This is a genomic window from Sporofaciens musculi, assembly GCF_009830285.1.
GTDB classification, from domain to species: domain Bacteria; phylum Bacillota; class Clostridia; order Lachnospirales; family Lachnospiraceae; genus Sporofaciens; species Sporofaciens musculi.
Map to the genome: position 1 here is coordinate 3,250,855 of NZ_WUQX01000001.1, position 115,343 is coordinate 3,366,197.

The window sequence follows — 115,343 nt, forward strand, 5'->3', positions numbered from 1 at the left end:
CAACACGGGTTCCATTTTTTGCATCGCTATCTGAATATTCAGAAACCTTCCCGCCTTTTTTCTTACTTTCAATTACAATCTTTTTGCCTCTTGGTTCTTTTTCCGACTTAGTAATAAAAACAACTGCATCTGTAAGCATAAAAGCAGATTGGATTCCAATTCCAAATCCTCCAGTTGGTCTAAGCCATACAGGCATTTTTTCTATTTCATCTGCATACTCCTTACGGCTTTTCCAATGATTGCCAGCCACAACTGAAAGTGTAGATATACATTTTTCTTCCATCCCAATCCCATGATCTTGTATTGAAAAAAGAATTTCCTGTTTTTCCCAATTAATCTTAAACTCCATTTCAATCCTGTTCTGCTCATATACGTCGGAGTTAATGTCAAAAGGTGTGATGTCCTCTGGAGGATACATTTTCAACAACGATTTCTGTTCTTTAAGCCACAGCCATAACTTCATCTTTGAAGCATCCAGTGCATTCTGCAGATACTCCCTGATAAACTCCAGACGAGTTTTATAAATGTTATTTCCTATCAACATCTCAAATATTCCGACAGGATCTGCCTGAAAATTAGTCTGCTTATTAGCATCGAACAATTCATCTTTATAGTATATTTTCAGATCACATTTATTCATCCGACATCCATATAATTCTTTCGGAACAATCAAATTCCAAGAACAGATAAGATGTACCGTTTCTTCCTCAATCCAGGAAAACCATTGATTCACAGTTTTACACACTTGAAAATCTTCAGATTTTGCAACCGCCGATATTCCTTCCTCTGTATAAGAAAGATGTGTCATTGCTTTATGTTTCTGTATATGGAGCTGGCTCTCTACAGGGATCATTCCCATATGATTCAGCATACGGGTATTAAAACGGTTACTGTCCATATCCAGGAGATCACCAAGGCGAATCATCACAGCCGCAAACTGAGGGTGCATATGATCACAGCTAAACCCATTATCTTCCTGTTTTACCATGCTGTATACTTTCTCAAATTCCTCTCCATGCAATATAGAAATCTGTGCTACAATTTCATACATGCGGCTCCTGTCTTTTTTACGTCCATAACCACGGATAAATCCTCCTGAACGTTCTGTATGTCTGCTCCGTATAAACTCAGTATACAATAGCATAATATAACGCTGTGCAATAACTGCCCAGCATTCCTGATCCAAAAGGTTATCAAATTCTTTTATAAATTCATTCGGCTCATCGGCATTAGCGGCTCTCACAAATTCTGAACGGTTCCTTACAATCTCATCCAATTTTGTATAGATATAAGCTATCTTTCTCGTATCTTCCGATTTAGAATTCATTGATTTTTTTACAAATTCCTTAAACTCCGACTGTTCCCATATATCACACAGCTCCTCATAGGTAATTGCCATACCAATATCATGACAATAAGCGCTTTCCAATAACAGCCACAAGTCGCTCACCGAAAGCATTTCTACTCTCTCTTTTCCTAAGATCATTTTAATATTATGCAAAATATTAACAGAATGTGATCTATCGTGCATACTGTAATGCTGAAAGTCAAACACTGTTGTATCTGTAAAAGAACAGTAGTATTTCTTATCTTCCCTCCACTCATTTATCAGATGATTCCCTATTTTAAATTCCTGACATTTTATCTCAAAACATTTCTCAATATATGTATCTGCCTGAGAAGCATTCAGAAATCCTTCTCCATCCCTCATCATAGCATTTACGACTCTTTCTCTAATCTGTATTAACTAAATTCCCCTGCCTTCTCTGCATTTCCAGCCATTCCAGTCCACGCAGACAAATACAACGGAGCTGTGTACAATCCCCTAACTTTTTGGGCATTCCTTTTTTGTGAATCTCTATAATTCTTTCCATCCAAGCGCCTCCAAGATTATTCTCCAATTCCGTCAATTCTTCTGAATCTATCTGCTTCTCAACATCTTTTCCACTTTGCATCCTGAACCATTGTACCGTCAAGTACTGTAATGTAATAAAATGATGTATAAACTCCATATTTTCTACACTGTCTTGCAATGCCAAAATGGGTATTTCAAAGAAAACATGTGTATTAAACTTAATCTTTTCCTTAGGCTCTTTTATTGAATGTATAATAAATCTATCTCTAAATTTTTCTTTCGTCACATATTTTTTTACTTCTCTTGAAATGTCTTCCAAGGCTTTTGAATGAAACCTATCGCCAATCTCGCCAATCTCTGTACAATAAATACACTTTTCAAACATGTATATATCTAATATAATTCTCCGACTATCCTTCCTAGCTCCTCCCTCCTTGATCATTGCTATCATGCTCCGGTCATATTCTGCAATCCAAACTGCAACTTTGTCTCTTGTGTCCATTTCTTCCCCTACTCTGCGAATTAATAATTCACCACGAATTCTTCAATCTTATGCATATATTGCATACGAATTTCCCCTAATTCATTATGATAATAAGACTCAAGAATACTGGATTTATTGTAAAGCGAGGACTTATTTTTCAAAGCCTTCTTAAAATATTTCCTATTATTTTCTAAAATGTCTTGATTGATTTCATTTCTTAAAAATTCATCTTTAAATATCCATTTTTCAAATGCTTCAGAAAAATCATCGTAACACAACCTTGCTTTTTCAATACCAATCTTTGTAACATACAACATTACAGCCCAATAATAGTATAGGTTAAAAAATGGCAAAAACAAATCACTATTTTCTCCATATCGGAACCCCCTCTTAATACCGTCTTCCTCCATAGTTAATTTATTGCTGCACATACTCAAGTTTAACATTGTAACAATAGTCCTTGTTAAGGCGTACTTTTCCTCATCTCTACTTTTAAAGACAAACTTATTACATATAAGCGCTTCTATTTCTTCCAATGATACTACCGTATCTATCTTTTTACCGCAAGGATTTTTACGCCATTCTAAATATCTATCTTTCTTTTCAGTAAGTAGTACATTGATCATGGTATATGCTTTATCTTCATTATAAGGCTTTTCTATCTTTTCATAAAGACTAGATATTCTTCTTACATTTACTAACTCTTTATTTTGCAATCCTTCCATCATTTTAAGTCTTTCATATATGATTCTCGGATTATCCTTCATCTTTTTGTACAATTCATGTACAATATTGATAAAATCCTGTGAATAATGGTCTTTCATGATGAGATAATTATACACCAGTTCGACGCCACTTTCAATCTTCATATAATTGCAAAAACATTCTGCAATGTACATACTCAAAAAATAAACACATTCCCTATATTTACCTCTCAATATGTTTTTTAGCGCACTTTTATCTGTTATCTTTTGTATGTTTTTGTATATTCAGTATTTTTACAATCCCAAAACAAGCTTTCCCATAATTTGCAAAGATACTCTTTATCCATAGAACGCAAAATAGCAAATGGTATCAATATAATCTCAATGTCATCTTCTTCCTTCTTTACGTATATTCCCTCCATCACAAAATCAACTGCAAACTGGGACGTAATTTGGAATAATTCACAATCTTTCATCTGAAAAATGAAACTTGGAAATATTTCTTCTTCATTAAATTTGTAAAAATTCTCGTGAAACCTCCAACTTTCATTTCCATTTTTCAGCCTCTCAAACTGCTTTTGGGTTAATCGAATCCGAAAATCCATCTCCTCATCGTCTGTTTTACTATCATGTAAGAATGGCAGGTCAATCACAAATGGTATCCCTTGCTTCTGCAGTACTTTCGTCTGTTTCATGCATAGTTCACCTATCCCATCATCTGACATATGGATAAAATAATTCAATTTCTCCCAAAACCAAACTTCCTCCTCTTGCCCCGCTTGTCTGGCAATCTCTACTTTCTTCTCAATATCTACTTCTAAAGACATCGCAAATACAAGCGGAAAAATCATTTTCGGCTCAATCCCTAATCCTATTAACAAATAAAATGTTTCCAACAGACTTGCACCTTGAGATAATGAATCATCCACTAAATAGATGAATTTATCTTTCAATCGTGAAATATCGACAATCTTTCTGACGTATCTGTCGCTATATAACTCTATTTTATGGGCATTTTTAGTATTTTTCTCAAACACTTTATAGATCCAATACCCCTTTCGGGTATTCAGCAAGAGCACTGCGTTCTTTTTAGAGGGGTTATTATTCACATCCCATATCTCATTATTTAACTTCACCAAAAAATACTTCAGCTTTGCCCCACATGTAGTATTTATGAACTGTTCCCAGCTATTCATCATACACCATCCCTAATTTTAAATTTATATATTTCACTTATCACTTTCATGGCGTATTGTCAATGCTTTCACCCCAGACAAGCAGCATAATATAGCCAGAATACTTGTCTTTCGCTTCACCTTACACTTTATATATTACACCTCACAAAATGAACTACACAAAAGTGAAACGAAACATTCGTTCACTTGACCACTCAAAAAATTAATGTTATAGTAATTATACATCTATTACAAGGAAAGGAGTAGCCATGGAGAAATCTAACGCTTATTCATTTGACACTTTTGAATCAGAAACCAGTATAGATAAAAACATTATGGATGAGCTCAATAGGACGTTGACCAAAAGTCATCGTGAAATTTTAAATGTCCTCCACAGCTCTCCGAACCTTACTCCGAAATCTCTCAGTGCTAGATTAGGGAAATCGCCAAATAGTCTCTCAAATATGCTTTCGAGGATAAATGAAATTAATCCACACCTCATCCATGATGAAAAAGTAGGACGAGAAAAGCAATTACGGTTGGGTACTATAGGCATTGCATACTTAGAAGCGCAAGAATCTTCATCTGATAAACCAAAGAAAATACTTAAATTTTCTAACTCTGCACGTGATGAAGCTTTGAAAAACGCTCTGTTATCTCTTAATAACTTTAAAAAATGCGATCCTGATAATTGGCTCTTAAAATTGGATGATTGTCTAACCGACCATATGAATATAGATGAAAATCCTCTTTTGTATACTGCCTACAATAAATTTATTGATAATATTCGTACATTAAGAATTAAAGGATATCTTCTAACATTACAGACTATTTACGACCACTTAAATAACGAAATTATCGTAAAACGGATTCAGGAGACCCTGGATCAGTTATTAAATCATTTTTATCAGTTAGAAACCTTGTTCAATCTAACTAATGAAAAACCTCAAATTGCTTTTGAAATTATTGATGATATGTTTCTGAAGATTTTTCCTGACGTTTGGGGCGGTTTGCCAACCGTTTCATCAATACCGCACAAAAATCTCTTTCCTGAAGCAACATATGCCTCTACATATTATCAGATTTCAAATATGGTACACACGGCAGTCCTAAATCATTGGGAAAAAAAACAAGCCATCGAGCAATGGGAAAAAAGTTATTGTACCAGTAATGTAATATTCTATTATATTGCCGAAAAATGTAAGACTATTCAAACCATCCAATCTATCAAGCAGGGAAAAAGCATCTTGTAATAGCAGTTGATTTACAAGGTGCTTTACTTTTAAGCCTTATAAATGCAAAAATAGTACACAAATAAAGGGAACTGTCTTCTATAAATTCCCTTACCATTGAGCAACCATTTATATACTATCATACTTTCTGTATAATTTCGACATATTTCGCTAAATTCTTTTAAAATCTTTTAAAATGTGATAATCTATTCTTAATGATGTGTATGCAGCCCAAGTTCAGTGATAATATTTTATGTCTTTACACCTCATCCACCGATTGATATAATGAAAGTACCATATAAACAGCGCTTATAGAAAGTAGGTGAGGATATGACTGAAAAAGAGCTGATGCAAAAAAATATTGAGGAGTTTGTTCAACTGCAAAGCTATATGCTATTAGCTGATAAAGATTCGGAAGTATATAAAGCTATGAAAGTAAGATACAATACTCTAAAAGTTATTTTAACTTCTTCTGGAATCAATCTAACAGAAATTGATAGAATCAAAGAATAGCTGTCAACTTATATCACTCTGGGGGAAGCAAAGACCATGCCTGAAAATGCGCTTAATCAGGTATGTAAAATGATAATTTTTCGACATTACTAAAATCAATTTTCAGTGCCGATTTTTTTACATTTACCGTTTTTTTCGACGCTATTTTCGATTTCCTTATATGAATAGTATTGCCATTTTCTGGTGATACTATTCATTTTCATTTCTTTTATTTTTCATTCCCTAGCATTGTTTCACAGGCATACGCTCTGGATATCTTTATAACCGTCTCCATTAATTCCCAACGCAACATAGGCTGCTTTTGTTATGATCCGCCCATCTTCACGGACTTTAAAGTGTACTGCATCCAGGAACACGACAGGATAAAAAGAATCCAGTGTTCTGCAGTACCATTCTTTTGCTTCTTCCATTACTTTATCCGTGATGTTGGAAATGGAGCCGGCTGAAAGTTCTATCCCATAGAGGGACTTTTACACACCCACACATCATCATTCATGGGAAGAATTTTAAAATGTTTTCCGGATTTTCTCCACATCCAGCATCCCAAGGTCCCCCGCCAATTCTGTCAACTCTGCCTCCAGACAAAACAAATCTACCGCTGTAGCAAAAAAATCCAGTATCACATTTATGGCAACTGCAATCACAATGGCCTGGGCAGGGATTTCAAGCTGTAACAGCAGAATCGTATAGCAGGCAAGAGCACCTCCGGGAATGGGCGGTGTAGCCACAGCCAGTACAACTGCAATGACCAGCGCTGTAATCAGCCATACCGGAGATATTTTCACACCATAAATCTCCGCCATGCAAATTCCCATTACAAAATATAAAATAGAAAATCCCGGCATGAATACCACCTGGCCAAGAGGAACACCGATATTTACAATTTTTTTATCAATCCCCAGCTTTTCTGCGCACACTTTCCTGTTCTCCAAAAATGCGGCGGCAGAAGAAGCTGTTGTCAGACCAATCAAAAAAACTGGAAAAACTTTTTTCAGGAAGACTGCCATAGAAACTTTTTTACGAATGCATACAAGACCTGTATAAGCTACCATAAGAAAGACATCCCCAAGCAGCATAACCGGCAGCACTTTATATGCCTTCAGCAGTACAGAAAAGTTTTTACCAATAATCATATTGAAAAGACTGCCAAAAATGAAAACGGGGACAAAAGCGCTGATATTTTCCTTGATTAGTAATACAATGTCATTTGCCTGTTCTAAAAATAGCGAAACAATTAAAGCCCTGTTCCCCAGAATCAGCATTGCCATCCCTACAAGAGCTGCAAGAAAAATAATCTGTAAAGGATTTCCCTCCAAAAACGGAGTGAAAAAATTGTCCGGTACAATTCCAAGAACCATTTCCAGAAGTTCCGAAAACCGAAAGGAACTGCTGCCGCTGCCTGCAAGAGGAAATAAAGGCAGGATGGCAATGCCAAATACTGTGGTAAAAATCAGTGTCATCCATAAAAATCTATAGATCATCCGCTTTCCGACTTTTCCCAGCGTTGCAATATCCCCAATATTATAAATACCGCCTGCCACCGACAAAAATATAAGGGGCCCTGCAACAGCGCTCAACAGTCCCATAAATGTGTCAAAAACAGGCGTAATCATTTCCTCTGAAAGAAAATTAACAGTTTTTTCCGGTAGAAAAGTGCTTACCATACCGCAAAAAAGAGCCAGTGCCACTGCTGCCAGCAGTGATACTGCAGGAGATAATTTTTTCTTTTTTAATGTAAAGGTAAGGTAATTGACTCCGTTTTTGAACTGCCATGTGGGAATTTCTCCCATACCTGAAAGGATGCCTTTCAGGATAGCGCTTTCTTCACCGCTGTCCATATGAATTGCATCGTTTCTTTCTCCCGGAATAGAAAAACTGGCATACAGACGGTTTATCCGCTTTCTGCACTGAAATTGAAAAGTCCCCTTTGTGCCAAAAGCTTCCTGATATTTCAGCAGTATCTCTTCCACAGCCAGCCGTGTGCGGAGAATGTCTCTTTTTTCCCCATTGGCGCGTTCACAAAATGTATCTACTTGATGACACGCCACATCTATATCATGATTTGTCAGGTTGTAATCCTGCATTTTAAACTCCTAAAAGATTATTTCATATATTTTTCTTCTCTTAGTTTTCTCACATCCAGCATATCAAGACTGGCAGCCAGTTCCACAAGCTCCGCCTGCAGACAGAACAAGTTCACCGCTGTAGTAATAAATTCCAGTATTACATTGAGGGCAATCGTGATCGCTACAGCCTCCATGGGAATCTTAAGCTGGACAAATAAAATCGTATAACAGGTCAACGCACCGCCGGGAATAGGAGGCGCCGCCACCGCAAGCACAATAGCAATGAGACCGGCCATAGCCAGCCACGCCGGAGAAACCGTCACGCCATAGATTTCAGCCATACAAAATCCCACCGCTAGAAACATAACGGAAACCCCTGGCATAAAAATAACCTGCCCCAAAGGAATACCAAAATTAACGATCCTTCTGTCAATCCCAAGGTCTTTTTCACAGCACTCCATATTCACCCCAAATGCGGCTGAAGAAGATGCCGTGGTTAATGCAATCAGAAAAGTGGGCATCATCTTTTTCAGCAATACCCAAAGCTGCACCTTCCTCCTTGTGCATACTAGCACAAGATACACTGCCAGAAGAATGGCATCTCCCATAAGCATTACCAGAACCACCTTATATGCAGGAAGAAATACCGAAAAGTCGTTACCCAGTATCATACTTAAAATACTGCCAAACACAAACACGGGAACAAAAGAACTGACTGTCTCCATAATAAGCTGTATAATATAATTGGACTGTTCCACAAAAGCCGCGGCAATCGTAGCTTTATTTCCCAGAATCAGCATTGCGATTCCGATTAAAACTGCCACAAAAATAATCTGCATAGGATTCCCTTCTGTAAAGGGCGTAAAAAAGTTACCTGGTACAATGTCCAGAACCATTTGATACAATTCAGAAAAATCAAACTTCCCCCCGTCTCCGGTTTTAAGAGAAAAAAACGGCATGGCAAATACACATACGGGCAGTGTCAGAAGAATCGTCATCAGCATAAAGCGTCCAATCATCCTCTTTCCGATTCTGCCCATAGCCGCCATATCCCCAATGCCGTATATTCCCCATACAATTGAAAGAAACACCATAGGACCTGCAATGGCTGATAAAAGTCCCATAAAACGGTTAAATACCGGGCTGATAAGCTCATTTGCAAGAAAAGTCCTGACACTCTCTGGCAGGAACCTACACACACCGCCGCACAAAAAAGCCAGTATTACAGACAGTGCCAGTGAAGCCATCTGAGAACGTTTCTTCTTTTTGGGAGTAAATAAAATAAGATTCTCTCCATTTTTGTACTGCCACGAGGGTGCAACCCCCATATTGGCAAGCAGTCCCCGCATTACCTGGCTTTGTTCTTCCTCCCCTGTATCAAAGGGATCAACCCTTTCCCCCGGCAGGGAAAGTTCCAAACGGATACGATTAAGACGTTTGATATATTTTTGTACAAATACTGCCTCCATACCGAAAGCCTCCTGGTACTTTAACAGCGTTTCCTCCACTGCAAGCCGGATTTGGATAATATTTCTAGCATCAACGCCCCATTCTCCAAGTGTTTTTTCTGCAAGACTGCTTGTCTGCGCAATGTTTTCATTATTTAACTCAAACTTCGCACATAGATTTTAGCTATGCACCTTGAAAATTCAATATCTGGCAGTATTTAGTTGTCAATGTTCAGTCAATTATGCCACTTGCAGCTTCGATTTTAAAAGTGCAGGTATTGCATCCATAAATGCTTTTACCAGCTCGTCGATTTTTTCATCAGATATATCTATCTGATCCACAAGCAGAGTTCTGAACATTTGAAGCTATTTGAAAAGCCTGTATCCATGTGATATCAGACATCTCATCAGAAAAGTATAAAAACAGTTCCCCCATAGAACGGGTATCATTAGATTCCCGGTTCTCCAGGGAAAGCATCATATATCTTGTAAAAACGATTGCTGTATGGGCAGTCATTGCATCATAAGATAGGGATCTGCATTCTTTACTTAGATTAAGATAGCTCTTGCAGACTTTAAAGAATACTTCAATATCCCAACGTTTTCCATAAATGCGGATAATCTCTTCTTCACTCAGACTCACGTCTGTGGAAATGAGACAAAGATATTCCTTTCTCTTGTTTTTGTTACGGATATAGACCACTTTGGCAGGGATGGTTTTTCCTTCCTTTACAACATCTACCATGACGGAAAGCAGATACCGGGAACGTCCACGCCGTTTCCTGTTTTTCTTGTAAATAGTTGTCAGCGGCATATCTTCGCTGTTATACCGGAAGAACATTTTAGGTGTTTTCTTTACCATTGCAATTACATCATATCCGATTTCTTTGACAGCATGAAGAGAGCTTGGAGAAGAGAACCAGCTGTCAAACAGAACGTATTTAGCCGGAATACCAGCCTTTTTAGCAGATTTTAAAAGTTCCAGCATGGCGATCGTTCCTTTCTTGACAGCAAGCATACGGCGCTTATATCCAACCGTTCTTTTATCCGTTTCCTTTGCTTCATTGATTCTGTTCTTTTTATTTTCGGTGGAGAGAAGGACACTGTTGACCGGGAGAAAAGTGCTTCCGTCTGACCAGCCTAATGTAAGCATGCGAAAACCAAATTTATAACAATGTTTTGCATGGTCATATACCTTTGCAAGAAGTTCCACTTTTTTGGAACGGTTACGTTCAAACATGGAATCGTCAATGATCAGTACGTTGACACGGTCTGCGGAATCAAGTGGAGCAATGGCATCCCTAATGATTCGGCTGGATAAAACCGTTGTGAACCGAATCCAGTTAATCTGGAGCATTTTCATAAAACGATAAACCGTATCTTTTGCAAAATCCGGTGAGTCTTTTCCAATCAGCAGGTTCATATACATACTTCTGTTTGAAAATATCAAAAGAAACAGATACTGAAAAATCAGTGCTGCAGAAATTCCCTTCTTTTTGTAGGCATTAGCAGTTTTCAATGCAGAAGAAAGATGAAACCGTGTAAAAAATCTTCTGATAGATTTCGAAATCTGGTTATCATTTTGATTGTCTTGTGTTATACTTTTATTCATAGCATGAGCCTCCGGATATATGATTGTTTCTGAACAACTCAATTATATCAAAACCAGACGGTTTCATGCTATTTTTATGTCAGTTATTATTGAATTTTCAAGGTGCATAGGTACTTATTCAAGTGCGAAGTTTGAGTTATTTAATTTCATCTTTTCCATATTTTTTCTCTTATTTTTTTAATCTATATACTTATAATCAATTGATTCATTCCATCCACAAACTTATGCTCCAGCTCTTTGGACATTCCTTTTATCATCCTGCCAGACAAATCTTCTTCGTCCCCGAAAGGATGAAAGGAAGGGCCATTATAGGAAAATCGTATCTGCGCCAGATTTTCCCTCTCGCTGTATTCCACATCCAGAGAAAGATCCCTTTCCTTTGCTTCTCCTGCCGCAGGCAGAAGTTTTTGCATCAGCATTTCCTCCACAACAAGCTGCATGGCGTAAATCTGTCTCTGTGAAAACTGCTGCTTACGTCCAAACTCCTCAAGACGTGTCATAAAGGCCGGAAAATCAAAGTCACGTGAAATTTTTTCCACATGGAGCACCTTAAGCTGCCGGATAAATATCCGGGTTCTCTCCCTCTTTGGATGCTCAAAAATCTGTTCCGGCGTTCCGTCCTCATAGATTTCACCCTGATCCATATAAAATATCCTGGTGGATACATCCTGGGCAAACTTCATTTCATGGGTCACGATCATCATGGTCATTCCCTGCCCTGCCAGCCTACGGATAACCGAAAGAACTTCCCCTACCATAGTTGGATCTAAGGCGGAAGTCGGCTCGTCAAAAAGAATAATTTCCGGATCCATGGCCACCGTCCTTGCAATAGCCGCGCGCTGCTTCTGTCCCCCTGAAAGTTCATCCGGATAAGAAAAAGCCTTGTCTGCAAGCCCTATGTTAAGCAGCAGTTCCATCCCTCTATCATAGGCCTCCTGCCGGCTTCTGCCAAGAAGATCGACCTGCCCCATCATGATATTTTCGATAATGGTCTTGTGTGCAAACAGGTTGAAGGACTGAAATACCATTCCCATTTTCTGCCTCACCAGATTTACCTTACATTTCTTGTCCGTTGTTACCACACCGTCTACCACAATCTCGCCTTTTGTAGGTGTCTCCAGAAGATTAATACATCGAAGCAGGGTTGACTTTCCTGTGCCTGACGGGCCTATAACAGAAATCACCTCTCCTTTTTTAATCTCCACGCTTACATCCTTCAAAGGGGTTACGTTTGGATATTCCTTACACAGATGCCGGATAGATATTATGCTCGTGTCCATACTTCCCCCGGCACAAACGTCCCGGTTTTCATGCTTTTCTGTCATTACATGCACACCCCCTTTAAGCTGCGTTTATTCCGCTTCGGTGCAACTTTCCTCTCTGCAAATGAGAGAGCTGCCGTCATCATATTGGCAATAACAAAATAAATTACTGCTGTCATTATCAGTGGAAAGAACGCCTCCATGGTACGTGAGCGTATAATGTCGGATACTTTGGTCAAATCCTGTACAGCAATATATCCTACTACTGAAGTCATTTTTACCATGGAAATAAATTCGCCTTTCAACACAGGAATAAAATTTCTGGCCGCCTGAGGCAATACAATCTTAAAAAATGTCTGGCCTTTCGTATAGCCCATAGCAAGGGCTGCCTCGCTTTGCCCCTTATCCACAGTTTCTATTCCTGTCCGCATCATCTCCGATGAATAGGCCGCAAAATTAATGGAGAATCCAATAATAGCAACCAGAATTTCAGAAATATCCGCCGAACCAAAAATTCCATAGTACAAAATCATCAGAAAGACTACAATAGGGGTTCCCTGAATCACGCGGACAAAGACCGCCCCGAACCACTGAGTCGGCTTACAATTGATCCGGCGCAGCATACATATCAAAAAGCCAAGGCACAGACCAAAAAGTCCTGAAAAGACAGAAATCAGTATGGTGACGCCAAGCCCCCGCAAAATCAGCCGCCAGCGCCCCTCTACTATGAAAGTGCTTTGGAAGCTGTCCTCAAGATTTGCCCAGAAACCTTTTTCCTGTAATTCCCCATCCAAATCACGCACCAGAAGTACCAAAGCAGAGTCATAATGAGTATCTGCAAAGTCTACCCGCTTCGCTCTTTCTTCCGTGATGGAAAGGCTACCGCTGACCACATCCGCCTTCCCGCTTTCAAGGGCGGTTATCAGCGAAGCAAATTCACAGGTTGTCATCTCCACCTTCATATCCAGTTCACGTGCAATCAGAAGCAGCAGATCTATCTCAAGCCCTAAAGGTTCGCCGCTGCTTCCAAGATAAGTCATAGGCTCATGGGCGCCATCATAGTAGTACCGGATGGTTCCCTTATCCCCCGGCCAGTCCTGCTCCATTAATACCTTTATGCTCTCATCCGCCCCAAGCCATTTTTCCTTTAAAGATGCGATTGTTCCGTCCTCTTTAAACTTTGCGATAACTTCATTAAACTGTTCCCGCAGAGGACTTCCCTTGGGAAAAGCATATCCATATTTATCCCGCACGACAGGTTCTTCAAAAACTTTCAGGCCTTCATTTTTGGCTGCCGCAAGCTGTGCCAGCGGTTCATCCAACACTCCTGCATCCACCCGATCTGCCTTAAGAGCCGCAACAATATCAGGAACCGAATTGTAGTAGGAAAAGTTTTCTGCATCCGCAATTACTTCCTGTAAAAGTTTATCGTAAACCCCTCCGCTTAATGATGCAAACCTTGCTCCGGCAAAATCCGAAAGTGTCTCGTATTTTTTCTCCGTGCTGCCTTTCTGTTCCGACCTTACCATAACGGCAGACACCGAAGGATAAACACAATCTGAAAATTCGATGTGCCTGCGCCTTTCCTCGGTGGCATTTAAATTCGCCATAATACAGTCAATGTCGCCGGCCTCGGCCGCGGCAATAATTCCGTCATAGTCGTAAACCTTAATTTCCACTTCCGCATTCAGCCACGCTCCAAAACGGTAAATCAGCTCCACATCATATCCGGTAAGAGTCGTCCCCTCGTAGTAGCTGAAAGGCTGAACCATTCCTGTTGTTCCTACCTTAAGCTTACAGTCCGGCATCTGTGGCGCCTGTATTTCCGGCATAGTTTTCTCCGCCCTGCTTACCCAGCGGTCATACATATCATCCAGCGTCCCCTCGGCTCTTGCTTCCGACAGAAACTGGTTCACTTTATCTTTTAAATTGTCAACCTGGCTTTTGGGTGAAATTCCCACAGCCACATCCATACTTTCTCCCAGGTTTTCCTCTAAAATCTCCACATTCTCAAGACCGCTGGCAATAGCAAATTCCATCATTACCCGGTCATAAACAAACCCGTCCAGTTTTCCCTGGGAAATGGCAAGATACCCCGAAGAGTTGCCGGAAAATGTTTTATGCTCCGCCTCCGGCAGATATTTTTCCGCCATATACATGCCTGCCCCGCCTTCTGGAACACCAATCGTACAGGCCGGATTGTTGAGCTGTTCTATGCAAGTGATTTTTTCATTTTCTTTCCTTCCACATCCCCCAAGGCAAAGTATCCCTAAAAGGGCAAGTGTTAAAAGCGCTATTCCTTTTTGTAAAACCATTTTTCCCCACCTTTCGTCCCCGTCACAGAGCTTCTATATATTATAGCAGATAAGAATTTTGCTTTGGTGGGTATGGGATAATTTGTATTTTTTCAGGTATGATTTGCTATAAATTCTTCTTAATCTTTCATATATCAGTTAATTCCGGTATCATGACAGTCCATCCCATGATTCAATACCTGCTTCGTTTTCTATCCGCAGAGCAAGACGATATAACTGAGTACCTGACAGACACAGACGGAAGTTTTCGACTCCCAATACCTTTTGAAGCTATTATTGAATCCCTCAAGGCCAATCTTACCTTCAAAAATTCTTCACAGAGCTTTATTGAGGTATTTGCCAAATTGTTTGATGGGAACGAAAATATAAACCACCGCCTGATGGCGCAATTACTAAAGAACAGAAAAGTATTTTCAATAGTGACCACCAATTTTGATACCTGTATTGAACAAGCCTTGGGCTGGAATAATGGAGACAGCAGAATCGTCATCCCTTATATAGAGCCGCTGGACACGCTCAAAGATATGGATATTACAGGAAAACTAATCAAACTCCACGGCTGTAAAAGCCGGCCAGATTATTTAGGTATAACGGTAGAACAGATTACCAAAACAGAATATTGGACAAAGACTATGACTGTATTAGATAAAATATTCTGTGCTGATGAATCCAGGACAGTTTTGTTTCTTGGGTATAGCTGTTCAGATTTGTGGGATGTAGCCGAATACTTTCATAATGCCAGACTTTTAAACAAGCGCCTTGCACACTGTATTTACTGGCAGCATTCCAATATAGATGATGTATCTATAACTGCCAACGCATACCAAATGCTTGACGGCCATGCCTGCTCGTACTTTAGGGGCGATACAAATCTTCTGATACGCAACCTATATGAGCTTGAAAACCTTCCAATCCAAACCGATGCCATTACCCAAAGATACAATGATTTTGGAAATCTTATTCCCCAGAATCCTGAATTTGTTCTGGGAAAGCTTTTTGAAGACTCATCCTATTTCGATCTGGCAATTAAATATTTTGAACTTGTTTTAAACAGCAACGAAAAATCATCCAAAGATATATACATACAATCAATATCTGGTCTCGGTAAAATGTACGCTGCTAAAAACAATTTTCAGCAGGCCATAAGAATACTTCGCACAAACATACATTCTATTACTCACTCTAATATACAGGAATTAAATCCAGGGCTGCTAATGATGGTCACACAATATGCTAACATTCTTGTAGATATCAATGATTGTTTTACTGCAAAAAAACTCTATGAAGACACAATTCATTTGATAGCGGATGATTCAAATAATGCCCTGTCCACACCTCCTCTTGCACATTTATATAACGATTTGTCTCTTGTTCTGCAAAAGTTACAGGATTACAAGAGTGCACAAGAATATTTTGAAAAAGCTCTGAACATTTTTCGTAAATATGCAGAAGAAAGCCCGCAGGCATATTTGCCGAATGTGGCAATGGTTTTGTGTAATGAAGCAATCATGTTAAATGAAATGGGTGAATTTAATAGGGCAAAACAATTATATGAAGAAGCCCTTAAAATCAGAAAAAAGCTGCTAAAAACAAACCCAGTATATCTGCACGATTTGGCAACAACATTGAATAATTATGGGGTTGCACAACAATCTACGGGAGATTATGAGTCTGCAAAAATACTAATTAATGAGGCCCTGGATATCCGAAGAAATCTTGCTCAGTCAAATGCAAAAGTATATTTACCCTATGTGGCGAGTACACTTTTAAACAAGGCAGCCAACTCCAAATACCTTCAGGATTATACTACGGCAGAGCAGTCCTGTGTAGAAGCCATTGACATTTACGCACGTTTTTTAAAGGCAGACCCGAATAGTTTTCCCTTGCAAATGGCTGAAATATTAATAAATCTGTCCGGAATTCTTGTTAGTTCTAACAGATTAATTGAGGCTTTGTCGTACTGCGAAAACGCAGTTAAATTATGCGAAAAATCAGTCCATCGAAACCGAATTACCATCCTGCCTGTTCTGGTATTAGGTTATACTATACTGACAACAATCTACCAATATATGAATTCTTTTAAAACTTCATATAAAATATATAGAAAGCTTCTTCGCATGTCAAATGAATTAGTTAAATTAAACAGACCAGCAAATATCGCACAGCATGCCAAAATTTTGTTTAACTATGCAAATGCAAATTATACGGATAAAAAATTCAAAAAAGCACAAGAACTATTTGAAGCAGCGCTGAAAATCTTTGAGGAGTTATCCGTTGAGCATCCTGCTATTTATTTACATAATGTACGAACGACACTAAAAATGCTGTCCTCAATAGATAAAAATGACGAAGATCATATTCCAAGATGGGAAAGAGTTATTTCTATCGACAGATATTTTGCAGAAAAAAATCCGCAGATGTATTTAGAGAATTTAGCCTTGGACTTACGGAAATTTGCAGACATACAGATGCAATTGGGATATATTTATCAAGCAGAAAAATTGTATAAAGAGGCTTTGTGTATATTAGATAGTTTTGATTTAAAAGCCTCTCCTGATTATGTTCGGGAGATTATTGGAATATTAAACTGCCTTGGAATTGTTAATTTTAAATTTGGTGAGTATGATGAGGCAATTTTGCTATATAGAAAGGCATTAAAATATAATGATGTGTGTCCTGACGAATCACTTGAAAAGTATTATTATAATATTTATATGACGTACTATAATATGTCAATTTCTCAGTCTGAGAAGGGAAGTGGCAGACAGCAGATATTGTGTCTGAAAAAAAGTGTTTCTGCGGCGAGAAGGTTAGTAAATTTGAATGAAACAGAGTATACTCCTACCCTAATAAACGGGCTTCATCAGTTGTCCCATGCATGCTACAGTAGTGGGTTGTATAAAATGGGAGAAGAATATTTTGCGGAGGTGGAAAGGCTTATGTACTGATAGAGTGTAAGGTCCATTGAATTATCATGGACTTTACACTCCCAGACTATACTTCTGTCCTTCCCCAAACCGAACCTCACAATCCTTCCGATAGAACGCTATCCCATAACAGTCAATCTTCCGATACCCTTCTGTGCTCAATTCTTCCATATACCTTTTATCATAAATCTGCTGCAATGCCTTTTCGATTTCTCGTAAAAAATCGACACATTTCGTAAAATTTTACAAATATTTTTATACCTCTATCTATAATATAATGTCCTGAACTTCATTATCGCAATACAAGTCTCCATTCGCAGCTAATATCATCCCAATATATAGCGGTATCCCAACTATTAGCGGGAAATCATACCTCAGCATAGCTACCAGCCCTAACAGGCAGGTTCCCCAATATTCCAACGGTAATACAAACACAGTAATATACGTATACTTTCTTATATACATTAATATCGAAATACCTATACTGTTCATCATAATAAACAGCACTGTCCACGCTTTTCATACGAAATCTTATTTTAATAATGAACATGCAAATTTATTATTTGTTTTGTATACTATTAAACAAATCATCATGCTCCCTGAAAAGACAACTACAAAATTAGTAAGTACAGAAAAAGAAACTCCAAACATATATGTAATAATAAATAAGAATGATATAATCATTCTATGTAAAAGGTATATCCCTGTACTTAAATTCCTTAAAATTACAGTCTTTTCATTTTTCATTCTACAAATAACTAAATTCAAAAGGAAAAGTGGAATAAATGCAATATGTGAAAAATATAAGGCACCATCATCAGCATATTTCAAATTAAATAAACTTATTACCTCAACTATATATACAAAATAAAAAAATATACAAAAATATAACAATCCTTTATTGTTCTTGCTTATTCTTGTTTCGATATATAAGTCATAAGTTTTCACACCTAATAATAACATAAAGAAGCCTACAAATATACCGTTTCTTGCAGATATAAAGATATATAGATAACTATCTATAAAATCTTTAAGACAATTCAAAACATTATCTGTAAGAAAATAATAATTATTTGATAATAAAGCAAATAAGTATCCTATAAAACCAATTACTAGAGCTAAATTAATTTTTCGGTTAATAATAAAAGGATAAGCTAATATTATTCCAACAATGCATGCCTGAATATACCATAAAGCACCATATGGATAAAAACAAATATGCTTAATATTATCTATTATAATTTCATATGTCTCAATCCCTTGTATACGCATTTTGATTGACTCAAGTATTATATTAATACTTTCAAAGAAAATAAGTGGTCGCAATAATCTCATAACATACTTTTTAACAAACACTTTATATTCCTCTATATTAGAAAAATATATCTTTTCCTCAAATAAAAAACCTGATGCGCAAAAAAAAAGAATGGAACTGCCAATCTCAATACACACTTTTCAAAAAGATATGGTAAATTGTATGGTAATAATGTATATACCCCTGTGTGTAAGACAATAATGCAAATAGAAAAGAAAAACTTTGCAATATCAATAGACGAATATAATTCTCTTGTCTTTTTCACCACAACACCCCCATCCTTGAATTTTAACCTTAATATGTCATTTCAACTGTAAGGAAACCTGATGAAAAATGATTAATAGCGAAACTCAAGCAATGACACTATTTAATTTCTCATAGTCTCTTTTCACAGCTAATACTATCCCAATATACAGTGGTATTCCAACAATTAATGGTAAATCATATCTCAGCATAGCCACCGGCCCTAGTAAACAAGTTCCCCAATATCCTATTGGTAAAATAAAAATAGAAATATACTTATATTTTCTCATATACATCAGTATTGATATACCTATGATCATCAACCAGAATGGGAAAGCCATATTCATCACTACTGAAAGAACAGGGAACCTATTATAATCATGACCATTTGACATATTTCTTAAATACTCGTCATAAACTGGCAATAAAGTATGCCTTGTTATTTTTAATGTATCATACTGAGCATCCATAAACGATCCGTCATAAAAAACGCCATCGTAGCAGTATAATCTTGGGCCAATATACCAATATTGATATGCCCCACAAAAAAAAGATTCTAAATAAATTACAGGGTTCTTTAATCCAAGATTAATCCAAATATTCAAAAATTTCAGCATATTCTTTGTAAAGGCTTGACTATTAAAACCCGATTTAACTGGATCAGCGCTATATTCATCATATTGCTCTAAATATTCCACAGGAATAATACGTGTAATTATATTCTTTTCTTCTTCTGTTATACTTGAAGGATTCTTATTCCAGACACGAGCAATTTGTTGCATAGGTACACTTAACATCTCACGCATATTTCCCTTTTCTATTCCAAATGCTGTTGAAATCGGTCCCATAATCAAATTGACACATATAATTAAACTAATTCCCAAAATTAAGCATTTCATTCTATAGTTTTTCACACTTATAACCAGAAAAGGAATAAATACTATAAAAACATATTTGCCTTGATTTCTTAGCATACACATTAAAATTACACTGGCACCATACCTAATAATATATGTCCTTGTAGAAAAAAATTTTTCAGTATCCTTTATAATTTCAAAAGAAAATACGATAACTAACAAGAACATACCACTAAACAATACATCTTTTGTTGTAGTAAAGGCAAATGCTTGAATAATTGGATTAAATGCAAAGAATAAGAATGTCCCTACGACAACTATCGTTCCGGTTCTCCATTGATATAATTTGTATATACAATAAGTAAAGATTCCACTCAGTAGCACACTTTGAATGATGCAATAAATCAAAACACCTGCATTATAGGATTTAAAAATACAGTCTCCCGCAAATAAGCAAGCATTGAGAAATAATGTATGAATTATCGGATGTCCTGAATTGAGCTGGTGCATGAGTTTCATTTGAACTACTTGCGGCCATGCATCATATGCAAAATTTCCTGGAAACATGGCTAATAACGCTGGAAGCCAACATAAGAGCATTACAGCCCATATCCCAAATATATTTTTCTTTTTATAAAAAAAATTTTTAAATTATCTTTTCCTATTTTTATTTTAAAAAAATAATCATATAACAACAAGAGTATCGCTTCAATTAAACACCACAATATAAGAAAAACTATGAAAGATTTAAGCGACAGATCAAATGCATGTGCTTCAGCAAAGGGTTTACTCAACACAATTATTAATGCAAAACCAAAACTAGCCCAAATAGTAGAACAGATTAGCTGACGATCACGTTCCGCCTGTAATCGGCGCAGTAGATAAAATACAATAGCTACTAAAAGAACTGCAAATAATGAATTAGAAGATATAGACAAATAGGGATTGTTTATAAAGAAATAATTCGTTAAAATATACGTAAAACAATAACTTATTAACAAAATAAAAAATAAATTTATCCATTCTTTCTTTTTCATTACAAACAAAACCTCCTTAGACAATTCTACTCTGTCTTATCATCTATTTATTCCCATAAATAATATTTGCAATCTCTTAAACTTTCCGCAACACAATCTTGTCTCCCCATATTTCATCTGTACTGTCCAACAATTGAGAATCATATCCAGCCTGCGGAAAAAAAGTCAACTCTCCAAAATAAATTTTATGATTTGCATAATATAAATCAACCCTCACACATGGAAAATCTTGTGCTAAACTTTCTGCTATTTCAAACATTCTGTCTATACATTCCGGCTTATCCATTGTATATCCTTCTGGTTCATTTAACCCGCTGATGTTATACCTCTTAAAATTCCAATCCTTATCAAAAAAACGGAATTTAGTATTTCCTTCACGTCTTCCGGTACACACCATCACATTATCGGCCACACCACTAAAACACATGAATTTATAATCATCAAACTCACCGTCTCTAAAATCTGTCATATATTCTTCGATCATAATTTTGGGAGCAACATTTTTATAAGGCCATTCTCTCCAATAGTAATAATAATTCTGACTTAAATGCTGATTAATTTTCATTTCAGCCTGTTTAATATCAAATGTCTTTTTATCCTCTGACATCATTATTTAGACATTCATTACGCGAGCACAGATGACATCCACACTTTAAATATTCATCATCATCAATACATAACCTTCCCCCATATCCTTTTTCAAAGTATAAATTTTATGGATGCTTCATGTTACGGATATGTTCAGGGACGATCGTTCTTCTATTTTCATTTTCTTTATGGCTTATAGGAAAACCTATTGTTTTCATCTCATCCTCCAATTTTTAATATCTTTTTAAAATCACTTTCCTGATAACTTTAGTTACCAAATCCTGACGTTCACATAAAGGTCTTACTTTATCATATAATGGACTTACTCTGATTTCCTCATAGGGTTTCAAGCGCTTTTCTAATTCAGAACATCTATCTAGCATTTCTTTATATTTCTGATTGATGTTATTGTATTCATAATTCATTTTTTGATTTTGCTGTTCCATAGAACGAATAGAATTGTTAAATGTCCGTTTATCATAATAATAACTATCTATAATAGCATCTAAAAACTTTTGATCTAAAAAATCATCTGTTCTTGACAAATTGAAAAAAAGTCCTATCTTTTGTCCCAAGCTAAATTTACCTCTAATTCTAATAACCATATCCTCATTATCAAACACATGATATTTCAAAACAGGTAATCCCGAATATGATATCTCCGTTACTTCTGATACATCAATACTAAAATTATATATCATTCTCCCAAAATGTGTGCCAAAATTGATTAGTATATCCTCACATTCCAGAGGCATCACAAATTGTAGTTTACATCCTCTATCATTTTCTTCAATCACATAATCTTGATAGGCACAGGATTCTACATCTCTACATTTTCCAAATACAATTCTGCATGACGTAATATCTTTTAATTGTCTATGGGATTTGCTAAAAAAATATGGATTTTCAAACACATTCATGTCAATCCATTGTATATTTAACTCCATATTTCTTACAACATACGGAAAATATAATTGATCCCTTTTTGCGTATTTTTTCAATAATTCAAACCATAACTTCATTGCCTGTTTGACTAAAATATTATTATGTCTTCGTATCAGAACTGTACATTCTGCAAGCCCATAATGTTCCGGATACTTTTCTTCTCTCAGCATTTTAAGTACCGGAACTAGGTTTTCCTTATCCTCTTTTCGTCCAATTATACAGGCGATTGCTTCTTCATATACACAATCCCGAACACTATGTCTAAAACAAGCCATATTATACTTGTCTATTTCACAATATTGATTCAAAAAATTCTTTATACTATTTCGCACCTGAACCGCACCATCTATCCATATACTAATATCATACCTATCTTTTAAAAGCGGATGACCTAATATCTTTATCTCTCGCGATAACAACATATTTCCAAGATTATTATTATCTTCAATATAGATCATTTCCCATTCAGCAGATTTTAAATTTCTGTTATTTGTAAAACAGATATAATCAATACCTTCTTCTTGATATACAGGCTGCAATTCATCGTAATCGCCTGTTATACATGTATAAACACAGATTTTCTCATTACTCATTATCGCTTTCCGCCTTTCAACTTACAATTCGTATTATCTAACGCAAAATTAATATTGAAATAGGGATCGCCTTTTTTAAGTATCTTTCCCCATCGCCTTTTAAAGATTAGCGACTCCTCGTTAAGTCGATTCATCTTATCTAAAGTATCTTCCTTTCCACGTGTCTTAGATTCATAATGATATAATTCGGCATATGGATTATATACTACCAAATATCCCTTTTCCTGAATCCGTAAACATAAATCCACATCATTGTAAGCTACTTTATATCTTTCGTCAAAGCCTCCAATTTCCTCAAATACCGATTTCTTAACCAGAATACACGCACCCGTAACCGCACTATAATTCTGTTGTGTAATTATTCTTGCGAAATATCCCACCTGATCCTTAGGTGTATTTAAAAAGATATGTCCGGCAATTCCGCCTAAGCCAACCACAACACCCGCATGCTGTATTGATCCGTCTTTATAAAATAATCTTGCCCCAACAGCGCCAACATCCTGACGCATACAAACTCCAACTAGTTCTTCAATACAATCGCAGTTAATAATCTCTGTATCATTATTCAAAAACAGTAAATATTCTCCTTGCGCAAATTCACTTCCATAATTGTTAATTGCAGCGTAATTAAATTCTTTGTTCCAAAATTCTACTTTTATCTTATTATCTTCTATTTCTATCTTCTCATAAAATTCAAATGTTTCTTTCTCACTACTATTATTTTCTATAATAATTATCTCATAATTATTATAGCTACACTTACTAATTGAATGAATGCATTTTTTTAAATCATCGACATGATCTTTATTCGGTATAATAATAGATACCTTTGGCTTGTCGTGTAAAATATATTTACTTCTATAAACGCCTAAACATTTTGTTTGGCTGACACTTACATCCTTTAATCCTATTCTGTCATAATGCGCTTTTATTGCATTTGTTCCTGCTTCAAATGCATACATTTTGCTTTCCGGCTTTTCTGCGGTTGAACCCTCGTGCATTCTCCAATGGTATAAAATCTTAGGAATATGATAAATATCTTTCGTTATCTCTGAACATCTGAAAACAAAATCATAATCCTGAGCACCATCAAATTCTGAATTAAATTTCCCGACCTGATCTACAATCGTTTTTGCAACTACAACAAGATGACAGAAATAATTTGTAGAATTTAATAAATCCTTATTAAAATCTGGTTTAAAATGAGGTTGGAAATGTTTCTTTCCATCCATGGTCACTTTATCCTCATCAGTATAAATAATTTTTATTTCAGGTTTTTTATTTAATACTTTTACGCACTCATATAGTGCATTAGGCGCAAGTAGATCGTCATGATCTACAAATACAATATAATCACCAGTACATAACTCTAATGCCCTGTTTGTATTTTCCGAAATATTAAGTTGACAATCACTCATTATAACCTTAATTCTTGAATCATATTGTACATATTTTTTCAAAATTTTCTTTAGTGGAGAACTCTCTCCGCTTCCATCAGATAGACATAATTCCCAGTTTTGATATGTCTGCTGGCGGACAGAATCTATCATAGTTCTTAAATATTTTTCAGGAGTCTTGTATAATGGTACAATAATTGAAAATTTAGGCATGGATTGAAACACTCTTTTTGATTGTTTCTTTTTTTCTCTGCGGGTCAGCAACGTTTTTTTATAAAATCTTTCATATCTTTTTTCTTCCACTTTAAATAATCTGTATAAAGTAAGCTTAACCACAAATTTTAATCCATATTTACGATAATATCTTATAGCTTTGTTTATTTTCCTTTTTATCTTCATGCCCTTATAGCCTCCTATACTATACGCAGAGAAAAATCATTTTTCGTCAATGTCAAATTGGGATTATAGTAAGGATCTCCTGCTTCTAGCTCTTGTTTCCACTTTTTTTCAAAATAATGAACTTCTCCATGAAATCTTTCCAGCTTCTCATCTGTATCTTCTATCCCTCTCGACTTGGATTCGTAATGATAAAGTTCTGCATACGGCGTATAAACAATCAGTTTGCCTGCCTTTCTAATCCTCATGCACAAATCCACGTCATTGAATGCAACTTTCAATTTTTCATCAAACCCACCTAGTTCTTTAAATAAAGTTCTAGGCATCATCATACATGCTGCTGTTACAGCGGTAAGATTCTGTGTACATTGGATACGCCCAAAATAACCCTTTGCATTATGTCCTTTTCCGCAAAATGCATGTCCGGCAATACCTCCAAGTCCCAGGATAACACCGGCATGCTGAATCGTCCCATCTGGATAATATAGCCTTGCACCTACTGCTCCTACTTCGCTTCTAACCACATGGGAAATCATCTCATAAATACAATTTCTATTTATTACCTCTGTATCATTATTAAGAAAGAGAATATATTCCCCTTTTGTACTATTAACACCATAATTATTTATAGCAGAATAATTAAATTCTTTGCTTTTATTCCATGTCACTATCTGTACATTTTTATATCGCTCTAACAAAGACATATAGTACTGAAATGTTTCTTTTTCAGTACTTCCATTTTCTACAATGACAACTTCAAAGTTTGAATATTCTGAAATTTCAAACAATGAACGTATACAGCGTTCTAAATCATCTACATGATCCTTATTTGGAATTAAAATTGAAACCAGTGGTTCTATTTCTAACTGATAATTTACTTTACATATTCCTGAATCATGCACATGTACAAAACCTTTCAACTCACATCTTGTCAAATGTTCTTTAATTACTTTTTCCTTCTCTTTAGATTGAATTCCAATATTACTATTTTTATTAACCCTTTTATGATACAAAACTTTAGGAATATGCCATATATGCTCGCTTTTCTCAATACACCTTAAGATAAAATCATATTCATATTCATAATATAGTTTTTCACAAAATGTTCCTATTTCTTTCTGTAATTCCTTTTTCACAACAAATAAATGTCCTATATAATTTGTACTACGCAACAGATCCAAATTAAAATCTGATTTAAAATGCGGATGAAAATATCGCTTCCCATCCACACTAATCCTGTCTTCATCCGTATACAGCATATCGATTTGAGGATACTGATTAATTATTTTAACGCACTCATAAAATGCGTCTTTTTCTAACAATCCTTCTGCTTCCACAAAAGTTATAAAATCACCATTGGAAATCTTAAGGGCCCGATTCATATTCTCTGTCACAGAAAGTGAGCTTTTAGAAAATATCACCTTAATTCTTTGATCACTTCTTACTCTTTTAGAGAGAAGGACATCCTTGGACTTCAAAAATTCATTTCCACAAGAAAAACATATTTCCCACTTTCTATAAGTCTGTCGTTGTATTGATTCAATCAGTTTTCTTACTTTCTTTGGGTCTGCGCTGCAAACTGATATAAGTATACTAAATGTCGGTTCTATTTCAAATGACTTTCTCTGTTTATTGCATTTTTAGTTTGATATAGTTGCTTTTTTTTTACACCAATAATAATTACTTTTTCAATATGAAACACATCAAAAAAACATATTGAATAAAACTTAGCACACCAAAATTTTGAATAAGTTCTAATATCCGTCGTATTTTTATTATTATTTTCTGCTTCATCTTCGTCCCCTATGCAAAAAGCCTATATAAAATACGGAAAAACAAGACAAAATAAACTATAAATCCAAGGGTAACTATAAATGTTTCTATATCGAAACGATAAGTTATTGTCCTTAAAATTAAGGTCCCATTGATTTTCTCACCGTTGACATTTAAATCATCAGTAAAATTGCTTTGATTATCATAATATAACCCAACGCTTTCACCTTCACTCATATCTTCTGTCTTAAAATAGATTATATAAAAACCGCTTTCTGTCCCCTCCACGGTCTTATCGAATTTAATCTTATTAATTCTTCCATTATCAATATCTGAAAGCGCAATCTTCCCCTCTATTAAAGTTTCTCCATTTAAATCCTGCAAATCATATACTAATTTTCCGCTATCTGAGATACTGTTTACCAATACTTTAACTGCTATTCCATCAAAACTCTTTTCTGTACATTCAAATACCTGGGAAATTGAAGCGTCCTTATTTATATTGACAGCTATATACTCACTACTATCACTTTCACCATCGTATATATAGTGCGCCTTATCTACATGAGCATACAAAAAACATAAAATAATTGCTGCCATACTAAATACAACATATTTCAACCACTTTTTCACGCTATTACTCCTTTATGATTTTTTATACTCATTGCAAATCTCATATGCATCTCCATAACATTTCATATGGCCTTGTTCTAACCAAACTATCTTATTACAGATTTTCTCTACCTGCTCAATGCTATGGGAAACAAATAAAATAGTCGTCCCCTTTTCCATCATATTATGGATACGTCTTTCACACTTTTCCTGAAACTGAAAATCTCCAACAGATAATACTTCATCCACAATCAAAATATCCGGTATACCTATTGTTGCGATTGCAAATGCTAAACGTGATACCATTCCTGAAGAAAAGTTTTTTACCGGCACATCCATGAAATTATCCAACTCCGAAAACCCCACAATATCTTCATAAAAATGATTCATCTCCTTACGAGTATATCCCAGTAAAGCTCCGTTTAAGAATACATTCTCACGTGCCGTAAGATCCATATCAAAGCCTGCGCCTAACTCAATCAATGGCGCGATAGTTCCGGTAGTTTCGACAGCTCCTTCTGTTGGCTTCAAAACGCCTGCAATTGTTTTAAGCATTGTACTTTTACCACTTCCGTTTAAACCAATTAAACCTACGGAATCTCCTTTACGCACTTCAAACGAAACATCCTTTAACGCCCAAAATTCCTCCATAGCTACCTGCCCTTTAATGCGCTTAATGACATATTCTTTAAAACTGTCAAACTTTTCTGAAGACAAATTAAATTTCATGGACACATGATCCACTTTAATAATTACTGGTTGTTCCATATTATCCACCTATAAGTTAAGAATAAATGTATCCTGGTTACGATAAAATACGAATAATCCAACTGCCAAAGACACACCTGCCTCTAATATTCCAATACATAAATCGCCAACTCCAAATACTGTGTTATTCAGCATGACATTCCTGAACATCATCAAATAATTTGTCAATGGATTAAATCTAACTATCTTAGAAAGCCAATCAGGCAATATTGACATTGGATAAATAACAGGGGTTAAATACATCAATGCAGTTATGAATACAGAATATAAATGCATGATGTCCCTAAACTTAACTACTAACGCTGCCAAAAGCAATCCAATCCCTAAAGAAAATACAATCAACAGCAACACAGGAATAATCGACAAAATAATTGTATAATGTAACTCTACACGCATAGCCATCATGACCAATAACAATGCAGAAAATGATGCTGCCAAATTAATTACACTTGAACATATTCGTGACACAACAAACAAATACTTGGGAATATATACTTTTTTAATCAATGATGCGCTCCCTAATATTGACGCCATACCGTTATTGGTAGCATCTGAATAAAAATTAAATATAGCCTGTCCACTAAGTATATAAATAGGAAAATTCTCTATATCAAATTTAAACAAGTTTGTAAATACAACGGACAAAACAACCATCATTAATAACGGATTTAATAATGTCCACAAAACCCCTAATATAGATCTTCTATACTTAATCTTTATATCTCTTGCCACCAATTCATTGAGCAGCGGTCTAAATTTAAGAAAATTTTGAATATATGTTGACACGTTAATCCTCCTTCTCAATGAATGTCTTTCATAATCTCTTTTTTCAAATCTTTTATGAAGGCAAACGGTTCCTCCGCATTAACATACTCTTTATTAACATTCTTATGCGGCACAACCGTATGGTATTGGTCACATATCTTCTTTAATTCATGCGCAATTTGTACAGGACTGGCATTATCTACTGAGATAATATTTTCACTAAAACCAGATATATTTTTATTTCCATAATTATTTGTAATAACCTTGACATCAAAAACTGACATCTCCAGTGGTGGATAACTTGGATGAGGTGATACCATTAAAGAAATTCCGGCATAGCTCTCCTGCAAAACTTTGGCATATTCTTCTATTGTTAATTTACCCACTGAATTCAGATATATTCCTTCTCCCAAATGCACAGGGGCATGTTGTTCACCTGCAGATAAAATTGTCCAACTATTAGCCCCTGGCTGCATAGCCACCCATTTTCTAAGAGCCTCTATTACAATCTCAAAGGCGTTTCTTGGAACTCCAGGTCTTCCATAAATTAATATCTGTTTTCTCTTAAATACAGTATCTCCCAATAAACATACTTGCCTTTTCAATACTGAATTAATAACTGGTTCAAAACAATATACTGATGAAAATTTATATCCTTTTGACATCACATATTCTTTTAATTCATGTGAATTAAAAATTGCAATCTGCGGATAATTACATTTATATGTTGATTCAGCTAACACATATCCTGAAGACCACGAATAAAATCCAGGTTCGTAATCCTGAATCAGATATAAGAACGGCTTAGGAAATAACTGTTCCCCTTCACTCCAATGTCTATATGCATTCTGAATAATATATGCAGACCACCAGGATGTAAACATAAATTGATCGTTTTCTGATACTAATAATCTTTTATTCTCTCTCTGAACCATCGATACAATCTGATGCGCCGCGTCACTCTTTTCCCCTGAAAGAACTAATTGATACCTTTTACTATATTTGACTGCCGCCTTCTTCTCCAGCTTTGCATCAATTAAAATTATTCTTGTATCACATTTCAACTCATCTGCCAAAGCTTCAAAACATCTCAATGCTGTTGCAATTCCTCCAAACACATGCTCCTCATTTAATGATGGCAATACCAAATTCAAACGGTATCTCTCTCTTTGTACTTTTCTAAAATATATTTCTCTAATTGACCCAATTTCTACATCTAAGATATCACTTTCTACAGATTCTGAAGTTTTATCTTCTATCACTTCCGGTATACATGTATCTATACGCAAATTAATATTATAATAAGGATCGCCGCCTTTTCTATATCCCGAATACATAATATCCGACAGTTCAAAATCTATCTGTGGTATAAAGGAATCTCTGCTCTTAGATTCGTAATGCCTTAATTGTATCTGAGGGACATATACATTTTTGTACCCTTCGTCAAGCGCACGGATACAGAGTTCAACGTCGCTTCCACATATAATAAAACGCTCATCAAATGCGCCTATTTCTTCTAATACTTTTCTGGAAATAGCCATACAAGCACCTGTACATGCTGTGACATTTCTTACGACCATTGGTGAAATATATGGAGTCCCCTGATGGACTGGCATCATTCCCTTATAAACATGATCCGCCCATCCCCCCATACCAATTACAACACCTGCATGTTGGATCGTTCCATCCTCATATAACAGCAGCCCTCCGACCACTCCCGTCCCAGGCTGCGTTGCATGTTCCACCAAACGTTGCAGCCAACTGGACGATAAGACTTCTACATCATTGTTTAAAAAAACAAAAACTTCTCCTTTTGCTATTCGGATACCATGATTATTTAATTTAGACCAATTAAATTCATATTTTGCTTCCTCAACCTTGACATTATTATATTTATTCTGAATTAATTCAAAATAATCCAAAGTTTCCTTTTTCTCTGAGTTATTATCTAAAATTATAATCTCATATTCATCATACACTGTCTTTGAAAAAATACTATCTATCGCTGCACGCAGATCATCTACATGATCTTTTGTAGGAATAATAATCGATACCAACGGCTTTTTCTTAAGGCAATATCTGACATCATATACAAAAAGGTTTTCTGTTTCTTCAACAATGGCGTTTCCTACTCCCAACCTTCTATCCAAATGTGCTTGAATAGCTTTCTGTCCTGCTATTTGTGCATAAGGCTTTGAATCAGCATTAGCAGCAGTAGACGTCGGTAATGTCCTCCACGAATACAGCACCTTAGGGACGTGCGAAATATATTTCGCAAACTCTGACATCCGTAAAATCAAATCATAATCCTGGGCGCCGTCAAATTCTGTTTGAAATCCTTTACAAAGCTTGAATAATTCTCGTTTAAAGCCAACTAAATGTCCTAAATACATTTGAGAAAGCATAAGATCCGGAGACCAATCCGGCTTATATAGTGGTGATGAATGGTTTCCGTCTACATCAATCATATCCATATCACTGTATATGATATCTGCTTTTGTTTTCATTATATCCTTAAAAAAATCATATAATGCATCCCGATGTAACTCATCGTCATTATCCATTAAAAGTAAGTAATCCCCTGTTGCCATAGAGGCCGCTTCATTAGATGCTCCGGATATGCCTAGATTTTCTTCCAAAAATTTGATTTTCATACGTTTATCATCAATATTTTTCAGATATTCCTGCACACTTAAATCAGTAGATGCATCGTCAGCAATACACACTTCCCAATTTTTGTAAGTCTGTGCCTTTATTGACTCAAGCGCTTTATCCAACCATTTGATTTCAACATTATAGACTGGCATAATAATTGAAAATTTAATACTATATAATATTTTTTTCGATTTAGTTTCCTTACACTCTTTCTTCTTTCCTCCTTTCTTTTGCGTTTCCCATTCTTTTACAGCAAGTTCTTCTGCACGCGCCTTTACGCCTTCTATTCCATACAATACAGTCGCCTTACTCAAACGTAAAACATCCAAAGGATGCTTTGAACAATGTCGCAAAAACATCTGCCCTTTATCTTTCTTTGACAGCTTCTTTTGTTTCCTGTTTCCAGCCTCTATCATATCCTTCCTCCATAAAAACCTTACTTTTTTATTCTACTAAGTAAACTAGCAGTATCAAACGATACTGCCAGCCTACTTTGAAACAACTCTTATAGTTTCTTACATTATAACATTTTTTTCCAAGAATTACAACACTACATTGATTTTAATACTTTAATCTTATCTACAATAATGTAGCCATAATTTTTTGATGTTGCCCACCCCAGTCCTTGAGGATTCTCTTGTTTTCCAAGATACTCTACATAAGGGGCGTTTCCTCTCTTTACCAGATGAAATCTAGGATCAACACATGGGTTTTTCAAATTCTCAGTTGATGCATACGCCTTCAAATGTTGAATCTGCGCTCGCACACCTTCTCTAACAGTATAAAAACTTGCACAATTTCCCTGAGAATTCCCGTCTAACGCACCAAGTCCTCCAAAGTTAAACTGCCCTACTCTGACAATATTTCCATATCTCAGAAAATCTGTTTCATGCATTGCCTGGGCAAATGCCACTTCTGCCCTTACTCCTTCTGCTGCTGCTTCTTCATAATAAATCTGGCAAAAATCTTCTATCGTCGGTGCTCCTCCGAGTCCTCCTGCTTCACCAATCCCTCCAAACACATCAGAAGGATATCCACTTCCTTTTAACTCATAGTAATCTACCATTTGTTGAACCGTAACCTGGCTTTCGCCCATAATTGTATAGAACCTGGTAGATTGTACATTACATGAGGTTGAACCTGTAAGACTCATAATACCATTGTTAGCTGCTACATATACATGTACTTTGTATAACCCTGAATGATATTTATGATTCATTGGGTCAACATTGGCAACATAAGTTCCATCTTCCTGCTTTACTGCTTTATACCATTTAATATCATTTTGATCTTCCCAACACCATACCGGTACTTCAACTTTGGAAACTCCTGCTGAGGCAGACACACCCGAAATCACAACTTTAAATGTACCAGTTACACTATCATAATCCTCTACTTTAACTGCAGACACCGACGGTTTAGTTACTTCAAATGATGTTGTTCCAACAAGCTTTGCCATTCCATTCCCTAAAAATACATATACATGTACATTATACTTACCAGCTGTCTTGTGTTTTCTTATATCAGCCGTTGCACTCCAACTTCCGTCTGCATTTCTGCTTCCATCATACCAGATGAGATCATCCTGTCCTCTATCATCACTCCAGGTCGCAAATTGTACTCCGCGAATTACTCCTAGCAGACTTGGATTTGATAAATTTAGTGCATACTTTGTTTCTGTACCATCCGTATCTTCTGCACTAATCTTCAAATCAGGAAGAATTACATTCACATCCTTAGCAACCCCTGCAAGCATAGTTATTCCGTTCCCAGTCCAAATATATGTATGAATTTTATACTTTCCTGTTGCATATTTGTGATTCGCCATATTTACAGTAACTTTATAGCTTCCATCACTCTGCTTCTCTGCTCCGTACCATTTCATATCACTCTGGTCTGCTGCACACCACACAGGCACTTCTATCTTTTTTACTCCGGATATCGATTTAACGTCTTTAACTATAACATCAAATGTTCCTTTATCCGCCTGATAGCTTCCATTTTCTACCGAAAGCGTTGGTCTTGTCACTTCAAAGGATGTGATGCCTATCAGTTTTGACACGCCATTTCCCAAAAATGCATATACATGTACATTATATTTACCAGCTGTTTTGTGATTTTTTATATCTGCTATTGCACTCCAGCTTCCATCAGCATCCCTTTTACCATTATACCAGATGAGATCGTCTTGTCCGCCTTCATCACTCCAAGTTGCAAATTCTACCTTCTTAATCACTCCCAACAGCTCTGGATTTGTTACTCTCAACGCATATTGTGTTTCTGTCTTACTAATATCTTCTGCACTGATTTTCTGTTCAGGAAGAATCACATTTACACTCTTCCCTTCTCCTGCAAACGTAGTTACTCCGTTCTCAGCCCAAATATATGTATGCACTTTATACATTCCTGTTGCAAACTTGTGGTTCGCCATACTTACAGTAACCTTATAGCTCCCATCACTCTGTTTTTCTGCACCATACCATTTTATATCGCTTTGATCTGCTGCACACCACACAGGCACTTCTATCTTTTTTATTCCGGATATTGATTTAACATCTTTAACTATAACATCAAATGTTCCCTTATCTGCCTGGTAATTCCCACTTTCTACTAAAAGTGTTGGTCTTGTCACTTCAAACGAGGCAGTACCTACCAATTTTGATACCCCGTTTCCTAAAAATACATATACATGTACATTATATTTGCCTGCTGACTTATGATTTCTTATATCTGCTGTTGCGCTCCAGCTTCCATCTGCATCCCTCTTACCACTATACCAGATAAGGTCATCCTGTCCTCCTTCATCGCTCCAAGTCGCAAATTCTACTTTCTTAATCACTCCAAAAATCTCTGGATTTGTTATCTTTAATGCATATTTTGTCTCTGTCTTATTTGTATCTTCTACGCTGATCTTCATTCCCTGAAGATTAACATTCACACTCTTTGCTGCTCCTGCAAATGTTGTTATCCCATTCCCAGCCCAAATATACGTATGCACTTTATACAATCCTGTTGCATACTTATGATTTGATATATTAACTGTTGTCTTATAGCTTCCGTCGCTTTGCTTTTCTGCTTGATACCATTTTATATCGCTTTGGTCAGCCGCACACCACACAGGCACTTCAATCTTACTTACCCCTGATGGTGACTTAACATCTGTAATAACAACATCAAATTTTCCTTTATCTGCATTATACTCTCCACTCTTAACCGAAAGCGTTGGCTCTGAGACTTCAAATGAAGTTGTCCCTAATACTTTTGACTTTCCACCCGATAAAAATGCATACACATGCACATTATATTTACCAGCTTTTCTATAGTCACTAATGTTTATAGTTGCCTGCCACTTTCCATTTGAAAGCTTCTTCGCATTATGCCAAATCATATCACTTTGGTCTTTTGCACACCAAGTCGGCATCTCCACCTTTGTAACCTCTGATGGCATATTTGCAAATGTCAAGTTTACTTTGAACTGTTTTTCAGAACCATCCGAATCCACCGATATCTCACTACTTACATCTTCTGATACATAAATGGTTTCTTTATACAATGACTGTCCCGAAGAATTAAATACCTCTATATGATATTTTCCACGCTTTTTATCAAAATCATTAATATTAAATTCTACAACTGCTTTATCTTGTACCTCGTACTCTTTTGTCTTCTTACTGCCTTCATTCGTCACCTTAACTTTTGCATTACGTCCAACGCCTTTAACATTGATCTGTGCTGTTCCATCAAAATCATCTTTATTCTCAATCTTGACGCTCAAACCCTTGGACAAATTAAAATAATTGGCAATTCCGGTAGCATCTGCAACACCAAGGCTATTGACAAAATTAGGATCTCTTAATTTTGCAGCATCACCAGAATTCGTCAAAAACGCATGTTCAACAATAATTCCAGGAATTCCATTAAGCTTGTTATATCGAATTATTTGATAACCATCTACTTTTGAGCCATCAGGGTAGGACGAATTAACAGTTGAAGGGTCTACTTTAATGTTACGATTCCCTAACCCAAGACTTACTAACTGCTGCTGAATCTGAGCTGCTAGATTGCGTCCTTCTTCATGTACTTCTTTATTATAATTTGAATTAGGATAATATACCTCTACTCCATTAGCAGTAGAATTAGATGCCGAATTCATATGTAAGCTGACGAATATATCTGCCCCCCAGGCTTTTGCCTTATTTGCCCGTTCTTGCAAACCTACATATACATCCGTACTTCTGGTCATATATACAGTCACGCCATTATATTCTTCTAATTCCTTTTTACATGCCAAAGCAATGCTAAGGTTAAGATTTTTCTCAACCAATCCGTTCGCTGAAGCTCCTGCGTCTGATCCGCCATGTCCTGGATCCAAAACTACAACTACATTTTCTGCTGCCTTCGCTGTTGCCGCTGGCATGAGAAAATTTGCAATAGATGATAACACAGAATCTTTTGCCTGTGATACTTTTTTACTGGATTTTTTTGAAGAATTTTGCTCAGTTTCAACAATCTCGACGGTTTCTTCGATTGCTTCTTCAATATCACTTTCCGCATTTCCAACCGCATCTAAATCAACCGTAACTACCGATGCATCCAATTCCTCAGTACTAATACCTGCTTCTTCTGCAACTACCGCTTGACTTCCCGTATAATCTTCATTTACACCAAACAACGCCTCTATTCCAATTTCCGGCAATTCGATTGATGCTTCCACCCCATCCTGTACGTATGTAAAATAAGCCAATCGGTATATTCCTGCATCTTTCTCCTCAAACACACGTTTGAATAAATACACTTCATTTTCTTTTACATCCAAGCCAAGTTCTATGGTGCTTCCATCATCTTTCTCACATATCACCTTGGCATCCGAAACATTTTCCGTCCCGTCACCATAGGAAAGGACAATCTGCTGTTCTCCTGGCGCTTCAATATAAGGCTCTACTACTCCTACATAATTAACAAGCCCCTGACTTGCTACAACAGAATCTCCCTGCTCTCCTTCTGGAACTTCTTGTCCATCATTCTGCTCAAGACTCTCCGTATTCTCATCGGGACCATCTTCATCCTGCGTGGGATATTCTGGAACATCCTCATCTATATCCTGATTGTCCTCAAATCCCGTTCCGTCCATCTCTGTACTGTTTTCAACATCAGAAACATTGTCCAAAGTACTCTCTGCTGTTGCGTCTTCCGCTACAACATTGCCTGGAACCATTGTAGTCCCTAACAAAATTGCTGCCAGAAAACCCGCTACTTTTCCCCTTATTCTCTTTCTCATGGTTTGCTCCTCCTTGAATAAATCATCTTCTGGAAACAAGTTCTCACCGACAACTTTCATTATATATCAAAGCAGGTAATATTTCAAGTCTCAGAAAATATTACCTTTCTCACATTACTTCTCCCGCCATTTTATTTCTCATGCTTATACAAAGCCAATTCCTGCGCCAACTCTTTTATTCTTATTGACATTCTCGAAACAGCTACCGTTAATACAAATATAATTCCTAAAGAAAAACAAAATCCCCAGAAAAAAAGCATATTGATCGGGCTGTATATTCCCATAATAATTGAGATTTTCTCTATTAATTTAGGAAAAATATCTAAAATTAAGATACATACTCCAACCACGATCCACGCTAATGCATAACGCAATTCTAACGCTTTTTTCTTAACCATATTGATTATTACCAACAAAGCAACTATAATAATTACTGCAATTATAACCTGGGTTTTTAAACTCATACTATATTCTACCTCCTAAGCCATTCAATTAAAATTGCCAAAGTAACCTTTATCATATAATAAACAGACTTCTTTAAAGATATAGAAGAAACGCCACCCAATCTCTCACGCATAACAACCGGAATCTCTGCAACCCTTTTTCCTCCTCTTAATACAGACACAACACTTTCTGGTTCCGGATAATCTTTAGGATATTCATATGCAAACATACCCATAATTTCACGATTCACAATTCTCAAACCTGATGTCGGATCGGTAATTTTAACCCCTGTTAATAATTTAATCAGAATTGTAAAATATTTAATTCCAATCCTGCGTGCTCCTGAAGATTGAAATCCTTCTTTTTCAATAAATCTTGATCCTATCACCATATCAACTGAATTATTCTGCAGATATTCTGCCATTTTAATCAAAAATTCTGGATTGTGCTGCCCATCTCCGTCAACTTGAACAGCCAAATCATATCCCATCCGATAGCCATATCGATAACCTGTTTGAACTGCTCCCCCTATTCCCAGATTAACAGGAAGATTAATAATATTATAACCATTTTCCTCACAAATCTTCTGAGTATCATCTTTCGAGCAATCATTAACAACCACATAGTCAAATCCTTGTGCTTTATTTTTTATTTCACTGTATTTTTTATACTCTCGCTTTCATTATATGCCGGTATAATTACTAATTTTTTCATTGCTATATCTTCACTTCTCCTTAAATAATAAAATCTTCCTAATGACTGTTATAACTAAATTAAACACAATATTCTGCAAATATCTTAATCACAGATACAGATAGAACAAAAAAACTACTTAAAACGGCTATTGAATTTAACTGTTCTTTTGAGAAATCACACTTAATCTTATTTGTCTGAAATAAAAGTAGCAAAGGTAAAACTAATGGTGCAAAGTACCTTCCCTGTACCCCATCTATACTAAGTTTTCCAACAGGTGTAAATGTTATATATAATGCTGTAAGAACTAACGCCCATGAAGCAAAAATTGTAAGTGCCAAAAAAAACTTCTCCTTTTTTTGGATATATACATTCTCATCCTCTCCATCAATTATAGCCATTACAAACAAATAAACTATCAAACCCACGGTCCAAATTGGACTCAAAGTTCCACAATATGCAAGACTTGTTGTCGTTCCCACAAAATATATAAAAAACTTCTCCGCTACATGTGAAATCATTATCTTAATATATAATAACATATTATTAAAAATAAATAATACCTGCCCAGTAGTGTCTACATCTGGAATTTCCCATTGATCAATCCCTTGGAAGTTCCAAGCAATAATGTTAAAAGTGCAACAATTCCTACAATTATAAAAACACCCAGCTTACTGAGAACAGCTTCTTTTTTATTTTTAAACTTATTACAAGGTACAGACAATATCAACAAACAAAACGGCGCATAGGTAATCTTACACATTGTCATCATAGAAATACATAATGCAAATAGAACTACTTTTTTATAATTTAACTTTTTTTCATCCATAAAAAGCATGTCAGTATATATTGTAATAGTCAACAATGAAAACGATAATGTTGATGGGTCAGCTGAATACGCGGCGGCTGAATAGAGCGACACAGGAAGCAATGCTATTAAAAACATAATCCTTTTACCTACCTTAGCGTATTTAATCGCTATATAGCAAACAAGCACATATCCTAAAAGGCTGAATATTCTTCCCATATAAAAAGAACAAATAAATGACACTCCCAAAAGTCGTGCAATCAATATTCCTAAAGCTGAAAATGTATACGGTATAAATGGGTACGTTATTGCGGTAGAATTATAATATGCTTTATGTGTATATTGATCTATTGCATAATTATTGAAATAATCAACAAATTCTGGATAAGTATTATGTGTAACACTCTTCGTTCCGGAAAACTAAAAAAATCTTCAATATTTTCTATCCATGAAATTTCTTTTTCTTCTGAAAAAATACCAAAATCAAAATTAGCCAGTTCGTATGCACGTATAAAATGCTGTAATTCATCATATGCATAATACGTAGGTGTCATAATTGACATATTTACACCAATCGTCACCGATAATACTAAAAATGCAATATGCAAATTTTGCAACACAAACCCTCGAAACAAAACAAGAAAAACAATTGCACTTCCAATTGAAAAAAACAAGAAAAATCTTAGCCAATTAAATGTAATAGTATTGTCTACAACAATCCGATTAAATTTAAATACATTAGAACCGTCATCAGATGTAATATTAAAATTTAACTGTTTACTTGGATAGTCTACTTTCAAAACTGATACTTTTTTTATCCTATAGTTTAGATCATACTCCTTCTTTGTTCCACTCATACTTATATGAATTGGCGCTGAATCTTTATCGGTCTCTATACTCAAATAATTTATATATTCGACTACACCATCTATAGAAAACGCTGGATTTCCCCTATTATTGTAAACATATTTTTTTTTATCATATACCAAATCCTGCAATTTTAATTCTTCTAAACTTATCTCATGTTTACCTCTCTGTTCATTGGGCAAAGTTAAAATCCTAAAATTAAAACCTATTAACTCTATAATACTACTGCCGATGAATAACGCTATTAACATAAATAAATATAATTTTCTTTTATTTATATTCTTTTCTTTTATTTTTCTTTTATCTTTTCTATTAACTTCATTAGTCCCACTCTCCTCCCCATTTATCCAAAGCACCCTACACTAAATATCAAACTATTAATTCTTTTTAAAAATAAAAAATTTGCTTAAAATATAATTTACCAAAACTGCGACAAAGGCAAGAAGGATTTTAGCCAGCAAAATGCCATCTAAATAAAACACATGAATCATATTAATTTTCAAAAAATGTACTGCTATCCAAAGCCCTATTTCTTCCACAACTACAAAAGTACCTATCCTAGCAGATACAAAAGATACTGCTTCTTTTATCACCAACTCCCACTTCCAAATTTCGCTTTGAAAAACAAATTTTTTGTTTGTAACAAATGCAAACATCGTAGCAAAAACAAATGAAAGTATATTAGATATTAGATAATAGTCTTGTCCCAATAACCAATCAAACACCAAGTATGTTCCAAAATTAACAACAGTAGTCAATACGCCAAACACTAAGTATAATTCAGTTTCTCTATTTATAAACTTATCCAATTTTTCTTCCCTCATAATATATTTTTTATATTCCTACCATTAAAAATCCCATTACAAATTAGCACATAAGCCTAATCGTCCATACAAAAAACCCACACATTACTATTATCATATCTCTTATATATTTCATCCGTACTCATACGTGGAACAGTAAGACAAAATAAATTCTCTACCTCGTTACTCAAAAGCAAGTTTTCATTTTCATTTAGACTGAAATTGCAAATGTAGTCACCCAAAGAGTTATGATTTTTACTCCCGTATATTATAATAGATTCACCTGGCATTAATACAACACTTGGAAGTTGATATTTCATTAAATTTTTCTCATTATCCGAGATATAATATTTATCCAAATTAGCGGTGCTATTCCCCACATTACTAATCTTTAACCAATCCGAATATCCTCTTGCTGACAACTCACTAATAATTACTTGAGGAGCATCATTTATTTTTGCAACAGCTTCAACATTTATTTCCCCCTCATTTATCATCTCATCTGTAATCATTATAGATTCATTATATATTTTCTTCCCATTAATAATCCAATATTGAAATGTATAGCCCGGATAAGCCTGCTGATTTAGCGTAAGTGCAACTCCATTATAATAATGATTATCATATTTATCATTCTCAAAAATGCACATATTATTCCATGATACAGTAATACCTGCTGACGTTTTTAAACTTAACATATATTTATCGTTTAATCCAAAATAATTAACTAAAGAACTCTCTATTTCACTTGGACGCCTTTTCGCAGCTTCTATCATTTGTTCCACATAATATTCAGCATTTTTAACAAACTCACCATCATAATATATACTTCTGATATCAGCAATTTTTTTATTTTCTTCACGAATAATTTTTATAACGCTTTCTGTCGAAAACGAAGTATTTAACAGATCACATAAATAAGTTATAAACTTATCCCGATAGTACACTGAATCCATCACATTATAAAAGTTTGACCCTGTAGCACGATACATCTTCTCCATTAGAGCCACAAATGTATCCCCTTTAGATCCTTCAAAAAACTCCTGAGATAGGGTTGTATTAAATACCATATCTGTATCAAAAATTAAGAATCTATATCTTCCATCACTATATTGATTATTTTCATAATTCTCCCCTATATACCGCCACATTTCAAAATTATTATCTGGCCAATCTGTATTATTACATAATACATTTATTGCATAATATAACAAATAATTATCCATATCGACATATCGTTCTAATACCTGACGGTTAATAGGATCATTTAAATCTGAATCAAAATATCCACTTATTCCTGTTCTGGTAAATACTCCTTCTTCACTACCTTTATGTTTTTCAATACAATCAGAATTTTCTAAGCCAAAACGTTTTGCCAGATATGAATTTGAATAATTTTGCTGCATATCAAATATACCATAATATTCTCCATTCAAATATACGATACATCGTTTGCTAGCTGTACAGCTGTCCGAACCACTTAATTGTGCAAGTCTACTAACAACAGAAGAACGTATATTTCCAAATTCCATATCCTGGCTTCCTGCTCTCAATCGAATACTATTATACTCATTTACAAATGAGTATGAAGCAAATTGGAATTCTTCATTCGTAATATTATATTTAAATTTATCAAAATCTTTATCATAAATACTATTGGCATATAATTTTAAAGATTTAACATCATACGCTGCTGATGTTCCTCCTGATATACCAAGTCCTATATTTTGCTCTGCAGCCAAACTCCCGTTTGAATCAAATATGGCTAAATGCGCATTCCGAATCCATTCGTCTCCTCTATTGCTATAATTTCCACCAACCATCCCGTTTCCATCAAACTGTTTCATACCTTCATCAAAGGTCCTTCCCTGCACCAAAATACCCTTCTCATAATCATACAAGTTTTCACTGTCACTCGTAATGCTCACAATATCTATATCTAATTCATTACTTACATCATCACACACCACAAACGTCTTTTCATAGATCTCACTATACTCTCCCTCATAATAAACAACCGCTTTCAAAGGATATACCATAAGGTCCTTCTTCTTATCTAAATGTATAGACCCCGTATACCTCATGTCCTCAACAGTAGGATCATTCCCATCCAATGTATAAAAAATACTGGCAGACGCCGGCACCTCCACATTTTTCGTCAGCGAAACTGTAACCGTCTCATCATAAAAACCACTTTCCTCACTAAAGGTAATCATATCTCCTTCCACATGAGCCTGAACTGTCTCCATGGACTGATAATCTTCCCTATAATAATACCCAATGCAAATTGAAAAGGCCACCATAATCACGGCCAGATACATCACTGTATTCCTACGTTTCTTAGACACCATCTTTATCCTACGTTCTCCCCTGTCTCCACTACCCAATTTACTGCCTTGACACCTTCCACGGCAAAAATTTCATCCAGCTCTTTCAGCTTTAACTGTCCCCGCACCCTCAACTCAAAAATCATCTCCTGGTGGTACTCATCCTTATTCGTCGAGCGCAGCTTGACGTGGGAACTCACTTCCCTTATCTCTCTCATCAATCCAGCGACATCAATCTGTTCTTCTCCGCCTCGTATGATCATTAGATATTTATTCCTTCCCCCAGGAATAAAACTGACGCCTGCGATTACGATTCCAATAAAAAGTGTTGTCACCAAAGCCAGTTTAAAATTCTGAGAACCAACGCTCAAGCCCTCTGCTATGGACCAGAAAATAAATACCGTATCCCTGCTGTCCTTGACTGCCGTACGGAAACGCACGATAGACAGAGCGCCCACCATACCCAAGGAAATCACAATATTACTGCTGATCATCAGCATAATAACCACACAAATCAACAAGATAACCACAAGCGAAGCATTGAATCTGGCATTATACGCCACACCCCTGTACGTAAAAAAATACGTCAGATAAATAAACGCGCCGATCACCAGCCCGCCAAGCATAATAATAATCGTAGTTTTTATACCCAGATTCGCACTGTTCGTATAAAAATAATTAAAAATCTCATCTTTCCCCATAACAATCCCTTTTCCTCTTACGTTCCTTAAAATTCAAAATCACAAAAAACTTTTCTTCCCATGCAATACTTGCTTACTGAACACTGTAATAAATGATACTGCCTTAGTATATCTGAGATAAACCTTACCAGTTTTTGATTATATTTCACCTCCAAAACAGCTTCTTCCTTCATAAGAATCGTATATAACGGCTTCTCACTGAATAAGTCCAGATTACTTTCTGAACTCCTCACATTCATATCTATGGTAATACGCGTATCATACGCCGGATAGGTGTAGGCAATTCGATCGTACTCTACCATCACAACCGGCCGGTAGCCTCCCATCACCATTGATGTATAAATTAATATGGCATCCTGAGATTCGTCAAAATATTTCGTCAATACCCCATAGTTGAGCTTCGTCAATTCCTGTGCATCTTCTCTGGATATCCATAGGCTGACCTTATGCTGCAAGTCGCCGTCCTTTGCCTTCATCTCAAGCTTACATTTTTCCGAAGCCCCCGAATAAATCCTAAGCCGAATCTTCTTGCGCTTTTCCACTCCCGCCAGCTTCGTCTTGTAATCTATATTATTGACTGAATCAAAATAAAGGCTTCTTACCATATACCCCCATGTCTCTGAGTGCCCGTCGCGCGCCAGTATTTCATCAAGTTTTCCCCTGATTGATAATGCATTCCGAAACGGCAGAATGTATTTCTTTTCATTCCGGAATACTGACAAAGCTGTATCTGCCATATCTATCGTCCCTCGAATCTTACCATGAATTTCCTGTTAAACGTATCCATTATACTATAAGCCTTCCATAATGTCTAACTTTGAATACAAAAAAATGGCATTTCTCTACAAAATCCCACATCTGCCAGCCCAGTCAGACAACCGCCTCTATCAATGTCTTATCCCCAAGCCTGATTTCTTTTACCCCAATCTCTTTCTTCTTATTAAAATTAAAGCTCAGCATGTACCCTTTCTTCAGCCCAAAATATTCCAAATACTCCATAAGCTGTCTCTCCCCGCGTTCATGATAAGCATTCCCACGCCAGACCTTTAACTCGCACACTGATTGCTCTCCATAATAATCAATAACCAGATCCATTCTCTCCTGATTCCTGGTTTCCGCCTCTACGTAGCAATTCCCCCTCCCATTAATAATAGGTTTAAGGAACAGCATAAAATATCTCCTGCCCTCTTCTTCGAGGAAAGTCTCTCCCCTGTCACCATACAGATAATCAAAGGTTTCCACGAACTTTTCAAGCACGTGTCTGACATTCAAGCGTCCATCAATAATAAATTGATTCTTTTGCCGTGATCCTTCCGCATAAATATCGCTATTTTGCTCACTATAGTCCAACAGAAATTTATTATATAGCCGAACCTCAAATATCCTGTTCGCAATCTGCACCATTGAATCCTGAATCTTCACAAAGCCAAACATCCGCGCAATTCTGACCGCCGTATCATCCGGAACATATGCAATCGGCTGCCCCTGAAAAAGCTGCCTGGATATGACTGCTTTTAATTGCGGAAATTGGCTCAGTTTATTCATAAGCGAATCAAACAAAGGGTTATTTTCCTCCAGCAGCATTTTAACAGCCTTAAGACACCCTCTCTTTGTCCAGGCTCCTGCCTTATCATGGAAACTCGCCGTCCCTCCAATCCGTTCATCCATCAACTTACAAAGCCGCGACACCAGATAAGGATAACCGGAGGTATAATCATAAAGCAGCGCTGCAATCTGCCTAATCTCCATATCTATATCATAATCCTTCGCATATTCCTCAAGCATCCCTGCAATATCATTTACAGAAAAACTCATATTTACAAGGAAATCCGCCGCAATATTCCACGGGCTGTTTTCCATATGCTCATCATCATGCCTTAACTTTCTGCGTATATTACGGATATCGTAAACACCGGCAAGTATAACAGACTGAAACGTCGGGGTTAATTCGCTATCCAGATAAGCCGCCCTTAACTGCGCAAGGAAATCAAGAAATACTTGATTATTTGCAGCCACGTCAATCTCATCAACAATCAAAACGACAGGCTTTTCTGATTGCCCGCACCACTGACTCAAGCAGGCAAACATCTCTGCCATACGAACACAGCGATTCCTGCAGTTTTCCAGATAGAACATCTTCTCCCTCACTTCATCCGAAAGCCGTGACATCCTCCGAAACCTTTTGTTGATTTCCCTTGCCAATGCATGTACAAACGCATCTCCATTCGCGAACTCATCTGACTCTATATTCTGAAAATCCAGGCTTAAAACCTGATAATCGTCTTTAAGATATTCCGCAAGAGCAAGTAAGAGAGTCGTCTTTCCATACTGTCTGGCCTTACTGATTACAAAATATTCTCCGGCGGCTATCATCCGTCTGATTTCCTCAAGCCTTGAAGTAAGCTTCACGGTATAATGCTTCTTTGGCCTGCAAGGGCCGCTGACATTGAAAATCTTTGTCATTGTACTGATATACACCCCTTTACGAATATTTCTCCTCTAAATCTTCAGCCGCATAAGGCAACGCTTCTTAAAATAAAATGAAATCCTATTTTGCTGTCCTTTCGGATATCAAAAAATTCCGACAGCATACAACCACTCTTATCTACAAAGTAATAGCCATTCTGCCGGATATCCGCAAAGCCGGACCGGCCTACAAGGATATTGATTCCGCCCATAACCTCATTCCCCTTTCTCCAAAATCAACTTCCTGGTAACGAAATTATAAACCATCACCACTCCCGTCACCCCAATCTTGGAAATCATATAATGCACATGAAGCTTATCCACACACACCCACATCAACGCCTGGTTAATCCCAAGCCCAATGACGCTGAGAACAATAAAAATCAAAAATTCTACAATCTTATTATTATCTTTCCCCGTGTCAAACACAAACTTAAGGCTTAGGATATAATTGACGATCACTGACACGGAAAATGAAATGCCGGAGGACACCAAATAACTGAGCCTGCAGGCTTCTGTCAAAAATATCATTAACCCATAGTCAATCCCAAAGCAGAGAAATCCCACGACCCCAAACTTCATAATCTGTTCTATCAGCTTCTTCATCTTTCTTCAAATAACCTTTTTGGGTAGACTCCTTTCACTACCAGTTTTTGTATTGCCTCCACAACCGCTGCCTTGTCCTCCTGGTAAGTAACCCCAAACCACTGGTCATGTGACCTTAAAACCTTAACCTTCGCTTTTCCTTCTTTCAATAGCTGTCCAATAATACCTGGCAGCAAATATTCTGCCTTAACATCTTCCTTGTTCACATTCCTTAGAAATTCTGCAAATCCATCCTCCAGAACCTCAAAAAACTCAGGCTGTAATCCCCACATATTCATAGAAACCGGTGAATCCAGCTCTAAACGAATCTCCTCGCCGTTCTTCACCGCCACGGCGTAGCCGTCCCTTCCCCCGATCTCGTAAGTTTCTTCGATTTCCCGAAGCATCTGGCTGTCATCTACCTTGCATACCCCCCTGGTCACAGTTCCGTTCTGACTCAAAGTATTTCCAAGACGGAATCCCACCATGCTGATATCTGTGCTCTCGTGTGGCTTCACTAACTCGGCATAGGCTTCTCTGTATGCCTCTTTCCCGTAATAATCGTCTGCATTAATCACCAGGAACGGTTCATGGACTACATCCTTACAACAAAGAATCGCCTGCCCTGTCCCCCATGGCTTGGTCCTTCCTTCTAATTTATCCTGAAATTCTTCCGGAATATCCTCCAACTCCTGGTAAGCGTATCCCACTTCCACCACCTTCTCAATCCGGTTTCCGATAATCTCTTTAAAATCCTTCTCCAGATTCCTTCTGATTACGAAAACCACCTTGTTGAAGCCTGCCTCCATGGCGTCATAGATTGAGTAATCCATGATAATCTCACCGCTTGGCCCCACAGGCGCCAACTGCTTGATTCCCTGGCCAAACCTGCTTCCGATTCCTGCCGCCATGATAACTAATGTAACTTTCTCCATATCCATTCTCCATTTTTATCCATATTTTATTAAATTTTAAGATGACAAGCCATGACCTGCAAGGGGTTCATAACCTATTATTAGCATATTTTTTAATTATACTATACTCAGGGAGGTTTGTCTAACATTAGAGCCCACTCTTTTCCCAAAAATACAAGAGCAACAAATTGTAGGTTTAATTCAAATTCATCCTACAATTTATTGCTCTTATATAAAAAGCAGAAATATATCAATTTACCTCTCTTATTTACAGAAAAATCCCCCTCAAGTTCTCTTAGGCCATAACCAGAGCTAGTGAGCTGACCACATTAGCTTTTCGCAAATAGTATTCGACATTTTAATCAAACCAGGAAGTCCCTTAACCTACACGATGCTATTTTTCTGTTTAGTAATCCAATCATAAGCAGACGGAATTAGAGAAATAAATGATGCAACCGTCCCAATAACGCCAAAAACATCAATTGAATTTCCTGCTAATATAAATCCAAAGGAACCTATGATGATTAAGAATGTAAAACCAAAAAAATGTTCTTTTTTTACTAACACTTTTTTTCTCTGTTAAATATAATATTGTTCTATCCTTTAATATTTTATCATATTTCATTTCACTTTGCTGTATGTTATGCAATAAATCAAATTGATTATATTTCCATAAAGTTTGTCTTTCAAAATAATAGATGTCATGCATTATATTATTCTCTATAAATACAGGAATAAGATTGGTAAGCATATCTTTTTTAATCCTGTTATATCAAATAGAAAATCGGTACTATTTTTTATCTTTTTAATTATGTAAAAAAACTCATTTAAAGTAACATTATTTTCATTAACATGCTTAGCAAAAACATCATATGATTTTTTATAAAAATTATAGATATCATCATTATAGCCTTCCAGTTCCTCAACTGTGTAAGTTCCTGTAACATTATTATATAAATTATATTTTCCTTCTAATATAAGTTCAAATTGCTTTAAAATCTTTGAGGACATACTGAGCTTATTTTCACTCTCATTATCTTCATCTAAAATATGTATTAATTCTACTTCTTTAACCTTAAATTGTCTTACACTTGATACAATAATATTTATATATATATCAGGATTTAAAGAATCCGATAGTATAAATAATTTATTTTTTATTTGCATTTCTCTGCCTCTATTACTTTATTATTTGGTTATTATACAGAAAATGATTCTTTCCCATTAATTTAGCTTTCCTTAGGTTCTCCATTGCAAGATTGATTGTATTTCCACAGCCACAGCTAATATAATGACCACAACGATTAAAATAATTATTTCGAGCTGCATTTATAATCTCCATATCTTTTTCAAAATCATCATAGTATATTAGCAAATCATCCCCCCAAATAAAATTATTTCTATATTAGGCATCAGCTTCATTTCCATTTTTAGTTGGTATATCGCATCATTTAATTTACTGCTTAACTCTTTTGCTTCCTGTATTTTACCATTAAGAAGAAGTAATTCAATAGAATCCCCAATACTGTCACCATCAAAATATGCATACATATTCTCTCCTCCTACTCAGCTTCCTTCTAAATAATTTTTTAATTAAAAAAGGCAAGAATCAAAGAGAGTCTCCTCTCTTTTATCCTTACCTTGATCAACCAATATCAGTTTAGCATAAAATACGACATTTTTCTACCTTTTTTTCTTAAATATACACCCCTCTATCTTCTCCTTCTGCACCGAAGCCACACCCCCGCGCCAATCAGCACCACAGCCCCAAAAGCCAGCACTCCCTTCTCTTTAAAACTTCCAAGCATCATCGAAAAGGGATAAAACATCTTAAGCAGCTTCTGCCCGCTTCCAATCGCCGCAATATAATAGACAATCGGAACCATATACCCAATCACCAGATTATCACACAGCCCATAAAAGAAAATCCCCAGACCTCCCATGAACAGCATCTGAGCCAGAGTCCCTAAGAAATACTTAACCACAGGAAACTCACACCCCTGATACTTAAGCAGCCCCACATACAGCCCCAGAAGCACAGCCAACAAAAGTACATTTCCAAACAATCGAATCAGATAGACCACAGCACCATTCACATACTTCGTATACACCAGGTCCCGAATATCATGATCCTGTTCAGGCATGAAAATCGGCGGCAGCAGCACAATTCCAATCAGCGCCGCATACATTTCCAACACCTTCGCCGTATCCTGCGCCCCAAGGTTCGCCACCCCTATAAGAAGGGGCGAAGCCAAAAGCATCAGGGCGCTGATTAAAATATGCAGCGGTATATTATACTTCAGATTTACTTTTTCGATTTGCAAATATCTTTCCACGAATCTGTAACCTTCCTTTCCTTTTCTGTGTATAAACCAACGCCGTCAAAACCACAAAGACCAGCGCAAGAACGGTATATAAAAGCCGATTTGCCAAAAGGGCTGTAAAGCCGTCCTGGTATTCCTGCCACTTCAGCGCCGAATTATGCCTGGGCACCAAATTCCAGCCGTAGTTTCCTCCGCTAAGATCACTGATACTGCTGAACACGGCCATAAACCACCATGCGCCCTGTACCAGAACCGCTGCTGCGGTATCCGTCAATTCCGTAATGAACATTCCCACAGCCGTTACCGCCATAATCGTAGGAACCTGCCAACCGAAAACGTATTTGACAAAAGCCAGCATATCCACGGTAATTCCTGCGGTCTGGGCAAAGCCCAAGCATTCGGACAAGGGAATCAACGACAGTATAAGCACAGGAAGGGTCAGCATCACCACCATAGACAGAAAACGGCTGGCCATAATGGTAAACGACGAACATTTCCGCGTATAGATTAATTCCTGCATCATCGCCCGTCTGTCCCGCAATCCCCGCGTCACCGCTAGGAACACCGGCAGAATCCCCAAAAAGATTACCATATAATCGGAAAATAGTCTTGCATACCCTCCGGTCAGCCGGTCGTCCTCGATTAAATGATTATATTCTTCAAGCGCCTCCTCATAGGTTTTAGGTATCCGAGCGCTCTTTTTCCTAGACTCTTTCCTGTAATCAGACCCTCCGCCTAAGATATCGTCCGCTTCATCCATGAGCTCGCCAAATCGCTGGTAAGTCAGCCCTTCTACTGGCTCTGCCTGCAAAGGCTCCAGATAAATCGGCCCCATATTCCCAGTATCTCCCTCTTTGGAAGCGTTTTCAACAGAAGCCTCAGTCTCCTGTTGGGCAACATACCATTCCTCCATCACCTTTTCTGCCGCCTCTCTGTCAGCGATTCCTGTGGCTTCCTTTAGGATCTCGCCAATCCTCTGGTCATCCTCTTGATTCAATGTCACGCTCTTATAAAAGCCAATGGGATATGTGGTATAGCTCTCCCGAACATATTCTTCCATCAGATTCCCCAACGTACTTTTCATAATCAAATCCGGATCATCGCTGGCCTTTATACCATAGTCCTCCCCTGGCTGTGGCTTAGCCTTTATCGACATATCGCCAAGCTGGGATACAAAATCGAATATCAGAATCAAAACAATGGCCCAGAAAATCAGACTCCTTGCCGTCTGCTTACATTCTTTTACAAATAGCTGTCCTAGCATCCGTGACCACCCCTCTCCATATGCATCAGATACATGTATGCATCCTCAACTCCGGCTTCACAGAGCTTTGCCGATTCAAAGGGCTTCTCATCCGCCAGAAAACGTGCCATCACATTATTTCCAAGGGTGAGCATACTGGTCACAATATAATCCTTTTTCAAAAGCTCAAGCTCTCTCTTGCTGATTTCCGCAGAGTATACCTTTCCCTCTGTCATATAAAGCAGCTCTGTCACTGTGCCCTGGTAGATGACGCTTCCCGCATCCAGCACCGCAATATCTTCGCAGGTGGCCTCGATATCCCCTACGATATGGGTGGACAAAATGACAATCCTATCTTCTGCAATCTCACACAAAAGGTTACGGAAACGCACCCGTTCCTCAGGGTCTAAGCCAGCTGTTGGTTCATCCACAATCAGCACCTTCGGATCATGGAGGATTGCCTGCGCAATACCAAGCCGCCGCTTCATTCCGCCGGATAGGGCCTTAACCTTCTTCCTCCCGTCATCCTGTAGATTCACCCTCTCAAGAAGCTTAGGAATCCTCTGCCTTCTTTCCACCTTGCTAAGCCCCGACAGCACTCCCAAATAATCCATAGCCTCATACACGGTCATATTGGGATACATGGAAAAATCCTGAGGGAGATACCCTACAATCCTCCTGACCTCCTGGGGATGCTGGGTGCTTCTTTTGCACACAGACACCTCGCCTTCTGACACAGGAAGAAGGGTTGCGATTACCTTCATCAGCGTGGTCTTTCCGGCGCCGTTTCTCCCCAGAAGACCAAACATGCCTGTTTCTATTCTAAGGTTAATGTCTCTTAGGGCCTGCTTCTTTCCATAATATTGATTCAGATTCCTGATTTTAATTGTAGTGGACATACGCATCTTCCTTTCAAACTTGCTCTTTGTTATCTTAGGTATATCATAAAGCGTAAATCCCTATATTTTCTCTACAAAAAATTAAGAATCCCTAAGGATCTATTGAATTTTCTCCAAATATAGAGGCAAAAAACGACGCCGTCACCACCGCCCCTCCCTTAATACTGTTGGCCACATTAATGGTCCCGCCATGCTTCTTACAGAACTCCCTGCAGATATGCAGCCCAATCCCAAAATGCTCGTCCGTCTCTGCGCTTTCGTATTCCTTATGATAGGGCTCTAACGCCTTCTCCAACTGCTCGTCCAAAAAGCCTCTCCCGTCGTCCCTGACAGTCAAAAGGAATTCCATCCTCTCCCCGTCATAATCTGACAGAACTTCAATCTCCCTTCTGGCATAGCGAATCCCATTGGAGAGCAGATTTTCCAGAACCTCCATGATAATGTTGTCGTCCGCTTTGATCCGCAGCCCATTATCATTTCCTCCGAAGCCTCCTTCATAACTAATCTTCACATCCCCAACCTGGTTCAGCGCAAATACCACTTCTCCGATCTTCCTCTCAATACTGCGAATCCCCACCCATTCCGGCGAAAATGGCACCTCGTCAATACTGCGAATCCCTTTCATGGTACGGCTGTAATCCTCTAGTCGCTTCAGATGGCTGGACATTAACGCCAACGTATCCCTCATCTTCTCCTCGCTAATCTTCCCCTCCGGAATATAACGGGCCAGGAAATCCGTATAACCCCGAAGCACCGTAAGAGGAGTTCTAAGATCATGGGCAAACGCGGCGTTTAACTCCTTCTGTCTCTCCACCAGCCGCCACATTTCCTCCTTACCCCGCACAAGCTCAAGCCGCATATCCTCCACAGAGTCGCAGAGACTCCCCAACTCATCCTCACTGTCATAATGCACATGAAAGTCAAGGTCATTTCCCCGAATCCGTTCTACGCTGTTCTCTAAAATCTTAAGGGGCAATGCCAGCCGTTTCCGGTAAAAGATACAGATCGTCACGATCATCCCTGCAAATGCATAGAAATAGGGGCACCACATCCTCACAAACTGCAGAAGCCTAAGTTTATCTGTAATATTTGTTCTTTTCTCAAATCTATAATCAACTCCAAAGAAGGATTCCTTCCAGTAAATCATTTCCAAAAGGTCGCACTCCTCATATTTTGCCCATTCCTGCGCCTCCATCTGCCAGCACAGAACCATGGTCAGATAAGAAATCAGAAACACGACTGCTGCCAGCGTCAGGATATAGGCAATCATCGCCTTGCGAAAGGACAGATTCCGTATATATTTTGATAATCCTTCTATCTTTTCCTCTAACCAATCCATCGATAGCCCACTCCCCAAACAGTCTCTATATACGCGTGGTCCGTATATTTTCCAATCTTACTTCTTACCCTCCTGATATGCTCCATCACAATGCTGCTGTCAGCGCCCCCGTCAAATCCACGAGCCTTCTCATACAACTGCTCCTTACTGAATACCTGTCCTGGGTTTAGCGACAATATTTCCACCAACTCATACTCCGTCTTAGTAAGTCCCAGGGGTTGTTCGTCATAATACACGCACCGATCCCCATAATGGACTGCCAGCCGGTCAAATATCTTCACAGCCCCGTCGGTCTTCCTCCTCTCCTCCCGCCGAAGATGAGCCTCCACTCTCGCACCCAGTTCGTCAATACTGAAAGGCTTCAGAATATAGTCGTCCCCGCCCATCATAAGCCCTCGAATCCGGTCTGACTCCTCAATCTTTGCCGTCAGAAACAGAATCGGACAGGAGACATGGGCTCGAATCCGCTCACATACCTCGAACCCGTCCAGCATTGGCATATTTACGTCCAGAAGTATCAGATCAGGCTGTCTGTTAAGCTGCCCTAACACCTCCAGACCGTTCTTTGCCTCTATCACCTGGTAATCCTGGATTTCAAAATAATCCCTCAGCAGTTGGATAATGCCAGGCTCATCGTCTGCGATTAATATTCTTTTCTTTTCGTTCATAATTTTAACCTCTGCCTACAGCCTATACGGATTCAATTCCGAATAATTCCTCTCTGCTTCAACGGCGCTTCCTTCTAATTTTTTTCTGAAATTATCTGAAAAATGCAGCTTCATTTCTGGTTTCTTTATATCACACGCCCTGCGGAAAGCATACCCAATCGACTGCAGATCAGCCTCATCATATAATTCTTCTTTCTGTCCCCCTATCGTAATCGTCCTGATATAAAAGTCTCTCGGATTATGATTCTTCTCTTTCCCTACCAGCCGAATATATCTATTTTCAGGATTGGTTGTGGTACAAACAATATTCTTAATATTTAACTTTTCAAAAGCTCGCAGATTATGGGATGTAAATATTAGCTGCCCCTTTGCTTCTTCATTCAAAACACCTAAGATTTCCCCCAACAGATACTCAAAAATGCCTGAATCTAATTCATCGACTACCAGACAGATTTCAGGATAATTATATAATGAAATAAGATAACTCAAAAGAGATATAATTCTTTTAATCCCTTCTGATTCATATCTGGTTAAGAATTCCTTACCACTTCGAACAGAATATACTTCTACCCTAATCTCTTTATTTCCTTCTTTGTCCGGTTCCTCGTTGACAGGACGCAGTTCTATACTCAAATCAGGAATAATGGCTTTCAGAGCAATATTAATCCCGCGAACTGCTTCTTTTAACTGCATATACATATTTTCGGAGATTTTCCCCTGCCCTCCCATCACAAGAGGAAGGCATTCTTGCATTACAAGGCTGTTATTTTCTGTATGCACATTTACCGGTAAAATGGTATTCCTGTTAATATCTGCAAGTTGGTTTACCTTCACAACCTGAAAATACAGACTTCCGAAATCCGCTAATCCCCACATAACATTGCGTAACGTCGGGTCTCCATCGGCTAACTTATACAGCATTAAACGATTAAAAAAAACCGAAAGCTTCTTCTGAGCGCAATATACTGCTAGATTCCGCAGTCTTTTTGTTATGATATCATCTTTAAGCCCCTTAAAATTTTCCGAGCGAAAAGAAACCGGTATATCATCCAAAATGGAACTGGTATCATAATAAGGATTACGAAACTCCAAGTCTCTCTGAGTCTTCCATGTTGCGCCTCTTTGCCAGTAAATTAGTTTTTCTGAAATAAGATTAATTTTCTGTTCTATGTTATCCGCACATAACTCCACCTCATATTGTGCCTTATATTGGTTCTGCCCATGTTCAATATAAAAAACTGTAACAATCTTAGTACTGCGTTGGGAAGACAACAGCCCCTCATATGGCTGGTATGGAATCTCCTTCCCTGCAAGAATATATTTTAATATAGCCAACGCCTCGACTAATGCAGTTTTGCCAGAACCATTCTGTCCATATAAACCAACAATATCATTTTTTTCAATTTTTGCCTTTTTCTCGACAGAGCTATAGTTCATATAACGAATCTCGCCATAATCGACATTTTTAAAATTAAATAATTCATTCTTAATAATACGAACTAGATATTTCTCACTCATATTTCCACCTTTTCCATAATCATACATTTTATCCAGTGAATATAATTATATCCTAATTCATACAAAATGTCCATTTCTAAAAATTTCATTAAAAAATATTTATAGAGTCGAAAAAGGCACAGAACACTTGACAATCCTTTTCATATTATTTAAAATTTACAACCATATTATATAGAACGGAGGAAGCTCAAGAATGTTGACGAAATTTATTGTCTGCTTTATCGCCGGAATCGGCGCGGGACTTGGGACTGGATTTGCCGGAATGAGCGCGGCGGCAGTCATCAGCCCAATGCTAATCACATTCCTTAACATGCCCGCCTATGAAGCCGTAGGCATCGCCCTGGCAAGCGACGTCCTTGCCAGCGCCGTCAGCGCTTATACATATGGAAAGAATAAGAATCTGGATATCAGAAACGGAATCGTCATGATGATCTCTGTACTATGCTTCACACTGTTGGGAAGCTGGATTGCAAGCCTTGTACCAAACCAGACTATGGGAAGCTTCTCAGTCTTCATGACCTTCCTTCTTGGAATCAAATTTATCGTAAAACCGGTCATGACCACCAAGGAGGCCATGGCGGCCGTAAATCCGCGCAAACGCTTTGTTCAGTCTGTCGTCTTCGGCGTGATGATTGGATTTATCTGCGGCTTTATCGGCGCCGGAGGCGGCATGATGATGCTCTTAATCCTCACAAGCGTCCTTGGCTACGAGTTAAAGACCGCCGTTGGAACCAGCGTGTTCATCATGGCCTTCACAGCGTTTACAGGCGCGGCCAGCCATTTCGCCATCGGCGGGATGCCGGACATTCTCTGCCTTACCTTCTGTGTGCTGTCAACACTTTTGTGGGCCAGAATCGCCGCGCTGTTCGCCAACAAGGCAAGCGCAATCACACTGAACCGTGCCACGGGCGTTGTTCTTGCAGTCTTAGGCATTGCAATTATGGTTGTAGGGTAAACCCAGTCCACGAATAGGAGAAGCTATGCAAAAAGAAAATCCGAATACCTTTCACTACTATATGTTCAACAAGCCCTTCGGCTGTGTCACCGCCCGCAGGGACCAGCGTTTCCCGACGGTTATGGAATATTTCAAAGAGCTTAACAATGACAGGCTCTCCCCTGTGGGGCGCCTTGATAGAGAGACCGAAGGCTTGCTCATCATTACCGACGATGGAAAATGGAATCAGCAGATGACACACCCTGCTTATCAAAAGAAAAAGACCTATGAATTCACGGTATTGGGTGATTTAGACCAGAAAAAACGAAAGACCCTCCAAAATGGAATTCTGTTAAATGGCTCTGACACCCCTACTCTCCCCTGCCAGATTACCGTTACCGGCGCCTCCGTATTATCCGAGACTCTGCCCACACTCCATCCAGAGGTTCAGAAAGCAATCTTTAGGAACCGCCCCTGCCATCCGGTAACCATGGGAAGAATCACTATTACCGAGGGCAGGAAGCGGCAGATTCGCAGAATGATGAAGGCTGTTCATTGCTGTGTGGTTGCCTTGAAGCGCATTTCCATTGACGGCATTATCTTAGACGAACATTTGAAGCCTGGGGAATGGAGGGAGATGTCTGCTTTTCCTACACTTTTTCTGTCTAAGAATCATGCCGCAGAATATAATCAGTCCTGCCATTGACATAAGCTTTCCCGCCTTCACACCAGGCGCATGGTATAAAAGCCTTACCTCATGCACTCCGGCGCCGATCCGAAAGCCAAGAAAGGCGGTGTTTACCTCCTCTGCCCTCACCGGTTCTCCATCCACCAGAAGCTCAAAATTCTCATCATATGGAATCGTGGTGATAACATACCCCTCTCTCTTAACATCAATGCTGCCTTCTATCCGATTACCCTTTGTTCTCTCCCAATCTGGCTTAAAAACAGACTGATATAATCGGTCGTCCAACTCCTTTTCTCCTTCCCAGGAGGGAAGTCTCCCTATATACGCCTCCAACTCCTTTATCTCATACCTCCCTTTTCCAAAAACCATTTCCACTGTTTCCTGCCCCTCCTTCAACGGAATCCCATAGGTAAATACTGTATTATCATTGTAATAGAAATGGCTTCTTGCCGTCAGTTTATTCCGTATTCCTTCCACCCAGACTGCAACGTCCTTCGACGTTCTCTGGTTTTCTACCTGAAAGCAGAGAAACAGGACTCTCTGTCCCTTCTCTTTCTCAGGCAGATCAGGCAGATTTACCTGAACCTCTTGGTCTGTGTCGGAGGCTATATCCAAGGGCAAGTCTATCTCAATCGGACTGACCCATTCTGCTAAAACATCTTTTACTATAGGGGCGTTTTCAGAAAAATCTCCGGCATCCTCCACTACGGCATATTCAAGAAGGGCCAACTGACGATAGGGAAACTCAAGCTTTAGAAAATCTTCCTTTGAAATTACCCGATTCGTCCCATATACCACTGGAGAGACCTGGGTATTTTCATACACCCTCCACACATCCCCTTGCTTACCATTTTCTTTTGTATCCTCATAAACCTTCTTCCCACGATCATACTCCACCGGTTCATAATCCAAAAGCTCATCTCTGGACACCACGTACTTTATGCCCATAAACCGCTGATACACTGGATTATGTACCGCAGACTGCATCAGGAAATTACGGAAAGGTTCTTCTAGCTGAAAGGTCTCCTGCCGAAACTCCCTATACCCCTCGTGGTAAGAGGAGGAATAGACAGAAGAAACATATTGGCCCATAGTCCAGATCCGATTCAGATTCGCCGCATTTTCATTATCACTTCCTAACTGCTCTGTCCGGTAGACGCCCTCCTCTTTGGCAGTTACCGACTCGATCTTTTCTCCTATCTCTGAATCCGTTATTTCCTCATAAAATTTCCGGTTAAGCCCTCTGTCCGCCTGGGTATGGCAAGTATAATCAAACACAAGCAGCATCAAAATTGACGGCGCTAATAATATCACAGACCTTCTTTGACACAAACGGAACACAAGAAAACAGACCAGCATCAATACACTGTCCAGCAAAAGCAGCTTCCAGTATTTTCTAATATCTCCCTGCTGCCGGTTCAAACAGACCATCACTATCGTCAATATATAGGGAAGGCTCTCGCCTAACCTGGCAATTCTTCTGATTCCTTCTGTCTCTTTCTCTTTTCCTCTGCTCTCAAGCCCTTCCAGATAATAGGCCGTAATATAACACAACAGAGGCAGAAACGGAATCATCACCTTATCCCGCACATACAAGCCCCCGTTTAACAGATACGCAAACACCGGAACCGTCAAAACCGCAGCGCAGCTTAACGCCAGGGCCCGTTCATACCATTTCCGTCCAAACACCAAGGCAATCACGGCAGTCACGGCAAGGGTCGTCATGCCAATCCCATAAGGAGAATAACAAAACCTCGTCATTGACACCTTAGGAAAAAGCAGCTCTCCCAAACCCACAGCCGCGCCTTCCCCCTCCCGTCCCGTCAACGCAAATGCTGTGGGCGCCAGCAAAACTCCACTCATCAGCACAGCCAAGACAAAATAGAGAGAAAACTTTAAACCTGCTGTCAAAAACGATTTCACTGATACTTTCTCTCCCGCCTCGTCACATACCATGAGGTAACGGTGTATCCCATACAGCACCAGGACCAACATTCCGCCAATACTAAAGTAAAAGCTGGTCATAATCATGAGAAAAATGCTGACCGTCAGCAGACCACTTTTCTGCTTTTCAAAGTACCGGTCCACTCCCCACAAGCCCGTCAGCAGAAAGGGCATATAATTTATGAACATTATCTGATTATAAGAATGGAAGATGACCGGACCGGCAAGCAGGAATAAAATGGCCATGCCAACACAGATTTTCCAAGAAAAGCCTCTTTTCTCAAGCCATCGGTACATCAGAAGAACCGAGGCCACAAGCCCCAAAAACTGAACTGCCATCATGTAATCCGACATTTTTACAAAGGGCAGCAGATAGGAGAAAAGCAGCAGGGGATTATAAAGCCCATAGTAACCAAAGTGATAAATATTCTGTCCGCCCCCAATATTTGCCGCAAATTCCGGAAATAACTGCCCTGTATCATAGAACTGCCGCCGGAAATAATCCGGCAGCACACTATGCTGGCTAATCCAGTCAACCTTTGCCCCAAACACTCCATAGCGGAGGCAAAACAGGTAACAAAAACCGAACGTTAAGCATGCCAGAAAAAGATAACAACTATACGGAAGCCGCCTCATGTCTGTCACCCTCCTTCTCCTCACTGGAATCCTTCAAGATAAAAATTGGTCTGTGCTTCGTCTCCAGATAGGTCTTGGACAGATATTCCCCTACGATTCCCGTACAGAAAAGCTGGATTCCGCTGACCATGAAGATGATACACACCAGGGACGGCCAGCCGGACACCGGATCTCCCCAGATTAAGGTCCGCACAATGATGATCAGAATCATAAAGAAGGACAGCATACAGAAAACAACTCCCACTACCGATGCCAGGGACAGGGGCGCAACCGAAAAGCCTGTGATTCCCTCCAAAGAATAGGTAAACAACTTCTTAACCGACCATTTCGTCTGTCCGGCGCAGCGTCCTACATTCTGGAATTCCAGCCATTTGGTCCGAAATCCCACCCACTCAAAGATACCCTTGGAGAAACGGTTGTATTCGCTCATCCCAAGGACAGCCTCCACCATCTTACGTTTCATCAGTCGGTAGTCTCTGGCGCCGTTTACAATCTCCGTCTTGGAAATGCGGTTGATAAATTTATAAAAGCTCTCTGACAGGAAGGAGCGAAGCTTAGGCTCTCCCGCCCTGGTGGAACGCCGGGTCGCCACGCTGTCGTAATCCTCCTCCGTAAGAATCCGGAACATTTCCGGCAGAAGCCCCGGCGGGTCCTGCAAATCTACGTCCATCGTCGCCACATAATCGCCGCCTGCATTCTTAAGCCCTGCATAGATTGCCGCCTCTTTTCCGAAATTTCTGGAAAAGGACAGATACCGGCAGCGTTGGTCCGTCTCATTCATTTCCTTTAATATAGAAAGGGTTCTGTCTGAAGATCCGTCATCCACAAAAATTAATTCAAATTCCTCTTCTGACATTTCTTCCATCACCCTGCACATGGCATGATAATATACCGGTAGAGCATCCTCTTCATTAAAACATGGAATTACAATACTTATTCTGCTCATCTTACATACCTCCTAGTTATCCCTGATGTCACATCGTTTTTCAAAAAAATTTGGTTTTCTGAAAGATTTTCTATATTTTTCCCTTCATGCACATACTTTACACGGCATCTCTTAAGAAATGGCAAAAATAAATCTTAAAAATTCTTAAGAACTTCTAAGGATTTCCAAAAAGCTGTTATACTAAGAATATAAGACTAAAAGCTTTGCACACAGGCACATTACTCAAAAAAGGAGCTCACAACATGGAAACATCACGCATCTTAATCGTAGACGACAACCCTGAGATTCGGGAGATTATCCATATCCTGCTGGAAGGAGAGGGATTTTGCATCAAGGAGGCCAGCGACGGGCAGCAAGCCTTAGATCTTACGAAAAAACTGGATTTTGACCTGATTATCCTTGATATCATGATGCCAGGGCTTAACGGATACCAGACCTGTATCGAGATTCGCAAGAACAGCAACGCACCGATTCTGTTCTTAAGCGCACGCACAAAAGACAGCGATAAAACCTTAGGCTTCTCTAGCGGAGGGGACGACTACCTCGCTAAACCATTTTCCTACAATGAGCTGATCAGCCGTGCCAAGGCACTAATCCGCCGCTATCAGGTCTACCGCGGGAAGGATGCCTCAAGTCCACAGACGTCCCTTTATCCCCAGACGTCAAAGCTTTCAAAGGAGCCTTTAATCTTCCATCACCTTATGATAAACGAAGAAAAAGAGGAGGTAACCTCTGACGGAATTCCCCTTGTGCTGACGGATACGGAATATGCCATGCTGCTGCTTCTGGTAAAGCACCGCCGCCAGATTTTTTCCGCACAGCATCTCTACGAGTCTGTGTGGAACGAACCTTACTATTACGGAGCCAACAACACGGTCATGGTTCACATTCGCAATCTGCGGCTTAAGATTGAAAAAGACCCGAAAAATCCAACGCTTCTAAGGACCGTCTGGGGAAAGGGGTATCGCTGTGATTAGAGGATTTAACAACTTAAAGATTCGCACTCAGGCTGCCCTCGTAATCCTGTTTGCCATTATTATTGCTTTTGCCTTCTTTGAACTGCTGTGGATGAACAAGTGGAACATCTGCGAAACCGCCGAAGGCCTCAATCTCTTCTACACACAGATAAATGATAAGAGTTTTCGGGATACCCTTGCCAAAGAGGCTCTTAACTACAATATTCCAGAATCTGAGGACGATACTGAAGGCGTGAAGGCAATACAGCCTTTCTTTGACCTTGTCAGCGAATACACAGGTATCTATATCTATGACCTCGACGATGGAATGTATATCGCCGGAAGATATGCCCCCGCCTTGGAAGCCAACGGATTTCTCTTTTTCTTCAATATTGGTTACCAGCTTACAGGCGGCGACGGAGAGTTTGTACAGGATTTCCCTTTAGAATTCGCAAACGGAACCGCAGAAATCATGATCTATGACTACGAACGGACTTTGTTCATATATCCCCTTCTGTTTGTCTGCCTGTTTTTGTCCATCTCTTTATTCCTGTGTATTATCCTTTTCTTCCTAAACAAGAAGATGAGGCAGGTTCTGGCCCTGAATAATGAAATCCTCACCATGTCTGCAGGGGATTTAACACACATGGTTCCTGATTTTGGAGGCAACGAAATCGGAATTCTTGCCCGTGAGCTTAACCATCTGCGGGAGTCCTTATCTGACAATATCCAGAAGGAGCAGGAGAGCCGCAAAGCCAATCAAGACCTGATTACAGCTCTCTCCCACGATCTTCGGACGCCTCTCACCATCCTAAACGGGTATCTGGAGGTGCTTAAGCTAAAGCGCAACCCTCAGACACAGGAGGAATATCTTAACCGCTGTCTTAAGAAGGCCGAGGATATCAAAGAGCTGACGGATCGGATGTTTGAATATGCACTGGTGGCGGAGGAAAACGAAACGCCTGAGATTACCTGGCTTTCTTCAGACTTTATTGGACAATGCCTGACAGAAAACTGTGACTTTATTCGTCTGGCAGGCTTCACTCCCTCCTTAAAGCTGCCCGATACCACCGGCGTGCTTAAGAGCGATAAGACTATGCTGAAGCGTATTTTTAATAACCTTTTTTCAAACATTCTGAAATATGGGGATAAAAAACATGGGGTTACGGTAACCAGCCAGCTTCAGGATACCGATTTTATCGTTTCTGTCACGAATCTGATTAAGGACGAAGCTTCTCAGATAGACAGCAATCATATCGGCCTTAAAAATGTAGACAGAATCATAAGGATGTTGGACGGGAGGATGACTGTCACACAGGAAAAAAAGAGGTTTGAGGTTGAGCTGCGATTCCCCTTACAGTAACCCCGCCATCTCCTCTTTGCCCTGCACCATAAAAGAAAATAAATTTTTATATTGATTTTTCTTCAAAAATCTGTTTATCTATATAATAGTAAAATCTATTTACAACACTATGACAAAGAGAGGAAGACTACATGAAACCAATCAAAGAAGGAAAAGTACGCGAAATTTACGACAATGGCAGCAGCTTAATCATGGTTGCCACAGACCGTATCAGTTGTTTTGATGTGATTCTGAAAAATGATGTGACAAAGAAGGGAACCGTCCTGACCCAGATGTCAAGGTTCTGGTTTGACATGACAAAAGACATCCTCCCAAATCATATGCTCTCCACGGATGTAAAGGACATGCCTGAATTCTTCCAGACCCCTCGATTTAACGGGAACAGCATGATGTGCAAAAAACTCAATATGCTTCCCATCGAGTGCATTGTCCGCGGCTACATCACAGGCAGCGGCTGGGCAAGCTACCAGAAGGACGGCACAGTATGCGGGATTCGGCTGCCAGAGGGACTTAAGGAATCTGACAAGCTTCCAGAGCCAATCTATACGCCTTCCACCAAAGCCGAGATTGGCGACCACGACGAGAACATTTCCTATGAACAGAGCATTGCCCATCTGGAGAAATATTTCCCAGGAAAGGGCGAAGAATATGCGGCAAAGCTTCGTGACTGTACCCTTGCCCTCTACAAGAAATGTGCGGATTACGCCCTCACCCGCGGGATTATTATCGCTGACACTAAGTTTGAGTTCGGACTGGATGAAAAGGGCGAGCTTGTCATTGGCGACGAGATGCTGACGCCAGACAGCTCACGGTTCTGGCCTGCCGACGGATACGAGGCGGGACACGGACAGCCTTCTTTTGACAAGCAGTTTGCCCGCGACTGGTTAAAGGCCAATCCAGACAATGACTGGACTCTGCCGGAGGATATTGTTCAGAAGACCATTGACAAGTATCTCCAGGGATATGAGATGCTGACCGGTGAAAAATTATAATCCATATTCCAGATATAAAAAATGGCTGCCCCATCGTAAATTTCAATGAGGCAGCTATTTTTTATATTCTTATATTTAATTTGAGCCTTTTCCCAGCGTCACTTCCACATCTTTGCTTTGGTATTCACCGTCGCTTCCTGGAACGGCAATGGTTACCGTCACCGTTTCCCCCGCCTTGTAATACTGAAGCTGCTCTAAAAGTGTATTGGTATTGTTAATGGCAGTTCCATTCAAAGCTGTGACAACAGAACCCTTTGTAATCCCAGCGCGCTCGGCTCCGCCTCCTCTGATTACATCCGTGATATACACGCCAATGGGCATACGGTACATCTGAGAAGTCTCCTGCGTAACATCTACAGGCTCTGAAATTCCCAGATAGCCTCTCTCCTCATCTGCAACCTTGGTTCTGGTCTCACGGTTCATAAGCCCTTCAATCGTATCTCTGGCCTCTGAAACCGGAATGGCATATCCAATTCCTTCTACCGCTTCATAGGCAGCCTTGGCCGTATTAATCCCAATGACCTCGCCCTTGTTATTCAGCAATGCGCCTCCGCTGTTTCCTGGATTGATGGCCGCATCAGTCTGAATCAGGTTGCTGTCAAATCCTTCAATACGTCTTTCTGTAGCGGAAATAATCCCTCTGGTGACAGACTGACCGTACCCCAGCGCGTTTCCAATAGCAATGGCTTCCTCACCCACCTGTATTTGATCGGAATCACCTAATGTGGCAACGGCAATCTTCTCTCTGGTGCTGTCCTTTATCTTACTTAAGTCTACCGCCACAACCGCCAGGTCTCGACTGGCATCCGTCCCCTTGATATTCGCCTCAACGCTTTCTTCGTCAATGAAGGAAACGGTCAGGGTGTCGCTGCCCTCTACCACATGGTTATTGGTCACAATCAGAAGCTCAGAATCGTTCTGTCCGATAATGATACCTGAACCTGCGCTCTGACTCTGTCTCTCCTGGATTCCTCCAAAGAAGCTCTGTACCTGCTGAACGCTCATGTTCGTAATGGAAACTACGGATGGCATTGCATTTTGTGCAATATCAGCAACATCTGACTTGGAGGCGCCGCTAGAGGAGGTGGTAAGCTTCGCGCTGCCAATGCTCTCCGACTTCTGGCTATCATTGGTACTCTCCTTCACAGTCTTGTTATTCAGGAATTTTCCTGCCACAATATTGCTTGTCTGGAATGCCGCGCTTGCCGTCACTCCGAACACCAGACCGAAGCACACGGTCTTTACCCACTTTGGCGCCCCTTTTTTCTTGTGAGGCGGTCTGTACTCTGAATTATTCTGCTGATTATTATCCTGTCCCGGTGTGTAATAAGTATATTGGTGATCCATATTGATATCTCCTTTCATTCTGGTTCATTTTTGCTTTTCTGATTAGTAGTTTACCGTCAAATTGTGTTTAAAATGTGACGGAACCGTGATAAAATCTTTAAATCAAAAAAACAAATTTTCCCGAATGTCTCTCTCATTTCCACACAAAGACCCCTGCACCATCTCCGGCTTACCGCCGCCTCTGCCGCCAAAAGCCTCGTTTATCCGCCTGCACAGAGGGCGCACATCCCTTTCCCTGCTGCCGATTACATACCGAAAGCCTTGTTCTTCATTTCCTGCAAAAACGGCGCAGACCCTTGCTCCCTTGTTCAGCAGAAGATTCATCAGCTCTCTGGGCGCGCTTCCCTCCAATCCGGAATCGAACACAGCAACCACATCCTCTGTAACCGGAATCTCCATAGCCCGATAGGTCAGCATTTTCTGGGTGAGGGAAGATATCCTTCCCTTAAGGCTTCCTGTTTCTTCTTTCAGACGGGCCACCGCGTCTGCCACCTCATACTCCTTCGCACTTAAAAGGGAGGAGATGGCCTTTCCGTTCTCTTCTTTCATATTATAATCTGCCAATGCGCGAAATCCGCAGACCATGGTAATCCGCTCTCCGCCCTTGTAGTTAATCATATGGACCAGCTTAATAAGCCCGATTTCTCCGGTAGAGCCAAGATGGGGGGCGCAGCAGGCGCACACGTCATATTCCGGCACAGTAATAATCCGCACCTGTCCCTCAATCTCTATCTTACTCCGATACTCTAACACCGCCAGTTCTTCTTTGGTCGGGTAAGTGATTCCCACCTTAAGATTGGCGAACACCGCACGGTTTGCCTCCAGCTCAATCTCCTTTAACTCCTCTTTGGTAATCGGCCCGTTAAAATCCATAGTGCAGTAATCCTCACCCAGATGGAAGCCTACATTGTCATACCCAAATCTGCTGTGGACAAGTCCGGATATGATGTGCTCGCCTGTATGCTGCTGCATCCTGTCAAAACGTACCTCCCAGTTAAGCCGTCCTGTCACCACACTCCCTGCCTCAAGAGGGGAAGTCACCGTATGGTAAATCAAACCGTCTTTTTCCCTGGTATCCACCACCTCGGCGTCACCAAGCCATCCCACGTCTCCGTACTGGCCTCCTCCCTCCGGAAAAAATGCCGTCCCATCCAATACTGCTTTGTACATATCGCCATCCGGCTCACAGGAAAGCACCTTCGCCTGAAATTCTCTTCTGTAACCGTCCTGATAGAATAATTTCTCCGTCATCTCTTACATCCTCTCCGGCGCCTCAAAACCAAGTACGTCTATACAAGCCTCCAACACCCGCTTTGTAAGCACAAGCAGCGCAATATATCCCTTCTGTTTGGTCTCGTCTTCCTCTGTAAGAATCTTCGTCTCATGGTAGAAGCGGTTGAATGCGTTTGCAAGGTCATAGATATATGCGCAAATCTTATGGAGAGCCAGCTCGTCAAAGGCGGTCTCAATCACATCATTATATTTCACAACCTCCAGCATCAGGTCTTTCTCATTCCCATCATGGGCAGGCTCAATCTTAAGCTTGCCAATCTCCTTACCCTGGGCCTGATATTTATTCAGAATAGACTTAATCCGCACAATGGTGTACAGAATATAGGGACCTGTATTGCCCTCAAAAGAGGTAAAACGCTCTACGTCAAACACATAGTCCTTAGCCGCCTGGTTAGACAAATCCCCATATTTAATGGCAGACATGCCCACAAGCTTCGCCGTTTCCTCCGCCTCATCTGCATCCACAGTACGGTTCTCGGCAATCTTCTTGTGCATTTCCTCAACAATCTCCCCAATGAGCTTCTCCAGACGCATGACTCCGCCCTCCCTGGTCTTAAAGGGCTTTCCGTCCTTTCCGTTCATGGTGCCAAAGCCCAGGAATTCAAGCTTCGTCGTCTCAGGCACAATCCCTGTCTTTCTGGCTGCACGGAACACCTGGAGGAAATGAAGGTCCTGCCTTTTATCCGCCAGATAGATAATTTGCTCTGGATGATAGTCCTCCATTCTCTGGATTAACGTGGCAAGGTCTGTCGTCCCATAGAGAGAGGCGCCGTCTGATTTCTGAATCATACAGGGTGGAATCTCCTTGGTATCAGACTCCTGCTGCACATCAATTACCAGCGCACCGTCGTCGATATGGGCATAGCCCTCCTGCTTCAAGCGTTCAATCATGTCCGGTATATAGGCCTGGGCATCCGACTCCCCTTTCCACAAGTCAAATTCCACGTTCAGACTCTCATAATTCTTCTTAAGATCTGTCACAGACACATCCATAATATGTCGCCAAATAGCCCTGTATCCTCTGTGTCCATTCTGGAGAAGACGGGTGGCCTCAAGGGCATCCTGCCGGTATTTCTCATCCTCCTTGGCCCTGCTGCTGGCTTTCGGATAGATTTCCTCCAGTCCTCCTATGGTAAATGGCGCCTCCTTAGGGTACTCTCCTTTATAGTCCTCCTGAAAATAAGGAAGGTTGGGCTCTCTCTCCTTAAGCTCTGTGATAATCAGCCCCATCTGATATCCCCAGTCTCCCAGATGGATATCCCCCAGTACACGGTGTCCCATCTTTCTTGCAAGCCTCTTAATCCCTTCACCGATAATTGCTGATCGCAGATGTCCCACATGGAGCGGCTTCGCCACATTCGCCCCGCCATAATCTACTACAACGGTCTTAGGCGCTTTCGCCCTCTCAAGCCCCAAATCCTTATCCTCACTCATCTGGTTTAAGTAATCCGCCACATATTCATTCTTAAGCTTCATATTAATAAAGCCCGGCTTCACAGCCGCTACTTCTGCCAAACACTGACTGTCACTAAGCCTGTCCACAACATCATTTGCAATCATAATAGGAGCCTTCCGGTAAGCCTTAGCCCCTGCCATGGCGCCGTTACACTGATATTCACACAAATCCGGACGGTTGGACAGCGTTACCTTTGCGTATTCCTTGTCATATCCCGCTGCCTCAAATGCCGCTGCCAGCTCGTTGGCAATCAAATCCATGATTTTCCTCATCTTTTCTCCTCCTCTGGATATAATATTATAACAAAAAAAGCCAGATCTCTGCAATCCACAGGGATCTGACCCTAAAAACCTTCTCTGATACGGCAGAGTAATCCTTCACATCAGACAGCTTAAAGATACTATGCATCTACATCCTTGTAAGCATTCTCTAAATCTGCCAATGCCTCCTTTAGTAACGCATCCGACCGTACCGCTCTCTGGTATTCGTCCTGCGTTGCTGCCATAAGCGCTTGTACATCATCATGTGCCGCAATCTCCTGGATATACGACTTCACCTTCTCATCTTCCACCGAAGCGCTGACTTCATATCCGCCTTCTTCGTCCTCCACGATATACACGGTACTCAATCCAGGAACCTTGGTAAAGACGTCCCGAATCTTCATATTATATCTGGCAAAGGCCACATATGTACCACGGTACTTTCCTTCCTTTGTATAAACGCAAATGTCGTCATAGGACTCCACAAAGCCGGCTTCTTCTTCCTGCTGTCGATAATAATCCTTCACAGCGCCGCTTATCTTAGGATATTCCTCCATCTTAAGTGGATTCAGCTTCGCAAATCCACTTCTTAAGTTCTCCGTATATAACTGGTCGGAAATCTTCTTTTGTGCTTTCTGGACTTTCGCTTTGGTAAGGCTTGAGCCGGCCGCACCTACAACCGCCACTGATATTACCAGGAATATCAATATGATAACCCTTCTGTATCTCCTACGGCTGTTGGGGCAGTCCTTTTCTTGTCCTTCCATAAGGCTACCTCCATCTGCACTTATAAATAAAGATACACACCCGGGCGGATTCGAACCGCCGCTCCCGCCTCCGGAGGGCGGTGCTCTATCCCCTGAGCTACGGGTGCATATAAATTGCAAAAATAATATTACCACATTTATCCCAAAAAGTAAAGGAAATGAGGACAACATTTCTCACATTTCCTCTACTTTTTTCTTCGGGCGCCCTTTAAGCCTGCTCTCAGGCAGTTAAACGCCTTTCCTGTCGGTCATAGTAATAGACATGATTGGAAAGATACTCCTCTGGGTCTACCTGGGTCTCATTGACCTTCACCACAAGAAAATCCAAGGCCTCCCGACCAGGAGATACGCTCTCCGGCACGACAATCACCTCATGGATACTGCTTGGAAGCACATAAAAGTTTTCTGCTAGATAAGCGCCAATCCCGTCAAGCTGATTCTCGTACAAGATTACGGCAGCCCCATAGCTGCGAATGCAGTTACTCAGTACATACATAAGGTCTTTTCCTTTGTTATCCGCTTCGCCCCTCCCGTCTTCTTTAACAGGCAGCTCTTTAAGGAGAGCGCTCATGGCTCTGAACTCATAGGGCAGCAATTTCCCAGTATTCCTTTGGGCCTCACAGGAGACCTCCTTCTTTGATACATTCCACATCTTTAGATGCTCATCCCGTATCATAAGCGACGCCATCCCGTAGGAATTCACCTCCAACAGCACATAGTATACCACAGCCAAATCCAGATATTCGTCATAAGGCGCCTCTAAGAGCATATCTTCATTGGCCTTACGGTTTACCAGATGATAGACAATCCTCTCCTTAACCTTCTTAAAATCCCTGAGAAATTCCCCCTCAAAGCTGCTTTTAAAACGTACCTCCCTGTACATCTTCAGAATATCTCCCGCAATATTTTCCACAGAGCCTCCTGCGAGAAACTGCTGATAATACTCCTCCAGATAGATGGTGGGAAAGATATTGCCCCCCTTTTCCGCAATGGTCAGCCCATGTCTCTTGGTTCCATTGTTCTTAACTGTGGAATGTATGTATACCGAAATATTCCCGTCTACCTTCTCCTTAACCTTTCCTTCTACCGCATGAATAAACTGAAAATATGTCATTCCTCTCCTTTCTTTCATTCCTTGGGCCCTCCTTCCAGGAGCTTATTTCTGTTTGGACGTCTCTTTTAACATCCATCTATCTTCGCGCCTGCGCGCCGCAAGGTATACTGGCAACACTTTGATTTTTCATGGAAACTGGCAGGAAATCTGCCTCTGAACAAATCAGAAAATGATTGAAATATTATGGTAACATTATTATAGAAAAGCCCTGCTTAAATTGCAAGGCTTTTCGTATGACATATTTCGACAAAATTTTTAACCATTCTAAGCTCTGGAAAGATACTGGCCTGTACGGGTATCAATCTTGATCTTCTCTCCCTGCTCTACAAACAGAGGAACCATAACCTGTGCGCCCGTCTCAACAATGGCCGGCTTCGTCGCGCCCGTAGCTGTGTTCCCCTTCACGCCCGGCTCAGACTCTGTAATCAAAAGCTCTACCGTAAACGGCGGCTCAATAGCGAACACCTTTCCCTGATAGGACTTCATGGAAACCACTTCATTCTCTTTCACAAACTTCAAGGCGTCTCCCACATCATCCGCACCTACCGGAGTCTGCTCAAAGGTCTCCATATCCATGAAGTAGTACAAGCCTCCGTCATTGTACAGATATTGTACTTCCTTTCTCTCGATAAATGCTTTCTTCAAAACATCCTTGGACGGATTGAACGTACGCTCAACCACGCCGCCATTGATTACATCTTTTAATTTCGTGCGGACAAATGCAGAACCCTTACCTGGCTTTACATGTAAAAATTCCAGACATTCATACACTTTTCCGTCAATCTCATAAGTCGTACCCTTCTCAATATAAGCATCTGCCATTCTATAATTCCTCCTTAGCTGCGCCAAATAAGCGCTTTATACTTTCATTCTTATATCTTTTCTCATTCTATAATAGATTGCAGCTTTTTTCAACCTTTTTTCTTCACAAACTTGCACACATATAAACATTATCTAAGGCTTTTCTTATAGAAATGCAGCACAATCCTCTCAAGATAACGCTTTAGTACAATCTGAATCTCCTCCTTGGGATGAATGGGCTTCACCAGAATATTGGCGATTTTTGCCCGCTTCGCCCCCCACACGTCTGTGAAAAGCTGGTCGCCAATAAACAGGGAATTACTTCTGTCGGTCCCCATAATCTCCATGGCTTTTATATAATTCTTCGTGGAGGGCTTATGAGCGTCATAGACATAGTCCACCTTAATGTCCTGGTTAAACATCTTAACCCGCGGCTCCTGATTGTTGGAAATCAGACAGCACCGAAAACCTAATTCTTTAAGGCGGGCAAATAATGCCACAGCCCGCTTGTCAGCCGGCGCGCCGTGAGGCACCAGCGTATTGTCGATATCGAATATTAACCCCCTGTACCCTTTTTTGTATAATTGTTCAAAATCAATAACATATGTGGAAGCCACATATTGATCGGGAAAAAACATCTCAAACATTCTTTTCATCCATCTCCATCAGACGCTGCACCAGTTCTTCACACACCTTAAGCACCGTCTTATTATCCGTATTAATTATAATATCCGCAGCCGCCTCATATTTTTCACGCCGCTGCTCCATCAGCTCTGAGATTCCTTTTATACTCTTCCTGCCCCTAAGCACCGGTCTGTCGTCGCTGTCCTTCACTCTGTCGTAAACCGTCTTAGGACTTGCTGTCAGCAGAACCACTCTGCCGTTCTTCTTCATCTCCACCACATTGCGCTCTCTTAGGGCGGCGCCTCCTCCGCAGGAGATGATGGTGTTCTTATGGGACTGCATTTCCATCAGAAGCCCTGTCTCCAAGTCTCGGAAATACTCCTCCCCGTAAGTGGAAAAAATATCCGGTATACTCATCTGCTCACGCTCTGCAATCACCTGATCCATCTCCACAATCTTCATGGCAAACATGGTGCTTAAGTAATCGGAAATGGTAGACTTGCCGGCCCCCATAAAACCAATCAGCACAATGTTATAGTCAAACAGCTTTCTTGCCTGAATCCGTTTGCTGTTCTTCAAAATACTTAAAAAAACGTCTAAAATCTCATCCTTATACTTGTTGTCTTTAAGCTTTGCCAGAAGACGCGTCTTCTGCTTCTCCTCCTGCTGCGGCTGTAAAATCGGCATCCCGTATTCTTCCTTATATGACATTATCTTCTCTATCACAGAGTTGCGCTCTGCCAAGGCGTCAATAATTTTATCGTCACACAGCCCCAACTGCTCTCTGTACTTCTCCAAATCGTTCATCGCGTTTTCTCTCCTAATCTCTGCTGATTTTCTTTTTCTGCGGCAGGAATTATTGTCACATATACTCGTGTATTATATCAACAAACCAAAGCTTTCGCAAGAAAATTATCGATATTTACTCTTTGGAATGTAACAGTTCAGCCTTCCGGCTTCACTGTTACGGAATCCGCCCATTTTAAAGTTTGCCTGCGGCAAAGAGGCGGATTCCCAGCTACTCCAATTCATTGGCTGCTAACCGCGCAGCAAGTGCGCGGTTGCAGGCAGAACTGTTACTTTGAAATAGTTCATTTCCTCAGAAATCCGCCAGGGTCGTCCCCACATCCTTCTTAAACTTCTTCCATGCCTCCTCATTCTCCACAAAATACTTAGGACAGAGCTTTCCGGTCACATCATAATGGCGGATAAGGCTTTCCTCATTCAGCTCAAATTTCATACACAGCCATGCGCATAACTGTACCATGGACCGATATGTATCGTCGTTGAATTTCCCCGTCTCGTCGGGATGACAGCACTCAATAGATACGGTATCTATATTGCGCTCATTGGAGGCGTACGCCACCTCCCAGGTGGGGACGCACTGTATAATCTCCCCCTCCAGCCCGATTATGAAGTTACTGCTTGCCTGGGTGGTATGGGTATCCTTTAATCCTTCAAAATAATTCCGGTTATCGATTGCAGACGCCCCTGGATTCGCCGTATAATGAACCACAATCCCCGTAATCTTGCTGGTAGGCTCGCCCGGTCTTGAATAGGGATTCACCGTCAACAGCTCCACATCAATCTCCGGCTCGATTGCTTCAAATTTTTCCGCCTCTGGCTCATCTTTTTTTCCGGCCAGCCAGTCAGGCTTAAAAAGTTTGATTAGTAAAAGGATAATCAGCAATACAACCAGGATAACCAGACCCATTCGCAGGTAGTACTGAATCCTTCTTCTCTTTTGTACACGCTTCTGTACATTGGTAATTTTTCTGCGGCTTGTTTTCTTCGTTTTCTTCATGTCTTTCTCCGATTTGTATTCTACTCTTATCATAACATATACTATTTATCTTTTCGTAAAAAATTCCTTAGAAATTTATGAAGAGGTGAAAAAGTCTGCCGCCCCAAGCAAAAAAGAGCCATCGGGAAATGACCTTTCATAACGCATCCCGACAGCCCATTTGCTGTTTCATTCCTACATTTCAGACGGAAAGACCGACACAGTTATCTTTGGGAAAATTGATAGGTTGTGACAGTGTCGTAGACTTCCCCTGCCCTTACCACAGGCCCCTCAAACGCCTCCTTATGCACAGCGTCCGGAAAATACTGTGTCTCAAAACATGCCGCCTGTCGTTTCCTGTAGACTGCACCCTTCTTGCCCCTCTCGCTCTCAATAAAGTTTCCGGTATAAAACTGCATACCCGGAAGGTCTGTGTACACCTTCATCTCAATTCCGCTCTGTTCCGAATACATGGCTGCAGCCTGACGGCTTCCCCTCCCGTCAAGCGCCCAGTTATGGTCATAGCCCTGCCCGAATATTAGTGCCTCATAGTCTGACTCAATGTCTCTGCCGATTGGCTTCCCTTTCCGAAAATCCATGGGCGTTCCCTCAACGCAGACAAGCTCGCCGGTGGGTATGGACTCTTTATCTGCCCTGGTGTACGCGTCCCCACAGATTATGACCTCCTGATCAAGAACCTTTCCAGAAGCGTGTCCGGAAAGGTTAAAATAGCTGTGATTCGTAAGATTCAGCAAGGTATCCCTGTCAGGAACCGCATGATAATGAAGCTTCACCTCATTTTCTTCGGTCAGCGTGTAGGTCACATGGATATCCATCTCTCCTGGAAATCCCTGATCACCGTCAGGACTGTGAAGAACTAAGCTAACGTGGCTTTCGTCTGCCGCCTCCACCTTCCACATCCGTTTGTCATAATACTCTGTTCCGCCATGGAGAGTATTTTGGTTATCGTTCTGCGTAAGCTTATAGGTCTTTCCATTCAGCTCAAAAGACCCGCCCCCGATACGGTTGGCTACCCTTCCCACCGTAGCGCCAAAATACAGCGTTCCCGCCTCATAGCCCTTCACATCATCATAACCAAGAACCACATCAACCAGATTGCCATCCCTGTCAGGAACCAGAACCTTCACAAGCACAGCGCCATAATCCGAGACTGCAATCTCCATACCCTTCTTATTCTTTAATGTATATAATGCAGCATGCTCTCCCTTTGTCGTCGTTCCAAAATCCCTTTTCATTTAATAACCTCTCTCCTGTAACCAATTCTCCAAGCAAATATATTGCCTGTCCATCATAGAGATGCTTTGGATATACTTTCGTAACCTTACTCGTCTACACTGTAGTTCGGAGCCTCTTTGGTAATATGTATATCGTGAGGATGGCTCTCCTTTAAGGATGCCGCAGAAATCTTCACGAATTTTCCGTTCTCCTTCAATTCCTGAATTGTATGTGCGCCGCAGTAGCCCATACCGGACCTAAGACCGCCCATCAACTGGAATACCGTATCCTCCACTGTTCCCTTATATGCAACACGTCCTTCCACGCCTTCCGGCACCAGCTTCTTTGCGTCAGACTGGAAGTATCGGTCTTTGCTTCCGTTCTCCATGGCCGCAATAGAGCCCATGCCGCGGTATACCTTGTACTTTCTGCCCTGGAACAGCTCAAAGGTTCCCGGACTTTCATCACATCCGGCAAAAATGCTTCCCATCATGCACACATTGGCTCCTGCCGCAATGGCCTTCGTCATGTCTCCAGAATACTTAATTCCACCGTCGGCAATAATCGGGATGCCGTATTTATCCGCTGTCTCATAGCAATCCATAACTGCTGTAATCTGTGGTACACCGATTCCTGCCACAATACGCGTCGTACAGATAGAGCCTGGACCAATTCCTACCTTTACTGCATCCACGCCCGCCTTAATCAATGCTTCAGCCGCCTCGCCCGTGGCCACATTTCCGGCAATTACCTGGAGCTCTGGGAATTTGGATTTTACCATGTCCACTGTGCGGATTACATTTGCAGAATGTCCGTGGGCAGAATCCATGACCACCACATCCACCTTTGCATTCACCAACTCCCTGGCACGCTCTAAGCAGTTTGCGGTAATCCCGATTGCAGCTCCGCACAGAAGACGTCCCTGTGAATCCTTGGCAGACAATGGGTATTTAATCTGTTTTTCAATATCTTTAATGGTAATTAGGCCTTTTAGATTGAAATCCTTATCTACGATTGGAAGCTTCTCCTTCCTTGCCTTGGCAAGTATGGTCTTGGCTTCCTCCAATGTAATCCCTTCATGGGCTGTGATGAGACCTTCGGAGGTCATAGACTCCTTGATCTTCTTAGAGAAATCTTCTTCAAACTTTAAATCACGGTTTGTAATAATGCCAACCAGCTTCCCATTCTCCGTAACCGGAACACCGGAAATCCGAAATTTTCCCATCAGATTATTGGCATCCTCCAGAGTATTCTCTGGTGACAGATAGAACGGGTCCGTGATTACACCATTCTCGGAACGTTTTACCTTGTCCACTTCTTCCGCCTGCGCCTCCATGGACATATTCTTATGAATAATACCGATTCCCCCTTGACGAGCCATGGCAATGGCCATCCGGTGTTCTGTAACTGTATCCATCCCCGCACTCATCATCGGTATATTCAGTTTAATGCTTTTTGTCAAATTGGTTGACAGGTCTACCTGATTCGGAACTACTTCTGAATATGCCGGCACTAACAAAACGTCATCAAATGTAATTCCTTCTCCGATAATCTTTCCCATGATTTTCATTCCTCTCTTTCTCTTAAAATTTGTAGCATTGGAAACATATATCTTAATATATTTAAATGCTATCATAACTAATTATGATAGCATTTGTCAACTGATTTCTTATACTTTTTCAGACTTTTGAACAGCTCAGCCTTTCGGCTGCATTGTTACAGATTTTTTCAGACTTCTTCCAATGATTTCTATCGTATTACTTTCCTTGGCGCCAGCATGTAGAAGCCCTCCACAATCGTCTCGTTGGGCTCAAAGATTACCTTACGGGTCTCACCCTGTCCGGACAACACCAGGGCGTACATCTTCGCCTGTCCGGTGTGGGAAGAAAAATCCAGCGTTCTCGCATTCCGGTACTGACTAAGCTCTGCTGCATCAACTGGCGCCAGCAGCTCCATATCGGATACATTGGCGTTAAACACTTTCTTTCTCTTTGACTTATTCATAATCTTGTCAATATCTAAATCACCGTTCAAAAATAAATATTCATACTCCACATTGAGCCGACGGAACATAAACACATCAAATACAATCATAATGATTGGAAGGAGCAGCCCAATAGGGTACATCATTATAATTACAAATGAAACAATAGTGGCTGAAACTAATATTGCCTTAATCAAAATATCCTTCATATCTGTCTGCTTTTTTACCAGTTGTTCTGTATAAAAATCATTCATCCTCTAGTCCTCCCTAGTCTTTATTGGGAAAGCGTAAAAATATCTTACCCTGTAATGTGATTTATATTATTGTATCATACCTCACACAACTGTGCAACCGTCCATCAAAAGTATACCCAAAGTATACCCAAAGGCACACCGTAAAGCATAACCTTCGGGTATAGAAAAAGAGAACTCCTCATACGAGAAGTCCTCAAAATCTTATACACTGGCTGCGGCAAACACAACTCTTACATCATGCCCATTCCGCCGCCTGCGCCTGCCGGCATAGCCGGAGTTTCTTCTTTAATATTAGCAACAACAGATTCCGTTGTCAGAAGTGTAGATGCAACGCTTGTTGCATTCTGCAGAGCGCTTCTTGTAACCTTAGCCGGATCAAGAATTCCGCTTTCTACCATATCCACATAGTTCTCTGTCAGTACATCGAACCCTGCGCCTGCTTTGGACTCTTTTACCTTATTGATAATCACAGAGCCTTCCAGTCCGGCATTGGCTGCAATGTGGAATAATGGGGATTCCAGCGCCTTCAATACAACATTAGCGCCTGTCTTCTCGTCTCCGCTTAACTTCTCTGCCATAGCAGCAACCTCTTTTGCTGCGTGGATATATGCAGAACCGCCTCCTGCAATGATTCCTTCTTCTACTGCTGCTCTTGTTGCTGCAAGAGCATCCTCCATACGGAGTTTTGCTTCCTTCATCTCTGTCTCAGTCGCAGCGCCCACACGGATTACTGCAACGCCGCCCGCCAGCTTCGCAAGTCTCTCCTGAAGCTTCTCTTTATCGAAATCAGAAGTGGTCTCCTCAATCTGCATCTTAATCTGTGCAACACGGTCAGCAATCTCCTTCTTGTCGCCCAGACCGTCAACGATAACGGTGTTCTCCTTCTGAATCTTAACAGACTTCGCACGTCCCAACTGGTCCATGGTGGTTTCTTTCAGATCCATTCCAAGCTCGTCAGATACAACCTGACCACCTGTCAGGATTGCAATATCCTTAAGCATCTCTTTTCTTCTGTCGCCATATCCCGGAGCCTTAACTGCCGCTACGTTAAAGGTTCCACGCAGCTTGTTGACAATCAATGTGGTAAGAGCCTCGCCCTCTACGTCCTCGGCAATGATCAGTAATCTTGCGCCGGACTGTACAATCTGCTCTAACAGTGGAAGGATATCCTGAATATTGGAAATCTTCTTGTCTGTAATCAGAATATACGGGTCCTCCAGAACTGCTTCCATCTTATCCATATCTGTAGCCATGTAAGCAGATACATATCCACGGTCAAACTGCATACCTTCTACCAGGTCCAGCTCAGTCTTCATGGTCTTAGATTCTTCAATCGTAATAACGCCGTCGTTGGAAACCTTCTCCATTGCGTCGGCAACCATCTCGCCTACTTCATCGTCGCCTGCTGAAATTGCGGCTACTCTTGCAATCTGGTCTTTGTCTTTTAACTTGCTTGACATCTTCGCGATTGCCTCTACCGCTGTATCAGTAGCCTTCTTCATACCCTTGCGCAGAATAATCGGGTTCGCGCCTGCTGCCAGGTTCTTCATTCCCTCATGCACCATAGCCTGTGCAAGTACAGTGGCAGTTGTTGTTCCGTCGCCTGCAACGTCATTGGTCTTAGATGCAACTTCTTTGATAAGCTGAGCTCCCATGTTCTCAAATGCATCCTCAAGCTCAATCTCTTTTGCAATCGTCACACCGTCATTGGTGATTAATGGTGCGCCGAAGGACTTATCCAGAACAACGTTGCGTCCCTTTGGTCCAAGCGTTACCCTTACTGTATCTGCCAGTTGATTTACTCCTGATTCAAGTGCGCTTCTGGCTTCTGCGCCGTATTTGATTTCCTTTGCCATAATTGTTACTCCTCCTATAATATAATTACTGAATTCCTGTTAAGATAATGGTTACTCACAGATTGCAAGAATATCATCCTGCTTTACAATGATATATTCTTCGTCATCAACCTCAACGTTTGTTCCTGAATACTTGGAATAAATTACCTGCTGTCCAACTGATACATTCATCTTCACTTCTTTCCCATCTACGGTTCCGCCAGGTCCGACTGCAATAACCTCTGCCTGCTGCGGCTTCTCCTTAGACTGTCCGGGAATCACGATTCCTGACTTAGTAGTTTCTTCTGCAATCAACTGCTTCAATACAACTCTGTCTCCTAATGGTACTAACTTCATAATTTATGCCTCCTTTAATTATATCTGCTTTTTTGTTAGCACTCACAAAAAGAGAGTGCTAAAAAACTCTAGTAATAAAATAGCACTCTCTTATGACTTTGTCAACACACTTTATATTTAGTTTACAAGATTTTTATAAAATCCATTTTTAATACGGAATTTTAACACCCTTCCCGCCTTGTTCCAGTATCTTTCCACAATGGAGCCGATACATGCCGTGTCCCCTTTCGACATCTTAATCCTACATTCATAATTTCCGTCCAGCGAAAATTCTGTAACCTCCGTATCCTCTGCTACCAAGTATATGCATTCTTCCTCCGGTTTATACGTGATAATGCTGCAGTGATGAACCTTCTCGTCAAACCTGCCCTCTTTGAGCACCATCCGGTTCATCCTGATATCCGCCCGGCATCCCTCATACATACTTTTGCTCTCCTCTTTACATACAAAAAGCATAAATCAGCTATTTCATACGTTCTGCCTTAATATGTTCCAATTCTGTAAATACATAATCATTCACTACCTTGATGTAAGTTCCCTTCATTCCTGATGAGCGCGACTCAATCACTCCCGCGCTCTCGAATTTACGAAGGGCATTGACAATCACGGACCTGGTAATCCCCACCCTGTCTGCAATCTTGCTTGCCACCAGGATTCCTTCCGTGCCATCCAATTCCTCAAAAATATGGATGATTGCCTCCAACTCCGAATATGACAGTGTACTGATGGCTGACTGCACAATATGCTCCTTCCTGCTCTCCTCCGCACTTTCTTCATTCACAGAGCGAAGCATCTCCAAACCAACCACTGTAGTTCCATATTCACTTAAAATAATATCATCAATCTCATACATCTGCTCTTTCTTATAGATGAACAGCGTTCCAAGACGTTCTCCCGCAATATCAATCGGAGTGATGATTGCCTGATATCCTTGTACCGCACCTCCTGAAAATCCAAGGGTCTGCAGATTCACATTTTCCTTAGTTGACAGGATACTCAACAGCCTCTCATTAAGCATCGGATCAATATGACTGCCTACCTCCTGCTCAATCAGCTCTTTGATATACGGTACATTGCCGCACTTGCTTCCTCCAAGTACCTTTCCCTTCCTGCTCACTACCAGCACATTAGAATCCAAGATTTCAGTAAGTACTTCACAAATATCATTAAATACTACCTTACTTGAATTATTATTGTGCAGTAATTTATTGATCTTTCTGGTCTTATCTAATAATTGTACACTCATTGACATACCTCCATCCTTTGCAAGTAATGTTATCATACAATTCTATTTTTTTCAATGAATATCCAAATTATTTTTCGCAATTCTTACTTATTTCTTGTTATTTTCTTTATTTTCGATATTTTCTACATATCCGCACTGTTCATCGCTGCATAGAAGTTTGTTCCCCTTCTCAACCATATAACTATTGCACCGAGGACATTTCTTAAGTGAAGGCTTCTGCCAGGACATGAAATCACATTCCGGATTATCCTCACACCCGTAATATTTTCTTCCCTTCTTCGTCTTGCGCAGCACCACCTCTTTGCCGCACACAGGACATGGAACCCCGATCTTCTCAAGATAAGGCTTGGTGTTTCTGCACTCTGGAAATCCCGGACAGGCAAGAAAACGTCCGTGAGGCCCGTATTTGATGACCATATTACGTCCACACTGGTCACAGACCACATCCGTCACCTCATCTTCAATCTTCACCTGCTCCTGTTCTTCCTCTGCTTTTTCTACAGCCTCCTCAAGATCAGGATAAAAATTCTCAATAATTGTCCGCCAGTTTACCTTCCCTTCTGCGACACCATCAAGAAGGCTCTCCATATTGGCAGTAAAATTCACATCCACAATGCTGGGAAAGGACTGCTTCATTATGTTGTTGACCACTTCCCCAATTTCGGTCAGATACAGGTTTTTATTTTCCTTAGCCACATAACGTCTGGCTATGATGGTAGAGATGGTAGGCGCATAGGTACTGGGACGCCCGATTCCCCATTCCTCAAGGGTCTTTACCAGCGCCGCCTCTGTATAATGCGCCGGTGGCTGTGTAAAATGCTGTTTTGACTCAAAATCAATCTTCGTAAGCTTGGAATCTTTATCCAGACTCTTAAGCAGTACGTTATTCTCCTCTTTTTCCTCTCCGGATTCCGTATAGACAGACCGGAAGCCCTCAAAGACAATCTTCGACGCCGCTACCGTAAACCGGTACTGCCCCGCTCCAATCCGGACAGAGGTTGTCTCATACCTTGCAGGCTGCATCCGGCTTGCCACAAACCGTTTCCAGATTAATTGATACAGACGGAACTGATCTCTGCTTAAGGATTCCTTCATTGCCACCGGTGTGCGGCTCACATCCGTAGGACGGATTGCCTCATGGGCATCCTGAATGTTCTTATGCCCGCTGCCGTTCTTTGCCTCTCCTGCTGCCACATACTCCTGCCCGTAATTCGCGCCGATATACTCTCTCACAGTGGCGTCTGCTTCCTCGGATATCCTGGTGGAATCTGTACGAAGATAGGTAATGAGACCTACCGTACCATTCCCCTTAATGTCAACGCCTTCATAAAGCTGCTGTGCAATCCGCATGGTCTTAGAAGTAGCAAAATTCAATGCTTTTGACGCCTCCTGCTGCAAGGTACTGGTGGTAAATGGAACCGGCGCCTTCTTCGTCCTCTCACTCTTTTTAATGTCTTCTACGGTATAATCTGCTCCCTCGATCTCTTTTTGGATATTATCCAACTCCTCTTTGGAGCGTATGGTCATCTTCTTTTTGTCTGTACCATAGAATTTAGCCGTAAGAGGTTTTCTCTCCCCCTCCACTTTCAGGTTCGCATCCAGAGTCCAGTATTCCTCCGGAATAAATGCATTAATCTCCTCCTCCCTGTCGGCTATAATCCGAAGGGCCACAGACTGAACCCGTCCGGCGCTTAAGCCTCTTTTTACCTTCGCCCACAATAAGGGACTAATCTTGTAACCCACGACCCTATCAAGGATTCTCCTTGCCTGCTGGGCGTCCACCAGATCCATATCTATTTCCCTTGCATTTTTCAAAGACGCTTTTACCGCATTCTTTGTAATCTCATTAAAACTGATCCGATATGTCTTTTTATCCTCTAACTTTAACGCCTTGCTCAAATGCCACGATATCGCCTCACCTTCACGGTCAGGGTCAGTCGCGAGATAGACTCTATCTGCCTTCTTGACTTCCCTGCGAAGTCCGGCAAGAATATCTCCTTTCCCCCGAATTGTAATATACTTCGGCTCATAATCATGCTCCACATCAACTCCAAGCTGGCTCTTAGGGAGATCTCTCACATGCCCGTTGGAGGCAGTCACCACATAACTACTCCCTAAAAATTTCTTTATTGTCTTCACCTTAGCGGGTGACTCCACGATTACAAGATAACGTGCCATAGCCTTGCTTCCTCCATTAAAAACTAGCATTTGCCCGCATTGAGAAACGAAACTCCTCAGCGGACTCTAATATAATAATTCTTCGACACTTCCCGTATACAGCCTTTAAGCTCAAGTGAAATCAATTCCTGCATCAGAACAGGCGCACTAAGTCCTGTTTCTTCTATTAGCTGGCTGATCCCCTTTGGGAAGAAACCGAGACAACTATACACCACATTTTCGTCATTTTCAAGCATTTTTTCAATTTTGTCTGATTTTTGTTCTAACTCCTTTCCCCCAATTCCCAGTTCTGTCAGTAAATCCTTTGGCGATATCAGGATACCTGCACCCTGGCGAATCAGAGAATGGCAGCCCAGACTCAGCCGGCTTGTGGCAGGGCCCGGAAGTGCATAGACATCCTTCCCCTGCTCTAAAGCCTGATCCGCTGTAATTAAGGACCCGCTTTTCTCCCTGGCCTCCATCACCAGCACAACATCCGACAGACCGCTGATGATTCTGTTCCTCATGGGAAAATACATAGGAAGGGGCGGCTTCGCCGGAAGCTGCTCAGAAATCACGCCGCCTCTTTTCTGGATATCCATGTACAGTCCAATATTCTCCCGCGGGTAGCAGATATCCACACCGCAGCCCAGTACGCCAAAGGTTACTCCGCCTCCGTTTAACGCCCCTCTATGGCCTGCTCCGTCAACCCCTCTTGCCATTCCGCTGATTACCTGGACTCCATGCTCTGCCAGATATTTTCCATAATCCAGAGCCATCTCCTCGCCATAGGGCGTACATTTCCTGGCACCCACGATTGCCACGCTTAGACTACCTTCCTTTGGAAGCTTCCCCTTTACATACAATGCATAGGGCCCATCCCCAATCTGCGAGAGCTTCTTTGGATATTCTTCTGAGAAATAAGGGACAAACCGGATGTTTTTCTCTATCAGCCTCTCCCATTCTCTTTGGAGTTTTATCTCTTTCTTTGCCGCCAGAATCCCTTCTACTTCCTTATCCTTAAGGAATGGAAGACGTCTTAACTGCATTTCTTCTATATAATATACAGCTCTCCCCTCTTTATATTCTTCTCTCAGCAATCTTTTTTTAGAATCTGACAAACAGGAAATCGCCGCAAGCCAATATTCATACTTCAACGCCTGTCACCTCCCCCAATACTTCTTGTCCAACATCCGGTATCCAATAGCTTCTTTCAGATGGTTTTCCCCAATCTTCTCACTTGCGTCCAAATCGGCAATGGTCCTTGCCACCTTAAGAATCTTGTGATAAGTCCTTGCCGTAAGCCCAAGGGATACGAAAGCCTTACGCATCAACAGCTCCTCCTTTTTTCCGAGCCGGCAGACTTCTCTTAATTCACTGACACCCAGCATGGAATTACATAAAATCCCTCTATCCTTGTACCGCTTCTGCTGTATTGCCCTTGCAGCGCATACTCTGTCACGGATAACGGCTGAACTCTCCTGTTTCTTTTTACCGGCAAGAGCATCATACTGGATTCTAGGAGCCTCCGCACAGATGTCGATTCGGTCTAAAAAGGGCTGGCTGATTTTCCCAAGATATTGCTGAATCTGCGCCTGCGTGCAGGTACATCGGTTGTAGTCCGGATAATTTCCGCAGGGGCATGGGTTCATGGCACAGATTAGGATGAAATTCGCTGGAAACACAAAATTCCCCTGGCTTCTTGTAATCCGAATCTGCTTCTCCTCCAACGGCTGCCTTAACACCTCCAGCACAGGCTTGGGGAATTCTGCCAGCTCATCTAAAAACAGCACCCCGCCATGGGCGAGACTTATCTCTCCCGGCACCGGTAACATACCGCCTCCAATCAAAGCAGACCTGGTTACCGTGTGGTGGACACTGCGAAAGGGTCTCCCTGTTATCAGCGGATACTCCTTGTCAACCATGCCAAGGACGCTGTAAATCTTGGTAATCTCAATACTCTCCTCAGAAGAAGGCGGCGGCAGTATGGTGGTCACCCGCTTTGCCATCATAGACTTGCCGCTTCCTGGCGGTCCCACCATCAGCAGGTTGTGACCTCCTGCCACAGCCACCTCGACTGCACGCTTTACTGCCTCCTGCCCCTTAATATCACTGTAATCAACCTTATCCTCCTTGTTTTCCTTACTTACCTCCTGTCTCATGCCTCCTGTGACAGCCAATACCTTCTGCTCTCCCCTTAGGTAACGACAGGCTTCTAAGAGATGCTCCGCCCCAAAAAGCTCTATCCCCTGAACCAACTCTCCCTCCTGAATATTCTGCTTCGGAAGAATACATCTTTTGACCCCTTCCTCCCTGGCCCGCATCACGATGGGAAGCACCCCCGCCACCTCTTTGACGCTCCCATCAAGGCTTAATTCCCCAATTACCAGCGTATCCTTAAGCTGTTCTCCCGAAAAAATCCCCATTGAGGCTAAAACCGCCAGCGCAATCGGCAAGTCAAAGGAGGCCCCCTTCTTCCTTACTGTGGCCGGCGCCAGGTTCACTACCATTTTCTTTACAGGCATCTGAATCCCCGAATTACGAATTGCCGTCCTGACCCGCTCAGAAGCCTCCTTCACCTCCGACGAAAGATAGCCTACCATGTGGAACATAGGCAGACCGCTGCTTACATCTGCCTCCACATGGACCAGCTCGACGTAAAGTCCCCTGATTGCGGCAGACAAGACTGTACTAAATGACATTCAAAACTCCTTTCTCTTTCCTAAATGGACACAGAATCCTTCGTGCCCTGCAGGCTTTGGACTTTGTCCAATAAGATATCCCTAAAGGGCACACCGTAATACATGCCCTTCGGGTAGGTGGACTTCGTCCAGCAAGGTATTCCCTTCAGACTAGTGGAATTCGTCCAATAAAATATATGTGACTGCTTCATGTCTTGTGATCTACTCGACCGATGTGGTCAGATGATTTGACTCTCGCGATTCGCCAAGGTCAAGAGGACTTGCGCCTTGGCAGATTGCTCGCAAGAATTAGGATTGTTATGAAATGCGGAAAAATAAATCTGGGATTCTCCTTGTTCGGAATGTATCATCCTCTCTCCGCTGTCCAATTTTATATTAATATACTTCATACCAGATTGCAAGAAATTCTCTTAGACAAATTTCGACATTTTCCTTCTGCCCTTATACCTCCATAGAAACACCATCATTACCGCGCTGATCAGCAGCAGACAATAGAAGCTGATTCCTCTGTTTACCAGAGTCGCAGCCGCCAAAGGATTCTCTGTAAATACACCGGAGAACAGCCTTATGAATGCATATTCACTGATTCCCGCTGCCCCTGGAAAGGGAAGCAGCGCGGTCGTCATAAACAGCACTGTCTGCAGCAGGAAAATCTGAGGGTAGGCTAAGCCCTGCTCTCCCATAGCAAGACAGACCATATAGGGAATACTGAACCAACAGATTACCTGAATTAAGCTGACCAAAAATACCTTCCCCATCAATCGTGGTTTTCTGCGAATTAAATCTGCACAAGTCTGAAAATCACAAAATGTCTCGTCTAGTTTTTCCTGCCATTTCTTCTTATTCTTTACAGGGAACCGGTTGATTGCCCCATATAGGAGACGAAGCAGCTTATCTTTTAGCCGACGGGAAAACATCACCGACAAAAGCCCTGTAATAAACAGGATATTAATCAGGAAGCCCAACGCCGCCAGTACCAAAAGTTCTCCCTGAGGCGTCACCTTTCCCTGTATCATCGCTGCCACAGCCATAATCTCCATGAAGAATACTGCAATCTGGAAGCTTGTCAGTTCTCCAATTAACGCCAGCGTCCCATGGGAAAGCTCAATTCCGTCCTTCTTCATGGCATAGAGCTGTGCCGGCTGGCCTCCTGTAGAGGAAGGCGTGATAGAGCTGAAAAAGAAGCCAATGTAAGCATATTTCATGCCCTGCCAAAATGTGACAGGATGACCGAAGGATCGAAGCATAATCCTCAGGTTGATTCCTTCCGCCAGGTGAAATACCTCCGCCATCAGAACTCCTCCAATAAGAAACGGCACCGAGGTCTTTGCCAGAGCCTCCCACACAGTCCTAATGTCTGTTCCCTGAAGAACCAGGAAACACGCGGCTGCCACGAATACCAGAAATACAGCCCCATAGCGGATGATTTTCTGTACAGATAGCTTCTCACTCATACACATCCTCCCTTCGCAAGCCAAATTACCCTTCATACACGTCCATCCTTTCAAATGAATATCCTTGCTTAATCAAAATTGGCAGCGCCCTTTTTAGCGCCTCAATCGTACGCATCGGCGCTCCTGCCTCTCCCCTGCCGTCGTGAAGACAGATTACAGCCCCAGGAAATACACGTTTTAAAAGCTTCCTCTCAATGGTGGCTTCCGTCTCTTTGGCTGACCAGTCATGGGCCATCACATCCCAAAAGGTCAGTTTTAAATTCATCCGCCTCAAGTAATACAGTGTCCAGAGATTCAAGTGTCCCCAAGGCGGACGGTAATAGTGGATTTTACATCCCATTTTCTCCATAGTCAATACGGCTTCTTTCATATCCCTGCGAACAAATTTTCTTCCCCGAAGCAATGCATTTTCATGGCGAATGGAATGGATTCCAATCAGATGTCCTTCCTCTCTCATTTTTTTAATCAGCTCTTCATTCTCTCTGGCAAATTCTGCGACAACAAAGAAGCTTGCCTTAATTTGGTACTGTTTCAGAAGATTTAATAGCTGCCCCGTATACTCTCTGCTTGGCCCGTCGTCAAAGGTTAAGTATAACCGTTTCTCTGTCCCATAAGTCTTACTCTTTCTTCTGCTTCTTCGCTTCCATAAATATTTAAGCCCCTCCGACGGTATCAGACTATAACATAGCAGCCCTGCGCAGAGCAAGCCTGAGCCAATTCTGTACATTTTCTTCATATCCCCGTTCCTCCTTAGAAATGTTTTCAAAAAACCCACAACAATAAGAAATCTGATATTCCCGACCTCTTTTCGCCATCTCACAAACTGCCTGAGAAAGTTTTGTATCCATCATTTCCTGACCTGCCCTGACCGTTCGTGCTCTAAGCTCATCAAGCCTCCCAGGGTCTTCCAAAAGCTTTCGCAGTTCTTTTGTAAAATTCTCCTTCTTATTCCAGATTACATGTGCAAAGCCCTTTTTCTGGGCATATCTTGCGTTCACGATCTCCTGCTCAAGAAATGGGCGGATAATAAACATTGGCACTTTGCTGTGCAGAATCTCAAATAATGTGATTCCTCCCGCCTTTGTTATAACAAGGTCTGACTTACTCATGTATTGCTCAATATTGTCAACATATCCCAATACTTCAATATCGTCAAAATACCCTTTCCACGTCTCATATGTCTTTTGGTTTTTTCCTGTAATTACAGTTGCTTTTACATTTGGCATCTCATGTAATGTGTATAGAAGGTCTTCAAGCTCAGGCATGATACCCAGACCTCCTCCCATGACCAGGACGTGTTTTTCTTGCGCACCATTTTCATACAACCTGTCTTTTTCCTTCCTCACACCAAGAAACTGCTGCCGTACCGGCACTCCCGTCACCATGATATTCTCCGGCAAAGCCCCGAAGCCTACCAGATTGTTTTTCACCTCTATGGTGGGCGCCAGATAGAGATTCGTCTGATTCGCAAACCATTCCTTATGCATACTGATATCCGTAATACAGGTAACCAGAGGAATCATGTCCCCTGACCTGGCCTTGTAGGTCGCCGCTGATTTCTCACAGAAGGGATGTGTACACACAATCACATCCGGTCTGTATTTCTCCATCATCCTCTGAAACTTCCGGTATATAATTGGCCCGCTTGGTCTGTTCCCTGAGTTTATTTTTCCGGATATCTTATAGACCAGATTATAAATTCCATGGTAACGCTCGGCCACAAGTCCGAACACCTTGTATATCATCTTGCTGATATATGGGTAAAAATAAGCCGGAAGATCCTTCTGTATGATTTCGGCATCAGGATTCTGCCGCTTAAATTCTTCTTTAATTGCATTTGCCGCCATCACATGACCAAATCCAAATCTACCGCTTAATATTAGTATCTTCATATGTATCCCCCTCCGCTTTCTTAGCCAGCACTTGCTGTCGTTTTCCTTGTGATTCTCATTTTATTCCTTAAATCTAAAGAATGGCGGCATGGATTTCTAAACATATTCTGAAGATATAGTTGTCCCTTTCTTGTGTTTCTAAAGATTCTCTTAAGAAGTAAAAGATCTATGGTATCATAAAAAGACATGTCTATTGACTCAATACTTTTTGTGGAAAAGCACAAAAACAGCAAACCTCACATAGACTATATCAAATACGCTAAGAGGTGCTTCTCTTGAAATCATTTCCCCAACCCCTCACAGCCGCAGAAGAAAGATATTATATGCAAAAATACACAGAGGGAGATCTTGAAGCGAAACATATTCTGATAGAACGGAATCTGCGCCTCGTTGCACATATTGTAAAAAAATATCAATCCTCCCCAGAAGATACGGAGGATCTGTTGTCTATAGGCACCATAGGGCTGATTAAGGCGGTTGTTACCTTTAATCCGGATAAATGCGTAAGGCTTGGCACCTACGCCGCACGCTGTATCGAGAACGAAATTCTGATGTATATGAGGGCAAAAAAGAAATCGTCGAAGGAGATATCGCTGTATGAGCCTATTGGAACTGACAGGGAGGGCAACGAGATTCAACTTTTCGATATTATTGAGACAGAAGAAGAAGACGCACACAGGAAGGTGGAATTAAGTGACGATATCCGGCTTTTATACCACAAGGTAGAATCCGCGTTATCGCCTCGTGAGCGGCTGGTGCTTAAGATGCGGTACGGGTTGTATAATGAAGAAGAATATACCCAACGGGAGATTGCAAAGCAGTTAGGTATCTCCCGTTCTTATGTTTCCAGAATTGAAAAAAGTGCAATCGAAAAATTGCGGGGATATTTTTAGATGTGCTAGAGACTATAAGGACTTGCAAATGGATACCCTCCTGGTATCTATCATTGCAAGTCCTGATTCTTTGTCGAACTATTTTTCCTTATTCCTCTGCTCGTCTCAAAATATCGAACCTCGCTGGCCGAAGTATGCCATCCCCACATCCCAACTCCACATACAGCACCTGCTTCGGGTGGGGCGCGCTTTCCTGCTCATTCCCCTCCTCATCCACAATCCTTAGCACTCTCACCTCTATATTCCTGCCATCCGGCTTCATGATTTCAATCATTTCACCCACAGAAAACTTGTTCCTCTGTTCAATCCGGTACATACCGTCTCTCTCATCCCCAACAATCCCAAGGTACGTATACTCCTTCACATAGGTATTATTGTCGTAAATCTGGCTTGTCTCATCTGGCTTTCCAAAATAAAACCCTGTGGTAAACTGACGGTAAGTACAGTTTGAAATCTGCTCTAAATACCAGGGCATATTCTCCTGATACTTTTTGGGGCTTTCCAGATAATCATCAATGGCCTTCCGATAGGTCCTGGCAACCGTCGCAACATAGAGGGCCGTCTTCATACGCCCCTCAATCTTGAAGCTGTCAATCCCTGCATCAATCAATTCTGGGATATGCTCAATCATACACAAATCCTTGGAATTAAAGATAAAGGTTCCCCGTTCATTTTCATAGACCGGCAGATACTCCCCTGGCCTTGTCTCCTCCACAATGGAATATTTCCACCGGCAGGGATGGGTACACGCACCCTGATTGGCGTCCCTTCCTGTAAAATAATTACTCAAAAGACACCTTCCCGAATAGGAAATACACATTGCCCCGTGAATGAAGCTCTCAATCTCCATATCCCTTGGAATCCTCTCCCGAATCTCTTTAATCTCCTGTAAAGACAATTCCCTGGCAGAAACCACTCTCTTTGCCCCAAGCCTCCACCAAAACTGATAGGTTCCATAGTTGGTATTATTTGCCTGGGTACTGATATGCCGTTCAATCTCCGGACAGATTTCCTTCGCCAAATCAAAAATTGCCGGATCAGCAATAATCAAAGCATCTATTCCCATGTCCTTCAATTCATAAAGATACTCCCGCACTCCGTCAAGGTCGCCATTGTGGGCAAGGATATTCACCGTCACATAGACTCTAACTCCATGCTCATGGGCAAATATAATCCCTGCCCTCATATCCTCTTTAGAAAAATTCTTCGCCTTTGCCCGCAGTCCAAAAGCTTCCCCGCCGATATATACCGCATCCGCGCCAAAGATTACAGCCGTCTTTAGTACCTCCAGGCTGCTTGCCGGTATCAACAATTCCGGACGTTTTCTATTCATACCTCTCTCCTCCATATATTATAATTGTCATATACTTTTCTTCACACTCAGCGCAACCCCATCTCCCAAAGGCAGGATGGACGTCTCAAACTTGGGGTGATGCTTTAATTCATAAAGATATTCCCGCATCCTGCCATGAATCGTACGGTTGCGCCTCTCCACGGCAAACCGAGATTCAATCACATCCCCGTCCTGCAGCACATTATCCGACATCAGCACCCCTCCGTCCGAAAGAAGCCGAAGAACATCCGGCAGATAATGAATATACTGCCCCTTGGCGGCATCCATAAAAATAAAATCATAGGGCCCCCTAAGAGTCTCCACGACCTTAAGGGCATCTCCCTCCATCAAAGTAATCTGTTCTTCCTTTCCCGCCCTCCTGAAATTCTCCTTTGCAATGGGAATCCTTTTCTCATACTTCTCTATTGTTGTAATGTGCCCGTTCTCTGGCAGATACTCACTCATTAAGATTGCAGAAAAACCAATAGCCGTCCCTATCTCTAAGATTCGGGACGGCTGTTTTATCATTAGGATTACCGAAAGGAAACTCTGAGTTTCCTTCCGAATAATCGGTACGCGTGTATCTAATGCCTCCTGTTCAATCTGTTCAATCACAGGATTCTTTGGACATTCCAGAGAACGGATATATGTGGTCAATCTCTCATCCATTATTGACATCGTATCTTATCTCCTATCAACTTAGGGCCCTCTATCGCGCCTGACTATTTTAACGATTCCTCCTGCAGTCTGTCAAACTCAGCCATACACTCATCCACAGAAGCGCCCTCCATCAGCTTGCGCACAATCAGGCAGGTGTTCCCCCACTGCTCCACCTTCATACCCGCATTGCTGGCAAGTACATAAGTTCCCTCATTCACCAAATCATTTAAAGGCTTAAGTGCCGGAATACAATTTACCTCCACATTCTTAGACGGGGAAATCACCTTATTCGTCTCCGCATACACCTGTAGGGCCTCGTCTGACAGGATTACCTCCAAAACCTCCAGGGCATCCTCCTTATTTTCTGCATTAGCGGCCACCGACATTCCGGTCATAGATATTACAGGCATCTGCCCCCGTTCACTTGGAAAACCGATGACACGCAAATTGAAATCCGGCTTCCCATAAGCTGTATCAGAATTGGCAGCTCCCCAGTAGGCCATAACAATCGGCGTCTTCTGGGCCATAAAATCAGGTCCCTCTCCCTCAATCGCCTCATAGGTATACGCCTTCTCTGCGTCAATGTATCCCAGTTCAATCATTTCCTTCAGATACTCGAAGCCAGACCGCATATACGTACTATACTTACTCTCTCCACTGTTCAGCGCCTTAACCTCTGCCTCAACATCTCCCCCGTTATACAGGTCTGCATATGCCTGGGCAAACACAAATGTTTCAAGCCACCAGCGGTTCGCCCCAATCGGCGTCTCAATTCCATTTTCCTTGAACACCCTGCAGCACTCCAGTAACTCCTCCGGTGTATTCGGCAACTCCAGCCCATACTCATCAAACATATCTTTATTCACAAAGAGACCGTAGACAACCACCTCCTGAGGAATTCCAACCAGCTTCCCATCCACTGTATTGGCTACCTTAACAACCTCCCTAAGATTTTTTGCACAGTCAAGCCCTGATAAATCCTCAAGCAGTCCCTCCTCTCCTGTTTTCTGAAGAACATCCGGATTCAGCAGATAAAAATCATCCATATTATTTCGTATCCGGTCAAGCGCCACGTCATCATAAGATTTCTCCTGATAATTCTCAGAGGTATAAGTATTGTAATCAACTCGAAGCTTAAGCTTATCCTCCGCCATGATCACAGTCTTGTCAAAGGCCGTTCTTGCAATATTTTCAGCATCCGGCTTCGACCTTTCCATAGGTGCGAACAGAACAACACTCTTATCCTTATTCTCCACATTCTTGGCAAGATTTTCAGTGGGCTCCTTTTTCTCGCTGCATGCCGCCGCTGCAATAACCATAGTACCGGCAAGCAGCGTTGCCGCCGCTCTCTTAAAACATTTCTTCATTACATCCTCGCTTTCATCGCAGATACAGACTGAGCGTCTGCTTTAATAACTCCATATCTACAGGCTTTGCTATATGCGCGTCCATACCCGCATCCAAAGCATCCTTGACATCCTCTGCAAAGGCATTGGCAGTCATGGCAATAATCCGTATCATCTTCGCATCCTGACGATTCAGGGACCTGATTGCCCTAGACGCCTCATGGCCATTCATCACCGGCATCTGAATATCCATCAGGATTGCGTCATATTTTCCTGGCTCTTCTGCGCTAAAACGCTCTACGGCAAGCTTGCCGTTTTGGACGATGTCGCAGGTTGCCTCCTCAATATCCAGAAGTTCTTCAATAATCTCTGCATTGATCTCGTTATCCTCTGCCACAAGAAAATGTCGGCCTGCAATAGAACCTGCCGCCTGCAGCTTATTCTCAGTCTCTATACCACGTTCTTCAAGAATCTCAAGGAGCTTCTCCTTAAAAGGAGCGACAAAAAATGGTTTTGTAAGAAATCCATCGATTCCTGCCTCCAGTGCTTCCTCCTGCAGCTCATCACAGTCGTGGGCTGTCAAAAGAAGAAGGGGGACATCCTTAGCACAGGCTTTTTTCATCTGCCTTGCCGTCTCAATCCCATCCATCAACGGCATCCTCCAATCCAGAAGGACTACGTCGTAATCCTTTTCCATATCGCAGGACCTCATTTGCAGCGCTTCTTCTCCGTTATGGGCCACATCCACATGGACGCCGGTATCTTCCATCAGCAGGCGGACATTCTCACAGATATCTGGCTCGTCGTCAACTACCAGAAGCCTCCTGATGCCTTTCTGTTCCCAGAACTTCTCGTCTGCCTCAATATCCGGTATACGAAGCTCCAAATCTACGGTAAACAGACTTCCCAACCCTACCTCACTGAAGACCTCAATCATTCCTCCCATGAGCTCCACAATATTTTTTGTGATGGCCATGCCAAGACCAGTTCCCTGGATCTTGTTGGTCGTACTGTTCTCCGCTCTGGTAAATGGCTCGAAAATCGTCTCAAGAAATTCCGGAGTCATTCCATAACCATTATCCTCCACCTCAATCCGCACACGCTCAAACTGATTGGAATGCTGCTCAAGGCCAATAATACGAAGCCAGATATTACCGCCCTCCTGAGTATATTTCACTGAATTAGACAGAAGGTTAATCAAAATCTGGTTAAGCCTTGTCTCGTCGCCAATCAAATGCTCATGCTTGATTCCAGTTACCGCAATGTCAAAATTCTGTCCCTTAGCTTTTGCCGCCGGACGTATAATGGCATCAATAGAAGATATCATGTCTTTCAGCGCAAATTCCCCGATTGTAAGGGCAGCCTTTCCGCTCTCAATCTTGGAAATATCAAGCACATCATTAATCAGGCCTAAAAGATGCTGACCGGAGGCAGTAATCTTCTTCGTATATTCCCGCACCTTCTCTGGATTATCCACATCCTTGGCAAGCAGGGTCGCAAAACCCAGAATCGCATTCATTGGCGTACGGATATCATGGGACATGTTCGAGAGAAACGTAGTCTTGGAATTATTTGCGATCTGGGCGGTCTGCAAAGCCTCCTTCAACTGCTTATTATGAATCTCCCGTTCTTCCTCCCTGTCTTTTTGAATCTTCCTCTGCTGTCTCTCAAAAAACAGATAGAATGCACACCAGCCCACAAAAGCTAACAGCATCAAGGCGACTACAATAAACATATTCTGATTAACCGCATCACCCTCCCTCTGTATCGCCTGGACAGGAACATATCCGATTAGATAAACCACACCGTCATTCACAGACCACATATAAATTAGAGAATCCTGATTCTGAATATTATGGTAGAACATCATATCATTTCCTTCATTGATATACTCATCTACCTTCTTCATAATATTTTCCTCACGGATTTTATTGGCGTTGTAAAAATCATCCAGGTTCAGATGCCCTGCATTCCGCTCTCCCATTCCCTTGGGCTTCATGACAAACTTGCGGCTGGCAGCGTCCATAAGATAGAGCGTCGCCTCGCTGTTATAAAAGTCATTGGGCAGCGCCTCGTCAAAAGAATCATAAATATACTCAATATAGAGTACTGCAATCTCATCATTCTCTCTCATAACCGGACATTTCATTGTATACGCCCAAGTTCCCATATCATTGACATAAGAACTGGACAGCGGCAGCCCATCCACCGTCTTTCCTGCTGAGAAATCCAAGTCTTTCTCAGAAAACACTTCGCCTGTGTTGGAAATTCCTTCTGTCTCTCCCGTACGAATCAAAGAGAGCTTAACCATTGTGCTGTTCCTCTCATAAGAAAGCACAAACTCCTCAGGATTCTTAGAATCCGCCATCTCCTGGGCGAGCAAGACCTGGAACTCCGCCTCTTTTCCCAGAATCGTCTCAATAGTATTTCCTATCAAATCCAGACTTTCATCCAGATTATTGATGGCTGACAGAGACATCTCCTTTGATATCTTCTGGGCAACTGAATATACCACAATACCCAGAATTAAAAAAACAAACAAAAACGGAATAATCAACGCAGCCCTTCTGCGCCCCCCACTTTTTATTTTTCCATTTCTCATAAAATATCCACCTAATGAATCGCCTGACGTCCCTCCCGCTTTAGCAGACTACATGAATCCATCCCTTGGGAGCCTCAAGCTGCCCCATCTGGATTCCGGTCAAGGTATCATACAGCTTCTTCGTCACTGGCCCCATAGCATCCATTCCACTTGGGAAACAAATCTCCTTACCATGGTCAACCACCTTGCCTACCGGAGAGATCACGGCCGCTGTACCGCACAACCCACATTCCGCAAATTCCTTCACTTCTTCAAACGGAACCTCCCGTTCTTCTACCTGAAGACCAAGATATTTTTCCGCCACATACATTAAAGAACGTCTTGTAATAGACGGAAGAATCGTATCCGACTTTGGCGTTACCACCTTACCATCCCTTGTCACAAACAAGAAATTGGCGCCGCCTGTCTCCTCCACATTGGTTCTGGTTGCGGCATCCAGATACATGTTCTCATCATAACCCTGGTTATGGGCGTCCACGATTGCATGGAGGCTCATGGCATAATTAAGCCCTGCCTTCACATGTCCCGTACCGTGAGGCGCCGCTCTGTCGTAGTCACATACTCTAATCGTAATCGGCTTGGCGCCGCCCTTAAAGTATGGTCCTACCGGAGTTGTAAATACGCGGAACTGATACTCATCTGCCGGTTTCACGCCTATTACCGGATTAGAACCAAAGAGATAAGGACGCACATACAATGTGGCTCCAGAGCCATAAGGCGGCACATATGCTGCATTCGCCTCTACAGTTTTATGGACAGCCTCCAAAAACCTCTCCTCTGGGAAAACAGCCATCTCAAGCCTCTTCGCAGTATCTGCCATACGCTTTGCATTCAAGTCAGGACGGAACATCACAATACGGCCCTCCTGGGTGGTATATGCCTTCAAGCCCTCAAAGCAAGTCTGCGCATACTGGAACACACAGGCACACTCATTGAGCACCACATTGGCATCGGAGGTCAGCCCGCCTTCATCCCACTCTCCATCCTTATAATGGGAAACGTATCTTTGATCCGTCTCAATATAAGAAAATCCAAGGTTTGACCAGTCAATATTCTTCTTCTCCATCTTTTGAGTCCTCCGTTCTTCTATTACCATAATATTACAATTTCTTTAAAATGTTATCTTATCCTATTATAATACCCAGCTTCTTAAAATTCAACTATTACCGTTCCATCATACTGATGGATTCAATCCCTACGCTTCCGCCCCTGACTACCTCAATCACCTTAAATTCTTCCTTCATCAGCTTAATCACAGCATCATTCTTGGTGGCTGTCTGCACGAACTCCAACAGCAGGCTGTCCTTCCCATAATCAATGACCTTTGCCTTGAACGTCTCTGCAATCTGGAACAGAGCCGCCTTATCCGCCGGCGTACATCTTAACACCTTAACATACAGAATCTCCTTCATTCGTACAAACACATCCGTAAAGTCAATAACCTTGATTACCTCCACCAGACGGTTTAGCTGCTTCTTAATCTGCTCAAAGGTCTCGTCATCACTGACCGTGGCAATCGTCATCCTGGAAACCGTAGGGTCTTCCGTTGTTCCCACGGTCAGGCTGTCCAGATTGTAGGATTTTCCTGAGAAAAGTCCGGAAATCTTAGAAAGAACTCCCACCTGGTTCTCCACGTACAGGGAAATCCACCGCTTCTTCATACTGTTCATATATCCTTCTCCTTTTCAATCATCTTCATCTATAGCTTATCGGCATGAATACTTAAGTACCAAAACCTTAACAATCCAGTATCATATCTTCAAGAGTTCCGCCCGGCTGAATCATGGGGTAGACCAGATCCTCTGGATCAATCTCGAACTCAATAATATACGGTGTCTTCACACTCTTTAACGCTTCACAGAGAGCCGGCTCAATTTCCTCTGTCCTTGTCACGCGGATTCCTCTGGCTCCATAACTCTCTGCCAGCTTAATAAAATCCGGCGTATAGGTCGGGCATTCCACCTCCCCACACCTGCCCCTGCACGCCGCTCCGGAGCGAAGACAGGTCATGGAATAACGTTTTCCGTAGAATAATTTCTGCCACTGGCGTACCATGCCCAGATTATTATTATTAAAAATACAACTAATAATCGGAAGCTCCTCCAGCACAGCCGTTGCAAGCTCCTGGATATTCATCTGCATACCTCCGTCACCAGAGATTGAGATTACAGGCACATCTGGATTCCCAATCTTTGCCCCAATGGCGCCTGGCAGCCCGTATCCCATGGTACCAAGACCGCCGGACATGAGAAGCCGCTTCTTCTCATTCAGCTCAATAAACTGTGCTGTAAACATCTGGTGCTGCCCTACATCCGTCACCACAATGGCCTCGTCAAACACACGGTTAATGGTGTCAATCACATCCTGAGGCGTCATGATGGGTTTCTTCTTCATCTGCATGGGATGCTCACATTTCCATTTATCCACCTCGTCAAGCCATTTCTTCGTGTCACATTCTGTCACATACTCCAGCATTCGTGTAATCGCTTCCTTGGCATCTGCCACAATGGGCACATCCACCTGTACATTTTTAGAAATGGCAGCCGTATCAATATCAATATGGACAATCTGCGCATGGGGGGCAAAGGAATGGAGTTTCCCTGTGATACGGTCATTGAACCTTGTGCCAATGGAAAACAGAAGGTCACATTCTCCCACAGCCATGTTGCAGGCATAGGCTCCATGCATCCCCAGATTCCCCACATACAACGGATGGTTGGTGGCAATGGCCCCCCTTCCCATGACCGTTGTAACCACAGGTATGCAGGTCCGCTCCACAAGCTCTGTAAACTCCTTGTTGGCACGGGCAATATTCACGCCTCCACCTGCAAGGAACAGAGGACGCTTCGCCTTTCCAAGCATCTTGAGCGCCTTCTTAAGCTGACCGATATGAACCTGGGTATTGGGCCTGTAGCCGCGGATATTTACCTCCGTCGGATAATCCCCGCTTCCAAGCTCTCCCATCACGTCCTTGGGAAGATCAATCAGCACAGGACCCGGCCTTCCTGACCTGGCAATATAGAACGCCTCTTTTACAATTCGCCCCAAATCCTCCCTGTGACGCACCGTCACGCCATACTTGGTGATACTTCGAGTAATCCCTACAATATCCACCTCCTGGAAGGCATCGTTCCCAATTAGATGTCTTGCCACCTGTCCAGTAAAACAGACCAGCGGAACACTGTCATAGTACGCCGTCGCAAGACCAGTTACCAGGTTCGTAGCGCCCGGTCCGCTGGTTACAAGACACACTCCCACCTTACCAGTGCTTCTCGCGTAAGCATCCGCCTCATGCACCAGAGCAACCTCCTGCCTCGGCAGAATGACCTTCGTAAAATCCTGCTTGTACAGCTCGTCGCTAATATCAATCGTACACGCCCCTGGATAGCCAAACAGTGTGTCTACTCCCTCCTCCTTTAACGCCTTCACCAATAACTTGTTGCCGCTGATTTTCTTCATAAACATACCTCCCGTTTTTTGTAACCAATTCACAGCGCAAATTGATTACCTTCTTGCCTGCCGTCCTAAGACCGCTTATAGGTTCTTCCATATACTATCCTATGGAAAAAAAACACCCTAAGCTTGACGCTTAGGGCGAATATAACATCCGTGTTACCACCTAAATTCAAAGAAACCTCTCTTTGCACTCTGCCAATACAGGAAAATCCATGGGCATCCAACCCTTTCTCCGATATCGTTCCCCTCTAACGCTGGGACTGCGTTGAAGTCTACTTAAGCTGCCATATGACGCCCTTTCGGTTCACTGCTCAAAGGCTACTTCCGCAAATCCATCACGAAGAATTTCCACCAGCCATCTTCTCTCTTGACTTCCGGTATCTGCGTACTCCTCCTTGTCATAGCATTTGTCTCTTCCTTTTTATCATACCTTACTGGACCATGTCCGCAAATCCGTCAGGATATGAATTATTATCATTATAGTTGACTGCCCTATGGTTGTCAACCGGATATTTTTATCCTTTTTCTTCTGTTGGCCGGGCAAGCTTCGGTCAATCTTTTAACACCCTGTCTGCAATCCCCTCCCAGGAGATACGGCTGACATCTGCGGCCTTTCTCTCATTGGTCCGGATACTTGCAAGCAGCGCATCCGCAAACCTTTCTTCAAAAGCCGGCAGCGTCTCCAATACAGGCTCATCTGTGTTCCTCATCTGCGGCATCTCAACGAATCTGACATCCCCGTGGGGCGCTGCCTCCATAAGCCACTTGCGAATTCCCGGAAGGTCAGACATCACCACACGATTCCTGCAAGCCAGCGCCTCAATCACAGTGAGAGGCAGTCCGTCAAAAAAGGAAGGCAGCACAAAAATATCGCTCTCTCGGTATATTTTTGCCAGCTCAGGCTGAGACAATCTTCCCAGGAAACGGACTTCATAAGGACACTTGGCCGCCATCTGCCGGATCTGTTCATATTCCTCCTGATTCCCTGCACTCCCTGCAAGCTGCACCAAAAGCTCGTCACGACTACAGGCATCCTTCCGTGAATATAAGACGGAAAGACTCCGAATCAGGCTCATTACTCCCTTTTTCTCTGCAATCTTCCCCGCAAACACAATCCTCGTAACGCCGTCTTTCTTCTTATCTTCTCCGCCATGGAAAATCTGGCTGTTATACCCCATCCCCACAGTCTCAATCTTCTTTGGAGACGCTTGGTAAATCGTAAGCACTCCCTCCCTCTGGGCCTCCTGAGGTACAAAGATCCGGTCAAGGTTACGAATCTGCCGACTGATAAAGTCCCTCTCCAAATCCGTTTTACACATTTGCCTAAGATCCGTATTATGACAGAATCCATAGACCTTGTGCCTGGGGAAATGACTCCTGACAAGGGCAGTCAAAAGATACAGATGATGGCACAGAATTAAATCTGGATTACATTCCATGACTGCCTGGGTGATCACCTTAAGAAAAGACTCCTCAAACTGCACCCTCATCTCATTTGTCATATCACAATACCGTGTACTTTTGTATGGCATCTCATCCGACATGCCCACGATCGGGTAGGGCAGATTCCCTTCTTCAAAATACACTGGATAGAAGTTGACACCTTCCGGCAGCTCTATTACATCTTCCCTGTATACCCCTGCCACCACTGCCTGGGTATGTCCCTTACGTTCATACTCCTTCACCAGCTCTGTAAGATAGATTCCGCTGCCTGTACTGTTTGGCTTTTGGGCCGTAATACTAAGTATCCTCATGGCCTACAGCTCATTTGCAGACATCCGCTCATACACCGTAAAATAATACTCCAAATCAAAGCAGGTCTGCTCCTCGCTAATCTTGGTCATAATCCACTCCCTGTCTTCATCCAGGTTCGGGAAATAGGAGTCTGCATCATATCCATGGTTAATCTTGGTAACAAGTGCCTCGTCGCACAGAGGAAGCATAGCCCGATAAATACTCTCACCGCCGACCACATACGCCTCTCCCTTATGTTTCCCAATCTCCACCAGAGCCTCATCTATACTGTGAACCACCACAGCTCCCTCCACATGGTAATCCTTATCTCTGGTAATCACAATATTCACTCGGTCCTTAAGGGGCTTACCCTGTGGAAAGCTCTCCAGCGTCTTCTTGCCCATGATAATAATATTTCCCAGCGTCGTCTCGCGAAAAAACTTCAAATCCGCAGGAATACTCCACATAATCTTGTTATCTTTTCCGATAGCCCAATTCTTGTCAACTGCAACAATTAATTTCATTTTTTCTCTCTCCTTTTTTCTTTGTTTGTAAACAATCTGTTAAACAAATTAAACCGCAACGGGTATATTCCGGATCTGCTCATGTGTCTCATAGTTGTTAAGCTTCACATCCTCAGGCGTAAACTCATAGAAATCGCGAATCTCTGGATTCAGCCAGAACTCAGGCGCAGGCAAAGGCTTTCTTTCAAGCAGCTCCTTCACCAACGGCACATGCCTGTCATAGATATGCGCATCTGCAATCACATGAACCAGCTCTCCCGCCTCCATCCCGCAGACCTGTGCCAGCATATGCATCAGCACAGCATACTGACACACATTCCAGTTATTTGCCGTGAGCACATCCTGGGAACGCTGGTTCAAAATCCCATTCAATACCAGCCCATCACTTCCCTTCTTCTTCGTCACATTAAATGTCATACTATATGCACAAGGGTACAGCCGCATCTCATGTAAATCCTGATGTACATAGAGATTCGTCATGATCCGTCTGCTGTAGGGATTATTTTTTAGATCATAGATTACCCTGTCGATCTGGTCAAACATCCCCTCCCTGTACTCATGCTTCACCCCCATCTGGTAGCCGTACGCCTTACCGATGGAGCCCTCCTCATCCGCCCAACTATCCCAAATATGGCTGCCAAGCTCATGGATATTGTTGGACTTTCTCTGCCAAATCCATAACAGCTCGTCTGTACAGCTCTTAATGGCTGTCCTGCGAAGCGTCAATGCCGGAAATTCTTCTGCAAGATTGTAACGATTCACCACCCCAAAACGCTTGATGGTGTAAGCTAGGCTTCCGTCCTCCCATCTGGGACGTACCTTCTCCCCGCTGGTATCCGTTCCATTCTCCAATATATCCCTGCACATATCAATGAAAACTCTATCTGCATAACTCATATATCGGTATACCTCCAAAAAATGATACACGTAAACGCTTTTTATAACTCTGCGCGCCAATGCAACTTATTATACCATGGTTTGTTCATTTATACCATGGTTTATAAATAAAAAAAGAGGGAAGCCTCCCTCCAGTGTTACAGCCGATCTTTTACTGTCCTATTCCCACAATTTCCCGAATTGTCCGTCCGGCAAGAAATTCGTTGACTGCGCTCACTCTAGCCTTGTCATAACTCATGAAAGTCAATTGGGCTTGTCTGGGGTTGTGATATACCTTCCAATATCCCCTCATGATCTCCCCTTTTCCTCCCTTCTCAATAAAGCCTCTCACATCTTCAATGGGATAATTCAGAAACACGCCAATCTCATGAGGAAACCCCTTCTTCTGGCAGGCATAATACCGAATTCTTTTGGAAAGCCTCCTAAGGGCTGTCTCAAGGTTCTGGCATGCATACCCGTATATCTTCAGAAAATTTCTGACCTCATCCTTTCTCAGATACGAAGACAATACATTTCTCCGGTATAAAAAAACCAGGCATCTTTCCTTATTCTCTGACAGAAGCATATATTCCATGTCTGTTCCCCCAAACACTGTCTCCAAATCCCGCCAATACTGCAGCTCAAGATTCATCATACAGGCGGCCTTAAGACCCTTTAGAAAAGGGGCGCACTGGAAAATAATCTGAATTTCCAGACTCTTTCTTATATTTTCCTTGGAAAACAGGAACGATACAACTTCTACAGGCATAATTCCTCCTAAATTATAATATTTATTTTTTTAACACTCTTTCATACCATCTATACTGATAGGATTTTCTCAATTAGACAGATTTATCCCCCTAACCGTCCGTTTCTATTCATGAATAAAAAATTAGCCGAACCCTTTACGGCTCGGCTATGTTATACAACACCTTCTCCAGCATCTTTTCCAGTGCTGCCTTCTCTTTCTTATTCATCCCTAAGGTAAACTTCTTATCAATCTTCTTCCGGTCCGCCTCCATCCGCCTCTGGATATCATAGGCTTTCTCCGTCAGATAGATATTCTTGCACCGCTTATCCCTGTCGCTGGGCACAGAAAGGATATACCCCTTCTCGTCCAGCCGTTTTAAAAGCCCCGTCACAGTCGGATTCCGTAAACTTAAGGCCTTCTCAATATCCCTCTGATTCACAGCCTCCTCGCTGCTGCGAAACAGATAATCCAGCACAGCACACTGGGATGCAGTAATTCCCAGCGTCTTAAGAAGCCGGTTAAAATCCTTCTCATAGATTGTACTAATCTGCTTGAACATGAAGCCAATGGGCATCCTCTCCTTCATCCATTTATCCCCCTGCCTCCATTTGTCTCATTTTCTTTAATTCCCTGACCGCACAGACCATTGCCGCCATTGCCGCAGCCCCGTCTGCAATGGGACCTGCATACATCACGCCGTCGATTCCCATAAACAAAGGAAAAATCAAAATCAGCGGAAGGAGAAAAATTACCTGTCGGGTCAGTGACACCACGATTCCAAGCTTCGCCTTTCCGATGGAGGTGAAAAAGCCAGAAGACATGGGCTGGATTCCATTTATGAAGGTCATCATCATAAAGATTCGGAAATACCTCTCTGCAAAACGAAAATATTCTTCGCTTCCTGTCCCGAAAATCCCCACAAGCTGTCTGGGAAAGAGCTGAAAACAGCAGAAAAAAAGAATCCCCACCGTCAGGGAGAGCCAGAATGCCTTAAGAAACGTCTCTCTGACTCTGTCATATCTTCCCGCCCCGTAATTAAAACCCCAAATCGGCTGACAGCCCTGTGAAATCCCGATACAGATTGCCATGAATACCATATTGACTTTGGAAATAACCCCGACACACGCCAGAGGAATATCCGTACCATACACAGAAGAAGCCCCGTAATACCTCAGGGTATTATTCATGGTAATCTGAACCACCGCCATGGCAACCTGATTGATACAAGCCGCCATTCCCAGGGACGCAATGGCCTTTAGAAAAACGCCCTTGGGCTTAAGCATGGACAAAGACAATTCAATCTTACGGAAGCTGGTAAAATACAGAATCACTAGGAAGCCAGATACTGCCTGCCCAATCACCGTTGCCCAGGCAGCCCCTTGAATCCCTAGATGAAATCCAAATATAAATAGTGGATCTAAAATGGTATTCAAGATGGCGCCGGTCAGCATACACATCATGGAGTAGGTGGGGCTTCGGTCTGCACGAATCAGATGATTCCCTCCCGTGGTTAGAATCAGGAAGGGAATCCCGAAAGCCGTGATTCCCGTATAATCCTGGGCATATGGAAGCACCTCCAAGGTAACCCCAAACACCTGAAGCAGAGGATTAAGAAATACCAGCACCACGCCTGAAATCACAATGCCGCAAATTACAAGCATGGCCAGTCCAGTACCCACGATCTGACTTGCCTTCTCGCTGTTTCCCGCACCGGATTCCAGATTATAATTCGACGAGCTTCCGATTCCCAGTAAAAGGGCCGTAGCCGTACAGATAATGGACACAGGAAACGCAATGTTCGTCGCCGCATTGCCAAGCATCCCCACGCCCTGTCCAATAAAAATCTGATCCACAATGTTGTACAGAGAGCTAACCAGCATACTGATAATCGCCGGTATGGCAAACTTAGCAATCAGCTTCCACGTCTTCTCGGTCGCTAGAGGATTCCTTGTAACTCCACTCTCATTCATTCTCTCACTCATATCCTATCTTACGGTCTCTGTCCCATACCGCCTTCCAGTGTAATCGTCTCACCGCTCATATACTTGAAGTCCGGTGAAGCAAGCTGTACGCAGACACGTCCAATCTCAAGCTCCGCATCCCCGTAATGTCCTGCCGGCGGCATCTTCACATTCTGCTTAAACGCCTCCGGATAAGCCTTCTCAAAATTTTCAAGCTGCGCTGTCCAGGCAAGAGGACAGATAATATTCACATTGACGCCGTCTTTTCCCCACTCTGTAGCCGCTACACGGGTCAGGCCGCGCACGCCTTCCTTAGCCGCAGCATAGGCACACTGGCCGAAATTGCCGAACAGCCCCGCGCCGGATGCGAAATTAATAACCGTACCCTTCGTCTCCTTCAAATGAGGATGGCACGCCTTCATATAATAGAAGGTTGCGTAAAGCCCTGAGTAAACCGCAAGGTCAAACTGCTCAGTAGTATGGTCCTCAAGCGTAACGCCGGATGCAGAAGCCTGGGCATTGTTAATCAACACGTCAATCCGTCCAAAGGTATCCATGGCCTGCTTTACCACGTTGCCAACCACCGTCTCGTTATCTGCCCCTGCGGACACATCCGCCTGTACGGCTAAAACCTTAATCCCGTACAATCTCTCAAGTTCTTCCTTGGCATCCTCAAGCTTCTTCACATTCCTTCCTGTAATCACAAGGTTGGCGCCCTCCTTCGCATATGCGGTAGCTATCCCATATCCGATAGAGCCACATCTGCCGTCACTTAAGACAGAACGTCCTCCTCCTGTGATAATTGCTGTCTTTCCTGTTAAAAATCCCATATGGCATTCTCCTTCCTGATTGAAAAATCTTCTAAATTCGATCTAAGATTAGGATATCACTTTTTGGACAGGAAAACAACCAAAAAAGTCAGATAAATGATATCTCATCTATCTGACTTCTTCTAAGAGCGACAGACGGGGTTCGAACCCGCGACCCCGACCTTGGCAAGGTCGTACTCTACCAACTGAGCCACTGTCGCTTATTTTATTTTGTGTCCCTCAGGACAATACATATATTACTACATGGTTTCGCATTTGTCAACAGGTTTTTCAAATTTTTTTTTATTTTTTTTGGAGGGGACTTTTCAGTCCCCCATTTTTACGATAAAGCCGATATCTCCCGCCTCTCCTCCTGCTGGGAGTGTTCCATTGTATTCCTTGGACGTGATGTGCACAGTCTGGCCCTGTACCGAGTAATCTGCGTTCCATCCGTCTGTAAGAGCAATATTTTCCTCAAATGGAATATCTGCCGCCCAACTTGTACATTCTTGCTTTGAAGTATTCCTAACTGTAAGCTCATACTGGCGTACAGCCTTACCCTCCTCCTCCCAACTGTTTTTTAAGTACATGGATACTTCAATGTCTCCACACGCTAATACCTGGCCGTCATTGCTGTCCGCTCTGGACTCCTTTGGCTCAAGGACATCTTCGTTTTCCGTCTGACTGCCGCCATTTTCTCCTTGCTCTTCTGTCAACATCTGGTACAGCCATTTTCCCGCCTCACTTAAGTCCTCTGCTAAAAAACCGCTGGTCTTATTGCATGAGCTTAGAAGCATGGCCGAACTTTCCTCCTTATTGGACAGGTTCCAGGCCACATAGCTTATCTCGTACTGATCCATCAAATTGACCCACTGGTTGGCCTGCTCAATGTCAATGCTTCCGTTTCCGCTTGCATCGCAGATTCCATACTCTGTTACAAAAATCGGCAGTCCTCCCTCGACAGCCGCCGCCATCTTGCTGCGCAGTTCCTCCTTATGGGTTGCTGCATAGAAATGAAGTGTATACATCAGATTTTCATATCCTGTAATGGGGTCAGCCGCCGCCTGATCCACAAACTGAGACCAGTTAGGCGTTCCTACGATAATCACAGCCTCCTGGTCGTTTGCGCGGATTACTGGAATAACCTCCTTTGCATAGGACTTAATATCACTCCACTCTGTACCGCCATTAGGCTCATTACAGATCTCATACAGCACATTGTCAGCATCAGCATATTCTGACGATATCTCCGCAAAGAATGCCTTCGCCTCCTCCAGATGGATATTCGGGTTATTGTCTGATAAAATGTGCCAGTCGATAATTACATACATATCCTGCTCTGTTGCATACCGCACCCCGTCGCGAATCAGTCCTTTCAAATATTCCTTGTCTCCGTCTGTACAGTACCCGCCGGATTCGGCCGTATACATTGCAAGACGCATTACGTTTACTTTCCATTCGTTATGTAACTGGGCGAAACAATCTGAGTTGATGTAGTCCGGAAACCAAGCCATGCCATGGGTACTGATGCCCCGAAGCTGCACCGGCTCGCCGTTTTTGCCGCAGAGCTTCGTTCCCTCTACATGCAGGGCCCCTGTCACAGAGGGAGACGCAGGCTTACCCTCCATCTGCACCTCCTGTTCTGTGTCTTCTTCCTTCCTCTCCTTATCTTCTCTGTCTACGCCACTGTTTTTCTGCTCCTGCTTCTTTGGAGCGCTTTCTTCCTTCTTGTCCCCACATCCTGTTACACAGACGGACAGCGACAAAATAAGCCCAAAGCATACCAAAGCCAGAAGTCTTTTCCTTCCCATTCTTTTCATTCCTCACACCTGCTTTCTTTATGGACCAAGATATCTACAGTCTAACTCTTCCTTTTTTTCTTGTCAAATCTTATAACAGGAAAGCTATCCTAATGATTTCTAAAAAAACAGCCGATATAAACTATATAATAATATAGGAAAACTACGGGGAATCTTATCTCTGCACCCTTTAGGCAGATGATTTTTCATTCCCTAATAATGATACAAGGAGGCATGATATGAGCAACAGCGAACCAATCACCAGTACACACATGACACCACAGGAGCAGCCCGCAGGCAAGGCAACGAATTTCGGTCTTCCCCGCACCATCCATCTGGTTCCCATGGACTACATCAGCGGTTTTGAAGTACGCCCTGGCTTCTATGAGATCAACGGCGCCACAGCCATACCAGGCGGCGTTAATTTCACAGTTTATTCCCATGGGGCCACTTCCATCGAATTACTGCTTTTCCATCGGGCCAAGGAGGAGCCCTTCGCCATCCTTCCTTTTCCGAAGCACTACCGAATCGGCAATGTTTACTCCATGATCGTGTTCAAGCTGAACATCGAGGATTTTGAGTACGCCTATCGGGTGGACGGACCCTACGAGCCGGAAAAAGGACTAATCTTCAATAAAAACAAGTATCTTCTGGACCCTTATGCCCGTGCGGTATCCGGTCAGAGCCAGTGGGGTGACTCCTCTCCCCGCGGACAGCATTACAAGGCCCGCGTGGTAAAGGACGATTTCGACTGGGGCAGCATTGCGCCTCCCCTTCTTCCTACGGAGGATCTCATTATTTATGAGCTTCACGTACGAGGATTTACCAAGCATGGCTCGTCAGGCGTCCTCCATCCGGGAACTTTTGATGGACTTCTGGAAAAGCTCCCCCATCTTCTGGAGCTTGGAGTCAACGTTGTTGAATTGATGCCCATCTTTGAATTTGACGAGATGCAGGACTATCGGGAGGTGGACGGTGAGAAGCTCTACAATTACTGGGGCTACAATACGGTCAGCTTTTTCTCACCCAATACCAGTTATTCCTCCTACCGTGAGCATAACCGAGAAGGCAATGAGCTAAAGCATTTAATCCAGGTTTTCAACCAGCATGGAATCGAAGTTTACCTGGATGTTGTATTCAACCATACGGCAGAGGGAAATGAACACGGTCCTTTCTTCTCCTTCAAAGGGTTTGACAATAATATCTACTACCTGCTGACGCCAGAGGGTTATTATTATAATTTCAGCGGATGCGGCAACTCCCTGAACTGCAACCACCCTATTGTTCGTCAGATGATTCTGGACTGCCTGCGTTACTGGGTCAATACCTATCGGGTAAATGGATTCCGCTTCGACCTTGCCTCCATTCTGGGCCGCAACGAGGACGGTTCGCCTATGAACAAGCCGCCTCTTCTTCAGGCTCTTGCCTTTGACCCCATCCTTGGGGACGTCAAGCTCATCGCAGAGGCATGGGACGCAGACGGGCTCTATCAGGTAGGAACCTTCCCATCCTGGAACCGCTGGGCGGAATGGAATGGAAGATACCGTGATGATATGCGCCGATACCTCAAGGGCGACGAAGGAATGGCTCAGGCAGCAGCTCTCAGGCTTGTTGGCTCCCACGATATTTACGAGATTGATACCAGGGGAAATGCCTCCGTTAATTTCATCACCTGTCATGACGGCTTTACACTCTACGACCTGTATTCATACAATGAGAAACACAATGAGAAGAACGGCTGGAATAATACCGACGGGTCCAATGACAATCATAGCTGGAACTGCGGAGTTGAAGGAGACACAGACGACCCCGAAATTCTGGCTCTCCGAAAACGGATGATACGCAACGCCTTTGCAATCCTGATGTGCAGCCGCGGTATCCCCATGTTCCTGGCCGGAGACGAATTCTGCAATACACAATTTGGCAACAACAATTCCTACTGTCAGGATAACATTACCTCCTGGCTGGACTGGAGACTTCTGGAGAAAAATCGAGATATTTTCCAGTTCTTTAAGTACATGATTAATTTCCGTAAAACCCATCGGCTATTACGTACCAATGTCAGCAACGGGGTGAACGGTTTCCCTGATGTCAGCTTCCATGGAGTCAAGCCCTGGTGCGAACATTTTGCCGGTTACGACAGATACATTGGCGTCATGTTCACAGGACAGGAAAAAAGCTCCGGTCCGCAGTTCATCTATATAGCCTCCAACGCCTACTGGGAGGAGGTTGAGGTGACTCTGCCAGAGCTGCCTATCTCTATGTGCTGGAAAGTTGTTGTTGACACCTGGGAGGAATATCAGAAGCCTTATGCTCTCTACAGCGACAAAATTACCCTGGGGCCCAGAAGCCTTATGGTGGTGTTAGGCGAATAGTTAAAAACAGACGGATTGGGAATCAAATCATTCCCAATCCGTCTGTTTTACTTACATAATCCTTCATTCACCAAGCCCGCCCTCTATGGCGGCAACCATCTCACTTAGCGCCTTGTCTTCATCCTCGCCCTCACAGATCAGCTCTATCTCGTCACCCTTCTTGATACAGGCTCCAAGCACACTCAGCACGCTCTTTGCATTAGCAATCGTATTATCATACTCAAACGTTACTTTACACTTAAAATTACTGGCTGTATTGCAGAAGATTCCTGCCGGTCTCAGATGCAGTCCCGTGGGGTTCGTAATCGTAACTCTTTGTTTAACCATAGTCTCCTCCGTTTATTCTACTTGATCATCCTCCGTTATTTTCTCTAGTATAATCTCTACTTCCTCACTGTCTACCAGCGAACACCCTTCCGGAAGCTCTACAGCTACCGGAACAAGATAGATTCCCGGCGTCTGGTAATTCTTAAGGTCAATGCTCACCTTCTTGGCAACGGTGAACACCTTCAAAGTCTCCGCCGGACCTCTGACCTGAATCTCCAAATCCACCGCACCATAGCTTAACTCCAAATCCTCTGAAAGATTATTCACCGTTATGGAGCTGGTGGACACTTCATAATACTTCACGCCCGGCTGTTCAATCTGGATTGTCACAACTACGCTTCTCGCATTCTCCTCCACCAATGATACTCCGTCTGGAAGATAAGAAGATATGTCTATAATCCTCTCCGTCCGCTCGGACAAATCGGAAATATCCAGTTCTTCTGCTGGTATTTCAATCTCCTCCAGCTTATCCAGATCATCTTCTTCGCCTGTCACCCGAACCTCCCGCGGTTCCACATTCACAGAACCCACTTTACAGCCTTCTGCCGGCGTGAGCATAGAGGTATCTGGCTTTACAGGTACACTTCTAATCTGATGGAGGGTAACACGAACGCTGACTCCGTCTTTACCAAGGTTGTTGGCAAGAAGCGTCTGATCAATCACATTATTATTGGCATCATATAAGATCAGCCTTCCTTCTATATCCGCATTCTCTGACAATCCCGATACATTTGCCTCTGCAACAACCTTGCTGATACTGTCAATGACAGATTTGGGGCCGCGCAGCGTCACCTTCTCCGGATTCGGCTTCAAATCCCCAAGCACATACCCTTCACGTACCGTACCGATGGTAGACGGCGTAATCGGGAAATTATTCTTTGCCTCGTCTTCAATCTTAACCTGAAGATTCCCTGGAGACGAATACACCTTCTCATACTTATACCCTGGTATAGATACCTCTATGGGAATCTGGGTGCCCAGACTTAACTCCTTCATATCTGCAACCGCAACAATATCCTCTGACCTAATCTTATTCAAAACAGACCGGTTGGCGCTGACCGTCACCATAACTTCCTGAGTATTATCCACAATCTGGTACGTCCTGTTTGTCGTGGTCACAACCTCTTCATTTATCACACTCACCGGAATTCCGTTATACGTCTTGTCTGTCACTGGATCATCGATATTAACCACAACAAACCACATCAAAACTGCGCTAAAAAAGGCTAATATCTTAAGACCCAGATTAGCTGTCAGTCTTCTTCTCATTCTTCCGCCTTCCTTTCCACAGTGCTGCAAGCCTGCCAGTCTCCACTCTCCGATCCTGGATACTGCTCAGTTTTTCTCTCAATTCCTTCTCTGTGATATTGCGGGAAAGCAATCCTCCCTGAGCCACAGATACTGCTCCGGTTTCTTCAGAAACCACGATGATCAGCGCATCACTCACTTCGCTCATCCCTAACGCCGCACGGTGCCTAGTACCAAGGGACTTACTGATCCTCATGTTGTCGGACAGAGGCAGATAACAGGTTGCCGAAACAATCCTGTCTCCCCGTACGATAATCGCGCCGTCATGGAGCGGCGTATTGTGCTCAAAAATATTGATTAAAACCTGGCTGGACACCAAACAATCCATCCGGATTCCAGTGCTCTCATATTCCGTAAGACGAATCGCCTGCTCTACAACAATCAATGCACCTGTCTTCACCTTTCCCATGGCATAGGCGGCATCAATCATACTCTCGCGCGTCTCCTCACTAAAGCGCACCTTCTCGCGTCCTCCCTCAAAGGGCACCATAGCAGGTAAAAACTGCTTCTCTCCAAGCTTCTCCAAGGCTCTGCGTAACTCTGGCTGAAATACCACGATGGCGATCGTTGCCATAACCGTCACAGAATTCTTGGTAATATACAATATGGTATGCATCTTGAAAATAGCGGCGACCAGAATGAACACAGCCAGCACTACAATGCCCTTTAACAGCATCCACGCCTTTGTATTCCTAATCCATACCATGATATGGTAAAGCAGGAACGTAAGAATCAATACCTCCACAATATCCGTAATCCGTATCTCCGGAAAAAACCAACCGGAAAAGGTGTACTTTCCTACAAACCTGGTAATCTGCTGTTCCATTCCCTCACCTCCTTTTCAATGTTATCACCGTTCTTCTAAGGCCTTCTATTTTCTCATATTCAAATCTTTCCTGAGACTCTGGGTAAGAAGCATCTTATCCACTTCCTTCATATCATGCTTTTTAACCGATTGTCCCTTCTTGGGCATGGGTCTCTTTCCGTTCTTCCCAACCCCTCCGGACGCTGTCCCCGACTTTTTCCGGACAGATTCCGTATCTATGATCTCAGTCTCCTGCCTCTCATTGATCCGCTTTACCATCTTCTCCGGAGTTGCAACCGACAGCTTTGGAACCGCCTTTACATAATAGTAGTACTCGTCGTCCTCAAACTGCAACTTCTCACTTCGCGAATAGTCCACCGAGAAGTAGAAAACCTCCAGAATCAGTCCGATTACAAGGGATGCAACACTTCCTCCCACCAGCATACCATAGGAGGTATGCACACCAAGAACAATATCTCCTGCCACTACTACCACCAGATTCGCAATAATTCCCACCACAATCGCAATCTTCCAGGCATGATCCATAGAAGCCCTGTGAATTGCATATACGATAAAGAAACAAATAAGGAAGGCGCCAAGCATTACCCACATTTCTTTGTTCTGGAACACTTTTCCAAGATAATCTGTCGCCTGGGTCAGCATACCCTTTACACCAGAGTCATCCAGGTTTGCAGCCGCTTTTTTGACGTAATCCATCATATAATATACCAGTGTACCGCAAATGGCTGCCACCATACTCCCAGGCGCAGCCGCAAGGCCGCAGGCTACTGGTATCACATAAGGTATATGCAGAAAGAACGCAAGAGGTGTCAATACCACCACCAGCGCCATCTTAGGCGCCAGGCGCAGATAAAAGATATACATCACCAGAAACAAAACTGCCGTGACCCCAAGGATTCCCAGAGATACGGAATACATATGCAGCAAAATCAAAGCAGTGGCCGCAACCACCGTCGCCCCCAGAGGCAGGAATGTACAGATCACCGCAAGGGCTATCGCCGCTACAGGGGAAGCAGCCATTTTCATAAAGCCCACATTCCGGTTAATGAGTATGAATGTGGAAACTGCCAAAATAAACTGGATGGCCTTATCATATACTTTCGAGTTCCTGGCATATAATTCCTCAATTCGTCCGCGTAGTACATATATACTGTCCATCTATCTGTTCTCCTTTTCATACATCCTAAGCAGCCGTGTCAGATTATGGTTGTATTTTTTAACCCTCTGTCTGGCATCCTTATGCTTCTCATTGTAGATATGTCCTGTAACGATCAGATACACGATAATCAGGGAAATATATCCCAGAACGATTGCACCCGCCAGCATCATAATCAGACCGTTGGATACATTATTCAGTATATCCTCCATCTTCACAAGGACAAACATCCCCACCACACAGATATATCCCACTGTAACCCACAAAAAAGAGCAGATCATGTGAAGACCTGTATAGTCCCTGCGATAATATGCGCTGATCTTAAAGTCTTCCTTTCCCTCCGTCTGCTCATAGAAAGCAAGGCGGGTCATAAGCTCTACTTTTTTCTTATCTAACATAAACCACCTCAAAATGTTATATTATATACTCAAATATCATTTTTAGTATAACAAATATCAGTATCCTTGTCCAATACTTATAGTTAAAAAATAGACTTTTTCGTAACAGTTCAGCCTTGCGATTGACCTAACGGGTATTACACCGGCTAAAATATAGCCGGTGTGCCCATAAATAACATTTTTATATTTTCTATAATCCCCATTTTCCTTTTCTTAAGGGTTTCTATGACTGTCATAATGGAACAGTACATTTCACTGCCGCTTTCCTTGCGAAAACCTCCAGCCATTTTCTGGCGATTTTTTGCTTTCCGTAAATCTCGTTCCGAAATATTGTCATCAAAGGGCACGGAAAAATCATGCAAGAATAAAAGATGGTTATGACTGTATTTATCCATACGGTTAAGTAATGTCTTTTCCTCTTTTTTCGCATATTTATGTCTGGTCGTTTTATTTTCTGCCTCTCCTTTTCGTATCAGGGAAAAATATTTTTCTTCATATTCCCTTAGGATTGCAGGCGGAAATGATGGGAACCCCTGCCCTAGTAATTCTTTCCGTTCCCGATTCATTTCACACAGGAGCGCACTCATCTCCCCGGACCATGCATTCCCTGTTTCCTCCGTATTTTTTCGGAGATAACGGATGATGTGGACATTGCATTCTGCGTGATCCGTGCCAAAGTGGTACAATGCGGTTTCATGGTCATGGAGAAGAATCCCTGTATAGTGTTTCAAAAATACAGTCCCTTCAGTGCTTCTATGGATTTGCCGCCCATGGCATGGTATACCACGCTGTTTTTTATGCTGAAATTCCGGATATAATTCTGTTTCCCATTTACTGTTACCACTGTGGCATCGGTTGCAACAACTTTTTGGTTCAACAGTTCGTTTTCCAAATTTGAAATGCTTGTTTGAGAAACCGACGCCAGTTTTTGCAAAATCCATAGACGCTCCCTTCTGATAATTCGAGTTCTCCGTTACCGGCTGCATTTAAAAAAGAAGCAATCCTGTCGTTTGACATAACCCCTTCACTATACAGGGATACAGCCAGCGCTTTTACATTTGCTCCATAGGTAACATCACTGCGGTATTCTTTTGGAATGTGTAAAACCCCTTCTTTATCTGCATAGATACGGATTTCTGTAATCATCGGTTCCACAGCTAGATCAACCACATATTTTGTGACGTATTTCTGTCCGGCTGCATTACCAATCATTTTTACTTCATGTCTGCATTTGCCGGAAGCAATTTTTACTTCTATCTCTGCTTTTGTAAGCGTTGTTCCTTTATGCCCTTTTTGTCCGCCTGCTTTACGTTTTGTTTTCTTTCTTCCGTTATAGGTATTTGCAGGTTTTCCGCCTTTTTGATCGGTAGATGGTGGAAGGGAAGTATTGGAGCTGTCATGATTGATAATACTTTTCAGACGTGCATTATCGTCTTTAAGCAGTCGGTTTTCTTGACGTAAGAGCTGGTTCTCTTCTTTTAAATCTGCGATTTCCGCTTTCAATTCCCCAACTTCCTGTTTGTGTTCTTTTTCAACCGTATCCAGACGCCCCATGATTTCCATGAGCTGCTGGTACATTCCATTTTCATAGTTGCTTTTTCTTCCCATGGGGCATCTCCTTCCGTTCATTTCTGATAACCATAGTTTATCAGAAATGAATAGAAAAGAAAAATCCTCTTTAGAATAGGTTCGTCAAAATGACGGTGGATTATTTTTGTGTATTCCAGAGGTTCTGTGGAATACCGGTCACAAAAACTATGAAAATGGGATTCTG

General features: G+C 41.9%; 97 protein-coding genes, 2 tRNA genes, 4 pseudogenes and 1 other annotated feature (1 of these 104 running past the window's edge). Of the genes and pseudogenes, 10 read left to right on the forward strand and 93 right to left on the reverse strand.

The annotated features are described in order from the left end of the window. The 4 genes from GN277_RS16440 to GN277_RS16455 form a co-directional block, all read right to left on the reverse strand. On the reverse strand, positions 1-1,714 hold the 5' portion of the coding sequence (locus GN277_RS16440) for an HD domain-containing protein (RefSeq protein ID WP_159751957.1). Its footprint begins 674 nt before the window's first position; 1,714 of the gene's 2,388 nt are visible here — the first part of the coding sequence; its start codon is at positions 1,712-1,714; its stop codon lies off the left edge, out of view. A gap of 19 nt (positions 1,715-1,733) precedes the next feature. Further along, positions 1,734-2,306, reverse strand: a complete 573-nt coding sequence (locus GN277_RS16445) for a hypothetical protein (protein WP_159751958.1) — start codon at positions 2,304-2,306, stop codon at positions 1,734-1,736. Positions 2,307-2,377: 71 nt separating this feature from the next. Continuing rightward, entirely contained in the window at positions 2,378-3,208 is an 831-nt protein-coding gene (locus GN277_RS16450; protein WP_159751959.1) for a hypothetical protein, read from the reverse strand. A 95-nt stretch (positions 3,209-3,303) separates the two neighbouring features. Then, positions 3,304-4,080, reverse strand: coding sequence for a hypothetical protein (locus GN277_RS16455; protein ID WP_159751960.1), 777 nt, complete (start codon positions 4,078-4,080; stop codon positions 3,304-3,306). A gap of 407 nt (positions 4,081-4,487) precedes the next feature. On the opposite strand from GN277_RS16455, the gene GN277_RS16460 reads away from it, so the two are divergent. Continuing rightward, positions 4,488-5,471, forward strand: a complete 984-nt coding sequence (locus tag GN277_RS16460; protein WP_159751961.1) for a hypothetical protein — start codon at positions 4,488-4,490, stop codon at positions 5,469-5,471. A 309-nt stretch (positions 5,472-5,780) separates the two neighbouring features. Further along, complete coding sequence (locus GN277_RS16465; RefSeq protein ID WP_159751962.1) at positions 5,781-5,963, forward strand: hypothetical protein; 183 nt, start codon at positions 5,781-5,783, stop codon at positions 5,961-5,963. Between the two features lie 242 nt (positions 5,964-6,205). On the opposite strand, the pseudogene GN277_RS16470 reads toward GN277_RS16465, so the two are convergent. The 6 genes and pseudogenes from GN277_RS16470 to GN277_RS16495 all read right to left on the reverse strand — a co-directional run. Next, a pseudogene (locus tag GN277_RS16470) lies at positions 6,206-6,433 on the reverse strand (transposase); the annotation flags it as partial. A gap of 36 nt (positions 6,434-6,469) precedes the next feature. Then, entirely contained in the window at positions 6,470-8,047 is a 1,578-nt protein-coding gene (locus GN277_RS16475; RefSeq protein WP_159751963.1) for a dicarboxylate/amino acid:cation symporter, read from the reverse strand. A 17-nt stretch (positions 8,048-8,064) separates the two neighbouring features. Beyond that, positions 8,065-9,498, reverse strand: coding sequence for a dicarboxylate/amino acid:cation symporter (locus GN277_RS16480; protein WP_159751964.1), 1,434 nt, complete (start codon positions 9,496-9,498; stop codon positions 8,065-8,067). A 219-nt stretch (positions 9,499-9,717) separates the two neighbouring features. Continuing rightward, positions 9,718-11,089, reverse strand: a pseudogene (locus GN277_RS16485) (IS4 family transposase). A gap of 560 nt (positions 11,090-11,649) precedes the next feature. After that, positions 11,650-12,369: pseudogene (locus GN277_RS32440) on the reverse strand (amino acid ABC transporter ATP-binding protein); the annotation flags it as partial. Positions 12,370-12,413: 44 nt separating this feature from the next. Next, a complete protein-coding gene (locus GN277_RS16495) occupies positions 12,414-14,666 on the reverse strand; it encodes an ABC transporter permease subunit (RefSeq protein WP_159751965.1) in 2,253 nt (750 codons plus the stop codon). Between the two features lie 167 nt (positions 14,667-14,833). On the opposite strand from GN277_RS16495, the gene GN277_RS16500 reads away from it, so the two are divergent. Continuing rightward, positions 14,834-17,614, forward strand: a complete 2,781-nt coding sequence (locus GN277_RS16500) for a tetratricopeptide repeat protein (RefSeq protein WP_159751966.1) — start codon at positions 14,834-14,836, stop codon at positions 17,612-17,614. A gap of 510 nt (positions 17,615-18,124) precedes the next feature. Here GN277_RS16500 and GN277_RS16505 read toward each other — a convergent pair. The 34 genes and pseudogenes from GN277_RS16505 to GN277_RS16670 all read right to left on the reverse strand — a co-directional run bounded on the left by GN277_RS16505 (position 18,125) and on the right by GN277_RS16670 (position 55,414). Further along, entirely contained in the window at positions 18,125-19,045 is a 921-nt protein-coding gene (locus tag GN277_RS16505) for an acyltransferase family protein (protein WP_159751967.1), read from the reverse strand. Positions 19,046-19,258: 213 nt separating this feature from the next. Beyond that, the gene (locus GN277_RS16510; protein WP_159751968.1) at positions 19,259-20,527 is read right to left on the reverse strand and encodes a DUF6020 family protein; all 1,269 of its coding nucleotides are present in this window, start codon (positions 20,525-20,527) and stop codon (positions 19,259-19,261) included. An 80-nt stretch (positions 20,528-20,607) separates the two neighbouring features. Next, positions 20,608-21,045 (reverse strand): hypothetical protein, encoded by a 438-nt coding sequence (locus GN277_RS16515; RefSeq protein ID WP_159751969.1) that lies wholly within the window; start codon positions 21,043-21,045, stop codon positions 20,608-20,610. A gap of 76 nt (positions 21,046-21,121) precedes the next feature. Further along, positions 21,122-21,655, reverse strand: coding sequence for an ATP-grasp fold amidoligase family protein (locus GN277_RS16520; RefSeq protein WP_159751970.1), 534 nt, complete (start codon positions 21,653-21,655; stop codon positions 21,122-21,124). A 211-nt stretch (positions 21,656-21,866) separates the two neighbouring features. Then, on the reverse strand, positions 21,867-23,171 hold the full coding sequence (locus tag GN277_RS16525; protein WP_159751971.1) for a glycosyltransferase domain-containing protein: 1,305 nt from the start codon (positions 23,169-23,171) through the stop codon (positions 21,867-21,869). After that, positions 23,171-24,967, reverse strand: coding sequence for a glycosyltransferase family 2 protein (locus tag GN277_RS16530; RefSeq protein ID WP_159751972.1), 1,797 nt, complete (start codon positions 24,965-24,967; stop codon positions 23,171-23,173). Before GN277_RS16530 ends, GN277_RS16525 begins: the two co-directional genes overlap by 1 nt. Positions 24,968-24,981: 14 nt before the next feature. Beyond that, positions 24,982-26,574 carry a glycosyltransferase family 2 protein gene (locus GN277_RS16535; protein WP_322101292.1) on the reverse strand — a complete coding sequence of 531 codons (1,593 nt, stop codon included), beginning with the start codon at positions 26,572-26,574 and terminating at the stop codon, positions 24,982-24,984. 193 nt (positions 26,575-26,767) lie between these two features. After that, positions 26,768-27,370, reverse strand: coding sequence for a hypothetical protein (locus GN277_RS16540; protein ID WP_159751974.1), 603 nt, complete (start codon positions 27,368-27,370; stop codon positions 26,768-26,770). Between the two features lie 12 nt (positions 27,371-27,382). Beyond that, on the reverse strand, positions 27,383-28,117 hold the full coding sequence (locus GN277_RS16545; RefSeq protein WP_159751975.1) for an ABC transporter ATP-binding protein: 735 nt from the start codon (positions 28,115-28,117) through the stop codon (positions 27,383-27,385). Between the two features lie 9 nt (positions 28,118-28,126). Then, entirely contained in the window at positions 28,127-28,903 is a 777-nt protein-coding gene (locus tag GN277_RS16550; protein WP_159751976.1) for an ABC transporter permease, read from the reverse strand. A gap of 14 nt (positions 28,904-28,917) precedes the next feature. Continuing rightward, the gene (locus GN277_RS16555) at positions 28,918-31,953 is read right to left on the reverse strand and encodes a glycosyltransferase family 2 protein (RefSeq protein WP_244324747.1); all 3,036 of its coding nucleotides are present in this window, start codon (positions 31,951-31,953) and stop codon (positions 28,918-28,920) included. Positions 31,954-32,087: 134 nt separating this feature from the next. Beyond that, positions 32,088-36,815, reverse strand: a complete 4,728-nt coding sequence (locus tag GN277_RS16560) for a GBS Bsp-like repeat-containing protein (protein WP_159751977.1) — start codon at positions 36,813-36,815, stop codon at positions 32,088-32,090. A 131-nt stretch (positions 36,816-36,946) separates the two neighbouring features. After that, entirely contained in the window at positions 36,947-37,279 is a 333-nt protein-coding gene (locus tag GN277_RS16565; protein WP_159751978.1) for a DUF2304 domain-containing protein, read from the reverse strand. 8 nt (positions 37,280-37,287) lie between these two features. Continuing rightward, positions 37,288-37,973 (reverse strand): annotated as a pseudogene (locus tag GN277_RS16570) (glycosyltransferase family 2 protein). A gap of 59 nt (positions 37,974-38,032) precedes the next feature. Then, positions 38,033-38,581: a DUF2142 domain-containing protein gene (locus GN277_RS31780; RefSeq protein WP_159756857.1), complete on the reverse strand. Its 549-nt coding sequence runs from the start codon at positions 38,579-38,581 to the stop codon at positions 38,033-38,035. Beyond that, positions 38,530-39,111 (reverse strand): DUF2142 domain-containing protein, encoded by a 582-nt coding sequence (locus GN277_RS31785; RefSeq protein WP_159756860.1) that lies wholly within the window; start codon positions 39,109-39,111, stop codon positions 38,530-38,532. Before GN277_RS31785 ends, GN277_RS31780 begins: the two co-directional genes overlap by 52 nt. Further along, complete coding sequence (locus GN277_RS16585) at positions 39,108-39,878, reverse strand: hypothetical protein (protein WP_159751979.1); 771 nt, start codon at positions 39,876-39,878, stop codon at positions 39,108-39,110. The genes GN277_RS31785 and GN277_RS16585 overlap by 4 nt, the downstream gene beginning before the upstream one ends. A 126-nt stretch (positions 39,879-40,004) precedes the next feature. Next, positions 40,005-40,451 carry a GtrA family protein gene (locus tag GN277_RS16590; RefSeq protein WP_159751980.1) on the reverse strand — a complete coding sequence of 149 codons (447 nt, stop codon included), beginning with the start codon at positions 40,449-40,451 and terminating at the stop codon, positions 40,005-40,007. Positions 40,452-40,507: 56 nt separating this feature from the next. Then, positions 40,508-42,679, reverse strand: coding sequence for a CotH kinase family protein (locus GN277_RS16595; RefSeq protein ID WP_159751981.1), 2,172 nt, complete (start codon positions 42,677-42,679; stop codon positions 40,508-40,510). 104 nt (positions 42,680-42,783) lie between these two features. Beyond that, positions 42,784-43,458, reverse strand: a complete 675-nt coding sequence (locus GN277_RS16600; RefSeq protein ID WP_159751982.1) for a DUF4956 domain-containing protein — start codon at positions 43,456-43,458, stop codon at positions 42,784-42,786. Between the two features lie 26 nt (positions 43,459-43,484). Then, on the reverse strand, positions 43,485-44,195 hold the full coding sequence (locus GN277_RS16605) for a polyphosphate polymerase domain-containing protein (RefSeq protein ID WP_159751983.1): 711 nt from the start codon (positions 44,193-44,195) through the stop codon (positions 43,485-43,487). Positions 44,196-44,328: 133 nt separating this feature from the next. Continuing rightward, a complete protein-coding gene (locus tag GN277_RS16610; RefSeq protein WP_159751984.1) occupies positions 44,329-45,921 on the reverse strand; it encodes an AAA-like domain-containing protein in 1,593 nt (530 codons plus the stop codon). Between the two features lie 44 nt (positions 45,922-45,965). Continuing rightward, positions 45,966-46,136 (reverse strand): hypothetical protein, encoded by a 171-nt coding sequence (locus tag GN277_RS16615; protein WP_159751985.1) that lies wholly within the window; start codon positions 46,134-46,136, stop codon positions 45,966-45,968. Positions 46,137-46,140: 4 nt separating this feature from the next. Beyond that, complete coding sequence (locus GN277_RS16620; protein ID WP_159751986.1) at positions 46,141-46,530, reverse strand: GtrA family protein; 390 nt, start codon at positions 46,528-46,530, stop codon at positions 46,141-46,143. Further along, positions 46,527-47,444 (reverse strand): nucleotidyltransferase family protein, encoded by a 918-nt coding sequence (locus GN277_RS16625; RefSeq protein WP_159751987.1) that lies wholly within the window; start codon positions 47,442-47,444, stop codon positions 46,527-46,529. Before GN277_RS16625 ends, GN277_RS16620 begins: the two co-directional genes overlap by 4 nt. 363 nt (positions 47,445-47,807) lie before the next feature. After that, positions 47,808-47,990 carry a hypothetical protein gene (locus GN277_RS16630; protein ID WP_159751988.1) on the reverse strand — a complete coding sequence of 61 codons (183 nt, stop codon included), beginning with the start codon at positions 47,988-47,990 and terminating at the stop codon, positions 47,808-47,810. 153 nt (positions 47,991-48,143) lie between these two features. After that, positions 48,144-48,590 (reverse strand): hypothetical protein, encoded by a 447-nt coding sequence (locus GN277_RS16635; RefSeq protein ID WP_159751989.1) that lies wholly within the window; start codon positions 48,588-48,590, stop codon positions 48,144-48,146. A 201-nt stretch (positions 48,591-48,791) separates the two neighbouring features. Continuing rightward, complete coding sequence (locus tag GN277_RS16640) at positions 48,792-48,974, reverse strand: hypothetical protein (RefSeq protein ID WP_159751990.1); 183 nt, start codon at positions 48,972-48,974, stop codon at positions 48,792-48,794. 161 nt (positions 48,975-49,135) lie between these two features. Continuing rightward, positions 49,136-49,759 carry a hypothetical protein gene (locus tag GN277_RS16645; protein ID WP_159751991.1) on the reverse strand — a complete coding sequence of 208 codons (624 nt, stop codon included), beginning with the start codon at positions 49,757-49,759 and terminating at the stop codon, positions 49,136-49,138. Then, positions 49,716-51,011 carry an ABC transporter permease gene (locus tag GN277_RS16650; RefSeq protein WP_159751992.1) on the reverse strand — a complete coding sequence of 432 codons (1,296 nt, stop codon included), beginning with the start codon at positions 51,009-51,011 and terminating at the stop codon, positions 49,716-49,718. The genes GN277_RS16645 and GN277_RS16650 overlap by 44 nt, the downstream gene beginning before the upstream one ends. Further along, entirely contained in the window at positions 51,005-51,889 is an 885-nt protein-coding gene (locus tag GN277_RS16655; RefSeq protein WP_159751993.1) for an ABC transporter ATP-binding protein, read from the reverse strand. The genes GN277_RS16650 and GN277_RS16655 overlap by 7 nt, the downstream gene beginning before the upstream one ends. A 91-nt stretch (positions 51,890-51,980) precedes the next feature. Further along, complete coding sequence (locus GN277_RS16660) at positions 51,981-53,228, reverse strand: HAMP domain-containing sensor histidine kinase (protein ID WP_159751994.1); 1,248 nt, start codon at positions 53,226-53,228, stop codon at positions 51,981-51,983. Further along, complete coding sequence (locus tag GN277_RS16665; protein WP_159751995.1) at positions 53,216-53,896, reverse strand: response regulator transcription factor; 681 nt, start codon at positions 53,894-53,896, stop codon at positions 53,216-53,218. The genes GN277_RS16660 and GN277_RS16665 overlap by 13 nt, the downstream gene beginning before the upstream one ends. Before the next feature lie 15 nt (positions 53,897-53,911). After that, positions 53,912-55,414, reverse strand: a complete 1,503-nt coding sequence (locus tag GN277_RS16670) for an ATP-binding protein (protein WP_159751996.1) — start codon at positions 55,412-55,414, stop codon at positions 53,912-53,914. 193 nt (positions 55,415-55,607) lie between these two features. Between GN277_RS16670 and GN277_RS16675 the strand changes: the two genes are divergently transcribed. After that, entirely contained in the window at positions 55,608-56,369 is a 762-nt protein-coding gene (locus tag GN277_RS16675; RefSeq protein ID WP_159751997.1) for a sulfite exporter TauE/SafE family protein, read from the forward strand. Positions 56,370-56,394: 25 nt separating this feature from the next. Continuing rightward, on the forward strand, positions 56,395-57,054 hold the full coding sequence (locus GN277_RS16680) for a pseudouridine synthase (protein ID WP_244324748.1): 660 nt from the start codon (positions 56,395-56,397) through the stop codon (positions 57,052-57,054). Here the strand turns inward: GN277_RS16680 and GN277_RS16685 are convergent. Both GN277_RS16685 and GN277_RS16690 read right to left on the reverse strand, forming a co-directional pair. Further along, the gene (locus tag GN277_RS16685) at positions 56,950-59,616 is read right to left on the reverse strand and encodes a YfhO family protein (protein WP_159751998.1); all 2,667 of its coding nucleotides are present in this window, start codon (positions 59,614-59,616) and stop codon (positions 56,950-56,952) included. The two genes, GN277_RS16680 and GN277_RS16685, sit on opposite strands and share 105 nt — an antisense overlap. Then, the gene (locus GN277_RS16690; protein WP_159751999.1) at positions 59,597-60,562 is read right to left on the reverse strand and encodes a glycosyltransferase family 2 protein; all 966 of its coding nucleotides are present in this window, start codon (positions 60,560-60,562) and stop codon (positions 59,597-59,599) included. Before GN277_RS16690 ends, GN277_RS16685 begins: the two co-directional genes overlap by 20 nt. A 242-nt stretch (positions 60,563-60,804) precedes the next feature. Here GN277_RS16690 and GN277_RS16695 point away from each other — a divergent pair, with 242 nt between their 5' ends. From GN277_RS16695 to GN277_RS16705, 3 genes are all read left to right on the forward strand, one after another. Further along, positions 60,805-61,539, forward strand: coding sequence for a response regulator transcription factor (locus GN277_RS16695; protein ID WP_159752000.1), 735 nt, complete (start codon positions 60,805-60,807; stop codon positions 61,537-61,539). Next, on the forward strand, positions 61,532-62,881 hold the full coding sequence (locus GN277_RS16700; RefSeq protein WP_244324749.1) for a HAMP domain-containing sensor histidine kinase: 1,350 nt from the start codon (positions 61,532-61,534) through the stop codon (positions 62,879-62,881). The genes GN277_RS16695 and GN277_RS16700 overlap by 8 nt, the downstream gene beginning before the upstream one ends. Positions 62,882-63,012: 131 nt before the next feature. Continuing rightward, the gene (locus GN277_RS16705) at positions 63,013-63,873 is read left to right on the forward strand and encodes a phosphoribosylaminoimidazolesuccinocarboxamide synthase (RefSeq protein ID WP_159752001.1); all 861 of its coding nucleotides are present in this window, start codon (positions 63,013-63,015) and stop codon (positions 63,871-63,873) included. Positions 63,874-63,948: 75 nt separating this feature from the next. Here GN277_RS16705 and GN277_RS16710 read toward each other — a convergent pair whose 3' ends face one another. From GN277_RS16710 to GN277_RS16820, 23 genes are all read right to left on the reverse strand, one after another. Further along, on the reverse strand, positions 63,949-65,220 hold the full coding sequence (locus tag GN277_RS16710; protein ID WP_159752002.1) for a S1C family serine protease: 1,272 nt from the start codon (positions 65,218-65,220) through the stop codon (positions 63,949-63,951). Positions 65,221-65,322: 102 nt separating this feature from the next. Then, entirely contained in the window at positions 65,323-66,471 is a 1,149-nt protein-coding gene (locus tag GN277_RS16715) for an alanyl-tRNA editing protein (protein ID WP_159752003.1), read from the reverse strand. Between the two features lie 3 nt (positions 66,472-66,474). After that, on the reverse strand, positions 66,475-68,241 hold the full coding sequence (gene argS, locus GN277_RS16720; protein ID WP_159752004.1) for an arginine--tRNA ligase: 1,767 nt from the start codon (positions 68,239-68,241) through the stop codon (positions 66,475-66,477). A 128-nt stretch (positions 68,242-68,369) separates the two neighbouring features. Further along, entirely contained in the window at positions 68,370-68,996 is a 627-nt protein-coding gene (locus tag GN277_RS16725; protein WP_159752005.1) for a hypothetical protein, read from the reverse strand. 35 nt (positions 68,997-69,031) lie between these two features. Then, positions 69,032-69,103, reverse strand: a tRNA-Arg gene (locus GN277_RS16730). A gap of 113 nt (positions 69,104-69,216) precedes the next feature. Next, on the reverse strand, positions 69,217-70,128 hold the full coding sequence (locus GN277_RS16735; RefSeq protein WP_244324750.1) for a DUF5688 family protein: 912 nt from the start codon (positions 70,126-70,128) through the stop codon (positions 69,217-69,219). A 246-nt stretch (positions 70,129-70,374) separates the two neighbouring features. Then, positions 70,375-70,932: an elongation factor P gene (gene efp, locus GN277_RS16740; protein WP_159752006.1), complete on the reverse strand. Its 558-nt coding sequence runs from the start codon at positions 70,930-70,932 to the stop codon at positions 70,375-70,377. A gap of 128 nt (positions 70,933-71,060) precedes the next feature. Beyond that, positions 71,061-71,558, reverse strand: a complete 498-nt coding sequence (locus GN277_RS16745; RefSeq protein ID WP_159756872.1) for a YqeG family HAD IIIA-type phosphatase — start codon at positions 71,556-71,558, stop codon at positions 71,061-71,063. Then, the gene (locus GN277_RS16750; protein WP_159752007.1) at positions 71,551-72,342 is read right to left on the reverse strand and encodes a shikimate kinase; all 792 of its coding nucleotides are present in this window, start codon (positions 72,340-72,342) and stop codon (positions 71,551-71,553) included. The genes GN277_RS16745 and GN277_RS16750 overlap by 8 nt, the downstream gene beginning before the upstream one ends. Positions 72,343-72,634: 292 nt before the next feature. Then, positions 72,635-73,339, reverse strand: a complete 705-nt coding sequence (locus GN277_RS16755; RefSeq protein WP_159752008.1) for a peptidoglycan recognition protein family protein — start codon at positions 73,337-73,339, stop codon at positions 72,635-72,637. A gap of 203 nt (positions 73,340-73,542) precedes the next feature. Continuing rightward, positions 73,543-74,574 (reverse strand): aldose epimerase family protein, encoded by a 1,032-nt coding sequence (locus tag GN277_RS16760; protein ID WP_159752009.1) that lies wholly within the window; start codon positions 74,572-74,574, stop codon positions 73,543-73,545. Between the two features lie 86 nt (positions 74,575-74,660). Next, a complete protein-coding gene (gene guaB, locus GN277_RS16765) occupies positions 74,661-76,115 on the reverse strand; it encodes an IMP dehydrogenase (RefSeq protein WP_159752010.1) in 1,455 nt (484 codons plus the stop codon). Positions 76,116-76,303: 188 nt separating this feature from the next. Further along, on the reverse strand, positions 76,304-76,792 hold the full coding sequence (locus GN277_RS16770; protein WP_159752011.1) for a DUF6106 family protein: 489 nt from the start codon (positions 76,790-76,792) through the stop codon (positions 76,304-76,306). Positions 76,793-77,022: 230 nt separating this feature from the next. Next, positions 77,023-78,648, reverse strand: a complete 1,626-nt coding sequence (groL, locus tag GN277_RS16775; RefSeq protein WP_159752012.1) for a chaperonin GroEL — start codon at positions 78,646-78,648, stop codon at positions 77,023-77,025. A 51-nt stretch (positions 78,649-78,699) separates the two neighbouring features. After that, positions 78,700-78,984: a co-chaperone GroES gene (locus GN277_RS16780; RefSeq protein WP_159752013.1), complete on the reverse strand. Its 285-nt coding sequence runs from the start codon at positions 78,982-78,984 to the stop codon at positions 78,700-78,702. Positions 78,985-79,101: 117 nt separating this feature from the next. Further along, the gene (locus tag GN277_RS16785; protein WP_159752014.1) at positions 79,102-79,407 is read right to left on the reverse strand and encodes a hypothetical protein; all 306 of its coding nucleotides are present in this window, start codon (positions 79,405-79,407) and stop codon (positions 79,102-79,104) included. 40 nt (positions 79,408-79,447) lie between these two features. Beyond that, positions 79,448-80,230 (reverse strand): GTP-sensing pleiotropic transcriptional regulator CodY, encoded by a 783-nt coding sequence (codY, locus tag GN277_RS16790; protein WP_159752015.1) that lies wholly within the window; start codon positions 80,228-80,230, stop codon positions 79,448-79,450. An 87-nt stretch (positions 80,231-80,317) separates the two neighbouring features. Then, positions 80,318-82,408: a type I DNA topoisomerase gene (gene topA, locus GN277_RS16795; protein WP_159752016.1), complete on the reverse strand. Its 2,091-nt coding sequence runs from the start codon at positions 82,406-82,408 to the stop codon at positions 80,318-80,320. Positions 82,409-82,464: 56 nt separating this feature from the next. After that, the gene (dprA, locus tag GN277_RS16800; protein ID WP_159752017.1) at positions 82,465-83,544 is read right to left on the reverse strand and encodes a DNA-processing protein DprA; all 1,080 of its coding nucleotides are present in this window, start codon (positions 83,542-83,544) and stop codon (positions 82,465-82,467) included. A gap of 6 nt (positions 83,545-83,550) precedes the next feature. Next, complete coding sequence (locus tag GN277_RS16805) at positions 83,551-85,089, reverse strand: YifB family Mg chelatase-like AAA ATPase (protein ID WP_159752018.1); 1,539 nt, start codon at positions 85,087-85,089, stop codon at positions 83,551-83,553. A gap of 410 nt (positions 85,090-85,499) precedes the next feature. After that, positions 85,500-86,543, reverse strand: coding sequence for a lysylphosphatidylglycerol synthase transmembrane domain-containing protein (locus GN277_RS16810; RefSeq protein WP_159752019.1), 1,044 nt, complete (start codon positions 86,541-86,543; stop codon positions 85,500-85,502). A 25-nt stretch (positions 86,544-86,568) separates the two neighbouring features. Then, the gene (locus GN277_RS16815; protein ID WP_159752020.1) at positions 86,569-87,279 is read right to left on the reverse strand and encodes a polysaccharide deacetylase family protein; all 711 of its coding nucleotides are present in this window, start codon (positions 87,277-87,279) and stop codon (positions 86,569-86,571) included. After that, positions 87,221-88,435, reverse strand: coding sequence for an MGDG synthase family glycosyltransferase (locus GN277_RS16820; RefSeq protein WP_159752021.1), 1,215 nt, complete (start codon positions 88,433-88,435; stop codon positions 87,221-87,223). Before GN277_RS16820 ends, GN277_RS16815 begins: the two co-directional genes overlap by 59 nt. A gap of 323 nt (positions 88,436-88,758) precedes the next feature. Between GN277_RS16820 and sigK the strand changes: the two genes are divergently transcribed. After that, positions 88,759-89,328, forward strand: coding sequence for an RNA polymerase sporulation sigma factor SigK (sigK, locus tag GN277_RS16825; RefSeq protein ID WP_244324751.1), 570 nt, complete (start codon positions 88,759-88,761; stop codon positions 89,326-89,328). An 88-nt stretch (positions 89,329-89,416) separates the two neighbouring features. Here the strand turns inward: sigK and GN277_RS16830 are convergent, their stop codons facing one another. The 16 genes from GN277_RS16830 to GN277_RS16905 form a co-directional block, all read right to left on the reverse strand. Beyond that, positions 89,417-90,661, reverse strand: coding sequence for a peptidase U32 family protein (locus tag GN277_RS16830; RefSeq protein WP_159752023.1), 1,245 nt, complete (start codon positions 90,659-90,661; stop codon positions 89,417-89,419). A gap of 27 nt (positions 90,662-90,688) precedes the next feature. Further along, a complete protein-coding gene (locus GN277_RS16835) occupies positions 90,689-91,339 on the reverse strand; it encodes an O-methyltransferase (protein WP_159752024.1) in 651 nt (216 codons plus the stop codon). A 44-nt stretch (positions 91,340-91,383) separates the two neighbouring features. Continuing rightward, a complete protein-coding gene (locus GN277_RS16840; RefSeq protein WP_159752025.1) occupies positions 91,384-92,688 on the reverse strand; it encodes an ABC transporter substrate-binding protein in 1,305 nt (434 codons plus the stop codon). Between the two features lie 13 nt (positions 92,689-92,701). Then, a complete protein-coding gene (locus GN277_RS16845) occupies positions 92,702-95,269 on the reverse strand; it encodes a hybrid sensor histidine kinase/response regulator (RefSeq protein ID WP_159752026.1) in 2,568 nt (855 codons plus the stop codon). Between the two features lie 40 nt (positions 95,270-95,309). Continuing rightward, complete coding sequence (locus GN277_RS16850) at positions 95,310-96,365, reverse strand: branched-chain amino acid aminotransferase (RefSeq protein ID WP_159752027.1); 1,056 nt, start codon at positions 96,363-96,365, stop codon at positions 95,310-95,312. 67 nt (positions 96,366-96,432) lie between these two features. Next, the gene (gene ilvN / locus GN277_RS16855) at positions 96,433-96,939 is read right to left on the reverse strand and encodes an acetolactate synthase small subunit (protein WP_159752028.1); all 507 of its coding nucleotides are present in this window, start codon (positions 96,937-96,939) and stop codon (positions 96,433-96,435) included. Positions 96,940-97,006: 67 nt separating this feature from the next. After that, on the reverse strand, positions 97,007-98,728 hold the full coding sequence (gene ilvB, locus GN277_RS16860) for a biosynthetic-type acetolactate synthase large subunit (RefSeq protein WP_159752029.1): 1,722 nt from the start codon (positions 98,726-98,728) through the stop codon (positions 97,007-97,009). Positions 98,729-98,856: 128 nt separating this feature from the next. Beyond that, positions 98,857-99,136 (reverse strand) — a binding site (T-box leader). 140 nt (positions 99,137-99,276) lie between these two features. Continuing rightward, positions 99,277-100,479, reverse strand: coding sequence for a glycosyltransferase family 4 protein (locus tag GN277_RS16865; RefSeq protein ID WP_159752030.1), 1,203 nt, complete (start codon positions 100,477-100,479; stop codon positions 99,277-99,279). 3 nt (positions 100,480-100,482) lie between these two features. After that, complete coding sequence (locus GN277_RS16870; RefSeq protein ID WP_159752031.1) at positions 100,483-100,983, reverse strand: dihydrofolate reductase; 501 nt, start codon at positions 100,981-100,983, stop codon at positions 100,483-100,485. Between the two features lie 48 nt (positions 100,984-101,031). Next, positions 101,032-101,880, reverse strand: coding sequence for a thymidylate synthase (thyA, locus tag GN277_RS16875; protein WP_159752032.1), 849 nt, complete (start codon positions 101,878-101,880; stop codon positions 101,032-101,034). Positions 101,881-102,031: 151 nt separating this feature from the next. After that, entirely contained in the window at positions 102,032-102,628 is a 597-nt protein-coding gene (locus GN277_RS16880) for a DUF3793 family protein (protein WP_159752033.1), read from the reverse strand. A 136-nt stretch (positions 102,629-102,764) separates the two neighbouring features. Continuing rightward, positions 102,765-103,196, reverse strand: coding sequence for a MarR family winged helix-turn-helix transcriptional regulator (locus tag GN277_RS16885; protein ID WP_159752034.1), 432 nt, complete (start codon positions 103,194-103,196; stop codon positions 102,765-102,767). 4 nt (positions 103,197-103,200) lie between these two features. Next, on the reverse strand, positions 103,201-104,580 hold the full coding sequence (locus GN277_RS16890) for an MATE family efflux transporter (RefSeq protein ID WP_159756875.1): 1,380 nt from the start codon (positions 104,578-104,580) through the stop codon (positions 103,201-103,203). A 20-nt stretch (positions 104,581-104,600) separates the two neighbouring features. After that, a complete protein-coding gene (locus GN277_RS16895; RefSeq protein WP_159752035.1) occupies positions 104,601-105,401 on the reverse strand; it encodes an SDR family NAD(P)-dependent oxidoreductase in 801 nt (266 codons plus the stop codon). A gap of 127 nt (positions 105,402-105,528) precedes the next feature. Next, positions 105,529-105,601 (reverse strand) — tRNA-Gly (locus GN277_RS16900). A 105-nt stretch (positions 105,602-105,706) separates the two neighbouring features. After that, the gene (locus GN277_RS16905) at positions 105,707-107,200 is read right to left on the reverse strand and encodes a cellulase family glycosylhydrolase (protein WP_159752036.1); all 1,494 of its coding nucleotides are present in this window, start codon (positions 107,198-107,200) and stop codon (positions 105,707-105,709) included. A gap of 251 nt (positions 107,201-107,451) precedes the next feature. Here GN277_RS16905 and GN277_RS16910 point away from each other — a divergent pair, with 251 nt between their 5' ends. Beyond that, positions 107,452-109,554: a glycogen debranching protein gene (locus tag GN277_RS16910; RefSeq protein WP_244324983.1), complete on the forward strand. Its 2,103-nt coding sequence runs from the start codon at positions 107,452-107,454 to the stop codon at positions 109,552-109,554. Between the two features lie 63 nt (positions 109,555-109,617). Here GN277_RS16910 and GN277_RS16915 read toward each other — a convergent pair whose 3' ends face one another. From GN277_RS16915 to GN277_RS30305, 8 genes are all read right to left on the reverse strand, one after another. Further along, entirely contained in the window at positions 109,618-109,881 is a 264-nt protein-coding gene (locus GN277_RS16915; protein ID WP_159752038.1) for an HPr family phosphocarrier protein, read from the reverse strand. A gap of 12 nt (positions 109,882-109,893) precedes the next feature. Further along, positions 109,894-111,150: a CdaR family protein gene (locus GN277_RS16920; protein ID WP_159752039.1), complete on the reverse strand. Its 1,257-nt coding sequence runs from the start codon at positions 111,148-111,150 to the stop codon at positions 109,894-109,896. After that, positions 111,128-112,015: a diadenylate cyclase CdaA gene (cdaA, locus tag GN277_RS16925; RefSeq protein ID WP_159752040.1), complete on the reverse strand. Its 888-nt coding sequence runs from the start codon at positions 112,013-112,015 to the stop codon at positions 111,128-111,130. Before cdaA ends, GN277_RS16920 begins: the two co-directional genes overlap by 23 nt. Positions 112,016-112,060: 45 nt before the next feature. Further along, on the reverse strand, positions 112,061-113,173 hold the full coding sequence (locus tag GN277_RS16930) for a hypothetical protein (RefSeq protein ID WP_159752041.1): 1,113 nt from the start codon (positions 113,171-113,173) through the stop codon (positions 112,061-112,063). After that, positions 113,174-113,569: a hypothetical protein gene (locus tag GN277_RS16935; protein ID WP_159752042.1), complete on the reverse strand. Its 396-nt coding sequence runs from the start codon at positions 113,567-113,569 to the stop codon at positions 113,174-113,176. It abuts the gene before it with no gap. A gap of 146 nt (positions 113,570-113,715) precedes the next feature. Further along, positions 113,716-114,300 carry an IS66 family transposase gene (locus GN277_RS30295; protein WP_244324753.1) on the reverse strand — a complete coding sequence of 195 codons (585 nt, stop codon included), beginning with the start codon at positions 114,298-114,300 and terminating at the stop codon, positions 113,716-113,718. Then, entirely contained in the window at positions 114,297-114,446 is a 150-nt protein-coding gene (locus GN277_RS30300) for a hypothetical protein (protein ID WP_244324754.1), read from the reverse strand. The genes GN277_RS30295 and GN277_RS30300 overlap by 4 nt, the downstream gene beginning before the upstream one ends. Continuing rightward, entirely contained in the window at positions 114,443-115,177 is a 735-nt protein-coding gene (locus tag GN277_RS30305; RefSeq protein ID WP_244324755.1) for a DUF6444 domain-containing protein, read from the reverse strand. The genes GN277_RS30300 and GN277_RS30305 overlap by 4 nt, the downstream gene beginning before the upstream one ends. Positions 115,178-115,343: the final 166 nt, after the last annotated feature.

What these genes read in the sequence shown, in the direction of transcription:
- GN277_RS16920 (WP_159752039.1), bottom strand. Translation starts at nt 111,150, where the DNA reads ATGAGAAGAAGACTGACAGCTAATCTGGGTCTTAAGATATTAGCCTTT.
- GN277_RS16870 (WP_159752031.1), bottom strand. Translation starts at nt 100,983, where the DNA reads ATGAAATTAATTGTTGCAGTTGACAAGAATTGGGCTATCGGAAAAGAT.
- sigK (WP_244324751.1), top strand. Translation starts at nt 88,759, where the DNA reads ATGCAAAAATACACAGAGGGAGATCTTGAAGCGAAACATATTCTGATA.
- GN277_RS16450 (WP_159751959.1), bottom strand. Translation starts at nt 3,208, where the DNA reads ATGAAGATTGAAAGTGGCGTCGAACTGGTGTATAATTATCTCATCATG.
- GN277_RS16585 (WP_159751979.1), bottom strand. Translation starts at nt 39,878, where the DNA reads ATGTTAATAGCGTTATTCATCGGCAGTAGTATTATAGAGTTAATAGGT.
- GN277_RS16865 (WP_159752030.1), bottom strand. Translation starts at nt 100,479, where the DNA reads ATGAGGATACTTAGTATTACGGCCCAAAAGCCAAACAGTACAGGCAGC.
- GN277_RS16665 (WP_159751995.1), bottom strand. Translation starts at nt 53,896, where the DNA reads ATGAACGAAAAGAAAAGAATATTAATCGCAGACGATGAGCCTGGCATT.
- GN277_RS16675 (WP_159751997.1), top strand. Translation starts at nt 55,608, where the DNA reads ATGTTGACGAAATTTATTGTCTGCTTTATCGCCGGAATCGGCGCGGGA.
- GN277_RS16750 (WP_159752007.1), bottom strand. Translation starts at nt 72,342, where the DNA reads ATGAACGATTTGGAGAAGTACAGAGAGCAGTTGGGGCTGTGTGACGAT.
- GN277_RS16475 (WP_159751963.1), bottom strand. Translation starts at nt 8,047, where the DNA reads ATGCAGGATTACAACCTGACAAATCATGATATAGATGTGGCGTGTCAT.
- GN277_RS16510 (WP_159751968.1), bottom strand. Translation starts at nt 20,527, where the DNA reads ATGAAACTCATGCACCAGCTCAATTCAGGACATCCGATAATTCATACA.
- GN277_RS16695 (WP_159752000.1), top strand. Translation starts at nt 60,805, where the DNA reads ATGGAAACATCACGCATCTTAATCGTAGACGACAACCCTGAGATTCGG.
- cdaA (WP_159752040.1), bottom strand. Translation starts at nt 112,015, where the DNA reads ATGGAACAGCAGATTACCAGGTTTGTAGGAAAGTACACCTTTTCCGGT.
- GN277_RS16620 (WP_159751986.1), bottom strand. Translation starts at nt 46,530, where the DNA reads ATGAAGAAGCTGATAGAACAGATTATGAAGTTTGGGGTCGTGGGATTT.
- efp (WP_159752006.1), bottom strand. Translation starts at nt 70,932, where the DNA reads ATGGCAGATGCTTATATTGAGAAGGGTACGACTTATGAGATTGACGGA.
- GN277_RS16785 (WP_159752014.1), bottom strand. Translation starts at nt 79,407, where the DNA reads ATGTATGAGGGATGCCGGGCGGATATCAGGATGAACCGGATGGTGCTC.
- guaB (WP_159752010.1), bottom strand. Translation starts at nt 76,115, where the DNA reads ATGGGAAAGATTATCGGAGAAGGAATTACATTTGATGACGTTTTGTTA.
- codY (WP_159752015.1), bottom strand. Translation starts at nt 80,230, where the DNA reads ATGAGTGTACAATTATTAGATAAGACCAGAAAGATCAATAAATTACTG.
- GN277_RS16500 (WP_159751966.1), top strand. Translation starts at nt 14,834, where the DNA reads ATGATTCAATACCTGCTTCGTTTTCTATCCGCAGAGCAAGACGATATA.
- GN277_RS16850 (WP_159752027.1), bottom strand. Translation starts at nt 96,365, where the DNA reads ATGGTAATAGAAGAACGGAGGACTCAAAAGATGGAGAAGAAGAATATT.
- GN277_RS16545 (WP_159751975.1), bottom strand. Translation starts at nt 28,117, where the DNA reads ATGGAACAACCAGTAATTATTAAAGTGGATCATGTGTCCATGAAATTT.
- GN277_RS16705 (WP_159752001.1), top strand. Translation starts at nt 63,013, where the DNA reads ATGAAACCAATCAAAGAAGGAAAAGTACGCGAAATTTACGACAATGGC.
- GN277_RS16635 (WP_159751989.1), bottom strand. Translation starts at nt 48,590, where the DNA reads ATGCAAATAAAAAATAAATTATTTATACTATCGGATTCTTTAAATCCT.
- GN277_RS16625 (WP_159751987.1), bottom strand. Translation starts at nt 47,444, where the DNA reads ATGGAGAAAGTTACATTAGTTATCATGGCGGCAGGAATCGGAAGCAGG.
- GN277_RS16780 (WP_159752013.1), bottom strand. Translation starts at nt 78,984, where the DNA reads ATGAAGTTAGTACCATTAGGAGACAGAGTTGTATTGAAGCAGTTGATT.
- GN277_RS16815 (WP_159752020.1), bottom strand. Translation starts at nt 87,279, where the DNA reads ATGAAGAAAATGTACAGAATTGGCTCAGGCTTGCTCTGCGCAGGGCTG.
- GN277_RS16655 (WP_159751993.1), bottom strand. Translation starts at nt 51,889, where the DNA reads ATGTCCACTACAATTAAAATCAGGAATCTGAATCAATATTATGGAAAG.
- GN277_RS16525 (WP_159751971.1), bottom strand. Translation starts at nt 23,171, where the DNA reads ATGAGTAATGAGAAAATCTGTGTTTATACATGTATAACAGGCGATTAC.
- GN277_RS16465 (WP_159751962.1), top strand. Translation starts at nt 5,781, where the DNA reads ATGACTGAAAAAGAGCTGATGCAAAAAAATATTGAGGAGTTTGTTCAA.
- argS (WP_159752004.1), bottom strand. Translation starts at nt 68,241, where the DNA reads ATGAGGAAAATCATGGATTTGATTGCCAACGAGCTGGCAGCGGCATTT.
- thyA (WP_159752032.1), bottom strand. Translation starts at nt 101,880, where the DNA reads ATGAGTTATGCAGATAGAGTTTTCATTGATATGTGCAGGGATATATTG.
- GN277_RS16530 (WP_159751972.1), bottom strand. Translation starts at nt 24,967, where the DNA reads ATGAAGATAAAAAGGAAAATAAACAAAGCTATAAGATATTATCGTAAA.
- GN277_RS16745 (WP_159756872.1), bottom strand. Translation starts at nt 71,558, where the DNA reads ATGTTTGAGATGTTTTTTCCCGATCAATATGTGGCTTCCACATATGTT.
- GN277_RS16605 (WP_159751983.1), bottom strand. Translation starts at nt 44,195, where the DNA reads ATGGCAGATACAGCTTTGTCAGTATTCCGGAATGAAAAGAAATACATT.
- GN277_RS16930 (WP_159752041.1), bottom strand. Translation starts at nt 113,173, where the DNA reads ATGGACAGTATATATGTACTACGCGGACGAATTGAGGAATTATATGCC.
- GN277_RS16480 (WP_159751964.1), bottom strand. Translation starts at nt 9,498, where the DNA reads ATGGAGGCAGTATTTGTACAAAAATATATCAAACGTCTTAATCGTATC.
- GN277_RS16555 (WP_244324747.1), bottom strand. Translation starts at nt 31,953, where the DNA reads ATGATAGAGGCTGGAAACAGGAAACAAAAGAAGCTGTCAAAGAAAGAT.
- GN277_RS16845 (WP_159752026.1), bottom strand. Translation starts at nt 95,269, where the DNA reads ATGAGAAATGGAAAAATAAAAAGTGGGGGGCGCAGAAGGGCTGCGTTG.
- GN277_RS16670 (WP_159751996.1), bottom strand. Translation starts at nt 55,414, where the DNA reads ATGAGTGAGAAATATCTAGTTCGTATTATTAAGAATGAATTATTTAAT.
- GN277_RS16590 (WP_159751980.1), bottom strand. Translation starts at nt 40,451, where the DNA reads ATGAGGGAAGAAAAATTGGATAAGTTTATAAATAGAGAAACTGAATTA.
- GN277_RS16615 (WP_159751985.1), bottom strand. Translation starts at nt 46,136, where the DNA reads ATGGGCGGAATCAATATCCTTGTAGGCCGGTCCGGCTTTGCGGATATC.
- GN277_RS16760 (WP_159752009.1), bottom strand. Translation starts at nt 74,574, where the DNA reads ATGAAAAGGGATTTTGGAACGACGACAAAGGGAGAGCATGCTGCATTA.
- GN277_RS16805 (WP_159752018.1), bottom strand. Translation starts at nt 85,089, where the DNA reads ATGTCATTTAGTACAGTCTTGTCTGCCGCAATCAGGGGACTTTACGTC.
- GN277_RS16520 (WP_159751970.1), bottom strand. Translation starts at nt 21,655, where the DNA reads ATGATGTCAGAGGATAAAAAGACATTTGATATTAAACAGGCTGAAATG.
- GN277_RS16560 (WP_159751977.1), bottom strand. Translation starts at nt 36,815, where the DNA reads ATGAGAAAGAGAATAAGGGGAAAAGTAGCGGGTTTTCTGGCAGCAATT.
- GN277_RS16640 (WP_159751990.1), bottom strand. Translation starts at nt 48,974, where the DNA reads ATGTATGCATATTTTGATGGTGACAGTATTGGGGATTCTATTGAATTA.
- GN277_RS16935 (WP_159752042.1), bottom strand. Translation starts at nt 113,569, where the DNA reads ATGTTAGATAAGAAAAAAGTAGAGCTTATGACCCGCCTTGCTTTCTAT.
- GN277_RS30305 (WP_244324755.1), bottom strand. Translation starts at nt 115,177, where the DNA reads ATGGGAAGAAAAAGCAACTATGAAAATGGAATGTACCAGCAGCTCATG.
- GN277_RS16515 (WP_159751969.1), bottom strand. Translation starts at nt 21,045, where the DNA reads ATGAAAAAGAAAGAATGGATAAATTTATTTTTTATTTTGTTAATAAGT.
- GN277_RS16650 (WP_159751992.1), bottom strand. Translation starts at nt 51,011, where the DNA reads ATGCTAGGACAGCTATTTGTAAAAGAATGTAAGCAGACGGCAAGGAGT.
- GN277_RS16835 (WP_159752024.1), bottom strand. Translation starts at nt 91,339, where the DNA reads ATGTCAATAATGGATGAGAGATTGACCACATATATCCGTTCTCTGGAA.
- ilvB (WP_159752029.1), bottom strand. Translation starts at nt 98,728, where the DNA reads ATGAAGAAAATCAGCGGCAACAAGTTATTGGTGAAGGCGTTAAAGGAG.
- ilvN (WP_159752028.1), bottom strand. Translation starts at nt 96,939, where the DNA reads ATGAACAGTATGAAGAAGCGGTGGATTTCCCTGTACGTGGAGAACCAG.
- GN277_RS16690 (WP_159751999.1), bottom strand. Translation starts at nt 60,562, where the DNA reads ATGAGCAGAATAAGTATTGTAATTCCATGTTTTAATGAAGAGGATGCT.
- GN277_RS16460 (WP_159751961.1), top strand. Translation starts at nt 4,488, where the DNA reads ATGGAGAAATCTAACGCTTATTCATTTGACACTTTTGAATCAGAAACC.
- topA (WP_159752016.1), bottom strand. Translation starts at nt 82,408, where the DNA reads ATGGCACGTTATCTTGTAATCGTGGAGTCACCCGCTAAGGTGAAGACA.
- GN277_RS16725 (WP_159752005.1), bottom strand. Translation starts at nt 68,996, where the DNA reads ATGGAAGGACAAGAAAAGGACTGCCCCAACAGCCGTAGGAGATACAGA.
- GN277_RS16495 (WP_159751965.1), bottom strand. Translation starts at nt 14,666, where the DNA reads ATGGTTTTACAAAAAGGAATAGCGCTTTTAACACTTGCCCTTTTAGGG.
- GN277_RS16660 (WP_159751994.1), bottom strand. Translation starts at nt 53,228, where the DNA reads ATGGATTGGTTAGAGGAAAAGATAGAAGGATTATCAAAATATATACGG.
- GN277_RS16905 (WP_159752036.1), bottom strand. Translation starts at nt 107,200, where the DNA reads ATGAAAAGAATGGGAAGGAAAAGACTTCTGGCTTTGGTATGCTTTGGG.
- GN277_RS16565 (WP_159751978.1), bottom strand. Translation starts at nt 37,279, where the DNA reads ATGAGTTTAAAAACCCAGGTTATAATTGCAGTAATTATTATAGTTGCT.
- GN277_RS16445 (WP_159751958.1), bottom strand. Translation starts at nt 2,306, where the DNA reads ATGATAGCAATGATCAAGGAGGGAGGAGCTAGGAAGGATAGTCGGAGA.
- GN277_RS16810 (WP_159752019.1), bottom strand. Translation starts at nt 86,543, where the DNA reads ATGAGTGAGAAGCTATCTGTACAGAAAATCATCCGCTATGGGGCTGTA.
- GN277_RS16885 (WP_159752034.1), bottom strand. Translation starts at nt 103,196, where the DNA reads ATGAAGGAGAGGATGCCCATTGGCTTCATGTTCAAGCAGATTAGTACA.
- GN277_RS16755 (WP_159752008.1), bottom strand. Translation starts at nt 73,339, where the DNA reads ATGAAGAAAACGAAGAAAACAAGCCGCAGAAAAATTACCAATGTACAG.
- GN277_RS16820 (WP_159752021.1), bottom strand. Translation starts at nt 88,435, where the DNA reads ATGAAGATACTAATATTAAGCGGTAGATTTGGATTTGGTCATGTGATG.
- GN277_RS16890 (WP_159756875.1), bottom strand. Translation starts at nt 104,580, where the DNA reads ATGAATGAGAGTGGAGTTACAAGGAATCCTCTAGCGACCGAGAAGACG.
- GN277_RS16715 (WP_159752003.1), bottom strand. Translation starts at nt 66,471, where the DNA reads ATGACGGAGAAATTATTCTATCAGGACGGTTACAGAAGAGAATTTCAG.
- GN277_RS16680 (WP_244324748.1), top strand. Translation starts at nt 56,395, where the DNA reads ATGCAAAAAGAAAATCCGAATACCTTTCACTACTATATGTTCAACAAG.
- GN277_RS16595 (WP_159751981.1), bottom strand. Translation starts at nt 42,679, where the DNA reads ATGGAGACAGTTCAGGCTCATGTGGAAGGAGATATGATTACCTTTAGT.
- groL (WP_159752012.1), bottom strand. Translation starts at nt 78,648, where the DNA reads ATGGCAAAGGAAATCAAATACGGCGCAGAAGCCAGAAGCGCACTTGAA.
- GN277_RS16895 (WP_159752035.1), bottom strand. Translation starts at nt 105,401, where the DNA reads ATGGGATTTTTAACAGGAAAGACAGCAATTATCACAGGAGGAGGACGT.
- GN277_RS16880 (WP_159752033.1), bottom strand. Translation starts at nt 102,628, where the DNA reads ATGCCTGTAGAAGTTGTATCGTTCCTGTTTTCCAAGGAAAATATAAGA.
- GN277_RS16610 (WP_159751984.1), bottom strand. Translation starts at nt 45,921, where the DNA reads ATGACAAAGATTTTCAATGTCAGCGGCCCTTGCAGGCCAAAGAAGCAT.
- GN277_RS16685 (WP_159751998.1), bottom strand. Translation starts at nt 59,616, where the DNA reads ATGAGGCGGCTTCCGTATAGTTGTTATCTTTTTCTGGCATGCTTAACG.
- GN277_RS16840 (WP_159752025.1), bottom strand. Translation starts at nt 92,688, where the DNA reads ATGAAGAAATGTTTTAAGAGAGCGGCGGCAACGCTGCTTGCCGGTACT.
- GN277_RS16830 (WP_159752023.1), bottom strand. Translation starts at nt 90,661, where the DNA reads ATGAATAGAAAACGTCCGGAATTGTTGATACCGGCAAGCAGCCTGGAG.
- GN277_RS16735 (WP_244324750.1), bottom strand. Translation starts at nt 70,128, where the DNA reads ATGAAAGAAAGGAGAGGAATGACATATTTTCAGTTTATTCATGCGGTA.
- GN277_RS16710 (WP_159752002.1), bottom strand. Translation starts at nt 65,220, where the DNA reads ATGGATCACCAATATACTTATTACACACCGGGACAGGATAATAATCAG.
- GN277_RS16910 (WP_244324983.1), top strand. Translation starts at nt 107,452, where the DNA reads ATGACACCACAGGAGCAGCCCGCAGGCAAGGCAACGAATTTCGGTCTT.
- GN277_RS16915 (WP_159752038.1), bottom strand. Translation starts at nt 109,881, where the DNA reads ATGGTTAAACAAAGAGTTACGATTACGAACCCCACGGGACTGCATCTG.
- GN277_RS16770 (WP_159752011.1), bottom strand. Translation starts at nt 76,792, where the DNA reads ATGAATGATTTTTATACAGAACAACTGGTAAAAAAGCAGACAGATATG.
- GN277_RS16600 (WP_159751982.1), bottom strand. Translation starts at nt 43,458, where the DNA reads ATGGGGAAAGATGAGATTTTTAATTATTTTTATACGAACAGTGCGAAT.